This is a genomic window from Gabonia massiliensis (assembly GCF_001403595.1).
Lineage (GTDB): Bacteria > Bacteroidota > Bacteroidia > Bacteroidales > Coprobacteraceae > Coprobacter > Coprobacter secundus.
Genome location: NZ_LN877939.1, coordinates 723,701 through 830,661, shown reverse-complemented (window position 1 = coordinate 830,661; position 106,961 = coordinate 723,701). Strand labels below are relative to the sequence as shown.

Genomic DNA, 106,961 nt, shown 5'->3' with positions numbered 1-106,961 from the left:
CGAGCCGAAGCCGAAAGGGTCACGATAGAGGACTTTGTACACATGCCGTTGAAAGACCTGGTACGAGGTACCGACCTCACCGGCAGTCGTATGACATCCGAAGAGAGTCGCATCGTAGAACGAGCCAAAGCCGACGGTATATTCATGAATACCGGAGAATATTCACCGGCTGATAACGATATCCGTTTCCATATTGATACAACCATACAAGCAGACGAACAAATGGAGAGAAGCCATGATGCGGACCGGCAAGCCATATCCTCCATGCAGTCTCCTGTAGGAGTAGATACTCAAGGTTTATCTGCATCCGAAGCTTCACAAGCTGTTGCCGGGCAGAAACTCATCAACCGGAAACTGGACAAGGATATCAGCCGCAACATCGCCTTCAGTTCTGTCAACCGGCTTGCCGTGCAGTCTGTTTACAATAAAATGTGGGAGCCCTTCTGGCTTAGAGGCCTTAAGAAAATCCCTGGTCTTCAGAAAATCCTTCCCGAGAAGCTCAACACGAGAAAAGCCTACGAAGCACTTTTCGATTCCATGACCACCCTGCACGACCTCATAGACGACATAGAGCAGAAGTACGGGAAACTACCCGAAGAATTGAACTTCTATTGGGCCGAAAACGCATCGATGAGCATCGTACAAGACGCCACAGACAAGTTCAACGAACAATACCTGCAACCATTACTGGATACCTTAGCCAAGGTGAGAAAAGCCTTTGAGAACAAAGACTACATGCTCAAGTACTACCCCTTGGCAAAATCGGGAATAGAACGACAACTCGTCCAAAAAGAACGTAGGATAGCCGAAGCAAAAGCCGACCCTCAGTATGACGGCAAACCCGAAAAATTACAAGCCGCCATCGATGAAATAAACAGCCGTGACTTTGCCGGGCTGACAGGCACCTTCCAGTTCATGCTGCGGGAAGAATACCCACAAATGCAATTCCCTGAAAACTTCGACAAATTCGAGTACGAAGACTTGGAACAATACGCAGCAGAAAACCACCTGATGAACCTGTTCGATTTTGTCAAAAAATCAGAAGATACATTAGGCCGTCAGCTTACAAATGAATTATGGCAGAGAGTCAGGGATATATCAGCATATCAATTAGAAAGAAAACTGCAAAAGGGATTGATTAGCAAAGACACATACGAGCTGCTCACCTACGGCACACCCATGTCCGAGATACTCAAGAAAAACAAAAACGAAGAAATAACAAAAGTAAATCAAACCCTGACAAATAAAGACGAAATCGACAAAGCCATTGACGGCATAGAAAAGAAATACGGCATATACATAGAAGGATACTTCACACACAGCCAGCTGTTAAAAAAAGGACTTATTACACAAGAGCAATTCGACTCTTTGCATCGCCTTTACGATTTCTATGTTCCCATGAAAGGGCAGACCGATGTCTCTGCAGAAGACATTAACGAATACGAGCGAAGAGAACGAAAAAACCTGTCCGATCTTAAGAAGATAAAAGGACACGAAAACATGGTACGTGACCCCTTCACCCAATTAATCCAGGATACCTATGGTACCATCATCAACGGAGAACAAAATGCCTGGAAACAACGCCTGTTGGAGACCTGCAGGCGTTATTCCATGCCGGTATACCACCTCTCCGAAACCTGGCTGAAGAAAGAAAAAATAAACGGGAAAGAAGTATTCACCCCCTACCTGCGCAAAGAAGAAGGCATCACATACCTTACCCCCACACAGCAAGAAATAGATAATGGCACAGCCGTAAAACATCGCAGAGGACTCGATTTGGACATTCCCATCGTCAAAGCCCACGAGCACGAACATGCCGTTACCGTATTCGAGAATGGCCGACCCATTACGATATGGTTCACCGACCCTGCCATATCCCGTGCAGTGAACAAGCTCAACATATCCGCACCCATCGACAACAAGTTTACCCGTGTGGTGCAGGCAGCACAACGTCTGCTGGCTGCCACAATGACCACGCTCAATATCTCATTTACCGTCCCGAACGTCTTGAAAGACTATCAGGAAGCAAACGCAAACCTCCTTATCAAAGAAGGCCGGAAATACCAAGCCCGGTTCAACAAGAACTATTTCGACAAAAAACTGCAAGGAGCCGTACGTCGAAGACTCGCCGGCAAGCCCCGCGACACGGAGTACGACAAGCTGGTAGACGAATACTTCCGCAACGGAGGCCCCGTAGCCTACAACATGCTGGCCGACTATCAGAAGCAACTTGAAAGCCTGAGAAAAGACATCAAGAAGACACAAAGGAACAAGAAGCTCAATCTCCCCAAAAATGCAAAAGAACGTGCCGGAGACTTAGCGTTGAAGACCTTAAACAAGTCTTCTGATTTCATCGGGAAATCCATCGAGAACCTGAACAAGTCCGCCGAACTCGCAGCCCGCATAGCCACATACGCCACATCCCGTCAGATGGGACGCTCTGTCACACGTTCGATATGGGACTCCAAAGAAGTCACCGTAAACTTCGACAAGAAAGGGACTATGTCGCGGACTCTCGGATATTGGCAATTATTCTGGAATGCCGGACGGCAAAGCAACCGCAACCAGCTGCAAATGATAAAAGATCACCCTTGGAGATGGCTGGCCGTAAAGTCATTGACAACGTCGATCGGAGCTTCCGAGCAAGCCCTGACCATCCTTGCCGCATTCCTACTTGGAGGAGATGACGACGACGCAGAAAAAGCACTCGACAAGTACTATTCCCTCACACCCTACATAAGGTACAGCAATTTCTGCGTAGTAGCAGGAGACCAGGTAATAACCATACCATTGCCACCGGCTTTTCTCCCCTCACATACCTTGGGAGTATGCATAGGCGAGTTCATCACACGCAGCAACAAGCCAGGATACAGCACTACCAACGCCCTTATCGACGTAGCCTCCGCCGCCGGCAAAGAGTGGCTTCCCGAATGCATTGCCGCCACGGCAATCGCCCGCCTGGAAGGGAAAGACTTCAAACTCTCCCGGATGATAACACAGCCACTGGCGAAGCCATTTCTTGAGGCGTATGACAACATCAATTTTATGGACCGTCCCATCTATAAAGACAAAGCCAACAAGAATCTCCCCGAATATCAGAGAATATACAAAGGAGTGCCAAAAGGATACATCCAAATCTCAAAAGGAATCAACGATATTACAGGAGGCAACGAAATCGAACGCGGATGGATAAGCCCCAATCCAGCAGCCATCGAACACGTTGTCAACGGGTACGTCAACGGACTGGGGAAAATCATCGAACAATTAGCCAACCTCTATTCCGACCCGGCACCGCAGCACATCCCCGTTCTTTCCCGATTTTGGAGAGGAGACGTAGAACTATATCTCGACCGGGACGACAAGAACTCATATTACCGCCTTCTCGAAGAAGCCAAAGAATTTCGCCGCCTCCGCAATGAATACGGCAAAGACCCCGCAAAATACAGTAAGGAATTGCAGAGAATCAACCATAAAGAAGCCCTGTATGATTATGTATTGGACGCAAAAAAAGAACTCGACCAGCTCAATGAAGCAAAAGAAACAGCGAACGAAAAAGAACTCGAAGAAATAGAATCACTAATAAAAGAAACATATAAAAGCATATTTGAAGTAGAACTCGAATTACACAAAAAACAACAATGAAACAGCTCATACCCAAATCACAGATTTATTCCGGGAGCGATACCACTCGGAACCATTACATAAACTCAGTGCGCAATACCGATACGGCAAACATCATACTCGAAGCATCCAGAGCGTGGGACGGGCTGGATAAGTTCCGCAAAAATGCACGCCGCTGCCGGGACTATACCTACGGCAAGCAATGGAACGACCGTATCAAAGACCCCGCCACCGGAAAATGGATAACCGAAGAGACCTATATCAAGGCACAAGGCAAAATACCCTTGAAAAACAATATGATACGGCAACTCGTAAAATCGGTGCTCGGGCAGTTCGCTTCCAACCAGACCGAACCCGTATGCGTAGCCAGCGACCGGGACGAGCAGAAACTCGGGGAGATGATGTCCATCATCATGAAATACGCCTACACCCTCAACAAGATGTGGGACATCGACCGCCGTACCCTCGAACAATACCTCATATCGGCACTCTGTTGTCACAAGATACAATACGGCTGGAATGCCGCACTCAACAAAGAAGACGCCTTCGTTACCGTAGTCAACGAAAACCGCCTCTTTTTTGACAACCGCATGGCCGACTACCGCTATTGGGACTGCAACCTCATCGGGGAGATACACGACCTCTCCATATCCGACCTTATCGCCACCTTCGCCGGGAATGATAGGAACAAAGCCCTGGAACTGAAGCAGATTTACGCCACGGCCACAGAAGACTGCCTGCGCTCGAACTATGAAAATCTGACATCAGACCATCTGGACAATCTCACCTTCCTCGTTCCGGAAGACTATAACATGTGCCGGGTCATAGAAATATGGCGCAGAGAATCCAAAGAACGCATCAAATGCCATGATGTACTTGAAGCGCAATACTATAAAATCGAAATAGAAGATTACCCCAAAATCCAAGCCATCAACGAAGCCCGTATCCGGCAAGGCGCGGCACAAGGGCTCGCCCCCGACGAAATACCCCTTATCGAGACCGAATGGTTTATCGACCGCTATTGGTATGCCCGTTGGCTCACCCCCTTCGGAGACGTGCTGCGCGAGATGGAGACACCCTACTGGCACAAGTCCCACCCCTATGTGCTCAGCCTCTATCCCTTTGTCGACGGCGAAGTACACTCTTTCGTCGAAGACATTATCGACCAGCAGCGATACATCAACCGCCTTATTACGATGGTCGATTTCATCATGGGAGCCAGCGCCAAAGGAGTACTCCTTTTCCCCGAAGACCAGATACCCGACGGCATGACCATCGAAGACATCGCCGACGAATGGACCCGCTATAACGGAGTCATCCTGTTCCGCCCGAAACCCGGAGGAGCCATGCCCCAGCAAATCAGCACCAATGCCACCAATGTCGGAGCCTACGAGATGCTCAACCTCCAGATGAAATTATTACAAGAAATTTCTGGGGTACATGGTGCTTTGCAGGGAAAACAAGCAAATTCCGGCACTGCTGCAAGTTTATACGCACAAGAAGCGCAAAATTCAGCATTAAATTTAGTAGATCTGCTCTCTGCCTTCAATACCTTCCGCGAAGACCGCGACACCAAGCTCATGCAGACAATACAGCAATATTATCGAGAGAAGAGATATATTAATATCTCAGGTAATGATTATTCCGAGGAGGCAAAATGGTTCGACCCCGAGCGCGTCAAGAACGTACATTTCGACCTGACCATCACCGAGAGCACCTCTACACCAGCCTACCGGCAACAGATGAATGACTTCCTCATGCAACTGTTCGCTTCCGGGCAAATCATGATAGAAGACCTTCTCGAAAACGGGGCGTTTCCCTTTGCCGACCGTCTGTTGCAATCCATACAAAAACGGAAAGAAGAGATGATACAGGCGCAGGGAAGTATACAGCAATCACCACAGGACCCCAATTCTGCACAAATACCTCCAGAAATACAGCAGCAAATAGACAAGAACACTGCCCCATTGATGTTACAAGCCTTACAGCAATGACAAAGAAAATAGACATATCAGGTTCTCCGCGCAGAAATCATACACGCAGTGAAATATTACAAGCACAAATGATGTATGCAGACGGAGAATCTATTGCAACAATTGCAGCAATGTTTCATGTAAACAGGTCAACAATAAACAGATGGGTAAAATCAGATCAAAGGCTTTTAGTTGCAACAAGAAAGGTAGAAGAAGCACATTTGAAAAAGATAGCAGAAACAAATGCAAAAATAAAATTCAATAAGATCGAAGAGTTAGAAAAATTACAAGAAAAAGCGATAAAAAGAGCATTAGACTTAATAGATGAAGAAGACGATATAGATAAAATTACAAGATTATTAAAAATGTTACATGATATAAAAGAAGAAAATAGCAACAATCAGAGTACTACATCTTTAGTATCTAAATTAATGTCTATATCAAAAATTCAAAAAGAAAAATATCAAGATGCTCAAATAGTAGAAGAAATAGAATAATCAAACATATTATTAAGTTTTAGAGTTGTTCTTTTTCTTTCTTTTCTCTTACACAATCATTAATGAATCTATTTCTATTTTCTTGTGAATTTAGATATTCAATTAAGTCTATATCAAATTTAACGAGTATTGCTTTTTGATTAATACCCGATGGGCGACCCGCACCACTGCGTTTTCCTCCTGACTTTCCTTTAAGACCTACCATGTATTTTTTTATTATAGAACAAAGTTAAAGTTTTATTTTAAGTATATACTAATATCAAATGTTAAATCTTTGTTAAACTAATAAAAGTATATACTTAATTCAAATAAACTATTTATATTTGCATCATCAGAAACGAAGAAATAACAATTAAAAGATATACAATTATGGCAACATCAGTAATTAAACAGAGAACAATAGAAAAGTTCATCATGTCAGAGTTTGCACAAGGTAATCTGAATACACAAGAACAAGTAGCTTGTATGCTTATCCTGGTTCAGAAGAAGTTGAATATGTCAGTAGAGCAGGCTGGTAACTTTCTGAGAAACGCAATAGGTATTAACGCTTAAACACCATACGATTATGAATACAAATGAAGTAGTATTAGGTCTGAGATACAGGGTATCGGGTGATTTATCTAATGGTTGTCATGCAGATGGTACGCCACGTATATCGCATGATGATGTAGTAAGAGTGATAAGAAGAATTACAGATACCCACGTGAACACTCATATTCTTTGACTTATGCCAAAAAAGCTGTTAATGAGGCTCAAAAGAACTATGATTTAGCAAAAAAACTTTGGTTGTAATCAGGTAGCCTTCGGGCTACCATAATACATAATAATTATGAAAATTTTATTTTTTTCAGAAGATAGGATAAGTGTTATTGATGCATTAAAAGATTATTTTTCTAATATTGATTTCAAAAAATTAAATGAGATAGAAGAAAATAGTGATTCTTTTAATATTGTTGTTGTTTTAGATGATGATAGAAATGTTATAGATTATCGAGTATTTGATCCATTCAGTATTGTTTTCGATGGTTATATAACTCCGTCAGGTTGGAGTAATTGGGGGATGGAGCATATATTTGATATTGATTCTTTGGTAGAAGATTTTAATCTTTCAGAAGAGGAAAAAGAAATAATAGAAGATATAAATAATTATTAATTTTTAGATGCATGTCTAAACATTTGAATTACATAAGTAGTATTTTGTTCCCACAAAAAGGTATTGGATTAAATATTTATATAGAAAAATTGATTGATGAAAAAATATATAGTAAAGATTATTCTTCAAGTTTAAAACTGCTAATAAAAAGGATAGACGAATTTTCAAAAATCTATAATGTAAGTATTAGAACGGATACTTTGAGTAAATCGTTATTGAATAAGTTTATAAATTTTATGCGTTCTGATACATATCAGCTCCAACACAATACAATATGTACTTATTTTTCGCGCTTAAAGACTGTATTATCAAGAGCACAAGCAGATGGATATTTAGTAAATATCTCATACAAGGATATAATCCTTAAGCCGGAGCAAAATAGTTTAATATATTTGTCTGAAGATGAATTGTTGAAAATATACAATTGTCCACAATTATCAGATGAAGCAAATCGGGTTAGAGATGCTTTTTTGATACAATCTTATACCGGTTTGCGTATTTCTGATTTTTCTAATCTGTTGTGTGAAAATATTAATATAGAGAAAAACATTATATACAAAAAAGCAAAAAAGAACCGGAAGATTGTAAAAATTCCAATTCATTGGATTGTTCGAGAAATACTCGAAAAATATGATTATAAACTTCCTAAATTGCCTTCGATACAAGCATATAATTATACGATAAAACGTATTTGCAAGAAAGCTGGTATTACAGATAAGATTGTTTGTGAATATGAAAAAGGGATGGAATATAAACAGGTAATAAAAGAAAAATATGAACTTGTTTCTTCTCATACAGCGCGTAGATCTTTTGCAACTAATCTTTTTATAGCTGGACTTCCTTTGCCTATTATCATGCTATTTACGGGGCATAAAACAGTTAATTCTTTGCTTATGTATATTAATATTACCAATGAAGATATTTTTCAGTATGCAAAAACAAATACATTCTTTTATAAATGAATATATTTTATACTATATTTGCTATACTGAATTAAGTAAAACTAAAGTACGAGAATTAAAAAAGAATTTAATCGTACCAGTTTGTAGTTTAGCTATTAAGTACAAATGTCCTGAAAAACAGATTACTGCCTCACAAAATTATAATTGGTCATGAAATAAATCCTTAATATGATGAGAACTTATAAATTAATATATTTAGACAGAGACGGAAACGAATTAGATTCAAAAGAGATAACAGCTCTAAATATCCAAGAAGCTCGCAAATACCGTGATAGATTATTTGCAGAGTGCATGATGAATGATTGTATAAAAATAACTGTAAAACGTATTTATCTATGAATAACGACAGGTTTATTCTTCAGAAATCACAGAACAAGGCTGGATATTGGGTTTGCTCTGATACTATTAATAATATAGTGTGTATTTTTAAAGAAAAGGAGTTTAATGAAACCCAAGAATTTACACTTTTAGATGATATACCTGCAAATCCCCAAAAATTGGCTGAATTAGTAAACGATATGGGTAAATGGCTTAGAGATAATCATTATAAAATAATTCTTCCATGATAAAAAGAGATGTTACGACCACATAGAATAGGGAGATGTTTACTAACTCTCCCTATTCTATCAGAATTATAATATTTATTTTACATTATCTAAAATCTTTCTGATTGTTTCATCTGCAATTCTACGCATAATTCGTATATAATTAAAAATCGGTCTATTTTTTTTCATGCTTTGCCCTATGCAATACTCTAAGACTTCAAGAGGTATTCCTAATTCAAAACCATGCTGTACAAAAGATTTGCGAGCAGAATAGTAAACGACACGTTTGTTTAATTCCAATTTATCTGCCATTTTTTGAATTTTTTTTGTTATATAATTTCTGAAATTTGGATATGAGAATTTATATCCAAAATTCAATTTTCCATTTTTATCTATATATTTATTTATTATTTCCCAAGCTTCAGGTTGTACTGTCATGGATATTTTTTTCTCTCCAATTTTTGTTCTTTTAGATTTTTCTCGTATATATTCGATGCTATCATTATTTTTTTTGAAGTTTATCGACATTAAATCAATGAGATTAATTCCCGCCATATAATAAGACAAACAAAATATATCTCGAGCTAAACAAAGTGATTTTTCTGTAAAGTCACTGTCTCGTATTTTTTTGAATTCGTCAATAGAGATATCGAGAACTCTTTCTTTAGTATATCCTTTTACATAAGCTATGAATGGATCATCTTCATATTTTACAATTTTTTTTTCTTTTGCAATATTGATTAATGCTTTTAGATGAGACATATGTATTCCTATGCTAGTATCATTAAGTCCTTTTTTTTGTAAATATTTTTGGAATTTTCGAATAGTGTCTGGTGTTATACCCTGAAATGATATGTCGCCATTGGTTGACTCTAAAAAATATTTTATAGATCTGTCATACATATTTGCATAACTATCTTGTCCATTTTCTCTGAAATCTGATATGGTCTTTTTTCGTAATATATCTACAGTAGTATCTTTGCCGGGTTTAGAAATCAAGTATTCTCTTAGTTGGGCTGGAGAATAATATTCAGGGTCTATTTTATCTAATAATTCCTGATAATGATTTAGAAGATTTCTTAGTTTAACATTTGCTTGAGGATTCCCGGATATTTGTCCTTTTTTTAAATCGGAAATATTTTTAACGGAAATAGAAGTGACAATATATCTGGTTTCTTGTTTATGACCAACGGCTATTCTTATTTTATGAGAACCGTCTTTTAATATTTTTGCTGGAACTATAGTCGGATATAGAGTTGCCATAATCGTTGAAATTAAAAAGATTCGTTTTAGATTCGTTTTTTTGTCCAAAAGTGGACAAAAAACTCTTTTTTTTAATATTCAACAAGGCTTCAAAGAATATCGATAATTTGATTTAAATACCTAAATTACTGATATATAGATTTATTTTATCTTGAGCCGCAAGCCGGAATCGAACCGGCGACCTTTTCATTACGAGTGAAACGCTCTACCGACTGAGCTATTGCGGCGAAAACGGTGCAAATGTAGTACTTTTTTCGAAAAATACCACTTTTTGGTACACCTATTTTTTCTTTTTGTTGATTTATATCAATATTTTTTGATACTGTATATAAGCTTTATTTTTATATTTTCTGTATCTAATTCAACCTGAGATGGTTTGGCGATGTATGGGGTCATAGCAGTGATTGTTTCAGCACTGCTACTTGATGATGATTCTGTTGTTATATCAACAGGAACTAATATCATATCTTCATTTGCATCAGGATTATCAGTATTAGGATTTTTTTCCATAATGCTAGTAATAAAACCTCGGATATTCCCGAAATTGTACACATGATTAGTTGCATCATATGTTGCGTAGAAATAATTTTTACTATCAGGTAATAATTTATCGCTGAAGAAAATATTTTTACTGGTTTCTACTAACACATTATCACTATTATATACTTTTCCCCCTTTACGCATAAATAGTAAGTAAGGCGGAGGGACAACTCCATGTTCGTTTGTTCCTGGATCGACAACTGGTATAGAGAGTGTCACAGCATTTAGCAAACATACGATATCTTCTTTATCTTTTTTGGCATTTTCATATGCTTCAATAATTTTACGAGTTGGAAATTTGATTTCTGCATCATAACCTATCGGGCCTTGTATATATACCTTCCCTTGAGCTATAGCCTTTTCTATATTGGATGCAACGTTCGCTTGTATTAAGTTGATGGATGGTACAGCATTGGTAAATACATATCCGGCAGTCGATGTTGAAATAACGGAATCTCTTAGAATATTTCCTTCATCATCTTTTATTGTTATGAAATTTCCTTCTGAATCACGCACTTTCTTTTTGTAACACCATCCCATGATGGTTTCACTGATGTTGGATATGGAACCTGTACCATAAGTGTTACGTGCATATAATCCTGGAAATATTTCTTTAAAATAGTCAATATCCATCATTTGATCAGGATTTGCTTTATAAGCATTATATAGACGGTCTTTTAATTCGTCAGATAATCTTACTTCTATAGTCTTGTATCCTGCATAGTAAAGAGAATCAGGTATGTTTAAATTAGACGCGGAATAGCTGCATTGGCCTATAACTTTGGATAAGTCGACATATCCTTCTGCTTCAGGGTCTATATTGCTATATAAGCGCGTTGGTAATTCTTTATCGAGTTCGTATACACTTACCTGCATAGGAGCTAAAGAGTCACCTATAAATGCATCACTTTTATAAGTAAATGTAACAATAAGTGAATCTATTTTATCTTGATATATTGCATCTAGGTCTAATTCATTATAGGGAATTAATTGTGTCATGAATCCAGAACGCAAGGAGCCATACTCGGGAATATTCATTGCCCCTAACATTTGTGTTAAGGTCCTGTTGGGTATTGCTTCGTTTGGAATAGATTTTATGGAAAGATTTTCACTAAAAGTGGAGTCTTCTATTATGGATATAACAGTATCGTCAATTGAAGAGCCTATTTGATTAAGATCATCATTACATGAAGCAACCATTGCCGTTATCAATGCAAGGGGAAGTATCCATTTAAGTTTCATATTTTCCTGTAATTTTTATTTATTGGCATTTTCCCATACCACATCGTAGAAATCATTATATGCATCGATGTATGTTTCTGAATTTTGATAAGGGAGGAATGGAATTCCTGCCGATTGAGCATAAGTTTGTATATCAGGATTTATAGTTTGACTGGCTTGTATTATTCCGTCAGAATAATCGATTGCCAGTTTTGTAAGAGTCGTACAATCGACCGAATCTTCAGGCTTGAATTTTAAATCTGATAATTTTATTTCATCCTGTATCAATTTATTGGCAAATCCTGCTTTAAAAGGGATTTTAAAGTCGTTGTCATAAACAGAATATACGATTTTTGAGTTTCTGAAAGAAGGGTCTTCTGCATATACCCGTTTAATATATAAAGGAGCTAATGCTGTTATCCATCCGTGACAATGGATAATATCTGGGACCCAACGTAGTTTTTTTACTGTTTCCATAACACCACGGACATAGAATATACTACGTTCATCGTTATCTTCGAATTCGACGCCATTTTCATCTTCTATTGTAAATTTTCTCTGGAAATAGTCATCATTATCGATAAAATATACTTGCATACGGGCTGCTTGGATAGAGGCAACCTTAATTATAAGCGGATGGTCGGTATCATCTATAATTAGGTTCATACCTGACAGGCGGATAACTTCGTGTAGTTGATTTCTGCGTTCGTTAATGTTGCCATACTTGGGCATGAAAGTGCGTATTTCTCGTCCTCTTTCCTGGATTCCTTGTGGTAGATTCCGGCAGATGGTGGCGATTTCTGATTCCGGTAAATACGGAGTAATTTCTTGTGTAATAAATAATACCTTATTGGCTTTCATCTGTCTAAGTCCTCTTATCTCTATAATTATTTTGCAAAGATAATAAAAAAATTATCGTAAATCTCCAAATATTAGAAGTATTAACATGCAAGAAAGTAATAAAGCCCATTTTTTATGATTGTGTGATAAATTGTGATTAAGTATTTAAATATATGATTAAAATAAGGATTGTAAAAAGATGATGTTTTTTATAACAAGAATTTTTTGAGATTTTTACTAAAGAAGATTTTGAAGTTGTTTTTCTTTTTGGAACACCTTATTTGCCAAAATAGTAAATAGAAAATTGTATTTTGTATAATATTTTTTAGTAGAATACTTCGTCATTTGGGTTTTATTTGCTTCTTTTGCATCCGATTTTAAAAAAAGCAAGATGGAAATAATTACTAAAATAGCTGATTTGCAGCGAAAAATAGTTGCAGTTAAGGCTAATGGAGGTAAAGTAGGTCTAGTCCCTACTATGGGAGCACTGCATAATGGACATTTACAGTTAGTGAGACGTTGTGTCGTTGAAAATGATTGTTGTGTAGTAAGTATTTTTGTAAATCCTACACAGTTTAATGATAAAAATGATTTATTACATTACCCTCGAACGTTGGAGGCTGACTGTGAATTGTTACGCTCGGTAGGTTGTACTATTGCTTTTGTTCCATCTGTAGAGGAAATGTATCCGGAAGAAGATACCCGGGTGTTTGAGCTTGGCCCTGTAGCGGAAGTGATGGAAGGGAAATATCGTCCAGGTCATTTTAATGGAGTGGCTCAGATTGTAAGTAAATTATTTTATGCAGTCACCCCTGACCGGGCTTATTTTGGAGAAAAAGATTTTCAACAGATTGCAGTTATTCGTTCGATGGTGAAATTGATAAATTCTCCGGTAGAAATTGTTGACTGTCCGATTGTTAGAGAAGAAGATGGTTTGGCTCTTAGTAGCCGCAACCGTAGATTGACTCCGGAACAAAGAAAAAATGCATTAAATATTTCTGCTACATTGTTTAAAAGTCGTACCTTTGCTCAAAATCATACTGTTGCAGAGACACTTGCTTTTGTAGTAGATACGATAAATGCTGTTGACGGATTGGAGGTCGAATATTATGAAATAGTTGATGGGCGTACTCTGCTACCGGTAGAAAGTTGGGACCAAACAGATTATGTTGTTGGATGCGTCACAGTGTATTGTGGAGAGGTACGTTTGATAGATAATGTTATTTACCATCGTTGATAGATGGCATGGAAATTATTGAAATAGAATTATGTTGGTAGAAGTTGTAAAATCTAAAATACATCGGGTTACAGTTACACAGGCTGATCTGAATTATATAGGTAGTATTACGATTGACGAAGATCTTATGGATGCTGCCAATATTATAGCTAATGAAAAAGTATATATTGTAAATAATAATAACGGAGAACGTTTTTCTACGTATGTCATTAAGGGGGAGCGGGGATCTGGCATGGTTTGTTTGAACGGAGCTGCTGCCCGTAAGGTTCAGCCAGGAGATATTGTTATTATTATGTCGTATGCTATGATGGATTTTGAAGAAGCTAAGACATTTACGCCTACAGTTATATTTCCAGATACTACAACAAATAAATTAATCTGAATAATTTTTTTCTATTATAGAAGAAAAGATTGTTGAGAGAGCATGGATATATTAGAAGCCCACTTGTATAGGTGGGTTTTGTTTTCTGTTTTCATATAATAAAAGTAGAAATATTTATATCTGGGAAAGATAATTAGAATATAATGTTTATTATAGAATGATTTAATTGTTGGACTTATTTTGTATAATGAGGTTTAATCATTTCTATCTAATTTTTTAACTAAATAAGATTGTGTTTACTAAAAAAGAAATATGGCGAGTAGCTTATCCTATCCTTATTAGTTTGGTAGTACAAAACCTTATAAATATTACTGATACAGCTTTTTTAGGGCGGGTAGGAGAAATAGAGTTAGGAGCTTCAGCTTTAGCAGGAGTATATTATATGTCTGTGTATATGATTGGTTTTGGGTTTAGTACTGGAGCACAGATACTGATGGCACGACGTAATGGTGAGGGCCGATATTCTGCTATTGGAAGTATAATGTTACAGAGCACATTTTTTATGATTTTATTAGCAGCATTATTGTTTGGGATAAATGATATTTGTGCTCCTTGGTTTTTGCATTGGATGATTAGTTCTGAAGCTATTTATAGCGCAACAATAGAATTTCTTGACTATCGAATTTTTGGTTTATTTTTTTCTTTTGTTGCTGCCATGTTTCGAGCATTTTATGTGGGTATTACTCAGACTCGAATTCTTACAGTCAATGCTGTTATAATGGCTTTGGCAAATATTGCTCTTAATTATATGCTTGTGTTTGGGAAATTCGGTTGCCCGGAGATGGGAATTGCTGGAGCGGCCTTGGGGTCAGTTTTATCAGAATTTATTTCGGTTATATTTTTTATGTTATATACCGGTATGAAGGTAGATGGGGAAAAGTATGCTTTTTTTAATATTTCGGGTTTTGACCCTAAAGTTATTGTGCGGGTATTAAGTGTTTCTATATGGACTATGATACAATTTTTTTTGCCGATAATTACATGGTTTATATTTTTTGTAGCTATTGAGCATTTGGGTGAACGATCTTTGGCTATTGCAAATATTGTGCGTAGTGTTTCTACTATATTTTTTATGCCGGTAAATGCTTTTGCTGCGACGTCTTGTACTTTGGTTAGTAATGCAATGGGTGCTGGACGTCCTCAAGAAGTGATGCCCATAGCAAGGCGTATTATACGAATATGTTATATGATTATTATACCCTTAATGTTTTTTGTGTTTGTGCAGCCAACTCTTTTATTACACATTTATACAGATAATGAAGCATTGATAAAGGAAAGTATTCCGTCTTTGTTTACCATGGTACTGTATTACCTTATTACAGTACCGGGAAGTATATTTTTTAATACTGTTGCGGGAACAGGTAATACTAAGTCGACCTTTTTAATAGAAATGATTACAGCGGGGGTATATCTTTTGGCTATTTATTTTATTATTTTTTGGTGGAGGCCATCCGTTCAATATTGTTGGTTTGTTGAATATATTTATTGGATAGTGACATTATCCATTTCGTTTTTTTATTTGAAAAAAGCAAATTGGAAAAATAAGAAAATCTGATAAAATAAGGTATCCATAGAAGAAAATAATTGGCTTAAAAAATGGGATATTTGGACTTCTGCTAACTCTTTCATATTTTTGTATTGTGATGGAAGATGTCTATAAAACAATAGCGTGTTTGTCTGAGGGTCTTTATAAAGAGAAGATGAGTAAGTTTATCTCTTTTGCTATTCCGGTATCTACAGTTGAAGAAGTCAAAGAATATATTGGGCTTTATCAGAAAAAATATTATGATGCACGGCATGTATGTTGGGCTTATATGTTGGGATATGAACGTAAAGATTTCAGGTCGAATGATAATGGGGAACCTTCTGGTACAGCAGGGAAGCCAATATTAGGACAAATAAATTCTTTTGGTTTGACCAATATATTAATTATCGTAATTCGTTATTTTGGAGGGATAAAGTTAGGAACGAGTGGACTTATTGTTGCATATCGTGAAGCTGCAGCCGAAGCTATTCGTGCAAATGAAATCATAGAATGTTTAGTTGAAGATGATATACGCATTTGTTTTGAATATCCTTTCTTAAATGATGTTATGCATATAATAAAGGAAAACAATGTAACTATTATATCGCAATATTTTGACATGGATTGTGATGTGACATTACGTATACGTCGTACAGAAATGGCGTATTTACGTAACCGCCTATCAAAAGTTGAATCATTGAGGTTCATTGATGTATAGTTACAGATAATAGAAGAAAGAGGGGGGCGATTGCCGCAGCAAGTTTCGGTTTTATATTGATTCTTGGTGCAATATATCATTTAATACTGAAACAGCGTTTTCTACAGTATTAATATTTGATATTACCATAGATCGTTTCTCCTTTATTTCACGTAATTGACATTGTCGAGGATTTTTTTGCAGGTAACAGATAACTTTACCGAAAGCGGTTGACTGGAAGTAACGGATATGTGAATCAGAAACGAAAAACAGTATCATCTTTCCTTGTTTTAAAACAATTTTTTCCATACCCAGTTGTTTGGCTAATTGTCTTAGACGTACTACTCGAATAAGCTCTTTACCTTCTTCTGGAATACGGCCAAATCGGTCTTCGAGTTTTGATGTGAATTGTTGTATATCACTTTCTTTTTCCATGTTGTCGAGCTCCTGATAGAGGGAAATTCGTTCTGAGACATTAGGGATGTATTCATTGGAAAACAAGAGTTCAAGATCGGACTCGATGATACAGTCTGTGACGAAAATTTCATTCTCATTCGTATGTTTATTATTTTCGTCGTTATACAATTCTGAAAATTCTTCATTTTTCAATTCTTCAACAGCTTCTTTCAGAACTTTTTGGTATGTTTCATATCCTAAATCTGCGATGAATCCACTCTGTTCTGCACCTAATAAATTACCGGCACCTCGAATGTCGAGGTCTTGCATGGCAATATGAACACCACTGCCTAACTCGGAAAAACTTTCGATGGCTTGTAGTCTCCGGCGTGCATCTGTACTGAGCGTATGTAAAGGAGGAGTAAGCAGGTAACAAAAAGCCTTTTTATTACTTCGCCCTACTCGGCCCCGTAATTGATGTAGTTCGCTGAGACCAAAGTTCTGAGCATTGTTGATAATAATTGTGTTTGTATTGGGAATGTCAATACCAGATTCTATAATAGTTGTAGCTATCAATACGTCGTAGTCATAATTAGCAAAATCTATAATGGTTTGTTCCAAACGATCTGGTTCCATTTGCCCGTGTCCGGTACAAATACGAGCATCAGGAACTAATCTATGTACTAGAGTGGCCAGTTCGTCAATTTGTTGTATTCGATTATTGACGATGAATACTTGTCCGTTGCGACTCATTTCAAAATTGATAGCCTCTTTTATTATATCTTCATTAAATCCATGAACTTCGGTTTGTATTGGATAGCGATTAGGGGGAGGTGTAGTGATTACCGACAGATCTCTGGCTCCCATAAGAGAAAATTGTAAAGTTCTTGGTATTGGAGTTGCAGACATGGTAAGAGTGTCGACATTAACTTTCATTTGTTTTAATTTTTCCTTTACTGCTACGCCAAATTTTTGTTCCTCATCAATGATTAATAAACCTAAGTCTTTAAATTTTACATCTTTTCCAATGATACGGTGTGTGCCGATAAGGATATCTATTTTTCCTTCGGATAGTTCTTGGATAATTTTTCGTATATCTGAGGATTTTCGAGCTCGACTCAAATAATCTATTTTCACAGGGAAGTCTTTTAGTCTGTCAGCGAATGTTTTGTAATGTTGGAAGGCTAATACTGTAGTAGGAACTAGTACTGCAACTTGCTTATTATCGCATGCTGCTTTAAAAGCGGCGCGTATGGCTATTTCAGTTTTTCCAAAACCTACATCGCCACAAATGAGGCGATCCATAGGCTGTTCTTGTTCCATATCCTGTTTTACTTCTGCAGTAGATTTTAATTGGTCAGGAGTATCTTCATATATAAAAGATGCCTCCAATTCTTGTTGTAAAAAGGAGTCTGGGGGATAAGCGTGACCTTTTTCTTCTCGTCGTTTTGCATAGAGCTTTATCAGGTCTCGAGCAATATCTTTCATTTTGCTTTTAGTCTTTTCTTTCATGCGTTCCCAAGCACCGGTTCCCAGTTTGTTGATGCGCGGTGGTTCACCTTCTTTTCCCCGATATTTAGCTAATTTGTGCAATGCATGTATGCTTACAAAGAGAATGTCGTCGTTTTGATAAATTAATTTAATGACTTCTTGCATCTTACCATTGATTTCGGTATGAATCAATCCTCCAAATTTGCCGACTCCATGATCTACATGTACAATATAATCTCCTGTTTCGAATTGATTGAGTTCTTTCAGTGTTAAAGCTAATTTCCCTGAACGAGCTTTTTCACTTTTTAGATTATATTTATGGAATCGGTCAAAAAGCTGATGATCTGTAAAAAAACAAATTTTTTGTTCTTTATCGATGAAACCTTCGTGTAGAGTCTTTAATATAGGGGTGAACTTTATATTATCCTTACGATCTTTAAAAATATTTTGTAAACGTTCTATTTGTTTTTCGCTATCGCTGAGAATATATAAAGAGTAACCTTCTGCAATGAGGTTTTTGAACGAATCACTTACCAAATTGAAGTTTTTATGATATATCGGTTGTGGTTGACATTCAATATGTAAGATGGCTGAATATGTAGTTTGTGTTCGAGAACCAAATTCGATACGTTTAAACTCAAGTATTTTTTTTTTAAATTTTACAGGATTTATGATTTTTTTTATGGCATTTATATCCCCTTCTTCGGCTATCAATAATTGAGGAGAAATAGCTCCATTTGTGATAGCTTCTATTTTATTGACAGAAAATGTAAAATCATGAAATGCCCATATAACACTTTCATCAATGAATTCTGGCAAAGATTCTCCAAATATGCCATTTTCAGACATGTTAGGAATAATACTAATATTGTCAAGTTGTTCGTTTGATAATTGAGTTTCAATGTCAAATGTGCGGATACTTTCTATTTCGTCCCCAAAAAAATCTATTCGATATGGTAATTCGTTTGAGAATGAATACACATCCAAGATACTGCCTCGTACAGCGTATTGTCCAGGTTCATATACATAGTCGACCCGTTCGAAACCATATTCAAAAAGAGTATCTGCAACGACAGTAGATTCTATATATTCATTTTTTTTTAGTCGTAGTGTTTTTTGGTTTAATAAATCCGCTTTTACGACTTTTTCAGCTAGTGCTTCGGGATATGTAACTATAATAAGTGCTTTGTTTTTTTCTTGCAATCTGTTGAGAGCTTCGGTTCTTAATATTTCATTAGCCGAGTCAGATTGTCCGTATTTGATTGCCCGTTTGTATCCGGATGGGAAAAATAATATCGATGTTTCTCCTTTGATTTGTACCAAATCATGGTATAAATATCCGGCTTCCTCCAAGTCGTTAGCCACTAATATAAAATGTCGATTAGATGACAATAAAGAGGAAAAAAGTAATGCTGCGGCAGAGCCTTGTAAGCCGTTAATATGCAAAGTCCCTTTTTTTTTATCGCTAATAAAATGTTGTAAAGCCTTTATTCGGGCCGGAGTATTGAAAAGTGTATATAGTTGTTCTGTATCCATAGTGTAAATTTAGAACAAAAATGACTCTTTTCTGAATGTATGGAAAAGAGAATTTTTTATTGATTTACAAAAGTAATGAATGATTGATGATGGACAATGAACGAGGGGCTTGATTTTCTGTTAAAAATTAGTTCTTGTTTATCGTGGATTTTTAATGGAAATTCTAAGAAAATTTAATTTATTGATTTGCTAATTTTATTGCTTTCTTATAACTGTTGCTTTTTTTGAAAATGTAGTATATTTGTCTTGTTTATATAATTGTTGTAACTGATAGGCTTAAAGGAGATTGATCAAAAAAGAAATGAATGAAGTATGAAACAGGTAGATACAGTTATAGGATGTGATGGAGTGGTAATAATACCTACATATAATGAAAGAGAGAATGTAGAAAATATTATTCGGGCTGTATTTGCTTTGGAAAAAATTTTTCATATTCTGATTATTGATGATGGTTCTCCGGATGGGACAGCTGAAATCGTAAAACGTCTGAAAGATGAATTTCCAGAACGTTTACATCTGCTGGAGCGTAAAGGTAAACAAGGTTTGGGAACGGCTTATATTACGGGTTTTAAATGGGCGGTCTTGAGAGGATATGATTATATATTTGAAATGGACGCTGACTTTTCCCATAATCCGAATGATTTATTAAAATTGTGGTCAGCTTGTGCTGTAAAAGGAGCAGATATGGCTATTGGATCTCGGTATATAACGGGAGTAAATGTTGTAAATTGGCCAATGGGGAGAGTGATTATGTCATATTATGCGTCTAAGTATGTGCGCTTGATTACTGGAATGAAAATTGCTGATACGACAGCCGGTTTTGTTTGTTATCGGCGGGAAGTATTGGACACGATAAATTTGGATACTATCAGATTCAAAGGGTATGCTTTTCAGATAGAGATGAAATTTACAGCGTATAAATGTGGGTTTAAGTTAGTCGAGGTTCCTATTATATTTATAAATCGAGTATTAGGGGTCAGTAAAATGAATTCGAGTATTTTCGGTGAGGCAGTTTTAGGAGTGATACAATTGAAAATAGGAAGTTGGTTTAAAAAATATCCCAGCAAAAAGATACAATGAAGAGAATTTGGATTAAAGACGCAGTGATTATTAATGAGAATCGAGAATTTAGAGGTTCTGTTCTCATACAGGGCGATAAAATAGAGCAGATATATGAAGGGGATTTGTATGACAGAATGATTAATATCTCTGATGAAATTATAGATGCTTCTGGAAAGTGGTTAATTCCTGGGGTTATTGATGACCAAGTACATTTTAGAGAACCTGGGCTTACATATAAGGCTGATATCCATAGTGAATCAATGGCTGCTGCAGCTGGAGGTATTACTTCTTATATGGAAATGCCTAATACAGTTCCACAGACAACGACAATAGATGCATTGGAATGGAAATTTGAGCGAGCAGCACGGACTTCGGTGGTCAATTATTCTTTCTATATAGGAGCGAATAATGATAATCTTGCCGAATTAAAGAAAATAAATCCCAAACGAATATGCGGAGTGAAAGTTTTTATGGGGTCTTCTACGGGTAATATGTTAGTAAATAATACTCGGACGTTAGAAAATATATTTAGGGAGATTTCTTCGGTTATTGCTGTACATTGTGAAAAGGAGGAGATTATAAAAGCTAATCGGGAGATGTACGTATCTCGTTTTGGGGAAGATTTGCCAGTTATGTTTCATCCTCTTATTCGTAGTGCTGAAGCTTGTTATGCATCATCAGCTCAGGCTGTGGAGCTGGCATCAAAATATAATACACGTTTACATATATTACACCTTTCAACGGCTAAAGAATTATCTTTATTAGAGGACAAACCGTTGTCAGAAAAGCGTATTACTGGAGAGGTGTGTGTGCATCATCTGTTTTTTGATGATAATGATTATGCCCAATGTGGAAATTTGATAAAATGGAATCCGGCAATAAAAACTATGGCAGATAGATTGGCGTTGATGAAAGCCGTGAATGGAAATCGGATAGATGTTATTGCTACTGATCATGCGCCTCATTTATGGTCGGAAAAACAAGGGTCATGTCTAAAAGCAGCTTCAGGTGGACCGTTGATACAACATTCTCTATTGACAATGGTTGATAAGTTTTACAGAGGGGAGATTTCTATGACGAAGGTGGTCGAAAAGATGTGTCATGCTCCAGCTGAATTATTTAGAGTACAGAAAAGAGGTTATATACGAGAGGGGTATTATGCCGATTTAGTATTGGTAGATCCACAAAAGAAGTATACTGTAACTCGAGAAAATATTTTGTCTAAGTGTGGATGGTCGCCTTTTTATGGATATACATTTCCTGCTACGATTGAGACTACTTTTGTCAATGGAGTAAAAGTCTATGATAAAGGAATAGTAAACGAGGAAAATTGTGGTTGTGAATTAAGGTTTGAGGCATGAGGACAATTTTACTGGTGGGATTAGGTGGTTTTATTGGGAGTATTTTTCGGTATATAGTATCTCGCTTTATTGTTGCTCATTCTTCTGGATGTTTTCCGTGGGGGACGTTCATTGTAAATCTTTCAGGATGTTTTCTTATAGGTTTGTTATACGGATTTACGGGGCGTTTCGAATGGTTTTCTACTGAATTACGGATGTTGTTAATTGTTGGACTATGTGGGGGTTTTACTACATTTTCAACCTTTTCCAACGAGTCGTTGATTTTATTGCGCAGTGGAAATTCGATTTTATTTTTATTGTATATTCTAGGAAGTGTAATGATAGGGCTTCTTTGTACATATATAGGACTAGTATTAACTTCTGCGAAGTGAAAGGTGTAGTATGGAAATCATTTATCTTATTATTGGATTATTATCTGGATTATTGGTTGCAGTGGTCGTATTTATTATGCAATATAATTCAGGAAAACAGATACGGCAAGAATTGATTGAAGCGAGAACTGGGCAAAAAAAATCAGAAGAGTTACTGCATGAGGAAAAATTAATTGTATCTCGATTAGAAGCAGATAATCGTATATTGAATGACCGTTTATCAGCTCAAAGAGATGAGGCAGAAACAATGCGAGAACAAATGAATAATGAGTTCCGCCTTATGGCTAATTCAATTCTTGAAGAAAAGTCAAGACGTTTTACTGAGATAAATCAAGAAAATATAGGTCGCATATTGACTCCGTTGCAAGAGAAGTTAGTAGAGTTTAAGCAAAAAGTAGAAGATACATATGATAAGGAGTCAAAGGAGAGATTTAGTCTGGATACTCGAATACGAGAGTTGGTAGAGTTGAACAGACAAATTAGTCAAGAAGCAAATAATTTAACAAAAGCTCTTAAGGGAGATAATAAAGTTCAAGGTGATTGGGGGGAGATGATTTTAGAGAGCATTCTTGAGAAGTCTGGACTGGTGAAAGGTAGAGAATATTTTACTCAAGAGACCTTGGCTGATGAAGTTGGGAAAGCTCAGATAAATGAAGATGGACGGAAAATGCGTCCAGATATTATTGTGATTTATCCGGATAAAAGAAGAGTGATTATAGATTCGAAAGTTTCTCTGACAGCGTATTCTCGTTATGTCGATGCCGAATCTCCAGAAGATGCGACAAAAGCTTTGCAAGAACATATTCGTTCTCTCAAAAATCATGTTCTTGAATTGGCCGCCAAACGATATCAGGATTATGTAGAATCTCTTGATTTTGTTATGATGTTTGTGCCCAACGAACCGGCATATTTAGTTGCTATGCAACAAGAGCCTACTTTATGGCAATTTGCTTATGATCACCNCCTACTAATCTGATTGCTGCATTAAAGTTGATCGTAGATTTGTGGAATCGAGATAAGCAAAGTCGCCATGCAATAGAAATTGCAAATCAGGGTGCATCATTATATGATAAATTTGTAGGTTTCGTAAATTCGATGACTGAGATAGGTACCAATATAGATAAAGCTGCTCGAAGCTATCAGCAAGCATTTAGCCAGTTGAAAGAAGGTAAGGGTAATTTAATAAGTAAAGCAGAAAAATTGAGGACTTTGGGAATTAAAGCCAAAAAAGAGCTTCCTTCAGGTTTACAATCTTACTCAGAAGAGGATACTGAAAATGAACTGGAAAATTAGAAAATGTGATGAAACTTTCATATAAACCGTATACATTAGAGCTACGTCATGTTTTTACTTTGGCTACTTCGTCTCGCAATGTGACTCCTGTAGTATTAGTTTCAGTCGAGAGCGATGGATATATTGGATATGGGGAGGCGTCGTTACCTCCTTATTTGAAAGAAAATCAAGAGTCGGTGATCCGCTTTTTATCTCAACTGAGATTAGGTCCGTTTTCTTTAGCCCAGTCTTTAGAAGAAATTCTGGTTTATGTGCACTCTGTTGAGGAGGGAAATGCTGCCGCAAAAGCTGCTGTAGATATTGCTATCCACGATTTATATGGAAAAGCGATAAATAAAGCATGGTGGCAGATATGGGGACTTGATAGATTATCAGCTCCTTATACGTCTTTTACGATAGGTATTGACTCGGAAGATCAAATTAAACAAAAAACTAAGGAAGCGAAAGATTTTCGATTATTAAAAGTTAAATTGGGCAGGGATACCGATAAAATGATTATATCGGCGATACGTTCTGTGACGAATTGTCCTATTTGTGTAGATGTTAATCAGGGTTGGACCGATAAACATTATGCTTTGGATATGTTGTTTTGGTGTAAAGAGCAAGGAGTTATATTTGCGGAGCAACCTATGCCTAAGGAACAAATTGATGATATGGCTTGGTTGACAGAAAAGAGTCCGATTCCGACGATTGCAGATGAGTCTTTTCAGCGATTAGCTGATTTGGATGTGGTAAAAGATGTATTTTCTGGAGTAAATATTAAATTGATGAAATGTGCAGGAATGGCTGAGGCATATTGCATAGTCGAGAAAGCAAGGTTGGCAGGAATGAAAATTATGCTTGGCTGTATGACTGAGACTTCTTGCGCTATTAGTGCGGCAGCACAACTTTCTCCTTTGGCCGATTGGGCAGACCTTGATGGAAACTTGCTTATTACTAATGATTGCTTTAGAGGTGCCGAGCTAAAGGAGGGAAAAATTATATCGACAGAATTGCCAGGAATAGGGATTATACCGGTATCTTTTGTTTAGTAAAGATACAGTTAAGATCTGTTGCTATTCTCTGTTGCGGGGCGTATAGCAAGAAAAGAGGGGAACTCTGCATATATTCTTGTGTCAGAAGATAGATTTTTACAGGTGTCATAGCTTAAAAATAGAATATCTTTCTGGGTAGAGAAACGGGTGTTTTCAGACATTAAGGGAGCTGTAATGATTTTATTTGGATATTCTTCTTTTACTTTTATGATTTTTTGTTCTAAGAGACTACCTATTGATGGCTTGTCTACTAATAAAAGAGTTATTCTGGATACTCCATTACTGAATATTGTATCGAGATAATCCAATAAAAATTTATCTTTATCTCCATCAAGAATAAATAGGTAGCGGGAGGCTCCTTTAAAGTTTCTATTTTCAAATACAGCGACTGGACAGTTGACCTTAGACATAATAGATTCTATTTTTTCTCGTAATAATATGCCTGGTAAATGCAGGGGAGATTCTTTCAGGAAATGTACAAAGTGGGAAATGACGGGGATATTAAAGTGTTCAGATTTGTTTTCCAAATTATAGCTTTCTGACATGAAGCGGGGACCTGCTCCTAAGAGTAAAAGGTCTGTATGTTCTTCGTTTCCTAATTGGATGATTTCTTGATTCAGCTTATCGGTAACTTTATATCTTTTATCTATTTTTAGATGTAGTTTTGATGCCTCTCGCATAATAGGAGCAAAGCTTTCTTTAGCATATTGTAGAGCCTTTACTGGTGCCAAGTCAGTACCTAATGTATAGTGACTTGCTATAATTTTCATTTGTTTTAGTTGTTTCCCGAATAAAATACGAGCTATAAATAGGAGCAACTTTCCACTTTCTGGTCGCCCGAAAGAGAGCACAATTCGTTGGTATTGGCTTAAGTTTATTTTTTTATGGTATAATTTTTCAACACCGATAAGCATTGGAGTTGTCATAAAAGAAGTACTTAATGCCATAATAACCAGTATAGCAAAAATTTCAGGGGGTAAAATGCCCATTTCTCTTCCTATATTCAGGGCTACAAGCTCCATTAGCCCCCGAGTATTCATTAAAGTTCCAATAATAAAGCTGTTTTTCCAATTTTCTCCGACAGAACGTGCTGCTAATGCACAACCTCCTAGCTTTCCGGTTATTGATACTAATATAAACATAATGCAAATTCCCCAGAGGGTGGGAGAGTTTATAAGTCCAATTTGAGTATTGAGGCCGGTATATGCGAAAAAGAGAGGGAGAAATAATACAGTTGCTATATCTTCAACTTTTTCCATCATAACTTTACGAAAACCGAAATTGACGGGCATTACAACTCCTGCCATAAATGCTCCGAAGAGAGCATGTATACCGATGATTTCTGTCGTTACCGAGGAAATAATCAAGATTAAAAATATGAAACCGACAAAAGATTTGTTAATAACTTCCTTGTTTGCATATAAAGTCCCAATTTTTTTTAAAAATGGACGTATGACTAAGAACATAAGTAGTATATAAATTAGAGTAAGCCCTATTGTATATAGTGCACTTACAAATGTTCCAGCTTTGGCAATAGCTATAACTACAGCCAACAGGCACCAGGCTGTGACATCATCATTTGCTGCAGATGCTAATGATAAGATGCCTACAGGTGTGTGTGTCATATTTCGTTCTTGTACAATACGGGCAAGAACTGGGAATGCTGTGATGCTCATTGATATTCCTAAAAATAGAGCAAAAGGGAGAAAGTCAGTTTGTGCAGCTGCATATTCTTCATATACCCAAAAGGATGATACTATACCTAAGAAGAAGGGAATTACGATACCTGCGTGACTGATAACTAATGTCTCATTTATTTTATTTTTCAAAATTCCGAAATCGAGTTCCATGCCAATGACGAACATAAAAAGCACTAGTCCTATTTGGCTGATAAGTTCGAGGTTATGTAACGAATTGAGGGGGAATAAAGTTTCTGAAAATTCAGGAAAGAAATAGCCTAAAAGGGAAGGGCCGAGTACTATTCCTGCAACAATTTCTCCGATGACTCCGGGTTGCCCGATATATTTGAAGATTTGAGAAAAGATACGAACTGTGAATAATATCACGATTATTTGGCATAAGAGTATAGTGAGAGGATGGCTTAAATTTTCGACAATAATGTTGAGAAACATGGTAAATGGAGATATATCAGTATTTGAACGTACTGATTGTAAATGACTGAACCGTTCCCCATTAGAGATAGCCAAATAAATCAGACTGCAAAAGACAGCCATCATAATTATATATATAGCATAATTCCGTTTATTTTTTTGCATATTTTGATTATGTTTTTCGTATCAAATTTATGTATTATTTTAGGGAATATAAATACAAAACACATAAAGATTTTATAAAAATTTGAAGAAGTGAGGTGAAAAATGTATATTCTAATATTATGAAATGGCGTGTTACATAAAAATAATCATTGAAAGCAGTTATAAATACATTTATTTTTCACTGCTTTCAATGATTATCTTTTTGTTTTTTTAATTTATTTCGAGAATATACAATGCTCTTGGAGCAAATGTCATTTCAGAAGAAAGCGTTACTATTTCTCCGGATATAATATCAGGAGCGGATTTTATCCCTTTTAGTATTTCAGCATAACGAGTCATAGATATGGTTTTCGTAGTATCGTTTCCGTTCATGATGATAATGACCTTCTTATCATTATATTCTCTTTGATATACATATAATCCGTTCGTTGGCATATAATGTATCATTTTCCCTTTTGATATGACTTCTTTTCCTTTTCTCCATTGTAATATTTTTTTGATGAAATCAAAAGCTTCATTTTGCATTGGAGTACGATTGGAAGATAAAAAATCGTTTACTCTATCGTCTGGAAATCCTCCGGGAAAATCAAGCCGTATCAGGCCGTCGCTTTTTTGTTTAGTTCCATGCATTAGAATCTCTGTACCATAATAAATTTGAGGGATGCCTCGGGTTGTTAGTAGGAAAGCAATTGCTTGTTTGAAAAATCCTAAATTCTTTGGTTCATTGAGAAGAAAACGGTCGGTATCGTGATTGTCTAAGAAAATGAGAACAGACATTGGGTCTGAGTACATGAAATCCATTGCTATTCTATCGTATATTTTGTTTAATCCATTCCAACTATCGGTTTGTTGCATAAAGGCGTCACGTACGAGACCTTGCAGAGGAAAATCCATTACACTTTTCAGATTTGAGTTTCTGGATGGATCAAGTATGCTATTTTTTTGCCAGTAAGCTGAGCCAGCTTCAGTATTGTACCAACATTCGCCTACAATATTGAAATTAGGATATTCTTTCATTATATCAGCACACCATTGAGACATGGAATCAAAGAATACATAAGGATGTGTATCCATACGTATCCCGTCGATGTTGGCATATTCTATCCACCAGATGCTGTTTTGTGTTAGGTATTTCATCAAATGAGGATTGTGTTGGTTAAGGTCGGGCATACTTTGGACGAACCAACCTTTTTCTGTAATGGCTTTATCATATTGTGATACATAAGGGTCAAAATGAGGAGTTAGTCGATAAGAAGTCTGTACATAACCATCTGGAAAATTAAACCAGTCATGAGAGGGACGATCTATAAACCATATATGTTCACTACCGCAATGGTTAAAAATCATGTCCATTACGACTTTCATGCCTCTTTGGTGGCATTTTTCAATGAGATGTTTGTAGTATTCATTTGTCCCGAAGCGAGGATCTACTTTATAGTAGTCTGTTGTTGCATATCCATGATAGGAACCTCCGGGCATATCATTTTCAAGTACTGGATTGAGCCAGATAGCTGTTACTCCCAAATTTTGTATATAGTCAAGATGTTGCTCGATTCCTTGTAAATCTCCTCCATGCCGGGCATTTGGATCATTTCGGTCGACTGGTGCAGGAAATCGCATTGTCGGTATGACATTTGTTTTGGGATCACCGTCTGCAAATCTATCGGGCATGATAAGATATAATACATCTGAGGCACTGAATCCTTTTCTTGATTCAGGATTTATATTACGGGCTTTTAGTTCGTATCGATATTTAGTTTTTTGTTTTCCTTGACGGAAATATATGTCGAAGTAATCAGGTTTTAGATTATCACTCAAAGTAAGATAAAGAAATAAGTAATTGGGACTTTCTAGCTTTATGCAACGGTCAAGGGTTATACCTGGATATTTTACTGAGACTTCACATTGAGCTATATTCGGTCCGTATACCATAATTTGAAGTTCTTTATTTTGCATGCCAGTCCACCAAAATGCAGGTTCGAGACGATCTATTTTTATCGCTGCGTTTGTAATTAATGATACAATTAAAAAGTAGCTTATTAAAGTTGTTTTTTTCATAATTTATTGTTATTGTTAATCGTTTTTAGGGAAGATGATAGGGGGGAATAGGCGTATCAAAGGCCGTTGGTTTCCTTTTCTAAGCCTGATGAAATCTATTAAAGCCATATTGGTCTCACCATTCATGTTTTCGTCCTGAGGTTTTATATATATTATTGATATTGTATTTTTACCTGCATGTAACACAGACATAACTGGATTTGAATATCCCCAATTTGACCATTCGTCTTTTCCTCTTTGTGGCATGACAATGGGCCCCGTAGGTCTTCCATTAGTGAATAAAGTCCGTATGGCACATTTGTTTTCTGTATTAATAGGGCCGTTTCCATTGGCATATCTGATATCAATATAATAGGTTCCAGATGTAGGAACTTCGACCTCGAAAGTTATATTTGAATTTAAAGATGTAGATGTTTCTATATATCCTTTGCCAGAATAACCATCATGATTATGCTTGGATGGACGTATATGATTTTCGGCTTCTATTATCCATTCTTCGTTTGGAGGGAGGTATATGATAGGTTTTCCTGTAAATCCGGTATATCCTTGGTTATTGGTAGGAACAATAGCAACTTGAGTAAACGTATTTAAAGGATATATTTTAAACATTTCATTATTTATTTTGCCGTGGGAAATCCCGTTGAGGTATAATTCGTATTCATTGGGGTGTGTATAGTTTTCTATTTTTATGGTAGTATCGTTAGGCATGAAACTGAATTCTGTAGTTTCAGGCATATATTCTATATTTTGTACATTAACCTCTTGATAAGGAATTTTATTATTGGCCAAAACAATTTCTATTTTGTGTTTTCCGGTTAAATTTGCTGGGAAAAAGGGTTCAGAAGTCAGTTTCCCATTGATTCGAAATTCCGTAATTTTATTTCCTGTACCACTTAATTTTAAGTATAGTATAGCATCTCGATAGAGAAATTTTTGTATTTGTTTTTCTCCATTAATACTGGAAGGAACAAAAGGTCTGAAGCGTATTCCATCTGGTTCAAAATTCATACCGAAGTAAAGTCGATAAATCATAGCGATATTTCCGGATAAGCTCCATAACATTTTATCAGAATTTACAGCGGAGCCTTTATAATCTCCATCTGATGCAACAAATAATTCTTTATGTGTAGTAAAAAGTGCGGCAGCACGGTAGAGAGACCCTAATCCTTTTACTACGGCTGTTTCGTTTTCTGCTTTGGCTGCAGCTAAATTCCAAAATGCTTGGACAAAAGGCCATATTGCATTATTATGATATGGTTTTATCTTGCTGAGTTGAGGAAATATACTGGTTGTTCCAAACTCAGTTATAGGAATATGGGAAATTATCTGTTTGGCTTGTTGTGGTGATGCGACATTTGAGAGAATACTTAAAGATTCACCTAAGTTGTCAGCTCCAGAAGATAGTATAGGATATATGCTGTTATATAAGTATTCGCCATAATATCCTTTTTCCGGCATCCATAGATGTTGGTTGATCGCCTTTTTCAATAGTGCAGCCTGATGTGTGTAAGGTGAGATGTCTTTTCCTAATAATTGGGCCATTTGTCCCAGTATGGAATACATGGCATAGTGCACTACATTTGTGCCTAAGCAGAGAGATTGATAGATATCTATTGGTTGCATCCAGCGAGGATAAGATTGCTCTCTCCAATCGAGATAAGACTGTTCCCCTCTCATCAAACCAGTTTGAGAATCTTTTATGGTATATTGGTCGTCTTGGGCAGATTTTTGAATGACATCGAATGCATAATTCAGCCAATTGTTATCTCCTGTGATTTTATATAATTCCCATGCAGCTATGCTCCATACAACTCGATCGCTTGATATAGGCCACGCGCCACCGGTTCCTGTATCTTGTACAATTCGTCCATTTTTCACTTTTGCTTTTAGACTCTTTGAAGAAGCCTCAGGATTTATGTATCCTAAAGCTAACCAAATAGAATAACTTATATCTCGAGTCCAGACACCATCCCATGCTGCTCCTGCTCGGAAGGTTCCATCTTGACGAATATTGTCTACCAGTTCATCCAGAGCCATATTGTAAAGTGCGTCGATAAGTAGTTGGTTGGATTGGTAGCGGGGATAATGATTGAGATTATTGTGTCGTTTCCATTCGGAAAATTTATCTGTGGTATTGTCTTGTGTATTGAGCCGTATTGTTGTTTCGTATACACCGTTACCGTCGTTGTCCGTAAGAGTTATTTCTTCTTTGTTATATAAATTTTCAAAATCCCAAGTAAGAGGTTCTCCACTTCCCGCGATATATAGACCTTTGAAATCATTACTGTAAATGATATCGTTTGTAGGGGTCTTGTAGAAGCCTTGTTCTTTGAAAGCTTTTAACATGTGGTTCATGTCGACTCTCACAGTCCAAGCTGTATTGGCAGGAATCGTATTTGGAATATCGTTATTATTAGTTTCTCCTGTGGAATCTTTTTCCCCGAAAGATAAAATGGGAGATATAAATTTACCATTTTGAGGGCGGATAATAATTTTATGATTTTCTCCAATAGGGAGTTCATTATCTCTGCTGTTGATACTGAATTTGAATTCAATGATTGGAGAGTAAGAGAGACTTACTGGGCTTTGGTAGTTCGAGATAATTTCATTTGGAGATGTGGCAATGGCTTTAAATTTCCCTTGTGTGACTCGATTTTCATATACTGTATAACTATTACAGGAATATATAATTTTATCTTTTCTTGCTGGAGAACAAGATATACAAAATAACAGAATGATGAGATATGGTAGTATGGCAGTTTTCATGTTATTATGCAATTAATATTTAGCATTAGAAACAATCGGGCAGAGAGAATGGTTCGATATGTTTAGTTTATCTTTTCACTATACTTGATTGCAGATATGCTGCTAATATAATACATTTGCAGATATGAATCTAAGCTTTAATATATGGTTATGTCCCGGATATTGCTTATAACTCCTCCTTTTACTCAATTGAATACTCCCTATCCGGCTACAGCCTACCTTAAGGGATTTTTAAATACTTTGGATATTGAGTCAAGACAAGCTGATTTAAGTCTTGAAGTGATTCTTCATCTCTTTTCTTCATCAGGGTTATCGGACTTATTCGAAGAAATATCCACTCTTCAGATTTCTTTGGAAGATGAAATGTTGAAACGTATTATATCCCTTAAGGAAGAATATATTGCGACGATAGATTTGGCGATTGCTTTTTTACAGGGACGAGAGCCCTCGTTAGCACATTTGATTTGTAACGGTGATTTTTTGCCGGTAGCTGGTGTTCGTCCGGAAGAAGAGGATCTGGAGTGGGCCTTTGGAACTATGGGGATACAAGATAAAGCTCGTCATATAGTGACTTTATATCTTGAAGATATCTCTCACTTGGTGGCAGCGGTAGATGCACATTTCGGTTTTAGCCGGTATGCGGAGCAGTTAGGCAGGTCGGCTTCATCTTTTGATGATCTATATAATGAGTTGTTAAAACCATATACTTATATAGACCGTATACTTATACAGAGATTAAAATATTGGTTATCTTCATATACTTTTGATTGGGTGGCATTGAGTGTACCTTTTCCAGGGAATTTATATAGTGCATTACGCTGTGGTGAATACATAAAGAAAAATTATCCTCAAATAAAGGTTGAGATAGGAGGTGGTTTTATCACGACAGAATTAAGACAACTGTCTGATGCACGGTTGTTTTTGTATTGTGATTATATTACTCTTGATGATGGAGAATTACCGTTGAAACAATTATTGATTGGCAGAGAATCGGATTATGTAAGAACGTATATTTTAAAAGGGAAAGATGTTGTTTATGTGAATAATAATAGTTTTTCAGACATTCCGATGAGCAAAAGAGGTATCCCGGACTATTCGGGGTTGTTGCTCGATAAATACCTATCGGTTATTGAAATGACCAATCCGATGCACTCTTTATGGAGCAATGGGCGTTGGAATAAATTAACTTTGGCTCATGGCTGTTATTGGGGGAAATGTGCTTTTTGTGACGGTTCTCTTGATTATATAGGACGGTTTGAACCATTGACGGCACAGGAAATAGCAAATCGGATGGAAGCTCTTATTTCTCAAACAGGTGAAAGGGGATTTCATTTTGTTGATGAAGCTGCACCTCCGGCTTTATTAAAAGAATTGGCATTAGAAATCATTCGTCGGAAGTTAGTTGTTGTATGGTGGACAAATATCAGGTTTGAGAAAAGTTATACACTTGATTTATGTCGTTTGCTTAAGCGTTCTGGTTGTATTGCTGTTTCTGGAGGACTGGAGGTTGCATCAGATCGTTTGTTGAAACTTATAAATAAGGGGGTTACTGTTCCTCAAGTAGCCAAAGTAACTGATTACTTTACTCAATCAGGTATTATGGTACATGCCTATTTAATGTATGGATTTCCTTCGGAGACAGCTCAGGAAACTATTGATTCTTTAGAGATTGTGCGTCAATTATTTATGAATGGTTTAGTACAATCGGGATTTTGGCATCGATTTGCTATGACAGCACATAGCCCTGTAGGTTGTCATCCGGAAAAATATGCAGTAAAAATAACAGAAAAGCCTTTTGGTGGATTTGCACGTAATGATATTGATTTTGTAGATACAGCAGGAGCTGACCACGATTTGTTTGGTGAGGGTTTACGTATTTCTTTATATAATTATATGCGAGGGGTTGGTTTTGAGTTACCATTATATAAGTGGTTCGATACTCCTGTTCCTCAAACAACTATTCCTCCTACTTATATTGAGCGGTTATTAGATAAGAGTTTAGATACAATAGCAAAAGATGGGCAACGAAGATTGGTTTGGATATCAAAAACGTTGCCTTGGATGCGTTATTATGAACGTACCAAAAAAGGTAAAAAAGTGATTGTATCTGAATTCATTATTATGACTTCTTCAGAGTCTCAAGTTTTTCGTTTAAAGTCTGAATGGGGACAATGGTTACTTGAACATTTACGTGCTGTTCGTTTCCCTCATGAAGAAAAGCTGACTTTAATCGACTGGGAAAAAGATTTTAGAATACAACATGGTAGAAGTTTCGATGAACTGCTTCGGTCTTCTTTATGGAAATCTCTTCGGGAGAATGGGTTATATTTTCTGTAAAAATTAAGAGTGAATCTCTTTTTTATATAAGACGTTGAGATTCACCCTTATTTGCATACTGTTGTTAGAAAGATGCTTTTTGACTAAAGTATTCCTTGTGCCATCATAGCTTTTGCAACTTTCATAAATCCAGCGATATTTGCACCTTTCATATAATTGACATAACCATCTTCTTCTGTTCCGTATTTTACGCATTGAGTATGAATATCACTCATAATCTGATGCAGACGGTTATCGACTTCTTCAGCACTCCAATTGATGTGCATGGCATTCTGGGTCATTTCGAGTCCTGATGTAGCTACTCCTCCAGCGTTGACAGCTTTACCTGGTCCATACATAATGCGATTTTTGATAAATAAATCGATTGCTTCGGGACGACAACCCATATTAGAAATTTCACCTACGCAAATAACCCCATTACTAATAAGTTGTTGAGCATCGTCCTCATTGAGTTCATTTTGAGTAGCGCAGGGCAGTGCAATATCAACTTTTTGTTCCCATGGGCGTTTCCCTGGGAAAAATTGTACTCCAAATTTTTCAGCATAAGGTTCAACGACATCATTCCCAGATGAGCGAAGGTCTAACATATAATCGATTTTTTCTCCGGAAATGCCATCAGGATCATATATATATCCATCAGGACCAGAAAGTGTAACTACTTTTGCTCCTAATTCGGTAGCTTTTGTTACGGCTCCCCATGCAACATTTCCGAATCCGCTTACGGCAATAATCTTATCCTTTATGTCTATATCTTTTGTTGCAAGCATCTGTTTTACGAAATAAAGCCCTCCGAATCCTGTCGCTTCAGGTCGGATGAGTGAGCCTCCGAATTCTAAACCCTTACCAGTAAATGTCCCGGTATTTTCTTGTTTTAGTTTTTTGTACATACCATACATGTAACCGACTTCTCGTCCTCCAACTCCTATATCCCCAGCTGGAACATCTGTGTCAGGGCCGATATGGCGCCATAATTCTAACATAAAAGCTTGGCAAAATCTCATGATTTCACCATCAGATTTACCACGAGGACTGAAATCGGAACCTCCTTTTGCTCCACCCATGGGAAGAGTTGTCAATGCATTTTTGAATGTTTGTTCAAATCCTAAAAACTTTAGGATAGATAAGTTTACAGAAGCATGAAAACGTATGCCACCTTTATATGGGCCGATAGCATTGTTAAATTGTATACGATAACCAAGATTAATTTGTACATTTCCTTTATCATCTATCCAAGGAACTTTAAATGTGAAAATACGGTCTGGCTCTACCAATCGTTCTATAATTTTAGCTTTTTCGAATTCAGGATGTTGGTTATAAATGTCTTCTATGGAGATAAGAACTTCTTTCACCGCCTGTAAATACTCAGGTTCTCCAGGATGTTTTACCTCTAATGAGGATACAATGTTATCGATATTCATGACATTGTGTTTTTAATGGTTATTTTTTATGTTTGAGTATAGCTGTTATTATTTCAGCAATACCTTTATTGCAAATTTAGTTATTTATGTGGATAAAAAAATTATTTTTACTAAATTTGAACATTAAAGATTATTAATTTATTCTGACAATTTGTAAGAAAAATACCCTTGTATTGATGATGGATACGAAGAATTTTAATCAATTATATCTCAAAGATACCTCTTTTGCTAACTTAATGCAAAAACGCATTTTTAATGTGTTACTTATTGCCAGTCGCTATGATGCATTTATGCTTGAGGAAGATGGACGGGTGGATGAACAGATTTTTTTTGAGTATGTTTCTCTGAATTTAAGCTCTCCTCCTCGTGTAAAGCAGGTAAATAATTTTGATCATGCTTTTTATGAGCTATCAAGCAAGCGTTATGATTTGGTTATAACTATGCCGGGTATAGAGAAAAGTGATACATTTGAGCAATGTAAAAATATAAAGGAGAAATATCCAGATATTCCAATTGTTGTTCTGACTCCTTTTTCAAGAGAGGTGTCGCAGCGTATAGGTAATGAGGATTTAAGTGGAGTTGATTATGTTTTCAGTTGGTTGGGTAATGCTGATTTGTTATTAGCCATTATCAAGCTTATTGAAGATAAAATGAATGCTGAGGAAGATATTAAATCGGTAGGGGTACAAATGATTTTGTTGGTAGAAGATTCTATTCGATTTTATTCATCGATATTGCCTCATTTGTATAAATTTGTGTTGAAACAATCTCAGATATTTTCAACAGAAGCATTAAATGAACATGAACAAATGTTGCGAATGAGGGGACGTCCTAAGATAAAACTGGCCCGTACTTATGAGGAGGCTATTGCGATTTATAATAAATATTCCAATAATGTATTGGGAATTGTATCGGATGTTTCTTTTAAACATAATGGTGTTAAAGATAAAAAAGCTGGGATAGAGTTTTGTTCTTATGTCAGAGAACATGATGAATTTGTTCCTATAATTATAGAATCGTCAGAAATAGAAAACCAAACCATGGCGTTGAATCTTAATGCATGTTTTTTAGATAAAAACTCAAAAAAATTGCCCGTTGATTTGCGTAAAACTATTTTACGTAATTTTGGTTTTGGAGATTTTGAATTTGTGGACCCTGATAGTGGAGAAGTTTTATATACTGTGCGTAATTTAAAAGATTTGCAAAACACTATTATGTCAGTTCCTGATGATTCACTTTATTTTCATGGTTCTCGTAATCATATTTCGCGTTGGTTATATTCTCGAGCGATGTTTCCTATTGCAGAACTACTTAGACGAAAAGCATTTACCGATATTAGTGAATCTCAGGAAGTCCGAGAATTGATTTTTAATGCTATAGTCCAATATCGGAAAATGAAAAATAGGGGGGTTGTGGCTGTATTCAAACGTGATCGTTTTGACAAATATTCAAATTTTGCTCGTATTGGGCAGGGATCTTTGGGGGGTAAAGGAAGAGGATTGGCCTTTATTGATTCTTTGATAAAACGGCATCCGATTCTGGAAGATTATCAAGGTGTGAATGTTACTGTTCCTAAGACAGTTGTATTATGTACAGATATATTTGATGAGTTTATGGAGGCAAATAATCTGTATCAAGTAGCACTATCGGACTTGCCCGACGACCAAATTCTACGTTACTTTTTAAGAGCTAAGTTACCTGATAAGTTAATAGAAGATTTTCTTGCTTTTTTTGATGTCGTGAGACGCCCGATTGCCATACGATCTTCGAGCCTTTTAGAAGATTCTCATTATCAGCCATTTGCTGGTATATATTCGACTTATATGATTCCATACTTGGAAGATAAGTATGAAATGTTAAGGATGTTGAGTGATTCGATTAAAGGAGTATATGCTTCTGTATTTTATGCTGATAGTAAAGCATATATGACAGCAACTTCGAATGTGATAGATCAGGAGAAGATGGCTATTATTTTGCAGGAGGTTGTTGGAACACAATATGATGACCGATATTACCCGTCTTTCTCTGGGGTGGGGCGTTCTTTGAATTACTATCCTATCAATGATGAAAAAGCTGAAGACGGAGTTGTAGATTTGGCGGTAGGTTTGGGCAAGTATATTGTAGATGGAGGACGAAGTCTGCGTTTTTCGCCAAAGCATCCTCGGAACGTGTTACAGACCAGCACTCTTGATTTAGCATTAAGTGATACTCAGACTCGTTTTTATGCTTTGGACTTAAAAAATATGCAAGAATCTTTTTCAGTGGATGATAGTTTTAATTTATTGAAACTCCATATGCGGGAAGCTGAAAAGGATGGTTCTTTACGGTTGATGGTATCAACTTTTGACCCATATGACCAAATAATGCGAGACGGATATTATGACGGGGGCAGAAAAGTCGTTACCTTTGCAAATATATTACAGCATGATGCATTTCCATTAGCTGAACTTTTATCTATGATGCTTGAGTTTGGTTCAAAAGAAATGGGGCGTCATGTGGAAATAGAGTTCGCGGGTACATTACCAAGTGAGGAAAATAAACAAGGAACTTTATATTGGTTACAAATACGTCCTATTGTTGATACGAAAGAAATGCGTGACGATGAAGTCTTCGATTTGCCTGATGAACAGACGATATTGAAAAGCAATTCGGCTCTTGGGCATGGTATCATGAATGATTTGTATCATATTGTGTATGTGAAGACGAAAGATTTTAGTTCGTCGAACAATATGTTGATTGCTCGTGAGATAGAGAAGATAAACCGAAGATTCGTAGAGAAAGGCAAAAACTATATATTGGTTGGTCCTGGACGATGGGGATCGAGTGATACGGCTTTGGGTATTCCGGTGAAATGGCCCCATATATCCAATGCTCGCTTAATTGTGGAGTCGGCGTTGAAAAATTATCGAATAGAACCAAGCCAGGGAACCCATTTTTTTCAGAATCTGACTTCATTTGGAGTAGGATACTTTACTATAAATCCTTTTATGAATGATGGCTTTTTTGATGAGGCGTATCTTGAAGGTTTTGAGGCAGAAGAAGAAACTCGTTTTTTGAGAGTAATTCAATTCGAAAAGCCGGTAGTAGTCAAAATTAATGGAAAGAAGAATATTGGGTTGGTGTTGAAACCCGGAATTGTTGTAGAAAGAACAGAAAATACTAACACTATATAAGACTGAATGATGTCAAAACTATTCAAATCAATGCAGGCGTGGTGGCCAGCGAATGAAGGAGAAAAAGAAACAAGTAAAAGTTTGCAACTTACGGAGACGAAAGTTGAGGATGATACTTACAATCAGGAGTATCTTAAAGCTTTAATGAATGAACAGATACCAGCGTCTTTGCTTGATAAAATGTCGGAATTAATAAATAGTTCTATTCCAGAGATTGTACGTCAAAGTATAGATAAGGAGGCTGAGAAGAGAAATATATATTCTCATTTGTTGGAACCGTTTACTGATTATATAAAATTTATATATAGTAAATTGGAAAAGGATGGAGCTTCGAAGTGGAGAAAAGACGAGGGAAAATTCAAAAGCGAAATATTGTCATTAACGGAGAAAGTAAAAGAGATAAATTTAAAGAAAGAAGAAATACAAAAATCCCAGCTAAGTGCAGAGAGGCAAAAGCGTGCTTTGAATGAAAGAGTACACGAGTTGGAGATGAGAATAACGACACTTGAGGCAGAGAAGGAGCAAGTAGATATTGAAAAAAATGCTTTGCTCAATAAATTGAAGGTGGCGGAAGTGCAAGATAAAGATACTCAAGAAGAATGTGTTCGTTTAAAGGCTGAGCTGTCAGGATTAGAGTCTAAAATAACTGAATTGACAGTGCAAAGAGATGAGATATCGATTACATTAGAACAATACAAACAGAAAATAGATAGTTTACAGAATTTGTCTCAAGAGATTGAAAATGTCGTAGCCTCTAAACAGATTTTGGAAAAAGATTTGCGACAATTAAGTGAAGAAAATGAAAACTTGAAATATCGTCTTGAGGAAAAAGAGCAGATAGAACGAGAGGCCAGAGAGAGAGTTGAGCAGGTGATAGCTTTGCAAGAGAAGTTAAGCGAGACAGAAACGTCTTATCAGGAACAGATAGAAAAGTTGCAGGAGGAAGTTCTGGATATCCGAAATGCAAATGAGCAATTAGGGAAACAATTAGCTGATAAGGAAAAATTGTCTATTATAAATCAGGAACAAGAAGTTCGTTTGCAACAATTACAGCAGACTTTGGATGGTGTAGAAAGCCGTTATCAGGAGCAATTGACTGAATTAAATCATAATATAGAGAAAATATTAAGTGACAGAGATGAACTCGCTCGTCAGATAGTTGAGAAGGATGGATTAATTGCTAAATCTGCAGAAAAAGATTCACTATTAGTAGAATTAAATGATAAATTGGCCGAGACAGAAAGAAGATATAAAAATGAATTAGATACTGTACATGAAGGTTTGTCTAATGTTTTGCATGCAAAAGAGGAATTGACTCGCATGTTGGGAGAAAAGGAAAACCAAGTTATTGAGTTCCGTCGCAAAGAGGAGCAACTATCTGAAAATCTAGGTAATAAAGAGAAGGAGATATCCCAGTATTTTGTACAAGTTGAATCTCTGAATACTGAGTTACAAAAATTATCGATAGAAAAAGAAAATTTGCTTAAAAGAATTGAATGTAACGAACAAACATATAAAAAGCATTTGGATGTCCTAGTTCAAGAATCAACAGAGAAATCAGAAAAAAATGATATACGTATAAATGAACTGAATAAAGAACTTGATGAACTCCAACAAAAGTTAACAGAAGCGTTAGATGTTGCTAAGGAGCAGGAAAGACAAAGATTACTTCTTGAAAAAGAGAAAGAAGAGCACATTTCTGACGATAGAGAAGAACTTGAAGCTTTGAAAGAGAAGGTGAAAACGTTGCAAGATACAGTAGATGAAGCTTGGCAGTATAATGAAAAATTATTAAAGAAAATAGATGAGCTTAAGGATGCTAATTTAAGAGAAAAAGAAGCTGTGGCGCAAATCTCGTCAGGAAAAGAGGAAGAGTTGGTTCAGTTAAAACACGAATTGCGTGTTGCGAACGATATGCTTTCGGCAATGAAGACTCAACGTCAGGATTTGTTGGATAATGTGGAGAAAGAACGGCGAGAGAGAGCTAATTTACAGCAGTATATCTCAGAGTTGGAGAGTACATTGAAAGAATCGGAAAAAAGTCAGAAAGATTATAAGTTAGAAATATCTGCTCTCGAAAAAAAGGTAAAAGAGATGAAGCAACAACTTTCAAATAGGGGAGTTGGAGAAGTAGTTCAAGAACCAGAAGAGGAAAATTGGATGAGACCAACTTTGCCAGATACTCCAGATATGATAGAAAAACGAAAAGCAGAGAAAAAGATGAAGGAAGAATTTGTTGAAGAAAAGACAGAGATAAAGCCTGATCTGTCGCAAATGAGCTTATGGTGATAAGTTAATAAAAAATTATAGCATATAAATATGAATACCCATTTCCATTGATGAACTGGAAATGGGTATTTTTTGTTAATATATTTATAAAGACAGTTATAATTTTTTAGAAATATATTTATTCCAAATTCGATTTTAAAGATGGAAAAGATGTTGATGTGTGAGGAGATTTTTTATTTTCATTTTTATTAGGAGTAAGGGGGGATAACAGTTAGGAAGTTTATTAAAATAGAAAGAGAATGCAAAAGACTGTATATTTATTATTTGTATTGGAATTGTTTATTTTATCTGTTGATGCACGAGTTATTCATTTTCCTCAAATGAAGGCACGTAGTACATCTGTGATATCTATAGATAGTGTAGAATTGAGAAAAGATCTTACTAGGTTTTATTTTAATTTTAAAGGATTACCCAATCAGTGGACGGTAGTTGATAGAAGTTTGACATTGTCAGATCCGTCTTCGGGAAAAGAATGGGAAGCAATAGAAGCTGATGGTATTGATTTAGGTCGGAAATTTCAATTTTCAGAGTTAGGAGTAGCAAAAGTTTCTGTCGATTTTCCAGCTTTACCGGATGATGTAAAAATTGTAGATATATTTGAGAAAATTCAAAAGAAACCGATACGATTAATAGATATACAGCTTGAATCAGGAAATAAAGTTTTGTCTGTTCCCCAATACCCGATTAAAAGAGAGAAAAATCGAGAACAAGATTATCGAAAAATATTGAGAGTAGATACTGCAGTGTTAAGAGGCTATATACGGGGTTATCATCCTAGATTGAAATGGGGAGAAGGAGTAATTGTTTTGGATAATGTAGTAACTACAGAAGTACAAAATATTCCAGTGAAGTTTAATGATGATGGCTCTTTTGAGGTAAAAATGGAGTTATATTATCCTGTGCAGCAAGTATTGTTGTTACCGGATGGTTATATTAATTTTTATCTTGAACCAGGAAAAGAATTAGTGGTGTATGCTGATATGGACGAACTTACTCGTCCGGTGTTGAATTTAGAAGAAATAGAATCTAAAGCGCGATATTTAAACTATTCAGGAGAATTGGGTCAAGAGAATAATGAGTTGAAGTGTTACCGAAATTTTGATTTATTTGATGTACAGCAGTATGCTGAAGATATGCGTTCTTTATCTCCTGATTCATTTGATATGAAGGAAAAGTGGAATTTACAGAAGAAATTACAGAATATAGAGAAATTAGAAAAGGAAAATTTACTATCATGTAAGATATCACATCTTCTTAAAATGAATGTATGGTATGTTTATGGACGACACATGCTTGATTATGAGCAATATTATACAGCAAATAAAGGAAGATGTTTACCTGATTCTTTTTATACCTTTTTAGGTACTTTGCCTCGTCATGATGAGTTGTCTTTGTCTGCAGCAGACTATAAATTGTTTATTCACTATTTGGAACATATTTTGCCTATTAGAGAGAAAATGAGTTGGACAGTCAATGATTTTTTATCAGATTTTTCCCAATATGGAATAGAATTGAATCCTGAAGAGAAGGAATTGGTTTCTTGTGCTTTGCGAATGAAAACTCCGTCAGATACATTATCGATACAGAATTTTTCTTATAAAATGGATAAGTTTAATCGAAAATATAAGGACCTTCAAATATTGATGCGAGAAAACGCAGTGTTGAGGAAACAGAGACAAGTATATATTAACCAGTTTGGATTGACTCCAGACATTCAGACTGATTTATTTATTACTCGTCGATTCATGATGCGGTTACAATCTCTTGGTCGTCCTTTGACTTCACAAGAATTATGTTCGGAGACAGAAAATATAAGTAATGTGTTTCTTAAAGATATAGTTTACCAAAAAAACTTTTCTTTTCAGAAATGAAGTGTTATATTGAACTATGGTGTGGATAAGTGATTTAAGGCTAAGATATATGAGATGTAATTTCTTGTGCGAAATTGTCTTGAATAATCCCTTTCTTGGATAAAAATTAAATCTTATTTTTGTGTTATGAAACGGAAATCAAAATGAGAGTTTGCATTGCAGAAAAACCCAGCGTAGCCAAGGAAATAGCTGATATTGTAGGAGCGAAAACTAAAAAAGATGGATATTACGAAGGGAATGGTTATCGGGTAACCTGGACTTTTGGACATTTATGTACACTGAAAGAACCGCACGAATATACTCCGCAATGGAAATCATGGTCTTTATGGACATTACCGATGATTCCTCCGCGTTTTGGTATAAAACTTATACCAGATAAAGGTATAGAGAAGCAGTTTGCAATTATAGAAAAGCTGATGTCAGAAGCAGAAGCTGTAATCAATTGTGGTGATGCGGGGCAGGAAGGGGAACTTATACAAAGATGGGTGATGCAAAAGGCTGGCTGTAAATGTCCAGTATACCGATTATGGATTTCATCTTTGACTGAAGAATCTATCCGGGAAGGTTTTGCATCTTTGAAACGACAAGAAGAATTCAATACGCTGTATGAAGCAGGGTTGTCACGAGCGATTGGCGATTGGTTATTGGGAATAAATGCTACCCGTTTATATACGATAAAGTATGGACAGAGCCGTCAGGTGCTTTCTATAGGACGAGTACAGACTCCGACATTGGCTTTGATTGTAAATCGCCAATTAGAAATCGATAATTTTGTTTCTCAACCTTATTGGGAATTGAAAACTATATATAGAGATACAGTATTTTCTGTAACGAAAGGTCGGTTTTCTACGGTAGAGGAAGGTGAAGTTTTTTTGCAGCAGGTACAAGGAGTCCCTTTTGAAGTAGTCGATATTGCAAAAAAACAAGGAAAAGAATCACCTCCCCGTTTATTTGACTTGACATCATTGCAGGTAGAGTGTAATAAAAAGTTTGCTTATTCAGCCGAAGATACATTGAAACTTATACAGTCGCTTTATGAGAAGAAAGTAACTACATATCCGCGTGTTGATACGACTTTTTTAAGTGATGATATATATCCGAAAGTTCCCAATATTTTGCAAGCTTTGCAGACATCTCAGGTATATGAACCGTTAATAAATCCTTTATGGAGAAGTAACTTACCAAAATCAAAAAAAGTTTTTGATAATTCCAAAGTGACAGATCATCATGCAATTATACCGACAAATGTGCGCCCGAGTAATCTAACTGACAATGAACGTAAAGTATATGATTTAGTAGTTAGGCGATTTATTGCTGCCTTTTATCCTGATTGCAGAGTTGCAACAACAACTGTTTTGGGTAAGGTTGGAAATATAGAATTTAAAGCGACAGGAAAGCAAATTCTTGAACCTGGATGGAGAACAGTTTTTGAAAAAGAAAAGGATGTAGAAAAAGAGGAAAAGGATGGAGATGAAGAGAGAGTTTTACCTGATTTTGTAAAAGGGGAGAGTGGACCACATGAGCCGGCGTTGAGTGAAAAATGGACTCAACCTCCGAAATATTATACAGAAGCTACATTATTACGAGCTATGGAAACTGCAGGAAGGTTGGTGGAGAATGATGAATTGAGAGATGCGTTGAAAGAGAATGGAATAGGTAGACCTTCAACACGAGCTGCTATTATAGAAACTTTGTTTAAGCGTAATTATATTCGTAAAGAACGGAAAAATTTATTAGCGACACAAACGGGTATTGAACTGATTGCCATTATTCATGAAGAGTTATTAAAATCAGCTGAATTGACAGGTATTTGGGAGAATAAACTTCGCAGGATAGAGCGTAATGAATATCGTGCTAAAGATTTTTTGGAAGAATTGAAGCTTATGGTTGCGGAAATTGTAAACAAAGTAAAATATGACCAAGCAGTACGTTCAATTACGATACAGACTCCTTTAGGAGTGCAGGTGTCTAACACAGAGGAAGAGAAAAATGATACGGTTACTAAGAAAGGGCGGAAGGTTAAAGAAAAAAAGAAAAATGAGCTTTTCTCTTCCATAAAAGAAGATACACAGGGTAAAAGTATTCAGGAAATTCAATCAGAACCTATCTTGTGTCCGGTGTGTGGAAAAGGATATATTATAAAGGGAAAAACTGCGTATGGATGTTCAGATTGGAAAGATGGATGTAATTTTAGGTTGTCTTTTGATGAATATGGTGAAAATTTAGTAGATAGTGATTTAAAAATTATTGTACAGAAATTTAGGGATTCAATGGCAGGAGGCCTATCCTTGTTTCCCGAATAAATTGGATATATATGAGGACAATAGAATATTTTCCGGTGATAGATGAGAATGGAAACACCATTGGGAAAACTACTCGTTATGAGTGTCATAATGGATCGAAGATTTTGCATCCAGTTGTTCATTTACATGTCTTTAATGAGAAAGGAGAGTTGTTTTTGCAAAAAAGGTCAGAACAGAAGGATATACAACCAGGAAAGTGGGATACTGCTGTAGGTGGGCATGTTAATTACGGAGAAAAAATTGAAGACGCACTTTATCGAGAGAGCCGAGAAGAATTAGGAATATTTGGTTTTGAGGCACAATTATGGTTCCGCTATATTTTTGAATCAGATATAGAAAGAGAATTGGTTAATTCTTATCGTACAATATATAATGGAGTTATAATTCCTGATTTGGATGAGGTTACAGAAGGCCGTTTTTGGACTATTTCTGAGATAAAAAACTTTCTCAAACGTGATATTTTTACTCCCAATTTTGAATATGAATTTTCATTGATGAAACTTTGATAGAAAATATAGTGAAGAACTTTCAATTTAGTTAACTTCTGCTTTGTTTTTTTCGTGTTGTTTTTCTTTGGCAACTAATGACAAAATATGTTGAATGAATTGAATGTGCTTTAATGGAAGAGATCTTGCAATATTTTCTATCATGATAGAAATTTCCTCTAATGTAAAGTTTGCGGCTCCCGTTACAGAGTGAGGCCTGTCGCAAATGAACAACCCATAATTTATATGCCTTTCTTCACATTTTTCTTGTAACTCCTTTAAATTGTCTAATAGTGCCTTTTCCATAGTGATGAAATAAGTAGTTGTTTTTTAGCTTACAAATTTGAAAGAGAAAAGCACACATGCTTATATCCTTAAAAATTTGTATATTAGTAAGTACAAAACTAACAATTTAGTTTTGTATTTGTATATAAAATCAGTAGATATTTATTAGTTAAAGATTTTTTAACATGGCGAAAATAATTCGTACGAGCTATACTGGAGATAATTTTAGAGAATTTCTTCAAAAAAGAGGGATTACATATAAAGCTGCAGCTGCTGATTTAAAGATAGATAAGAATACTATTGGAAAAGCAGTTAGAGGCGGGAACTTGAATATTGGTGTTTTATTGAAAATCTGTAATCGGTATGGCTTGTCGATTGAAGATTTTTTTGAGAAAAAGGTTGTGTTAACGGATGAAAATAGGAACCAAGAAAATAGTTCAGGTGATTATCTGGAGCGTGAGGAACTTGTTTCCCAAACTTTTACAGAACCTTCAGAAGAATATAAAACTTGTGAAAATATGCAGTTAATATTTAAAGAGTTTTTAGCGCTATTAGATGGAGATTTGGAATCTTTAAAGAATAAGATTAGTGTTTTTATAAGTAAATTGGAAGAGCTAAAAGAATCCGATAAATAAAGATTATCTTCATAGTCGGTAAAAATTGTAGAGAGTATTTAGGGGTATATTTTATTAAATTGAATAGAAAGATTTGGAATTCCGTTTTGTGATACCTTCTAACGTCTTAAAAAATTATTTGCTGTCTCGTTAATGTATTACTTTTTGATATAGATATTTATTATTGTTCTTTTCTAAACTTTTCCCTGTTGTTACAGACTATTTGGGTTTGTGATGGTTCCAGAAAGATGTTTTATTTTGTTTGTATTTCCTTTTTTTGAAAAGGATTAACATTAAAATATAAGTGTAAAGGTGAGTAGATATAAAATATTTATCTATAAATTTTAGATTCTTAAAGATAAGGGGGTAAAATAGTTTGAATTATTTTGCAATTAGTTTATGACAAATGTAAGACCGTTGAAATTTGTTTGTATGAAAGAGAGCAATAGAAAGGTGAAGTAACATACTTTAGGATATGATTCATTTCCACCCAATTTGCATATTGGAAAAATTTAAAAGATAGTTTATTTGAGACGGATGTATTTGTAGAGATAATGGCTGCTTATAAAAATGGTATTAATGCTTCTTTGGTATATGACTAGATAAATATTATTAATTTATAGTTTTAAATATCGATTATTAAGTATAAGATGCTCTTAATAAAAAAGAACTCAGAGATATCCCTTCTCTGAGTTCTTTTTTATTGAGAGCAGATATTTTTAGAGCACACCTTGTGCCATCATTGCTTTAGCTACTTTCATAAATCCTGCAATATTAGCTCCTTTCACGTAATTTACATATCCATCGCTTTCTTTTCCGTAACGGCAGCATTGGGAGTGGATATCAAACATGATTTGTTTTAGTCGAGCGTCAACTTCTTCTTTGGTCCAACTTAGCTTAATTGCATTTTGGGTCATTTCGAGACCGCTGACTGAGACTCCACCTGCATTAGCAGCTTTACCCGGAGCATATAAAATTTTTGCTTTCAAGAATTCATCAATTGCTTCAGGAGTCGACGGCATATTAGCTCCTTCTGATACAGCTATACAGCCGTTTGCTAATAAAGCGCGTGCGTCATCTCCATCTAATTCATTTTGGGTAGCACTCGGCATGGCAATATCACATTTTTCATTCCATGGACGTCCACCCTCGACATATTTGCAGCCAAATTCTTCTGCATATTCTTTAATACGTCCACGATAAAGGTTTTTAAGCTCAAATATGTATTTGAGTTTCTTTTCATCAATACCATCTGGATCGTAAATGTATCCGTTACTGTCGGACATTGTAACGACTTTAGCCCCTAAGCTAATCAATTTTTCTACTGTATACTGAGCAACATTCCCCGAGCCTGAAACTGTAACAACTTTATCCTTAATGTCGATGTTACGAGTTTTCAACATTTCGAGAAGAAAATATACGTTACCGTATCCTGTAGCCTCTGGACGGATTAAAGAGCCTCCAAATTCAAGGCCTTTGCCTGTGAATGTCCCTGTGTTTTCGCGGGCAAGTTTTTTATACATACCATACATATAGCTTACTTCACGTCCTCCTACACCTATATCTCCCGCAGGAACGTCGGTTTCTGGACCTATGTGACGCCATAATTCGGTAACGAAAGCTTGGCAAAAACGCATAATTTCTGTGTCAGATTTCCCTTTTGGATTGAAGTCTGAACCTCCTTTTCCTCCACCCATCGGAAGTGTTGTCAAAGCATTTTTGAATGTTTGTTCAAATGCAAGAAATTTTAAAATCGACAAGTTTACAGAAGAGTGAAAACGAATTCCTCCCTTATATGGACCAATAGCGTTATTGTGTTGTATCCGGTATCCCATGTTGGTATGAACTTTTCCTTTGTCATCCATCCAAGTTACGCGGAATGAAAAAATACGGTCAGGTATACAAAGTCTTTCAATTAGATTGAAACGGTCAAATTCAGGATGTTCATTATAAGCATCTTCAATAGTTGATAACACTTCTTCTACAGCCTGATGATATTCAGGTTCATTCGGAAAGCGTCTTTTCAGCTCGCTTAATACATTTTGTACATTCATTGTATTATTCTTTTTATATAGTTATAAGTTCTAATTGGATTATCATCTTTGATTCGGTTTTATATCAAAATGATATGTTTCTTTCATTTCGATGCAAATGTACAATAAATAATTTGATATTTGCAAGTATTTTTGTGATAAAAATAACAAATAAATAGTTTTTATTTGATTTTATATCAAAATGCGCATTTTTATGCATTTATTTCTTCCTTTTGTTAAATGCAGAAAATAGGTAATGTTGTATAGTGTAATAAATAAAAATGGAGTATCTCTGTCAGAAATACTCCATTTTATTTATTGTATCAAGATTCTAATTAGTCCTGATCTATTCCCCATTGTTGTTTTGCTAAACGTTTGTAGTTATTATAACGCCATTTTGCATTTTCTTTGGCTGCTTGGAAGAGTTCTTCTGCTTCTTGAGGATATTGCTTCATTACTGATGCATAACGTACCTCGCCTTTAAGGAAGTCTTCAAATTTATCCCATTGAGGTTCTTTGCTGTCCAGTGTGAATGGATTTTTGCCTTCGGCTTCCAACATTGGGTTATAGCGCCATAAATGCCAATATCCGCATTCAACAGCTGCAGCTTCTTCAGCTTGTGCCTTACCCATACCTTTTTTCAAGCCATGATTGATACATGGAGCATAGGCAATAATGATAGACGGACCGTTGTAAGCTTCTGCTTCACGGATAGCCTTTAAAGTTTGAGCTTGATCTGCACCCATTGCGATTTGTGCGCAATACACATATCCATAGGTTGATGCTATAAGACCTAAATCTTTTTTACGTACACGTTTACCTGCTGCAGCAAATTTGGCAATTGCTCCTACAGGGGTAGCTTTAGATGCTTGCCCACCTGTGTTAGAGTAAACTTCAGTATCTAATACTAGGATATTTACATTTTTACCGGATGCTAATACATGGTCGAGTCCTCCAAATCCGATATCATAAGAAGCACCGTCACCACCAATAATCCATTGAGATTTTTTGATTAAGAATTTAGACAAAGACGCTATTTCTTTACAAATATCACATTTATCAGCATTAGCTGTTACGATAGGAGTAATTTTGGCTTCAAGCTCAATGGAACGTTCTGTATTATCTTTATCTGCGATCCATTCTTTAAAAAGCTCTTTGGTTTCAGAGGGACAATTATCGCTTTCTATGGCTTGATTCATTAGTTTAACAATACGTTCACGCATTTTTTCAACAGCGAGACTCATACCCATGCCAAATTCAGCGAAGTCCTCAAATAATGAGTTTGCCCATGCAACCCCGTGGCCTTTTTCATTTGTAGTATAAGGTGTTGAGGGTATGGATCCAGAATATATAGAAGAGCATCCTGTTGCATTTGCAACCATTTCACGATCTCCAAATAATTGAGAAATTAATTTTACGTATGGAGTTTCACCACAACCAGAACAAGCACCAGAGAATTCAAATAGTGGAGTGGCAAATTGTGAATTTTTTACATTAGCTTTGATATCTACTAAATGTTGTTTGCTCTTTACATTATCAATACAGTATGTCCAGTTGTTAGCTTCAGGCAGTTGAGATTCAAGAGTTTTCATTGCCAAAGCTTTGCCATTCTTGTTACCGGGGCATACGTCGACACAATTACCACAACCTAAACAGTCTAAGACGTCTACTTGCATGCGGAATGTCATACCGTCAAATGCTTTACCTACGGCCTTTATAGATGGGAAATTTGCTCCAGATTGCTCTGTTGCATCAAGTACAAATGGGCGGATTGAAGCATGAGGACAAACATAAGCACATTTGTTACATTGGATACAATTTTCTGGTGTCCATTCTGGAACAAATGCTGCTACACCACGTTTTTCGTATTTAGCAGTACCTTGTGGCCAAGTTCCATCTTCGATTCCTTTAAATGCAGAAACAGGAAGAAGGTCCCCATCTTGAGCATTGATTGGACGCACTACTTCATTGATGAATGCTGGATCATTATTTGCAATGATTTCATCATCAAGTAGATTGGCCCAACTTGGGTCTACAGTCAGTTGTTTATATTCACCACCACGGTCAACTGCAGCATAATTTTTGTTTACAATATCCTCTCCTTTTTTTCCGTAAGATTTTACGATGAACTTTTTCATTTGTTCGATAGCTAAATCAACAGGAATTACTCCTGTAATGCGGAAAAATGCCGATTGTAATATGGTATTGGTACGATTACCTAATCCTATTTCTTGGGCAATTTGAGTTGCATTGATATAGTAAACTGAGATATTTTTTTGAGCAAAATAGCGTTTTACTTTATTAGGTAGATGCTTTGCTAATTCTTCTTCACTCCAGATTGTATTCAGTAAGAATGTTCCATTTTCCCGTAATCCGCGTGTTACATCGTACATGCGAAGGTATGCTTGTACATGGCAAGCTACGAAATTAGGAGTATTTACTAAATAAGTGGAACGTATAGGGCTATCGCCAAAGCGTAAATGAGAACAAGTGAAACCTCCAGATTTTTTTGAGTCATAAGAGAAGTAAGCCTGACAGTGTTTGTCTGTATTATCTCCAATGATTTTTACAGAGTTTTTATTTGCCCCTACAGTGCCATCTGCACCCAATCCGTAGAATTTAGCTTCAAACATGCCTTCTCCTCCAAGAGCAATTTCTTCTTTTTGAGGTAAAGATGTGAAAGTTACATCGTCAACGATACCGATAGTAAAGTTATTTTTAGGCATCGGTAATGCTAAATTCTCAAATACAGAAAGAATTTGGGCAGGAGTAGTATCCTTAGAGCCTAATCCATAACGTCCACCTACAATCTCTGGAGCGTTTTCTTGTCCATAGAATACATCTTTGACATCAAGATATAATGGCTCACCAGTTGCACCTGGTTCTTTGGTTCTGTCGAGGACTGCAATTTTCTTGGCTGTTTTGGGGACTGCAGCTAAGAAATGTTTTGCAGAGAATGGACGATATAGATGTACTGACACTAATCCGACTTTTTCACCTTTAGACATCAGATAGTCTATGGCTTCACGAGCTGCTTCTGTAACTGAGCCCATGGCAATGATTACGCGGTCAGCATCTTCTGCTCCATAATAGTTGAATAATCCGTATTTGCGGCCGGTAATTTTGGATATTTCGTTCATGTATTCTTCAACGATAGCAGGAACAGCTTCGTAGTAACTGTTACATGATTCTCTGTGTTGGAAGAATGTATCTGGATTTTCAGCCATACCGCGTGCCACTGGCTTTTCTGGATTTAATGCGCGGTCACGGAATTCTTGTAGAGCTTTTTGATCTATAAGCGGAGCTAAATCTTCGTTTTCAAGCATTTCGATTTTCTGTATTTCATGAGAAGTACGGAAACCGTCAAAGAAATTAACGAAAGGAACTCTTGCTTTGATCGTAGATAAGTGTGCTACCCCTGCCAAATCCATAACTTCCTGAACCGAACCTTCGGCTAACATAGCAAAGCCTGTTTGGCGTGTAGACATTACATCTTGATGGTCACCAAAAATACAAAGAGCGTGAGATGCTAATGTACGAGCCGAAACATGAAATACACACGGAAGAAATTCACCGGCAATTTTGTACATGTTCGGGATCATTAGCAGTAATCCTTGAGAGGCCGTGTAGGTGGTTGTTAATGCACCGGCTTGCAATGAACCGTGAACGGCTCCTGCAGCTCCTGCTTCTGATTGCATTTCCTGTACTAATACAGTTTCGCCGAAGATGTTTTTGCGTCCTGCGGCAGCCCACTCGTCTACATATTCTGCCATAGTAGAGGAGGGTGTGATGGGGTAAATAGCAGCTACTTCGCTGAACATATACGAGATATGAGCTGCTGCCTGATTACCGTCACAGGTTAACATTTTTTTTTGTTTGGTCATATTCTAAATTATATTTGAAAATTTGAGAATCTCGTTACTTAAATCAATATAAAAAGCCGAAGAGCCAGAGTGGAATTTTATTTTCGTATCCAGTCTCTATCATATCCACGGCATAATATAAGTCTGGGTTAACCCTTCTTCGGATATTTTCCCCTTCAATTCTGAAATTATATCTTTGATTCACCAAAAATTGAGCATTTCGTTCTCCTTTGTTCAACCGGTTGTCCTTATGCAGGATGTTGTAGAAAAATGTTTCTCTTACCGCTTGTTCTCCTACTTGAGAAGGACGCATCGGATACATGAGATTTGTATTATGCATATATACCATTGCCGGTTTTTTCGGAAATTCTTCATTAATTGGATAAAGCATATTGATAAGCCGTGCATCTTTTAAATATTTTATATAATTTACTACTGTGGCTCTTGATGTTTGTATTTCTTTACTCAATTGACTTACATTTGGAGCACAAGGAGCATTTATCGATAGTAAGTAAAGTAATTTTCGTACTTTAGGTAAATATGTAAGTTCTATTTGTTTTAAGAATAATATATCTACCTCCATCATCATATTTATGGTTTTTATCAAGTTTTCAGAAAAATTTCGTTTTTCTAAAAAAAATGGATAAAATCCATGATGCAAATAATCTTGGAAATATGCTAAGGGTTTTACCTTGCTGCATATGTCTTCGGCTATCTTTGTATGATTATCTAATAGTTCTTCTAATTTAAATGAGGGGAAATCTGTTCCGGCCATTAAATTTAAATATTCTCGAAATGAGAAACCTCTTAAATTGTATGAGTCTACTAATCCTGAAAGTACCGGGTTTTCCTCTTTTAGTCGCATGACAGACGAACCGGTAAACACAATTTTTAATTCAGGAAAATTATCATAGCAATATTTAAGTTCATTAGACCAATTGGGATATTTAAAAACTTGATCAATAAGTAGAGTCTTACCTCCTTTTACTCGAAATTCATCTGCAAAATCAGCTAAGGTTCGTTCTGTAAAATATAAATGGTTTAAATTTATGTATAGACAAGATCTGTCAGTACCGAAATTTTCTTTTGCATATTGAAGGAGGAATGTAGTTTTACCTACTCCCCGGCTTCCTTTTATTCCTATAAGCCGGTTATCCCAGTTAATTTCTTGCATCAATTCTCTTTTAACCGGAGAACTGGTGTGCTCAACCAGATATTTGTGTGTCCTAAAAAATGCTTCCACTTCACAATATTATAATGCGGCACAAATGTATATAAAAAATACAATTTTGCAAAGTAGAGATTACAATTTATACTCTTTTTACTAATTATTTTTTATGTGAAAGGGCTCCATTTTGTAAAAATGTATTTTTTCGCTGTGAAGATACAACTTTTTGTTATTATTTGAAAATAGAAAAAGTTTTGGAGAGGTCGTTTATATGTACATAAAAAACACTTCATATTTTTTGTTCTCAAAGTATGAAGTGTTTCTCAAAAAGACGGTTTTTATTACAATATAAAAACCGTTTTAACATTTTTATATTTTTTAAAAATTGTAAGGGACGAATTCGGCCTGATTCAGATAGTCGAAGCTTTGTCTGACACTTTGCAATACCTCACCGCTGTATCTTTCAATCTCGGCGACTATGTCCTGGGTTCCGGCCTTCTGCACATTTCGGAATATGGCATCGAAACCCACCATTCCGCTCTGTCCGATTTCTCTCTCATCCTTGATGTGAAGGATCTTGAACCGTCCGGGATACTTGTTGAAATAATCCACCGGGCTGTTCTGTCCCCGTACCACCCAGTACACGTCCATCTGGAAGAAGACGTTCTCGGGATCGGTATGGCTGAGCATATAGTCATACATGGTCTCGCCCTCCACTTTCTGGAACTCGTGGGCGTGGTTGTGGTAACCGTACAGGAGCCCGTTTTCCCGGCAGCGTTTCCCGATTTCGTTATAATACCGGCAGTAGGTCTCTAAATCCTTCAGGCTCCCGGGCACGTCCATCCACGGAGTGACGATGTAGCTCATCCCCGCGGCCTTGTGGTCGGCGATACACCGGTCCCACCACTTGAGCGCTTCCTGGAAGTTGCCCGAGGCCAGCTCTTCAGCGCTGAGTCCCCGTCCGGTATGGGAAGAGAGGGCCGTCATTCCGGCCTTCTCCACGGCTTCCTTGAATTCCTCCGGGGTACGGCCGTAGAACTTGCCGTCGTTATAGCCGGCTGCTTCCACTCCGGTATAGCCCATCTCTGCCAGTTGGAAGAGGAGGCTGTCCAGATTACTGAAGTCCGGGAGAATCTTGTCCCTGACCGAGTACAACTGAATGTTGATGTCCTTCTTTGCGGCCGGAGCCTCTCCGGCTTCTGAAACAGGCTTTCCCGTACACCCCACGACCGTCATGGCAGTCATAAATAACAAAGTTTTGAATTTCATGTCGTAGATTTTTTTGAAGAGCCTGTTTACAGGGCAAACAGGCTCCCCGGTTAAAAAAAAAGTCAGTCTTGGAAATATGTTCAATCTAACACCTTCACGCGGATGTTCCGGTACCATACGTCATCCCCATGGTCCTGCAATCCGATGAACCCTTCGTGGTTGTCTCCCCCGCAGTTGTTGAGCAGGCTGAAAGCCAGCGGCCATTTCTCTTCGCTGAATTTGCTCTTCTGGAGCATTTCCGTCCATTGCGGAGTCCACAGGTGATATTCGAGCACGTTCTCCCCGTTTTGCCCGTGTACGACCGTACCCTTATATACCATGATTTTTGCCTTGTTCCATTCGCCGAAAGGCTTGGCATTCTGCGGCACGGCCGGTATCATGTCATACAGCGAAGCCGACTGTCGGTTGTTGTCCTTGCCCAGCTTGGCATCAGGATGGTTGGCATTGTCCAATACCTGGTACTCCGGTGCGGAAATGTAGATAGGCTCCACGATTTCCTTGCCGTCCTTGTCGGTGCTGGTCACCTCCTGGGCCAGGTAAAGAATGCCCGAGTTCCCCCCCTTGGAAATCTTCCATTCAAGTTCCAGCTCGAAATTCTTGAACTTGTGGGCGAAGATAAGGTCGCCGCCGTCGGCATCCTGGGCTTCACCCCCTCCGGTGCCGTTGAACTTGATGCAACCGTCCTCAATGGTCCATTTTCCCGGGACACGGTCCTTGCCGTAACCCCTCCATCCATTAAAAGTCTTCCCGTCGAAAATGGTGATATACCCATCCGCATCCACCGGAAGATTCAACGTGTCGCTTTCGGGGGCTTTCAAGGAAGAGGAATAAGAAACTGCCACTTCATTACCTGCTTGTTCAGCAGTCTGTCCTTCTGCAGCCTTTTTCTGGTTGCCACCGCTGCAGGCGATTAACGTACCGGCCATCATGCTGCCAGCAAAATAAAATACTTTTTTCATACGATTTTCAAGTTATAAATTTCTATTTCTGTTTTTTTTATACTCAATCCCCCGGCTGTTATCTGGGCATGTCGGGCAATTTCCACCCCTGGCGGTAATTGTGCTTGATCAGCTCCTGGGCATAAGCCTGTGCGTTGACCGGGTCAGTCCAGATTTTGTTGAATTTTGGGTCACCGTCCACAATTTTGAAATCGTCCTTGACAAGGTTGCGGATGGTCTCGTTGTCGGCTATATTGGTAAACCTCATGTTCTCCCCGTCCCACTGGAGCTCCTTGTTGAGAGTCTGCAGCCGCACGGCCAGTACCCCCATGACCACCATTTCGTTGAGCGGTCCGGCTTCGGAGAAATCCGATTTGGTCTTTACCCGGCTCGAAGGGCTTTCCTTGCAAGCCCGTATCCAGTCTTGTTCGTGGCCTCCTCCCATGGCGTTGGGCACGCGCCGGCAGACTTTGGGGGCGTTGGGCACCCGGCCCGAAAGCAGGTAAGGCTGCTGCCCGTAACAACCGCAAATAAGGGTATCCTTGGTCCCGTGGAAAATCGTCAATCCCCCTCCAGGTCCCATCAGCTGCTTGTTGTCAGGGAAACCGGCCGGCCGGTCCGGCATCATGCCTCCGTCATACCAGTGCACCTCGACTTCGGGCATGGCCACCTTGGGCATGTTGTCCCGGGCGGGGAAGACCATTTTCACGTGTTGGGCCGTAGGGGCGCAGTCTTGCAGCAGAAGGGTTGACGAGCCTTGTACCTTGGTGGGATACTTCAAGTTCAAGGCCTTGAACGGCTGGTGCAGGATGTGGCAGGCCATGTCCCCCAAAGCTCCGGTCCCGAAACGCCACCAACCCCTCCAGTTCCAAGGATGGTAGATGGAATTGTACGGAATCACCTCCGTAGGGCCACAGAACAGGTCCCAGTCAAGAGTCTTGGGAATGCGGTCTACCTTCTCAGGCGCGTTGAGACCCTGGGGCCAGATGGGCCGGTCCGTAGCGCATTCCACTTTGGTGACCTCTCCGATCTCACCGTTCCATATCCATTCGCACACCAGGTCGGTGCCCTCGTCCGAAGCCCCCTGGTTGCCCATCTGCGTAGCCACGTTGTACTTTTCGGCCAGCTTGGTCAGCAGGCGGGACTCATATACCGAGTGGGTCAAAGGCTTCTGGCAATACACGTGCTTGCCCATGGTCAGCGCTTCGGCCGAGATGATGGCATGGGTGTGGTCGGCCGTAGCCACCAGGACCGCATCGATGCTCTTGCCCATTTCATCATACATCTTGCGGTAATCATAATACCTCTTGGCGTTGGGAAGACGCTCGAAAACAGGCTTGGCATAACGCCAGTCCACGTCGCACAAGGCCACGATATTATCCGTCTTTTCCATGTTTTTCAGATTGGCATTACCCATGCCTCCGATACCTACAGCCGCGATGTTCAGCTTGTCACTGGGAGGGACATGCCCGAAACTCTTGCCCAGAATGCTGCTCGGGGCGATGGTCAGGCCGGCCAGAGCGGCGGCACCCGTCTTGAGAAAATCTCTTCTTGAAATGTCAGACATAATAATTAAATTTTTAGTTAACCATTTATTTTTATATAGTTTGCTTAAAAACGTTTGATCAATCCGTAACCGTTTTTCATGTTCCGGCGCCGCTCCCGGATACGCTCCAGCGTCTGGACTTTGCCGATGGAAGGCAGCTCGTGCTCCTTGGCATCCAGGAAGAATTTCCAGGCATACTCCGAGGCAATGGCCGAATCGCGCAACCGGGGCAGCAGGGGATGGCGCACGCCACTGCGCAGGGATTCCGCGAAGAGACGGCACAGACGGTCTATGTTCTTTCCCCCGAAAGGCTTCTCGATGCGTTGGGTCTGGTTGACCCCGTGGAGGTCCACCACGGCCGTCTTGAAGTCGTGGCTCATGCGGACAATGCCTTTGGTACCGATGATGTCGACATAGGAATTATGAGTCTGGTCTTTGGAAAGCTGCCCGTAAACGAAGCCTTGGGTGATGTCGAAAACCACGCCGTTGTCAAAAGTGCCGTGGCACTGTATCCACCAGGGGTCCTTGTAGTTCCACATGTTGATCCCCTGCGAGTGCCAGCTCTTGTATTCACACCCGGCATACCACCGCGCGATGTCAACGTAGTGCATCCCGCAGTCATGGAAAGCCGGCCCCTCATGTTCGTGCCCCTCGCCCGGCACAAGCCCCGGAGTCATGTGGCAGATGCGGAGGATGGCCAGCTCCCCGATTTCTCCCTGCTCGATGTAGTGCTTCATGCACTGGTGGTACCATGAATTCCGCAAATAGAGATTGACCGTGCTGAGCAGCGGTGACGATTCGCTCAGCCGCACGGCCTCCCATTCCCGCTCGACGGTATCGGCTATGGGCTTTTCCGATATGATATGCTTGCCATAATGTACGGCTTTGCTGATTTGCTCCAGCCTCGAATCGGCCAGTGTGAACAGGCCTACGACCTCTATTTCAGGGTCCTCGAAGATGACCTGCTCGTCTTCGATGATCTTGCTTCCGGGAGACAGCTCCCCGGCCAATGCCCGAATGCCCGGGTTGACATCGCATATGTAGCGTATGTCCCATTCCCCGCTCTTCTGCATCTCTTCCAAATAGAATCTCCCCATCCGGCCTAGGCCTATCAACCCTGTCTTTATTCTGGTACTCATGATAATAGAATCTCACTATAAAATAAGCTTTTCTCTATATGATAGGAGAGAAAAATCTTAATTACCACACTAACATCTTATATTTTAGTCTCAAAAATACAAAATATTTTTATATCCTTGCTGATAAGGGTAGAAAAAAACATAACGTATATGTCAAATATTGTATCGATTTTAAGATTTTGATATAAAAATGTATTATTAAGTATTTGTTTGATGAAATATTGGTTGAAATTCTCGAAAATATTTTTGATATGAAATGTACTTGAAAAAATAAGAAAAATGATTGGTGGATTGGATATCATCGCTATTTTATAGATTGTCAAAAAAAATTTGGAAGGGGCTTTTTCGAATTTTGAATGATATTTTGGTTAAAGTCATTATAAAATGGTGCTTGTTGCAATAATATCGTTAAAGCTTATTAACAAGAAAGATGAAACTTTCTCGGAGTATCATTGTTATAGATTCAAAAGAGTTTTTTAATTATAATCTTTTAAAAACAGAAAGTATATGAAAAGATTTGTTCCTATTCTATTGGTATTGTTCTTATTTGCAGCGTGTGAAAAAGAACCCAATACGGATGATTTGGACGACAACTTCCTCGTCTATACCGATTATGACAAGACTGAAGATTTTGGTTCGTTTACCAAGTTTTACATCCCTGATAGTATTTTGCTGATTACAGATAGTAAAGAAGCCCAATACTGGAAAGATGATAATGCATTGCGTATAATCGAAGCTTGTGTCGACAATATGGAAGAGCGCGGTTATCAGCGAGTTGATAAGAAGGATCAGGCTGATTTAGGTATTCAAATGAGTTATGTTGAAGATACTCATTATTTTACCGGATATAGTGACCCTTATTGGTGGTGGGATTATCCCGGTTATTGGTATCCCGGATATTGGGGTAATTGGGGTGGTTGGTATTATCCATATCGTGTAGTGTATAGTTATAATGTAGGTTCTTTGCTTACTGAACTTATTAGTTTGGAAGTAAATGAGACAACTACTAATACAAAGAAATTGTCTGTTATTTGGGATGCTTACATGACCGGTTTATTGTCATCTTCTCATCGGATAAATACCGAGTTGGCCATAACTGCTGTTAATCAAGCGTTTATACAATCACCTTATCTGAAAAAATAGAATAGATGAAGTGTTGTCTGATTTTTTACTTAAAAAAAGAGGACAGACATGGTAATTTCAAGAGTAATTAATTAAAATAAAATATGCACATATGAAAAGAGTAAAAAATATATGGACTAAAGCAGTTCTTTTTGTGGCGCTTTGTCTGGCTTTTCCTTTTGGTATGAAAGCTCAGGATGTTTCTGATTCGTTCTTTCATATTGATTGGCAATTTAATGTTCCCCTCAATAATAAGTTTGCTGATGTTGCCAGCGGATGGGGTATGAATTTTGAAGGTGGTTATTATTTTACCGACCATTTTGGTGTAGGAGCATTTATCGCTTATCATACAAATAATGAATATATTTCAATGCGAACTATACAGATGACTGACCATTCAGCTGTTACTATGGACCAGCAGCATTCAGTATTTCAATTGCCTTTTGGAGCATCTCTACGTTATCGTTTTATTCCAGGGAATATGTTTGAACCGTATGTTGCCTTGAAATTAGGGGCAGAGTACGCTCGCATGTCATCTTATTATAATGTTTATAAATCAAAGGATGATGATTGGGGATTTACGACTTCGCCTGAAGTAGGTATGACTATTTATCCGACGTCAAATCATAATTTTGGATTTCACGTTGCATTGTATTATAGTTATGCCACTAATAAGTCAAAAGTTTTGACATATAAAGTTGATGGGTTGAATAATTTTGGATTCCGTTTAGGTGTGACATTCTGATGAGCTGACTTATATATACATATTTTCAAAAGCCTTTGTATTTCTTGTAATAAGAAATTTCAGAGGCTTTTTTATTATTATAATTTGAAATAGAAAACGTTTTTGTTATAAAAAGTTTTTTTCGTGTCTGATAGTGGCAAATCTTTGGATTATTATATTTATTTTTGTATTCTAAATGTTAACCGGATAATTTGAGTATGGAACACGCATATAATCTACTTTTGTGGGGAATGATTTTTTTAGCTGTCATAGTTTTTATTGCTTTATATTTTGTTAAAGCCGGATATGGTATTATGAGAAATGGGCATTGGGGACCTCAGATACCCAATAAATGGGGCTGGCTTTTAATGGAAGCTCCAGTTTTTATTGTTATGGGAATATTATGGTGGAAATCTGAACGTCGTTTCGAACCTGTTTGCTTGATATTTTTTTTATTGTTTCAGATACATTATTTGAACCGTTCGTTTATATATCCCTTTTTATTAAAAGGTAAAAGCCCAATGCCTTTGAGTATCATATTGATGGGAGTTGTTTTTAATGTGTTGAATGCTGTGATGCAGGGAGGATGGATTTTCTATTTTTCGCCATCAAATATGTACTCTTTACGATGGCTATATACACCACAGTTTATATTTGGTACATTTATATTTTTTATGGGAATGTATATTAATATGCGTTCTGATTATATTATTCGTCATTTACGTAAACCAGGTGATACAAAACACTATCTTCCTCGGGGTGGAATGTTTCGTTATGTATCTTCTGCCAATTATTTTGGAGAGATTGTGGAATGGATAGGTTTTGCAATTCTTACGTGGTCATTGGCTGGTACAGTTTTTGCCATTTGGACTTTTGCAAATCTTGTTCCACGGGCAAATGCGATTTATCATCGGTATGAAGATATGTTTGGAGAAGAATTTGTTAAAGAAAAACGGAAAAGAGTAATACCTTTTATTTATTGAGATAGTAAGGGATAAGAGGGGATTATACGAATTTTTGTTGTGGAAAATTGGGAAAGATAACCGAGTGATCGAAATTTTTTCTACAAAAGATATAATATTAAAATAGTATGGAAAATTCAGTTTTATTTACACCTGCTAAGATAGGACCATTAACGCTACGTAACCGGACTATTCGTGCTGCAGCTTTTGAAGGGATGTGTGCGGGTAACGGGCCAACTAAACTATTGTATGATTATCATAAAAGTGTAGCAGCGGGAGGTATAGGAATGACGACGTTAGCTTACGCCGCAGTTACTCGTAGTGGACTTTCTTTTCCTCATCAACTATGGTTACGCCGTGAAATAGTACCTGGACTTAAGCATATTACTGATGTGATTCATTCAGAGCAAGCAGCTGCATCGATTCAGATAGGACATTGTGGTAATATGTCTCATAGAAGTACAGCAGGGCAGCTTCCAATATCAGCATCTACGGGTTTTAATCTTTATTCTCCTACGTTTGTCAGAGGGATGCGTAAGTCTGAAATTATAGATATGGCTAAAGAGTTTGGAAAATCTGTTCGTTTGATACGGGAAGCCGGATTTGATGCGGTGGAGGTACACGCTGGACATGGTTATTTGATAAGTCAGTTTTTATCTCCTTATACCAATCATCGTCGAGACGAATATGGGGGTGTATTGGAAAATCGGATGAGGTTTATGCAAATGTGCATAAATGAGGTTCTTGAAGAAGCTAAAGATGATATTGCTGTTATTGTGAAGATGAATATGCGTGATGGCTTTAAGTCGGGAATGGATATTGACGAATGTCTTCAAGTAGGAAAAGAGCTGGAGAAACTGGGGGTACATGCATTGGTGCTTAGTGGAGGATTTGTTAGTAAAGCTCCTATGTATGTTATGAGGGGTGAAATGCCTATTTACACTATGACGTACTATATGAAACAGCTATGGTTGAAATATGGGGTACGTATGTTTGGGCATATGATGATTCCGGATGCACCTTTTAAAGAAGCCTACTTTTATGAAGATGCTTTAAAATTTAGGAAAATGTTAAAATTACCTCTGATTTATGTTGGAGGTCTGGTATCTCGAGAAAAAATAGATATGGTATTAAATTCAGGATTTGAATTTGTGGCTATGGCTCGGGCGTTAATAAATGAACCAGATTTTGTAAATCGGATGAAAAGTGAAGGAGAATTGCGTTGTGGCTGTGACCATGTTAATTATTGTATCGCTCGTATGTATAGTAGAGAAATGGCTTGCCATAAACATCTTAATAATTTGCCTCCTGCTATTATAAAAGAGTTGGAAAAGAATAAGAAAAAAAATGGAGAGTGCTGTTAAGGGAAAAACTGTAGCGTTGGTAACTGGAGCTAGTTCAGGAATTGGTTATGAATATGCTCGACAACTGGCCGAAAGAAGGTATAATTTGCTATTAGTAAGTAATGAAGAGGAACCAATACAAAGAGTAGCAAGAGAATTATCTATACATTATTCCGTTTCTGTTGAGGGATTATATCGAGATTTGTCAAATTTAGATGCGGCTTCGAGTTTGTATTGTTATTGTCGGGAAAATGATATTGTAGTTGAGATTTTAATTAATAATGCCGGTATATTTTTTTTTAATGATGTAATCAACGTAAATACTGGTAAATTGTCAGTAATAGTTAATCTTCATGTTTATACGGTAACGATGCTGTGTCATTTTTTTGGAGAAGATATGGCAAAAAGGGGAAAGGGATACATTCTGAATATGTCTTCTTTAGCCGCAAAGATACCATATCCTGGAATATCAGTATATGCTGCAACGAAATCATATGTACGTACTTTGTCAAAAGCGATGTATAATGAAATGTATGATAAAGGTGTAATAGTGACAGCTGTATGTCCAGGTGGAGTTGCGACTAATTTATATAATTTGAAGCCGGAATTGTTGAGGCTTGGAGTTCGTTTAGGGATTCTTATGCCTACAAAAAAATTAGCGCGTAAGGGTTTGTCTGCTATGTTTGCTGGGAAAAGATGTATTACACCTGGTTGGATAAATTATTTATTTTCTTTTGGAGCTACATGTATTCCATCTATTGTTGTTCGTATGATAAAGCGGAAAGCTAAATTTTATCAGTATGGAAAATAAGGGATATATTATTATTACCGGTGCTAATGGAGGAATGGGAGCATCCCTTACTGAATCATTGATAAGGTCAGGCTATCGGGTATTGATGGCATGTCGCAATATAGAAAAGGGTGAGGAAATAAAAAAAAGACTTGTATCTTTGTATGGGGGAGCGGATATTAAGCTTTATACTTTAGATTTGGCTTCGTTCAATTCTATTAAAAGCTTTACTGAACAATTATATGAGGATAAAATTCGAATTACTGCGTTAATTAATAATGCAGGGATAATGAATCGGGATTTTTTGTTGACGGCTGATGGATTCGAACAAAATTTAGGAGTTAATTATATAGGAACATATTTACTTACTCGGCGTGTGATACCTCTTTTAGAGGAAGGAGGCCATATTATAAATACCGGTTCTCTTACATATCAGATAGGAAAGATCAACAGTAAAATGTTTATTCCAGATAAAGAGCATTATACTCGTTTTGGAACATATGGTATATCAAAACAAGCAGTTATTCTTTTTACATTAGAATTGGCAGAGCGGCTTAAAGGAGAAAAAATTATAGTAAATGCTGTAGACCCCGGAGTCGTGGATACGGGCATTATTACAATGCACCGATGGTTTGACCCAATTGTCGATTGGATTTTCAGGCCGATTATTCGTACCCCTGCTCAAGGAGTAGAACGTACGTTACTGTTAGTAACGGACAAAGTTGATTGCAATCAATCGGGAATATATTGGGGGCGTTATCGTCCTGTGATGATATCACCTAAGGTGCTGAATAATCCATATCGTTGGCGGCTTTGGAATGATACGGAAAAAATTGTTTCAAAATGGTTATAATTCGCCCTTTCGGTAATATAAATAAATTGTTTTTTCATTGTTTGTTTTTGCTATTTGTATTTTTTTTATAAAGTTGCAATTTATTAAAGCAAATTAAAATAGAAAAGAAAAGCTTTTTTTTTGTATACTAAGAATCCATATTTTTCGTTATTTGATAAAAGAATAACAATATTTGTAGCATTTGATTTGGGCCACATTTTTAATGAATGAGATTTATTATAATTTTGTTATTTTTCAAATATGCTCAGGTAAAATAGAATTTATATGAATGATATCCTGATATCTATTATTATTGTAAATTATAATGTAAAATATTTTTTAGAGCAGTGCCTTACTTCTGTTTCCCGTGCTATAGAAGGTATAAATGCAGAAATATATGTTGTAGATAATAACTCTACAGATGGCTCTGTCGAATATTTACGTTCTCGGTTTCCTCAAGTAATATTTATAGAAAATGTCTCGAATCCAGGTTTTTCTAAAGCAAATAATCAGGCGATAGAACTTGCAAAAGGAAAATATATATTATTGCTAAACCCAGATACCGTAGTTGGAGAGGATATATTACATAATTTGTGTACTTTTATGGAGAAGCATTCTGACGCTGGAGGGGTGGGAGTAAAAATGTTGGATGGACGTGGAAATTTTTTACCGGAAAGTAAACGGAGTTTTCCTTCTCCATGGGTTTCTTTTTGTAAAATATTTGGCTTATCAAAATTGTTTCCATATTCTTCTCTTTTTTCCAAATATTCTCTTTTGTATCTTGAAGCAGATAAACAACATTGTGTAGATGTTTTGTCTGGAGCATTTATGTTATTACGCAAAGAGGCATTGAATAAATGTGGGTTGTTGGATACTTCCTTTTTCATGTATGGGGAAGATATAGACCTTTCCTATCGATTAGTGTTAGGTGGATATAAAAATTATTATCTTCCAGAAAAAATTCTTCATTATAAAGGAGAGAGTACCAAGCATAATGATATAAAATATATTCAGGCTTTTTATGGAGCGATGCATATTTTTTATAAAAAGTATTATCCTCATTCAGGATGGTTGACTTCTTCTATGATAAAGATGGCTATATGGTCAAAAGCTTTAGTTGATATAATTTCACGATCATTACGGGTAAAACCTTTGTTGAAAAATGAGCATCAGCGTATGTTAGTGGTTTGTGTGGGGAAACATTATGAAGATATTAAAACTGTTATTTTAAGAAAAATGCCAGAATTGGATAATATATATTTGTGGGATTTAAGAAAGAAATCTTTGCCAAAAGGTGAGGAGTTTGTCGCTGAGTGGAGTCAATATACGGATATTACCTTTTGTTTTCCAGATATATCATTTTCTCAGATATTGCAAAATATAAATGTTTCTTATGTAAGACGGAAAACGTATCATATTTATAATTTGGAGAGCAGACAATTAGTTTCTCCAGGAAATAAATGAAAAAAAAGAAACCTGTAAAGTGTTCCTCTACAATGAAATATTTTTATTTCATTGTAGAGGAACACTTTACAACACAAGCCTATTCTATATTTCATGATCTTTTTTAAATTGGCTCAATCTTTCTTCTAATAGGGAATATTGATGATCTTTAATGAAAGAAGTACAAGCTCTTAGCCCTTCTTGATTACTGCCTGTTGTACTTAATGATATAGCACTTATACCATAAAAAATAAGTTCTTTCATGAGTTCTCCTCCAGTCATGCCGGGATAAGCAATAGTGAAATAAAAACCATCAGCAATAGGAGCGTCTAAATCATGATCATAGACAATGTAAAATCCATTTTTTGTAAATATATCTTTTAATTTTTTTGCCCTGCGGCCATATTCTTTAATATCAGATACAAAGTCGTAGGTACCGTCGACTGCAGCTTTAAACATAGCAGCTAAAGCATATTGTGCAGAGTGACTTGTCCCGGAAGATAGAGCATATAATACTCTATGTATATATACTGTACCAAATGTCCCGTTTCCATATATTTGGGTTAATCCTGGATATGAACGATGGTATAGTTTGTCGGAGATTGCTGTAATACCGATTCGTTGTCCTGCGTAGCTGAATGCTTTAGACCCAGAAATTTGTAAAATATAGTTATCAGTATAATGGGAGACACTTGCTTGATAAGGAGGGGCGTACGGTTTGCCGAGATCTTTACGGAAATCCATTGCAAAGTAAGCGAGATCTTCAATAACGATAGTATCATATTTGTCAGATAATTCTCCGATAATTTGAAGTTCTTCATCTGTTAGACAAAACCATGCAGGATTGTTGGGATTGGAATATATTATTGCGGCAATATTTCCTTTAGAGAGATATTTTTCTAAAATTTCTTTTAATTTGTTTCCTCTGTAATGATAGACGTCGAACGATTCGTATTGATACCCCATGACTGTAATTTGTTGTTTTTGTACAGGGAATCCGGGATCAATGAATAGTATTGTTTTTTTATTAGGAAAGCATTGTCCGCAAGTAAGAAATGATGCGAAGGTTCCCTGCATAGAACCTGTTACCGGTACACAGCACTCAGGACGAATATCCGTATTTATAAAGGCTTTGATAAATCGAGAGGCTTCATTTTTTATTTCAGGTATACCATTTATATTGGGGTAAATGGAAGCTACACCATTTTTTAGTGCATTGATTTCAGCTTTTAGTCCAACTTCTGCAGCTTTTAATCCGGGAACTCCCATTTCCATATGTATAAATTCTGTGTGAGTTTCCTGCTCCAATTGGTTTGATATTGCAACGACTTCTCGAATAGTTGCTTTACCAAAGTCTGTAAGGCCACAGTTTTCTATTAGTTGTTTGGTTATCTGATAGTTTACTGGAGTATTTTTCATGAGTTATTCATTTTATGATAATACAAAAGTAAGAAAATAATCAAATAATGCCAATTTTTTTGCTCAAACTATTGCAGAATAAAAAAAAGTGTCTATCTTTGCAAACGCAAATGAGAACAAGAGTGTTCTAGTAATAAAATGGTGCGGTAGTTCAGCTGGTTAGAATACATGCCTGTCACGCATGGGGTCGCGGGTTCGAGTCCCGTCCGCACCGCTTAAAGCTCTGGAAAATAATATTTTCAGGGCTTTTTTATTGTTAGTATTAGTTTGTTTTGTAAAGCTGTAAACATAGTAGAACGTAAACTTGTTGTAATATCATAACTGTAAATATTTACTATTATGATAAATTATGTTGATAGGATGGCCGATGCTTTGGTTGATGTACTTAAGTATTCCGATTCGGAAGTGGAATGGCCGGAAACGAGAGGTTTGAGACCGAATGATGGAGTACGGCCCGAATGGTTATATCCCGCAATAGAAAGTTCCGATTATTCCGAAATAACTAGTATTTTGCAATATACACAGCAAGAAGCTGTGTTTGATGAGATTGGAGAATTGCTTTTAGGAATAGCATTGGTAGAAATGAAGCATTATGCTGGAGTCCGAGACGCTATCGTTGCTCTTGGAGGGAAATTACCTCAACCCTATAGCAGTAAAAATGTAAAAATTGGAACTTCTCTCGTTGAAGCTTTGACGTTGGCGATAGAATCGGAAATTGCTACTATTGAATTTTATAAATCAATAGAGATTAAATTTTCTCAAGATACTGATTCGGTAATAATAATGAAGCAACTATTAAAGAAGCTGATTGCTGATGAAAGTTTGCATTTGAAATTATTGAATAGGTATTTAAAAGATTCAGTAAATGATGAGCAAAAATATAATTCGATTGTTGGTGAATGGCTGTCTAAAATAAAACTATATATCGAATGATTTATTTGATATATTCTGGGAAATTTAGTAAATGATAGAGTTATTTATAATCAGGATAGGAATATATTATTTTTTTATTTTTCCCTTATTAATTAATTCTGATAGAGCCTTCTAAGGATGGGCAAGTGATTCCTAATTTTTTGGCAACTTCTTGTTGGTTATTATACTGAATTTGCGGAAACTCTACCTAAAGATACGATTATACTTACAGCCCAATGTGCAAAATATCGTTATAATAAGTTATTTTTAGGTGATATCAATGGAATTTCTTGAACATTGGATGTGAGGCTGTGTAATGGCAGTTACTCATTAGTAGTAGTTTTGCTCTTCAATTAAAGGAATTATTGAGCTTTATGTTATAATATTGCTTGATATGAACAAAAGGTTATTATCGTATTATTCGCATTGTATAGTTTGGGTATAAAAGATATTCATACAATGCTGACTTTGCTAGCATTTTTATATCCTGAAGTAGTAGAAGTATTGGTGGAGAGATTTGGTATCAATATTATCTCTATGATAGAAGAAGACATGAAGGTATTATTTGCAGACGGTAAGACAAATTGTTGCCGACTGTTTTTGATATAACCCAGGTATTCTATCAATATGGAATAGATTTTTACTGTTGTGGCGATATACTTTTTACTGAGGCTTGAAAAAATATAAGGTGCACCTCAAAAGTTTTTTGTTTAACTTTTGGGGTGCATTTTTTATGAAATACGCTTTTGAAAAAAGCTCATAATTTTATCGAGCACGATATCCGTAAGAAATGATGGCAATAAAGCATATAAGAGGTAATATAAAAGAAATATTGACAGCAGGGAAGTTTCCAATAATTCCCATATCTATAATTGAAGCTTGTATTGGAGGAAGTACCGAACCTCCAAGTATTGCCATAATCAATCCTGCTGCTCCAAATTTTGCATCGTCTCCCAATCCTTTTAAAGCAATACCATAAATAGTAGGAAACATAAGTGACATACATGCCGATATTCCGACGAGGCAGTACAGACCATATATATTGGTTAAGAGGATTGTTCCGAGTGTAAAACAGGAAGCAGCGAAAGCTAATATCATTAACAGTTTTCCTGGATTGAGATAACGCAGCAGGAAAGTACAAATAAAACGGCTGATACAGAATATCAACATAGCAAAGATATTATATTTCTGAGAAAGAACTTCAGCGGTTTTCTCATCGATACCCTGTTCTGTAAAGATATGTGTTCCATATTGGATAATAAAAGTCCAGCACATTATTTGTGCCCCTACGTAAAAGAATTGTGCAATGACTCCTTCCCGATAGTGGCGTATACTAAAGATTCGTTTTAGAGTAGGGATGAAATCTATTTTGTGTGATTGGTCTCCGTTTTTGGGCATTTTTGTTTTATATATGATAAGTAACATTATCAATACAATAAGCCCTATGTATAAATATGGTGCAATAAGGATTGAAAGGTCTGTATCTCGTACTGCTTCAAATTCTTCATTGCTAAGTAGACTTCGTTCTGCAGTATCTATGGGTAAAAGTCGAGCTTGAATGAAATTCATTGCAACATACATTCCTAGTAAGGACCCCATAGGATTGAATGATTGAGCGAAATTTAAACGGCGGGTTGCTGATTCTTCTGGCCCCATAGACAATATATATGGATTAGCACTAGTTTCTAAAAATGATAATCCACATGTAAGTATAAAATAAGCAATAAGGAATGGATAATATTCTCCTGTTAATTTTGCCGGGAAGAAAAGAAATGCACCTAATGCATATAATCCTAACCCTAATAATATTCCAGCTTTATATGAATATTTTCGGATAAACATAGCTGCAGGGAAAGCCATAGCAAAGTATCCTCCGTAAAAAGCTACTTGGACAAGAGCTCCATCGACTACACTCATACGAAATATTTTGGAGAAGGCTTTCACCATAGGATTTGTTATGTCATTAGCGAATCCCCATAGTGCAAAACAACTGGTAATGAGTATGAATGGAATTGTGTAATTTATCCCATTTTGGGAAAATATTGAATTTTTTGTGCTTTTCATAATTGAAATTTTTATTTTTTATTCGTACAAGTGAAAAATTCGTTCCATCATTTTCCATTTTTCATTTGATGATGCTTGAGAAGCAGTTTGTTGAAATGTAGAGACAAATACTTCCCATTCTTGTTGACGAGGTAAAGTATTTAGGCGTTTCATTGCTGTTTCCCAATCAAAGTCAAATGGTGTTTCTACTATCATGAATAATCTGTTATCGAATAGATATATTTCCATTTCAAGAATTCCTACTTCTCGTATACCAGCGGGTATTTCCGGCCATATTTTCCCTTGGCTATGCATTTTACGGTATTCTGCAATTAACTTAGGTTCATTCTTTAAGTCTAAGGTTTGGCAATATCTTTTTACTGGCTGTTTGTGTTCTTTTATAGGGTATCCTTTCATATACTCATTTTTCATAAATAATTTAGTATTTTATTGTGGCTGATATGTTTTTGTATCGAAACTGCTTCTTACAATTTGAGTTATTTCTTCTTGAGACTTAATATCTCCTTTAGCGTATGCTTGAGTTAAAATATTACCTATTGCTGTAGCCTCTGCAGGACCTGCTATAACAGGAATTCCAGTTACATCTGCAGTCAACTGATTTAATAAACTATTACGAGAACCGCCACCAATAATGTATAGTTGTTTGATAGGTTCCGGTATTAACCGGTTCATTTCAATTATTGCTTCTTTATATTTAGAGGCTAAAGATGCGCATATACATTTTACAAATGCAGCTTTATTTTGTGGAATAGTCAGCTTTCTTTCTTTACAATATTTTTGAATGTTGTTTGTCATGTTTTCCGGATTTTGAAATATAGCAGCATCGACATCAATGAGAACTGTCTCTTTGATTAATTTTGCTTGTTCTATTATGTTGGAATAATCAACTTCTTCACCAGATTGTTTCCATTCTAACATTAGCCTCTGTAATATCCATAATCCGGTGATATTACGCAGAAATGTTATTTTCCCATTTGCTCCACCTTCATTTGTAAATTGAGCTATACGAGCTTCTTCTGTCAGTATAGGGTGGGTCGTCTCTGTGCCTAATAGTGACCATGTTCCGGAACTGAGGAATGCATAATTTTCCCCGCTTGCCGGTATTGCAGCAATTGCGCTTGCTGTATCATGGGAACCTACGGTTATAACGTCGATTTCATCTAATCCGGTTTCCTTGGCTATCTCTTTTTTTAGTTTTCCCAAAATTGTTCCTGGTTGCCTGATTTCACCAAAAAGATGCAGAGGAATCTTTAATTGGGAAAGTAAATCTACATCCCAAGTATGAGTATTGGCGTTTAGAAATTCTGATGTAGAAGATATACTGTATTCATTCGCAGCAACTCCTGTAAGGAAATAATTAAACAAATCGGGCATAAATAATAGTCTATCTGCAATAGTTAGTTGTGGGCAGTCTTCCAGTAACATGCTGTATAATTGAAATAAAGTATTTATAGGCATGACTTGTATACCAGTACGACGATAATGCTCTGATTTAGAGATAATATCAAAAACTTTTTCAGGTATTCCGACAGTTCTTTTATCCCGATATGAGATTGGATTTCCCAATAAATTTCCATTTCGGTCAATAAGACCGAAATCTACACCCCAAGTATCTATTCCTATACCATTGATTTTTAGCCCTTGTTTTGCTGCCAATCGCATGCCCTCTTTCATGTCCTGAAAAAGGCAAGGAAAGTCCCAATATATATGTTTGCCCAATTGTACAAGCCGGTTGGTAAACCTATGTATCTCTTCTATATGAAGTTTGCCCTTGGAGATTGTACCGGCTATGATACGTCCACTACCTCCACCAAAATCAGCAGCCAGATAGGTGTTATTTTTCATTTGCTAATTTTACCTAATACATAAACTTCTAAATCTTCAATTTCGGTAGGAGTAAGTACATCGTACTCCATACGACTATGAATAATAATGCGACAAGCCATTTCAAAAAACATGGCTTTTTCAAAGACTTCATCGAAATCTTTTCCACATACAACTTGTCCATGATTGGTTAATAATACAGAATCGTGCTCTTTCATAGCATCTATGACGCTTTTAGCCAATTCTGGTGATCCAGGGCGGAAATAAGGTATAATGGCTATATCTTTACCTGTATGACAAGGAAGTTCTGCTGTAACATTAAAATTTTTAGGTTTATTTTTCATGCAAGCAACAGTTGTCGCATATTCAGACTGAAAATGTAATACAACATTAACATCAGGACGGGAGCACATGATACCTAAATGAAATGTGCTTTCCATAGATGGTTTAATGCCATTTTCAGGTTTTCCAGAAGCTATATCGCATATAGATACTTTTTCTTTAGAAAGTGTGGGTACCCATGAGCCTGTTCCGGAAATAAGAGCTTTGTCCCCGATTCGCCATGAAAGATTTCCACTACTACAAAGCATTAGTTTGGCATCACCGTAACGATGTGCTTGGTATATAAATGTTTTAATGTGTTCGTCTGTTATCATTTTGTTATAGAATTAGTAGGAAAACAACCGGTAATAAAGATAGTACTATTGTAATGATATTATTACCAGTTGTTTCCTTAAATTGATTAAAAAGCTTTCTTGTATAAATTTAAAATGATTTCTTCTGTTACGTCTCTGGGATTACCTGGTGTACAGACATCTTTAATTGCCGATGCAGCCAGTTTGGGGAGGTCACACTCTTTTATCCCCAGTTCTCTCAATCGTTGAGGAATACCGGTTTTTATAGACAAATCTTTGACGGCTTTTATTGCGGCTTGAGCAGCATCTTCGTCTGTCATGCCAATACTGTATACATTCATTGCTTTGGCTATCTCAACGTATTTTTTGAGGGCTGCTGGGGCATTATATTCCATAATGATAGGTAACAATAAAGCATTAGCGATTCCGTGAGGAATATCAAATATGGCTCCTAGAGGATGAGCCATGCCATGGACAACACCTAACCCTACATTGGAAAAAGCCATTCCTGCAATATATTGGGCCACAGCCATTCCATTGCGAGCTTCAGCATTATTAGGTTCAGATACTGCAGTTTCCAGATAACGGGCTATCATTTCGATAGCTTTTATTTCAAACATATCGCTCATTTCCCATGCACCTTTGGTTATGAGCCCTTCGATAGCATGAGTAAGAGCATCAAGACCCGTGGATGCTGTCAAACTTTTCGGCAAAGTATACATCAATTCTGCATCAACAATAGCAATGGCAGGTATATCGTTAGGATCTACACAAACCATTTTTTTTTCGTTTTCTTCATCGGTGATGACGTAGTTAATGGTTACTTCTGCCGCTGTTCCTGCTGTTGTTGGTAAAGCGATGATAGGTACTGATTTTTTCTTTGTAGGAGCCACTCCTTCCAGAGAAACAACATCTGAAAATTCAGGATTATTTGTAATAATTCCGATAGCTTTTGATGTATCGATAGAAGAACCTCCACCAATAGCGAGAATGAAATCTGCGCCTGATTCAGCAAATGCTTTTACCCCTGCCTTGACATTTGATACTGTAGGATTTGGTTTGATTTCACTGAATACAGTAAAAGGGATGTTGGCTTTTTTAAGTACTTGGAGTACTTTATCAGCAACACCAAATTTAATAAGGTCTTTATCTGTTGTTACAAATGCTTTTTGAAGGCCCAATCTGCTGATTTCCTGAGGTAAAACTTCGCGTGCTCCCGGCCCAAAATAAGAAACTTCGTTCAAAATAAAACGGTTTATCATAATTATAATATTTAAAGGGTTAATAAATCGTGGGAAAAATAAATATTTCCCCACGATAACCGTTTATAAAAATGATTTTATTTATTTGTAAATTGGTCCATATGCAGCGCAAGCTCTATAGTCGGCTCCTTCTTTGTCCATACCGAATGCATTCCATGCTGATGGCCGGAAAATCTTTTCTTCATCAACATTATGCATGCAAACGGGGATACGTAGTATTGAAGCAAGGGTAATTAAATCCTGCCCGATGTGTCCATAACTTATTGCACCGTGGTTTGCTCCCCAGTTGTTCATGACGGAGTAAACATCTTTAAATGGAGCTTTGTTACATAAACGGGGTACAAACCAAGTAGTAGGCCAAGTCCTATCAGTACGCACATCAAGGGCCTTATGTATTTCCGGGTCAAGTTCTACTGTCCAGCCCTCTGCAATTTGAAGTACTGGTCCAAGTCCTTTTACCAAATTTAAGCGACTCATTGTAACAGGCATACCCCCTTTAGATAGGAAATTGGAAGAATAACCTCCTCCTCTGAAATAGTCGCGATTGGCAGGATACCAGGTTGTAGCTTCTAGGCAGTTTTTTACTTCTTCTTCTGTAATATCCCAGTAAGGTTTCATGGTTGGTTGCCCGTTTTCAGTTTGGCACCCTGTTCCGTCGAGGGTAGTAGCCCCAGAGTTGATAAGGTGTATAATGCCATGTTGGGCAAGTCCGGTAAGTTTTTTGCCAGTTACACGTTCTACAGCTTCGGGACTCCAGAATGTACGTACATCTGAAAATATTTGAGCACGGTTAGAAAGAAGATGTCCAAATAACATAGCAACCCCGTTACAAGCGTCGTTTTCTGTTGCAACAACATATGCCTCGCGTATACCGTTCCAGTCAAAAGACGTATTTAATAAAGCCTCAGAAAAGTCTCCGTTGGGCATAAAATCGGTCCATTGGCGCTGTCCTTGGAATCCTGCAGCAATTGCATTGTGCCCGAGGGCTTCTTCTTTGAATCCCATTTCTCGCAATTTAGGATTACCCTGCATCAAATCGCGCATAATGATGGTCATTTTTACCACAAATTCCCAATCTGCATCTTTTTCTTCACGAGTTTTTGTTTTCTCGGGGATATTGAAGTCTGTTCCTTCATTTTTCTTGCACCATTTTTCTGTCCAGGCCATGGCTTTAGCAAATTCATCTTTATCATATATGCCTTCATTTACACGACGGATGATTTCGCTCATGTCTATTGATTCGTTACGCATGCCCAAATATTCTTGGAAAAAGTCTGGATTGACAATAGAACCTGCTATGCCCATCGATACACTACCCATTGAAAGGTATGATTTACCTCTCATTGTTGCGACGGCTTGAGCAGCACGGGCAAAACGTAATAACTTCTCAGCAACATCTTCGGGTATGGTATTGTCATCTAGGTCTTGTACATCTCGTCCATAGATTCCAAATGCTGGGAGTCCTTTTTGCGCGTGAGCAGCTAATACAGCAGCTAAGTAGACAGCCCCGGGGCGTTCAGTTCCGTTAAATCCCCAAACCGCTTTGGGATAATGAGGATTCATATCCATAGTTTCTGCTCCATAACACCAGCAAGAAGTTACTGTAATTGTAGCCCCTACACCTTCTTTTTCAAATTTTTCAGCACACGCAGCAGTCTCAGCTACACGACCGATTGTGCTATCAGCAATGACACATTCGACAGGAGAGCCATCTCCGTTTTTGAGGTTTGATGTAATGAGTTGAGCCACAGCTTTGGCCAAATTCATAGTTTTTTCTTCAAGACTTTCGCGTACACCTTTTTGGCGAGCGTCAATGGTGGGACGAATCCCGATTTTTGGATACTTTTTCATTGTTTCTTATGTTTGTTTAAAATTGCTTTATCTGTGCTGAGCTGTGCTGAATGAAAACTAAAAAAATTTTAAAGAGAACCTCTCAAACGTAATAAAGTTGGTAAGTACTCTTGATATTTTCGATCATTTAGAACAAATTCCGCTATTTTTTCTCCCATTTCTCTCCAATCGATTGTTAAGGCCGTAATGCCATTATCAATGATTTCATAAGATGGAGTATCATTGTATGCTAATATACCGAAATCGTGACCACATTTTAGGTTCAGTTTCCGGCTTTTTTTTATAAATTCGACAATATTTTGTTGTTTGATTATTAAGTATGCTACATTCTGTTGCGGGTTGCATTCTTCTGTTGATTCATATATTTCATAAAAAAATCCATGGTCGATACAAAATTGGATAAAATATTGTTTACTGCTTTGGGGATGTTTTAAATATTTAGGGAATACCATTACTAGTTTTTTGTATTTGCGTAAGGAATCGATAGCTGATAACATCCCGAGGTATAAGCCCCTATCAAAGTCTTGACAGATATAAGAATATGCATCTTTATTGAACTTTCCAAAATCAAGTAATAGTAATTTATTAGGATCTATTTTTCTCAAAATATCTGAAAATTGTTCATTATCAAAATTCATGATGATATATTTGTTATAGTTCCCAATTGATTCTTGCATAAGAGTATTAAAAAGTCGTTGACTATATTGGTGGAATAACAAGTCTACTTTATATCCAGAGGGTAGCCGACGAATAAAACTATTATAAAGTTCTTCTTTGAAGGGAGAATATTCATCGAGTAACAATAAAACATGAGTAAGCTTATCTGTAACGTAATAACCTTTTCCTGGAGTAGAGTCGATAATTCCTCGTTCACGTAAGTCAAGAAATGCTTTAAATACGGTATCGCGTGAAACTTGGTAATGAGCGCTCAATCGGTTGATAGAGGGTAGAAGGTCTCCAATTTTATATTCTCCGAGAGAAATTGCTTGTGCAATTTTATCGGCCAGTTGTTTTACCTTTGATGTTTGTTGTCCAAATGCAAGTTTCATGTTTCTCAGGGTATATTCTGTGCTGAACTGTGCTGACAAAGAAAAAAAATATTTTTTGAAATTGCAAGAATGAATATATGTTTTGTAACAGATTATAAATAAAAATATAAGATACCCCTAAATTGGATGGTTATTTGGGGGCATCTTAAAATAGTAGAAAAATATTTTGTGAAATGGTATTTTTATTATTGTATTACCTTAATACTTTTATGAATGTTTTTGCCATCTATTCGGATGACGTATATACCTTGGGGGGCATTTTTTAAGGATATATTTTCTGATTGTCCGGCTGAGATATTACTGAAAGAAGTATGATATACTTGTTTACCGTTTATATGATAGATACTTAATAAAACTTGTCGGTCATCTTTTCCAAATAATAGATTGTACATACCATTTCCCATAGGATATAAGATGATGTCTGGGGTAGTTGCTGATATTTCTTCTGTATGGGCAGCGAGTTCGATACATTTTTTTATACCGTTCCATGCATCGATCTTCCCGAATCCCCAAATATTATTCCCGTTTTCAGAAATGTCGCCTGTATAATTATCTTTCCGTGCCGTTGTTTTTAAAATGTTTCTTACATTTTCAGGATTTAGCTGTGGATTGGCTTGTAACCATGTTGCCAGCACTCCGGTGATAAATGGTGATGACATGGAAGTTCCTGCCATATAACCATAATAATATTTTTTCCCGTTATAAATTGTTGGATTATTGGTTAGCATATCTCCATAATAACTATCATTAATTACACCGTTGGCACTGGAATAAGAGGAGATGATAAAAGCTCCTGGGGCAGAAATATCGGGCTTGATGCGTCCGTCAGCAGTAGGTCCATGGCTGGAAAAATCAGCTATGGAGCCGATTTGACCATATGCTTGGTTGTTATAAGCTCCGACAGATATAATTCTTTTTCCAGTCCCTCCTATTTCTCCAACTGTACAATTTGTATCACCGGCATACCATTCTGAAATTCCGCGGTCGGAAAATTCTCCGTAATAGTCGTGGGTCCAAGCGTGTACTGTTCCTTCAGTTGCAGATATAATTATTCCAACATAATATCCGCTTAGATTGTCGACACTGACTTCAAGATAAATGTTAGGCTTATTGTTATTGTGGTCGATTCCTGTATAAATATTTGCATACCCGTTTTTTACTCCGGATAAAGCAATTCGTTCGCCAAAACCGTTAGATATATTGGCGTTGAATTTTTTACTTTTATTCATTTGTTTATTAGACTTGTTGTATGTAAAAATTTCAACCTGATAGTTCTTTCCTACTTCTCCCCAAATATCGCAAGGTAATATATAGGATTTCTCTCCGGTTTCAGCAGGATCAGAGAAATAAAAAGCACTTATGATTTGAGAATCGGATGAAGAAAAACTTTTAGATAGATGTAGAGGTCTATCACCTTCATTTCCGGCCGATCCTACCATTAATCGCCCATTTCCTTGCATTCCATCGCAGAACTGGTCGAAAGTGGATGTTCCATCATGGGGACCTATATGAGTTCCTAAGCTCATATTGATAACACATGGTTTATTTACAGATTCGGCATATTCGTAAATGTATTTAATTGCATTTGATAAGTCAACATCTTCATTACCAACACTTACAAGAACAATGTCAGCTTCACCGGCAATACCTTGAAAATTCTGGCTTTTATCAGCCCCTGCGGCAATACCGGTTACATGTGTTCCATGTGTTTCGGTCATATAGTCGTATTGTGCATTAAGTATTTCTTGAGTTGTTGTATATTCTGTGCCATAACTAAAATTTGATGGGGTAGAACCATTAGAAGTATTTTGATTCCATACCCGTTTTACACGAAGCTCTGTTTTATCTGCATTATAGAAGTTGATATGTCCATATTCAAATCCGTTGTCTATAATACCTACAACGACATTTTTACCTAAATAAGGCATATTTAGGTTTGTCCCATTTTGTGTCTGGATTACAAATGTTTCATCTCTGGCAATATCCATACGTTTATATATAGGAGTTCCTATTTGGATATATTTTACAATATCCAATGCTGCAATATCCTCAATTTTGTTGACCGGTATTTGTACTGTAATTAGTGAATCGAGTTGCGAATTTATTTTTACATTGTATTCTTGGAGGGTAGATGGGTCAGTATCTTTCTTTAAGTATATATATGAATTAATATATTCGATTTTTTCAACTTCACGTATCATAAATCGTTTTTGGATAGAAGTAGATTGAGACGTTTGTTTCTTTTGATTTATAAAATGTCGAGTATATGGAGACATTTTTGATTGTTGAGAAAAAGATACGGCAGTTATACATAATAACAAGAAAAGAATAGTAATTTTTTTCATATAGTTGAATTTAGAATTATCGTTTAAAAATAGGTCGGCTGGTTTCGATGGATGTTATTTCCGGATAATTTGCTATAATAACAATTTTATTCAATGGGCAAGAGAAAACGTTTAATGAATCATTGTATGAGGTAATTTGTATACCAGATTTTTCTAAACCGTGCTTATCAAATAGGGGAGTGGTATGTAAATATCCTTTGAAGATATATTCCCCGTTTTGTAATTTTATGTGGTGTTTATTTATAATATCCTTAGACGGGATGTATGAGTCGATATTTTCAAAATGTTTAGTTTCTTTACTTAAATCATTCCATAGCATTTTAAATCTTGCTGAAAAATGTACAGATTCTGGTAAGATAGTTGAGGTGTTCATACATAATTCTGTATTATGACTAATTTCCTTATGTTTTGTTGTATTGCAGGAGATGCAGCAAAGTATTAAATAAATGGTTATGAGAGATATTTTTACCATGAGTATCTTATTTAGAAAGATTAAGAAACTCACAAAGGTATCAATTTGTTTGTAAAAAATTTGAATATTGCTTATTTAAAACATCGATTTGTAGAAAGAGATATACAAAAAATCCTCTTTATATTATCATGCTATTAAATCACAGATGATAATTAAAGAGGATTTAATCTAAAAACACAAAATAAATCTAATTTTTTACTTATGAAAATTAGAACTTTTATAAGCGATTATGTCGTTACTATAGGGAAATAAATTTAGTTTTTAGTCGAAAAAACTTTCCAAACGGAACATTCTTATTTTATTGGCTTGTAAAATAAGTTGTGATCCATCGGTAATATTAATTAGAAAACCAATGGATGTTTGTTGGTCGGTATTTAAGCTAAAAGATGTTGAGACTGTTTTTTAATAGAGGAACGAAACAACGTAAAAGTGATGCTGATTTGATAAAGGTACATCAACAGCAGGAACATTTCTTACAGAAATAATTTTTATAGTATTTGATATCCTTGTACCTTTTGAGGAAAGTGCAAGGATATCAAAACTTAAAGGGTTTATTCATTATTTTTTGTAGGAATATTAACATTTTGGTTTTGTTTTCCGAAATCTTTAGGGAGCACTCCGAATTGTTTCTGGAAACATTTGGCAAAATAAGAAGAGGAGTTGAAGCCGACAATGTAACAAACTTCATTGATACGATATTCGTTGGATAAAATCAATTGTGCAGCTTTTTTTAAACGTTCGAGTTGTATAAATTCGTTTGGTGTCAGCTTTGATATACCTTTTATTTTACGATGTAGACTTGAACGGCTCATGTTCATTTCTTCGGCCAAAGTGTCTATGTTAAAATTTACTTCAGCAATGTTTTTTTGAATGATATCGTTTAGTTTTTCGAGGAAAGTTTCATCTGCTTTGCTTAATGCAATGGTTTTAGATTCTACAAATGGTGACGAAGCAAAAGCTTTCCTGAGTTTTTCTTGATTGTTAAGTAAATTGTGTATACGGACTAATAGATATTCGGTTGAGAATGGTTTTTCTATATAAGCGTCAGCACCTAATTCTATTCCTTCTATCTTTGATTGTAGAGTTGCTTTGGCTGTCAGTAATATTATGGGGATGTGGCTGAAGGTTACATCGGATTTTAATTTCCTGCAAAGTTCGAATCCATCCATTTCTGGCATCATGACATCGCTGATGATTAAATTGACAGCATTGTCTTCCAATATGTTGAGTGCTTCGATTCCATTAGATGCCGTGAGAATCGTATATTGATTTTCCAGTTGTCGGCTGACAAAAGCTTGCATTTCGGGGTCATCTTCCACAACAAGAAGAGTTATTTTAGAATCATTTGATTGATTAAATGATGCAATACGGTGGTTTTCTTGTTCGATATGTGTTTGATTAAGTTGTATTACATTTTCTTGGTGTTTGGGAAGTTCGACACAGAACGTAATGTCTTGTTCTCCATTTTTTAGGTAAAGCTTGCCTTTGTGTAGTTCAGCTAAGGAGCGAGCCAATGGTAATCCGATACCAGTTCCTGCCGCCCTTTGGCCGGTTGCAGTATTTTTTATTTGGACAAAAGGTTTAAATATTTCTTCTTGCATTTCTTTAGGTATATTTATCCCATCGTTGATGACTGTTATTGAAAACATGTCGGATGAGTTTTGGCAAGAAGCCAGTAATATTACTTGTATATGGCTGTTTGCATATTTGACAGCATTGTTAAAAAGATTACTTAGTATTTTAGTTAGAGCTTCTTTATCCACTGGGGCATAAAAATCTTTTTCTGGTAATGATATTTCAAAAGCAAGATTATTTTGTCGTGCTGTTGGTAAAAAACGACTATATGTTTCTCTTATTAGCTCAGATATATTGTTATTGACAAAATTTAGAGCAAATCCTTTAGCTTCTGTTTTCCGGAAGTCCAGTAGTTGATTAGTAAGATTTAGTAGACGTTGTGTATTTTTGTCCATGACATTCAAATCTTCTTTTACATCTTCTCCCACTTTTTCTTTTTTTAAAATATTTTCTAATGGACCTTTTATTAGTGTGAGAGGAGTTCTGATTTCATGGGCTACATTAGTAAAAAATTCGACTTTGGCTCGGTATATTTCTCTCTCTTTTTCTGATTCTAAACGTTCCATTTGTCTTTTTTGTTTATTTAGCATACGAATTTTGAAATATCGTATTGTATATATGACAGAGAGAATAAGTAATACAGAATATATTCCATATGCTAATGGAGAGAGCCAGAATGGGGGATGAATAATTATTTCTATCGTTTTTATGTTTTCATTCCATTCACCTAAGCTGTTTGCTGATTTTACACAAAAAACATATCTGCCGGGTTTTAAGTTGGTATAAGTTGCGATTGGATTGTCGGTGACAGTATACCATTCTTTATCAAATCCTTTGAGTGTGTATGACAAATGATTCATTTTTTGTGCAATATAACTTAATGCAGAAAATCGCAAAGCAAAAGAGTTCTGTTTATGATTCAGTTCAATTTTATCAGAATAGGTTATACTCTTTTCTAACGGTGAATTTTTTTCTCCAACGATAGATTTTTTATTGAACAATAAAAAATCTGTGATAACTACAGGAGGAAAGTTTTCATTTTCAATAAATGTGTCAGGATTGAATGTTATGAACCCATTGATACATCCAAAATATATTTGATTGTTTCGAGTACAAATCCCTGAACTATAATTGAATTGGTTACTTAATAACCCGTTGGCTGTTGTAAATATTTTAAATTGATGATTTTCGGGATTGAAACGGCATAATCCTTCATTGGTCGTCATCCAGAACATACCTTTATGGTCCTCTACGATACGATAGACGACATCATTAGGCAATCCATTAGATGAGTTGTAATTTGTAAATGTTTCATTTTCGGGATTAAACAAAGAAAAACCTCCTCCTTGAGTAGTCACCCATAATCTCTTTTTGCTATCTTCGTATATGCTGATTACTTTATCGTAAGGAAGACTTTTACTATCTTTATTATTTGCACGAAAATTTTTCCATTGCTGATTGCGTGGATTGAATTTGAATAGGCCTTGGGTATAAGATGCAAACCAGAGATTTCCATTATGATCTTCAAGTATATTGTATATAAATACTCCATTAAGTTTTGAAATGCGTATGAAATCATCTGTTTCGCGGTTATATTTATTTAGTCCGGTCATAGTCCCTATGTATATATCTCCTGATGATGTTTTATACATGGAATATATATTATTGTCATTAAGAGTATTTGATGTGTTTCCTTTGACGTAATGTTTCACTATCCGATTATTTTTTAAATCAAGGAGATGTAATCCCCCTGAATAAGTACCTACCCAGAGATAATTTCCGTCAAGACATAAAGCATGTATATTATGATAAAGCTTAGAATCATTGAAGTGTGTAAATTTTCGGGTTACAGGATCGTATTTATTGAGTCCGGCATCTTCAGTTCCTATCCAGATGTATCCTTGGTTATCTTCACAGAACTCTCTTATTGTTTTCCCACTGATACTGTTATATTCAGGTAGTGGATAATATTTTTCAAAGTTTGCGTATTGTGGAGGATAGTAATCTATACCCCCAAAGTAGCTTCCTACCCAAATCCCGTTTTCTTTGTCTTTATAAATCGTATAGATAGCATTATCAGAAAGGGAATAAGGATCGTAACTATTATGTTCGAGGTGTAAATATTTTTGACTTTGGGTATTATATATGAATATACCGCTTTCACTAGCTATCCAAAGTTCATTTTCGGAATATTGCAATATGTTGCGGACAAAAATGTCTTGGGAAATATGGTTTGACGGGAGTAGATTAGTAACAGAGCGTTTGATGATATCTATTTCTTTTAGGCCGCCTTTAGCGGAGCCAACTAATATTCGGTTATGGTCTTCCGGAATGATTTTATAAATGTTATCATCTGAAAAGTGATTTATATTGTCAGCAGATGTAAAAACATTTAGGTTAGAGAAATTATTATTTGTATAATAAAGTCCATTTCCTTGTATACCTATCCATATTGTATTTTCTCTATCTATACAAAAACTATTAATGTTGGTAGGTGAGTCATCTTTATTGACAGATATAGGATGCTGAGTTAATGTCTGATTTTTAAAGTCGAAAAAAAACATCCCTTGAAATTCTACAGCTATCCATAAGTTTCCATTTTTATCAGCTGTTATTTGATTTACGGGTTGGGTTATGTATTCTCCTTTATTACTTTTTATTTTGAGATGGCTGAATGATTCTGTTTCAGGGTGATAAATATAAATTCCAGCATCAGTACCTACCCATATATTCCCAGTATGGTCTTCACACATCGAATTGATGACGTTATTTCCTAAGCCGCAATTTATGTCTTTTGAATTTTTATATTTAAAAGTATGAAAAGAGATACCGTCATATCTATTTAGTCCATCTTTCGTTCCAATCCAAATGAAACCAGTACTGTCTTGTAAAATGCAAAGTACAGAATTTTGGGACAACCCTTGCTCTAACCCGAGATGTTTAAAATAATACTTCCCTAAATGGGCTGCTGGAGTTATTTTATACGTGAATAAAAATAGGAAAAAGATAAGTATGTATTTACGCATAACATGAGTGTTTAAATTCATTTAAAACAAAGTTATCTATTCTGTATTTAATATACAATTCTGTGATAAAATTGTATTGTATTATGACAATATTGTGTTATTTGTATCGTTATATAATCACTTACCTTTGTAGGCGATGATTTTATATGGATGTTGAAATATGTTTGATTAATTAATAATTAAGAAATTTGGTTTTAGAAAAATTATTCTTTTTATCAAAAAACGGATTAGTTATCTGTCTATTGTACTAAAAAGGGAAAAAATATTAAAAAAGAGGAATTTCTATAATGGGAGTTCTTTTTTAAAGCTAGATAGTGAGTTTGACTTATAAATAATGTTTTTATGAAAACACAGATACTTTTAATTTCATTTTTATTATTGTCATCTTTTGTACGAGGAGAGCAGAGAGCCACAATTACNGTCTATTGTACTAAAAAGGTAAAAAATATTAAAAAAGAGGAATTTCTATAATGGGAGTTCTTTTTTAAAGCTAGATAGTGAGTTTGACTTATAAATAATGTTTTTATGAAAACACAGATACTTTTAATTTCATTTTTATTATTGTCATCTTTTGTACGAGGAGAGCAGAGAGCCACAATTACTGTGGATGTTGCACATCCTGGAGCGAAAATTAGTCGACATATCTATGGGCATTTTGCGGAACATTTGGGCCGTTGTATTTATGATGGTTTTTGGATCGATTCGGCTCTTAATGTTGAAAAACATGGTAGGATACGTATGGATATAGTAAAAGCTTTAAAAAAAATAAAAGTGCCTAATCTTCGTTGGCCGGGAGGATGTTATGCTGATGAATATCAGTGGCGTGATGGTATAGGGAATCCTAAAAAACGTCCGGTAACGATAAATAGTAATTGGGGAGGTGTGACAGAAGACAATAGTTTTGGAACACATGAATTTTTGGAATTATGCGAATTGATTGGTTGTGAGCCTTATATTTCAGCAAATATGGGGACTGGTTCTCCTGAAAGTATGAAAGATTGGATAGAATATTTAAATTATGTGGGAAAATCTGCTTTAACTAATGAACGCACGCTTAATGGTCATCCAGAGCCTTATGGTGTGAGTTTTTGGGGAATTGGAAATGAAAGTTGGGGATGTGGAGGAGATATGGTTCCTGAATATTATGTCAATGAATATAGACGCTATCAATGTTATGCCCGTAATTACTCGGGTAATAATTTGAAGAAAATAGCTAGTGGACCGAATATCGATGATTATAAGTGGATGGAAACTTGTATGCAAAAGATTCCTGCGCATATGATGTGGGGTATATCGTTACATTATTATACGATACCTACAGGAGATTGGGGGAAGAAAGGCTCGGCAACGTCTTTTGATGAAAATGAATATTTTGATACTATGAAAAGATGTTTATATATGGAGGAACTGTTAAATAGACATGAAGCTATTATGAATAAATATGATCCGCAAAAGAAGGTTTCTTTAGTTGTAGATGAATGGGGAATCTGGACAGATGTAGAACCCGGAACTAATCCTGGCTTTTTATATCAACAAAATAGTATGAGAGATGCTTTGGTAGCAGGTACGACGTTGAATATTTTTAATAATCATTCAGATAGGGTACGTATGGCCAATCTTGCTCAGGCAATAAATGTGTTGCAATCTTTGGTGCTTACAAATAAAGAGAAAATGCTTTTGACGCCCACTTATTATATATTTGATATGTATAAAGTTCATCAGGATGCTTTGCTATTACCTACAACAATTGATGCCGGTAATTACATAAATGAGAATGAATCTATTCCCTCTTTGAATGTATCGGCGTCGAAAGATGAGAATGGATGTGTGCATGTGTCGATAGTAAATCTGCATTCAACGGAAAAGATACACACGTTGATTGACATGAAAAATGAAAAAAAGAAAGTTGTGTCGGCTAAACTTTTGACATCAAAATTATATAATGATTGTAATACTTTTGAAAATCCTTCAAAAGTGGTTCCTTTATCATATGGAGAGTATAAGGTCACAAAAGAAGGGGTAGAAGTACAATTGCCACCTTTAAGCGTGGTTGTATTGGAGATGAAATAATTTTGTCAAACTTAAAATTGGAAGAATTTTGTTGTTTCTTGGCAAAAAAATACTCTATTCTTTGATGTAAAAGAATTTAATTTGTGACAAGGAAAAACACATGATATAATTAGATACCATGTATATAAATGTATTTAATATATAAATAAAATATCAAAAACAGATTTAATGTAAAAGCTACCTTCATTATTTTATTACTATGAAGCATCTAAAAAAAATAAGTAAACATCTGCTGATTGCCGTATTTTTCTTACAAACAATAAATTTGTTTGCTCAGTCTAAAGTTGTCAGCGGTACAGTGACAGGTCCGGATAGAGAAGCTATTATTGGGGCCTCAGTTATGGTAAAAGGTACGACAGTGGGTACTGTTACCGATATGGACGGTAAATATACTGTTAAGGTGCCGGATGGAAAATCAGTTCTTGTTTTTTCTTACATCGGTCATGAAAAACAAGAGATTAATATTGGTGGAAAATCGATTGTTGACGTTGAATTAAAGTCTGCGTCGCAAGCTCTTGATGAAGTAGTTGTAGTTGGATATGGTACCCAACGGAAAGTTTCGTTAGTCGGATCGGTCGGTTCTGTTAAAAGTGATGATCTTATTCGAACTAAATCATCTACGACAGCTACAGCATTGGTCGGTAAGATCCCTGGTATAACAAATCGTCAGACATCGGGACAACCGGGAGCCAGTACGACATTGCAAATCCGAAATTTAGGAACTCCGTTGTATGTAATTGACGGAGTGATGAAAGATGAGGGGCAATTCAATAATATTGATATTAATGATATAGAGAGTATTTCTATACTAAAAGATGCTTCGGCTGCTATTTATGGTGTGAAGGCAGCGAATGGTGTTGTATTGGTTACTACTAAGCGTGGGAAGTTGAATCAGAAAGTTTCTGTGAATTTGAATGCTTATTATGGCTGGCAGAAATGGACTTACTTTCCTAAAGGTGCGGATGCTTATACTTTGAAACGGGCGAAAGCTGAAGGTGAAATTAATACCACCGGAACAACGTCAATAACTCAAGATGAATTGGATAAATGGAAAGCTGGATATTATAATCCTGCTACAGGGGAAGATTATCGGAGTTTTGATTGGTATGACTATTCTGTACATGCAGCTCCTCAGAGTTATGTAAATGTAAGTTCTTCAGGAGGTAGTGATAAGATTAACTATTATATGTCTTTTAGCAATCTTGATCAAGATGCAGTATTTGAAGATTTTAATTTTAATCGTAAAAATTTTCAATTAAATGCAGATGCCGTTATTAACCGTTCGTTTAAGGTCAGTGCTTCTATGAACGGTCGATTGGAGAAACGAAGTGAACCGGCTACGAATATAAATGATGTGGATAGTAAAATGAACTATCAAACATTGCGATGGGGTTTGTTGATGAATCCTTCGTATGAACGTCCGTACGCTAATGATAATCCTAATTATCCGGCATATAATGAAAATAGTTATTTGTACAATCCGGCTGCTGCAACTAAAGATATTATGGGTGAGCATACCGATATTTGGCGGGTATTTCAAGGCAATTGGGATATTACTTATACGACTCCTGTAAAGGGGCTTTCGGCTAAAGCAACCTATTCTTATTATTATGCAGGACAAACGGGAGAAAAATTTCATAAGGGCTATAATTTATATACTTATGATCGGGAAAACGATGCGTATATCGTAGCTAAAAATACCGATGAAGATAGTTTCTTGACTAAATATTTTAAAGGTGTGCAAGAAAATATGTTTCGGTTTACCATCAATTATGATAATAAGTTTGGAAAACATGCAATTAATGCGGTAGGTGCGGCCGAGGCTACCGAACGGGAAGAAAAGTGGCATTGGACGAGCCTTGCTCCTGTTGATAATAACTATGTTTCTTTATTGAAAGATGTGGGGACTAAAGATGGTACAGGTATAGATGAAACATTCTGGGAAACAGCTACTGTCGGTTTTATTGGTCGTGTCAATTATACTTATGATGACCGTTATATAGTAGAAGCTTCTGGGCGTTACGATGCGTCAAATAAATTCCCTAAAGATAAAAGATGGGGTTTCTTCCCGTCAGTATCGGCAGCATGGCGTATATCAGAAGAGTCGTTCTTCAAGAATTCGAAGATAAGTAATGTCATGTCTAATTTGAAACTGCGTGTTTCTTATGGTGAAATGGGAGATGATGATGGTAATTTACTCGGGATGAATGGTTATGAACAGTATACAGGGCTGACGTATAATTCTAATAATGCGGTGATTACTCCGAATCCCTATAACCCGGACCCGTCATCATCTTATATTAAAGGTACAACATTAAAAAATTTGCCTGTAACCAATATATCATGGATCAATACATCAATTGCCAATATCGGTTTGGATTTGGGATTCTTTAATAATAAACTGTCGGTGGAAGTTGATGCGTTTAAGAGAAGTCGTAACGGATTAGTTGCTCTTCGAGAAGATGTCAGTGCTAAAATGCCTACAGAAATGGGATTGACATTACCATCTGAGAATTTGAATTCCGATATGCATATTGGTATGGATGGTATGGTTAAATGGACAGACCAAGTAGGTGATTTTGCATATTCAGTGGGAGTGAATGCAACATTTGCTCGTCAAAAATATGGTGAAACTTATGGCCAAGCATTTGGTAATTCTTGGGATGAGTATCGGAATAAAACTTATAAACGCTGGTCAGGTATCAACTGGGCTTATGAGGTAGAAGGACGTTTTAAATCACAGGAAGAAATTGATAATTATGATAAAATCATGCAGGTAAGCGGATATGATGGAGTATCTCAATTACAAACGTTATTGCCAGGTGATTTCAAGTATAAGGATTTAAATAATGATGGCGTGATTAATGAATATGATATGCGTCCGATTGGCTATGCTGTAGGTAACAATGGTCAACAACTGTTACCGAATGTTACTTTTGGTGTAAATTTAGCCTGTAGCTGGAGAGGTTTCGACTTAGCTATAGATTTGGCCGGTGGAGGAATGATGTCATATTTTCAGGATTATGAAGTCAAATGGGCTTTCCAAAGCAGTAGCGGGAATGGTAATGTGCCGGCATATTTGATAGATGATTGCTGGCATCGGGTAGATCCGTTTAACCCTAATTCTGAATGGGTAGAAGGTCGTTATCCTGCCGTTCGTACGACGAATCATCATTCCTTAAGTAATGCTTATTGGCAGTCCGATTTTTGGTTGTATAATATGCGCTATATCCGTATAAAAAATTTAGAAATCGGCTATACATTACCAAAAAAATGGTTAGAAAAAGTTTATTTGACAAATTGTCGCGTGTATTTCAATGGTACCAATCTGTTGTCTCTTGATAATCTACATCATTTGGGACTTGACCCAGAAATGGATGAACGGAATGGTATGGGATATCCACCACACAAGGCTTTTACTCTTGGTATCAATGTCAGCTTCTAAAAAATTAATGACTTATGAAAAAAGTAACATTATATATATTTAGTTTGATTCTTTTGTTGGGGGTTACCTCTTGTAATGATTGGTTGACTCGTGAACCAAAAGATACAATGAATGACGAGCAAGTATTCTCGTCAGAGACGACGATAAACAGTTATCTTGCTGGGTTATACCAGCGGTTACCTGATGCAGGGTGTTTTGCTACAGATTTTCAGACATCTTTTGATGAAGGTATGTGGGGTGGCAATGCCATGGGAACAAATACCTTGGTGATGAGCTTCAGTTTTATGCACTATTATGATTATAATTTGATTCGTGATATTAATTATTTTATCGAAACTTTACCTAAAGAAGTTAGTAGCACGGTAGACCAGTCTCATGTAGATTATTATTTGGCAGAAGCACGTTTCATTCGGGCATATGTTTATTTTGAAATGGTCAAACGTATGGGGGGTGTTCCTTTAATCGAGAAGTTGTATACTTATGATAGTAGTATGACTGTAGACGATTTGGTAAATTTCTGTGAACCTCGAACCAGTGAAGCTGCTATGTATGATTATATAGCCAAAGAGATGGATGCTGTTATGAATGTTTTTGACTTAGGTAATGCTAAAGTCTCTACAACTCGCGCTACAAAAGGAGCTTGTTTAGCAATAAAAGCCCGTGCAATGTTGTATGCGGGTTCATTGGCAAAATATAATTCTTCGAGCGATACACCTGTAACTTTGGCAAGTGGTGCAGTTGGTATTCCTGCTTCAAGGGCAAATGAATATTATCAGAAATGTTTGGATGCTTGTGAGGATTTAATGGAGTTGAAGGTAAATGGAGCTCCTATATATGGGTTATATCAGAAAAGTTCAGATTTGACTCAAAATTTTGTTGATTTATTTCTGAAAAAGGATGATAACCCTGAAATTATTTTTGCAAGGGATTATAGTTCTGAAGGAAATACTCATACTTGGACATCCGCTAATATCCCTTATTCTCAGCGTTCTATTGCGACAGGTGGAGCTGAAGTAAATCCGGGGTTGAATCTGGTAGAAGCTTTCGAATTTATTGATAATCGGGATGGTAAATTGAAAACTCGTGTAAATGAGGATGATGCTAATTCTGACTATATTTATTATGATAATATTGGTGATATTTTTAATAATAAAGACCCTCGGATGGCCGCCACTATAATGGTGCCTGGCTCAACTTTTAATAGTAAACAATTAGACATACAAGCTGGATTGGCTATTTGGAATGAAAGTACAGGAAAATATACTTTGAGAGTTGGGGATATTACTGCCAGTGATGCATCGAAAAATTTATATGAAGGTATACAAATCACAGGAAGTGACGGCCCATCGTCGAAAGATTATTATATTACTCATACAGGTTTTTATGTTCGTAAGTTTATGGAAGAGTCTACCGCTGCTGTTGGTGGTTCGTCTACCGCATCTTGGCCCCGTTATCGTTATGCTGAAGTTTTACTTAATGCAGCGGAAGCAGCTTATGAATTGGGACTAACTGATAAAGTATATGACTACTTTAATCAGGTAAGGACTCGTGCAGGACTTAATAAAATAGAAGCTCCAACAATGGAGGATATTCGTCATGAACGTCAGGTAGAGTTCGCTTTTGAATCGCTTCGATATTTTGATGTAAAACGTTGGCGTATAGCGGATAAATTGTATGACGGATTAGCCACGACTGAAACGGCTACTATCAGTTCTTTATTTCCATACAAAGTATATCGTCCGGGCTCTGAGTATCACAATAAATACATATTTGTGAAGTCGTCGAAAGCCCCATTGTTTAATGCTCCTCGCAAATTCTCTGTAGGTAATTATTATTCGGCGTTTACAAATGATGAATTAACTAAAAATCCGAAGTTGGAGAAAAATCCATATCAGAATTAAAATCGGGGTTTAGTATTTACAAAAACAATTTTGAATTATGAAAGTACAATCGATTATAGGTTTAGGAACAATTGCTATTAGCTTATTCTTTTTTAGTGCATGCAGTACCGATAATTACGATGGGCCTGAGACTATGTTTACGGGGCGTTTGTTAGTGGGGAATGAACCGTTGCATATATATGAAAATCCAACTCAGGAAGAGTCTATGTTCCAGCTGTATCAGGATGGTTATGATAAGCATACTGCTATCTATGTACATGTAAATCAGAATGGTGAGTTTAGTGCTCGTTTGTTTAATGGAGAATATAAAATGATACCGGTTAGCCAGAAATATCTTTGGGAATGGACAGGTTGGGAAAATAAAAAAGAGGATGGAAGTCCCGATACTATTCGTTTTACTTTGAAAGGGAATAAGCAAATGGATATACAGGTAACTCCATTTTTTAAATTCAAGAATGTTAGTGCACGTATCGATGGTGAAAATGTGACTGCAGATTTTCAGGTAGAGCAGTTAAACTCTGATTATGAGGTTTCTACTGTATATTTAATGGCAAATGTAAATCGTTATTTTGGAAAATTGTCGGATTTAAGAAAGTCGACGACTAAAGTCAGTTTAGATGAAACAATGAACTTGAGCATCCCTTTGTCGTCTTATTATAGTGATTCTTATTTTAAGAATAATTATCGTAAATACATTTTTGTTCGGTTAGCTATGTTATTGAAAAAGCAATCGGGATATTATCTCTATTCCGATGTCTATCGTGTTGATATACCGGATGAAGTATACCAAAAATTTCGTCCGGGAGAATAATTGATCTATTTATAAATTATAAAATTAAATTATCATGAAAAAAGTAATTTTACCTATTTTAACTGGTGCTTTACTTTCAGTAAATGCTATGGCTCAGCAGACGGCTCCGGAAGTCGCAGATCTGAGTGGTGTTTTAACAGACAACAGTTTTAGCTGGGATTTGACATTTCCTGGTGAACCTGGAGTTAAAGGATGTGTTGGTGATTTTAATGAAGATGGTATAGATGACTTTATTTTGACTGGTCTATATTCTGAAGGGGAAACTACAAAAAGTTTTTTAAGAGTATATTTATGTCAGTCTGCAGGAGATCCTGTTTTAGCTTATAGTAATTTGGAATTTACTAAAGGCGGGAATGGTGCAATCGACTGCTACAAAAAAGCTGACGGTTCATGGATAGTTGCTATTCAGGGAGGAAATTCAGGTAACTGGACTAACCCGTTTACAGCTGCTACCTATAAATTGACAGTTGAGGGGACAACTGCAAATATGGAATTGGTAAATGACCTTGATTTTGGAGCAGGTCGGGGAGCTATTTTACTGTTCGATGCTGACGGTGATGGTAATCCTGATATTTTTCAAAATGGTTGGGTCGGCAATCAAGATTGGACAGATCAGGCCAATTTATATCTGAATGATGGGGACGACTGGTTTATGTTACAGGATGAAAGCGGTATTGTAAAGGCTTCTAATCTCTTTACTACAAAAGCCGATATTAATGGTGATGGTAAGATGGACTTAGCTTTTGCTACTCAAGGAACAGATGGAGTTGCTTACGTATATCTGAATAATGGAGACGGGACTTTCCGTGAAATACAAGTAGCCAAATATGATCAGGATGCTGTGGGTGGAACTATTCACTCTGAGGATGATAATCATCAGTTGTTATTAATTGATTTTAATAATGATGGTAAGTTAGATATTGTACTTAATCATGTGTTGGAAACAGAACCTTGGTCATATATGATGCGTCTTTTCCAGAATAATGGAGATGATACATTTACCGAAATTCAGAATACGAATGGAAAGGGAGAGACTGTTTCATTTGTAGGTGGACAACGTCCTGATTATGCTGTGGGAGATTTCAATGGAGATGGCAATATGGACTTTATTATGGGTGCAGAAAATAATGTTAGTTCTGGGTCTACTTGGGGTTGTTATACATATATTTTCTATGGTAACGGAAAAGGAGGTTTTGACCAAAAAGATATTACTGCTACAGGATTGAATGCGATGTGCAGACGTGGAAACTTTGGACGTTATTTGACAGGAGATTTTAATGGGGATGGTAAAACTGATGTTATCACTGCCGGTACAAATTATTATGCTAAAAATCCAGGTGTACAGTTATTCTTAAATGTATCTGAAGGTACAGGTACAGGAGTAGAGAATACATTAGCAAATGATAAAGTATCTGTGTGTGTGGCTGGAAATCAAATAACAGTAATAGGTGCAGCTAATGGCTCTTGTGCTGTGTATAGCATTGGTGGGCAGAAAATTGCAGAGAATATGCTTGTTTCAAATATGGAGAATTTCTCTATAGATGCTCAAGGTATTTATATTTTGAAAGTAACTACTGCAGACGGTGTTAAGACACAGAAAGTGATAATTAAATAAGCACATTATTACATTTATTCTCCAAATTAGATAAGAGGGGGAGGGGATGCTGTCCCTTTTCCCCTTTATTCATTTGAGATAATCATCTTATATACCATAGTTTATTCCCATTTTCATCTAATATACGTGTAAGGTAATTAATTATTTAATAAAATGATATTTATGAAAACACGAATTATAATTATTTTCCTATTGACATATTGTAGTGTATTTGTCAGTGCACAAACCCTTCGGAAAAATGGTTTTCTTTTTCCAGATTTTCGTAAAGGAGAAATTTTGTTTAAAAATGGAGGAATGAATCAAGCTTTACTGAATTATAATACAATAGATCAACAAATGTTTTTTGTACAAGATGGGAAAGCATTGATTATAGGCCAACCGGATATGATTCGTTCTATAATGATTGATAGTTTGAAGTTTGTTCCGATTAAAGGAGATATGTTTTATCAGGTTATTATGACCGAATCTTCACCTATTTATGTATGTAGACGATCAACATTGGTTTCCCAGGGGAAAAATACGGCATATGGAGGTAAATCGGGAACAACAGCAATTACTAATGTTTCGGGAATTTATACTTCGGGGATGTCAACCGATTTATCGGTTGGGAATGAGATGGATGCGAAGGCCGATGATCAATATTTTATTTGGCGTAACGATGAGTATATAAATGTATCTACCCGAAAACAAATAGAAAGAGCTTTTCGTAAATATAAATCTGATATAGAAGCCTATATACAGGAACATAATCCTGACTTGGAACGGGATAGAGATATAGTAGATTTGCTTAAATTTTGTATTAATAAAGCCGAATTGGTGAAATAATAAGAAATCGGATGAAAAAAAATATAATAGTAATTTTGATAGCAGGAGGAGTAGGTTTTTCTCTGTCGGCGCAGCGGATATGTGATCCATTGTTCACTGAATATCCTAATTCTGGTATTAATATGGAGGCTTTGCAAGCAAATCCTGTGAATGGTGCTGCTTATGTAGGGGATTTTAATGAAGACGGTTTATCTGACATATTAATAATGGGGCCGAATTATGAAGAAGATTCTCGCAATTATATTACATTATTGGCAAATAATGAAGGAAAGTCTTTTACCCGAAATGTATTATCTATGAGTGGAGTATCTTCGGGATTGGCGAATGGAAGTATTACTGCAACTCGTGTGGATTCGAAGAAATATTTAGTTGCATTGCAAGGTGGAACGACTTCTCCGGCAACAGCATCTAATTCAAAAGCAATGGTTGGATTGCTGCAATATGTAACTTCTTCTCGAGTGAAATTTACTAAATTGCAGGAGCTTGATTATGGTCTATATAAAGGGGATATTCTATTTATTGATTTAAATAAAGATGGAGCTCCGGATATTGTTCAGTTTGGTGGGGGTAAAAAGGTTTATGCCTATTTGAATGATGGAAATAATACTTTTACTTTGTCTACGGAAGTTGCAGGATTGAAAGGAACGGTAGATGGCAAAGCCGTGGTATGTGATGTGAATAACGATGGTATAGATGATATTTTGTCTGTCGATCAACAGAATGGTTTGATGGTATATCTCAATAGTGGTAATAATAGCTTTACGGCCACGAAGGTTTCTTCTCGATATTCATTTAAGCGTTCCCCCAGAATAGCAACAGGTGATTTTGATAAAGATGGCAATGTGGATATTGTTGCTTTCGATACGGATGGTATGACAGGAAAGAATTCTGTTGCATTTTTTTATGGAAAGGGTGATGGTGAGTTTGAAGAAACCTCTGAAAATAAATTTGAAGGAGTTGATGCCGCAGCTGTTGCTGTAGCGGATTTTAATAATGATGGGAATTTGGATGTATTGTATTCCGGTTGTAATTATAAAGTAAATAGTGAAGATGAGAAAGGAGATTATACAGCAAAGGCTTATATTTTGCTGGGAGATGGAAATCGTAATTTTGCATCTCAAGTAAAATCTACCCCTAAAGGCTATAATCCTGATATATTTACACTATCACCTATTTTGAAAGGATGTTATTTGACTGGGAATTTTGATGGTGATGGAAAACCTGATATTTTAGCTCTTGGTACTTTAGGAAATACTATTGCGGGGAAGACGACTCGACAAGCTGATCTTTTCTATTCATCTGCTTCTGCTGATTTTGGTACGCCAATAGAAGATGTGATACCTAATAAATGGACCTCGTTTCCTTATTCTCAAGTACGATTGACAGATAGCCGGGTAAAACAAGCTATGGATAAAGAGATGGCCTACCTTAGATCTTTGGAGGTAAATCGTCTTTTTGCTAATACATTAAAATACAATAAGGGAGATAATTCATATCAATGTTATGGCGGCTGGGAAGAGGGTGGTTATGGGAATTCATTCGCTCATTACCTTTCGGCTGTTTCTATGGCTTATGCAGCTACTGGTGATACAGAGATGTTGGAACGGGCTAATCAATGTGTAGATATTATGGCTGATTGTCAGGATGTAATGGGAGATGGTTTGTTTTCGTTTGCAGATGGTACCACCTGGAGTTTTGATAAAGTAGCGAAAGCTAAAAATGTAGAGCTTGGAAAGTGGGATGAGAATGGTCATCCGTGGGATATGAATGGTCAAGGTATTTTTCTTTATGGACATCATAAAGTATTTGCTTGCTTAAGAGATGCTTATATATATACAGGAAATGAAAAAGCGAGAATTTCTTTTCTGAAATTATGTGATTGGGTATTAGGTTGGATTCAAAATTTTGATGAAACCAATATGCAAAAGATATTGGAAACAGAACACGGAGGTATGGTTGAGGTTTTGACCGATGCATACACTTTAAGTGGAAAGCAAAAATATTTAGATGGAGCTACTCGTTTTCTGAGAAAAAATTTTCTTGATGCTATGAGTAATAATCGAGATGATTTATCGGGTCGTCATTCTAATTTCCATATACCGATGGCTTTAGGATCAGCAGTGTATTATCGTATGACAGGAAATGAGACTAACCGACTGACTGCTCATAATTTTTTCCATATTGTACATGATCACCATACCCTTTGTAATGGAGGTAATGGTAATAATGAAAGGTTTGGTACCCCTAACCTGTTGTCTTATCGTTTGGGAATGCGGGGACCAGAAACCTGCAGCAGTTACAATATGTTGAAATTGGCCAAAGAATTATTTTGTCAAGAGGGGAGTGCAGACTATATGGATTATTATGAAAGAACCTTATATAATCATATTTTGGCAACTTTATCGACACACAGTGATGCAGGAGTCTGTTATTATACCAGTTTGAAAGCTGGAACATTCCGTATGTATGATAATCTTTATAATAGTTTTTGGTGTTGTGTTGGTACAGGAATGGAAAGCCATGTAAAGTATGTAGATGCGATTTATTTTCATAAAGATGATGAGCTGATGGTAAATCTATACATTCCATCTACTCTTTCTTGGAAAGAAAAAGGCTTGAAATTATCGATGGAGACCACATTTCCTGAATCAGATATAATAAAATTGAAAGTAACAGAAAACGAATCTTTTAATGGAAAGTTGTCTTTCCGTTATCCGTCGTGGGCTGAAGAAGGGAGTTTACAGATAAAAGTAAATGGTTCGCAGCAGAAAGTTTTAGCAAAGCCTGGACAATTAGCATCTATCGATGGCAGTTGGAGTGCTGGTACAGAAATAGAAATAACTTTACCTTGTCGTCTTCGTTTAGAAGATATTCCTGATGATGTAAATGTTTCTGCATTGTTTTATGGACCTGTACTATTGGCCGGAGATATGGGAGAAGTGGGGCAATTGGATGTTGGAGGATCTGTTCCCTCTGAAACGATTGCTAATCCTGCACCGGAGGCCTATTTTTTAGATTTAAAAGCATCTCGTTCTCAGTTGGATAAATGGATTGAACGGGGAGAAGGATTGACTTTTACAACAAAAGGTTTAGCTCATAATTATACTTTGCAACCTTTTTATGATATTCATCATCGACGCTATTCGGTATATTGGAAAGTAGGAGATGATGTAGATATAGAAAAAAGTAGAGAATTGGTTCCTGACTATGTACTGACTGGAGTTACAGAGAGTGAAATGGAACATAATGTGACTTCGTCGGGTTCGAATACGGGTACTGCTGATTTTTCTTTTTGGGGACCGACCTATAATCGCTTTCGGGATGCTTCAGCTGCTGGTTTTATTTCCTATACATTGAACTTGTTGCCCGAAGAATTACCTCAAGACAAACAATATTATTTGCAATTGACTTATTTTGGAGATGAGCCTGATGGTTATGGCAATTTTAAAATCTATGTAGATGGGACAGAGATAGCTTCTGTTGGCAGCATTACTCGCTTAGCACGACTTGACTTTGCACAGCGATATTATCCGATACCTCGTAATTGTACAGATGGAAAACAAAAGATAACGGTGAAATTTAGTGATGGAAGATTGTCATTGTATGGTGTAAAATTAACAACGACAGATAATTTAGTGGAAGCAAAAAAGGATGGAGAAAATACTCCATCTGCGATATTTTCAGAAAAAATAGCTGATTCAAAATCTATTTGGTATAATAATGGGACATTACATATAGTTGCAGATTCTGATTCTACAGTTCGATTGTTTAATTCCCATGGTCAGATTATTTGGATGAATAATAACCAGAAAGGTCATACTGCTCATTCGCTGGATTTACCGAAGGGAACATATGTCGTTCAGTGTAATTTATCTAAAGAAATAATTCGAAAGAAGATTATTATTTAGGAATATAAGGAAAAATGTAAGAAAGGTGAGTATTGAAAGTATTCACCTTTTTTATTTAATAGCTGAGTCTTTATCAATTTTTGATGTGCTTTTGAGCCATCCGAGAACGATAATTGTTCCTAAAAGAAGATACATATAATAAGTGATAATACGCCAGATAAAAGCAACAACAAGCGCCATGCCTGTTACTGTAAAGAAGTCAGAGTAGTATTCTTTAAACATGAATTCGCTTAGTCCGCTACCTCCAGGAGTAGGGCTGATGCCCATGAGTATCCATAAAACAAATTGCCGAGCAAAAGCTAAAAAGTAATTGCCGGAAGAGTTAAATGCCAATAATAGTGCAACTACTACCAAGTATCTGGATACCCATGAAAATATGGTCAGAATAAATGCTTTATTCCAAAAAGAGATGGGGCGTTTACTGATTTCATGAGAACTGTTTTCTAAATTATCGGCCAAATTGTATATAGGGATACACCATTTTTTTAGGAATCTTAGAGAGAATAATTTTCGAAGAAGATTGCCTATCCAGTGGGGTTTATGAAAAAGAGCTATATATAACATTAAGGTCCATAAGGCGATGGCTGAGTAGATAATGAAAAATAGAATTTTAGCACTTGAAGTAATAATAGTGGTATTACTGAAAAGAATATTGAAGGGGAATAAAAGCAATATTAATAAAGTAGCAATAACTAAGAATAATTCATCAAGAAAGAGGCAAGTTATCATAAGGGCTGTACTCCTTCCTGCTTCGATCCCTTCTCGGTTCAGAAACCATACAATTAAGCTGCTGCCCCCGACGGAAGATGGAGTAACAGCTGACGTAAACTCACATAATACATTTACATTAAATGCTTGTTTCCAACTAAGTTGTTTATCTGTAATATATCTATATCTCCATATTAATCCTACGTCACGGCTAAACATGAAAAATATTGCCAGAAGGATATAAAATGCAGTTTGCCATGTAAATTTAATGTCTTTTAATAAAGCTGGATTAAATTCACGATAAAACATTATAGTGATGACTGATAATCCGATAATGACAGGTAAAAGGATATATCCAGTGTTATATTTTTTTATTTTGTTTGACACTATTTGGGTTATTTATGCTCTGTTCAAATCGAAAGTTGATAACGTCGTTTTAGTATAGTATCTATGTATTATATTTTGATATCGATCGGCTACTTCTTCTACAACATCTTCCCATGATCGGGCAATGGTGTGTGATGCCTGTTGTCCTACTTGATACATAATTGGGGGCTTTTGTATAATATCTATTATTTTATATGCAAATTCTTTTGGACTGTTTTTCGCAAGGAATCCATTTATAGAATCGTTTATAATTTCAGCAGATGTTGCATCCTGTATCAATAAAGAAGGTGTGTGAAGAGCAGCTGCTTCTCGAACTACGAGAGGAGCGTTGTCATATAATGATGGAAAGAGGAAAAGGTCGGCTGCTGCGTAATAATGACTCAATTGCTCTCTGTCAGTAATTGTTCCTAAGAATGTTATTTTGTGAGACAACCCTAAATCCACAACTTTCGATTGTATTTCTTTCTGAGCATACCCCGAACCGATGAAAAACATTCGGAATGGATATTCTCTGATTAGATTGAGAGATTGAATCAAAAAAATCAGATTTTTTTCTAAGATATGCTGGCCAACAAAGAGAAACATAAATTCGTTTTCTTTTATTCCCAATGAATGTCTCATGGTTAGTCTCTTTTTATTTATATCTTGTATATCAGAGAAATCGTTACCATTGTCGACAATTTCTACTTTTCCTTTGTATCCGTATTCGCGTAGAGTTTCTTCTACAGCAGCTTGGGGTATCCACACTTCATCAGCTGATTCATAAAAGTCAATAACATTTTTAAGTAGCCAATTAACTAAAGATTTATTTTTGATGACTCTTTCAAAGTCGGCTTTATATTTGGAGTGAAAAGTTGCAACTATAGGTATTTTCTTATTTTTAGCTATCCGCATGGCTAAGTTCCCTGAAGAAAAAGGACAATGGGCATGGACTAATGAGAATGAAAGCCGATGTATACGATTATGGAAAGGAAAGTCAATTCGGGGAAATCCTAATCTATAAGGCTTTCTCATGGGGATAGGAATAGAAGAGTATCTGAATATAGGATAACTTTCTCTGTTGGTTATTCCTGGAGATTTTGGGGTTACAACGCAAACGCTTCCTGTTTTCTTTTGTAACCAGTACGCATAGTTTTGTACGGTCAGAGAAACTCCATCCATGATAGGAGGAAAACAATCATTGAATAGTCCGATCATTTGTTTATATATAAATAATGTTGTATTGAATAAACAGTTGGGTATTACAATTGTTTAACATGTATGGGACAATTTTGAGAATGTACTAAAAAAAGTAATAGTAAAAACTTTATTAATTAATGAGATGTTTAATAAATATATAAAAATATGCAATATGAGAAAGTTTTTAGGATTTTGGTTATTGACGATAATATTTGTATCTTGTATCGATGATGAACATTACTCTCCTGCTGCTTCTGAAGAGAAAGATTTAGTAACACCGGAGTTAAGTGCCAGAATGGCTTCAAGTAGTATAGCTTTTACAGGGCTTTTAGAAGTATATCCTTGTTTACAGAATACATCTACGTATTATGGAAATTATAGGAGCGGACGGCAAGTAGTTATTAATGGAACATATATTATTTCTGATGGAGAGGTAAAACCAGAGATGGGGTTGCCTGTTATTTTACCTATTGGAACTTATAATATATTATATTGGGGAAAAGTCCAGTCTTCTGAACCGACGTATAATAATGTAGCAGCTTCAGATGCGCCGCTTTCTATAGGGAGTAATTTATCGCAACAATATATAGGTTTGTGGAAGCCCTCTCTTGATACCTTGTATTATCCGATTTATGATTATGTATATGCTGTAAATCCGGTGGAGATAGGAAATGAGCGTTTATCCGCTTCATTACAAAGAAAGGTCGCTGGAGTAAAGATTATTTTGACAAATAAAGATGGGAAACCTTTTGATGATGATATAATAAAGGATGTGACAGTTCACGTTGGAGGAATTTCAGAGAAAATGAATTTTTATACTGCAGAGCCGGTAAATCCGACAAAAACAGTGGGTATAAATCTTTCTTTGTCATCGGACAAAATGCAATACAGTAATGCTACGGCAATGTTGTTGCCATCTTCTGACTCTCCATTATTGCAGATATTTATTACTTTAAAAAATGGGGCAGTAAAGATATTTAAGCAAAATTTGTCGAAAGCATTTATTGCTAATGAAAAATTGACCTTAAGTCTGTCTTTGAATGAGATTTTTTCAGAAGAAAGTTCTTCTGGAGGATTCGACGTAGATCAATGGGATGAAAATCATGAGACAATAGATTTACCTCCAATTAATTAAAACAAATATGGCGAATAAAATTTTATTCGCCATATTTGTTTTGTAAAGGTTGATTTGATGATTATATAGCTTTATCTAAAGCTTGTTTTATGTCGGCAATAATATCATCAGCATTCTCGATACCTACAGAAAAGCGAATTAAATCTGGTGCTACTCCAGCTTCGATTAATTGTTTATCAGAGAGTTGCCGGTGAGTATGGCTGGCTGGATGTAGAACTGATGTACGGGCATCAGCGACATGAGTTACGATAGATGCTAATTTTAAGTTATCCATAAAACGGATTGCAATGTCTCGTCCTCCTTTTAATCCAAATGATATGACTCCACATGAACCGTTAGGCATATATTTTTTTGCAAGGGTATAATATTTATTATTTTCTAATCCACAGTAGTTTACCCAGGCTACTTTAGGATTCGATTGTAAATATTCTGCTACTTTTTGAGCATTTTCGCAATGACGTGGCATTCTGAGATGAAGAGTCTCAAGTCCTAAATTTAAGAGAAATGCGTTTTGTGGAGATTGAGAAGAGCCAAGATCTCGCATGACTTGAGCTGTTGCTTTGGTAATAAAGGCTAATTTCCCAAATTTTTTTGTATATGTAAGGCCATGGTAAGAATCGTCAGGTTCTGTAAGACCAGGAAATTTGCTGGCATGGGCATTCCAGTCAAAGTTGCCGCTGTCTACTATGGCACCTCCTACAGATGTGGCATGGCCATCCATATATTTAGTTGTCGAGTGAGTGACAATATCTGCCCCCCATTCAAATGGGCGACAATTAATAGGGGTTGCAAATGTATTGTCTACGATAAGGGGAACTCCATGATTATGAGCTATACGGGCAAATTTTTCGATATCAAGGACAGTAAGACCGGGATTGGAAATTGTCTCTCCGAATAATACTTTTGTGTTGGGTTTGAAAGCGGCAGATATTTCTTCTTCAGAAGCATCTGGATCAATAAAGGTGACCTCAATACCGAGCTTTTTCATTGTTACGCCAAATAAATTGAAAGTACCGCCATAAATGGTAGAAGAACTTATAAAGTGGTCACCAGCCGAACATATATTGAAAATAGCATAAAAATTAGCAGCCTGTCCCGAAGAAGTGAGCATCCCGGCAACCCCACCTTCAAGTGCTGCTATTTTAGCTGCAACAGCATCGCATGTAGGATTTTGGAGGCGAGTGTAAAAATAACCGTTATCCTCTAAATCAAATAAGCGGGCCATTTGTTCGCTTGTTTCGTATTTGAACGTTGTACTTTGATAGATAGGTAAAACACGAGGCTCTCCTTTTTGTGGATTCCAACCTCCTTGAATACAGATGGTTTCAGGATGAAATTTATTTTCCATATTTTATTTAATGTTTATTATGTCGTTTTTTCTGAAAATATTGATTTGAAAATACAAATGTAGTGAAATTTAAGGTAAAAGATAGTTTTTATGTTTTTGTAAATTGGAAAATAGGGATAGTACATTAAATGAAAGGGCAATAAGATTTGGTTGAAAGGCTATTGGGGTTATTGAATAATTTACTTGCAGCAATATTTCTGTAAAATTTAAACGACTTCTTATTGCAGAAAAAATTTTTATAATTATCTTTGTCCTATCATTTGGTAATGTTCTACCATTAGATGGTATCATGCGGTAGTAGCTCAGTTGGTAGAGCATCAGCTTCCCAAGCTGAGGGTCACGAGTTCGAGTCTCGCTTACCGCTCCTGAAAATCAGTTATTTACAAATTGCGTAAATAACTGATTTTTTGTTTTTATGGAGTATTGGGGACATTTGTTTAAATCTGAAAACTCGTCTTTCTCGTTTCTCCTACTATTTTATATTTATAGATGACTATTCTAAATAGAAACTTTATACCCAAGATATTTGATATTCAGGATATATTTGATATTTGTTAAGAAAGTTTTGCTTAGATGAAAATAGTATAAATAACGATAATCTTCTTGGGGATAGAAAGTTTATAAAAATAAATATACCACAGACTTATAAATCTGTAGTATATCTATAGTTAATTTCAATAATCATATTCCAGTTCGAAATTATCAAGTAAAAGTGTTGCTCCATCAGCCCCAGTAAAGTAGTCCCCATATTTACTGGCAGAACAAACAATAACGAGATACTTAGGCTTTCTGTTTCTATTGTTGTTCCCATTAGTACAATTCCAAGAGTAATCCAGTTCTAATTCAAATGGTTGATAGCCATTTGTATTACTGCCTTGGCTTAATTCTGCATAGGCAATAATATGAGGATCTTTTTTGTTGAAAAGTTTACGTTTAGTTTTGTCTGTGCTGGTCTGGATGGTAACGGGTTCGTCCCAGTCTCCTAAAGCTATATATATAAAGCACGTATCCGGTTTCCCTAACAAATAGGAAAATTCTTCATATCCATTGCTATTATTATCTATAGCTGCTGTTGTATAGCTATAATATCCTTTAAGTTTAGTAGGATATGAAGAGAAAGGACGACCAAAAGACAGTATGCCGTCAAGTCCTACAGTTTCCATATATTCTCCTGCAAATAGATTTCCTGCAGCAAATTTACCTAAGCCAAATAATCCTACAAATTGAGATTTTAGTTGTGCTGCTTTTCCTGTACCATTATATGTTTCTTCTGTCGGTTCAGTCACATTTTTATTTAATGTTGATGAGCCGTGATTCCCACTATCCCAATACATTTCCTGTCCTTTTCCATAGACCAACCATATCTTTTTAGGTTTCTGCCAGTATTCGAATGAGCCATTTTCAAGAGGGATAGCTTTACCTGTAGTAAACATGATTTCTTCCCCATACTCTTCTCCTGAATAAGCTCGGTATATATAAGCTGTTTCAGCTTTTAATCCTGACAATCTTGCCGATAAAGTGCTGCTTGTAGTCTCTGACGGTATTGAACCTTGCCAGTCAGTTGCAGAAGCTTCTCGCCATTGGAATCCATTTTCTTGACCTTCTATTCCTTCTCCGGATAACCAGGCAACATTCACCCATGCAATCGCTTCATTTGTGGTAACATTGCTTTCTCTTTGAAATACAAAAAGTTTCCATTCTAAAGTTTGGTTATGGTAAGTTACATTGACACTTATGGAACCGGTAGAAAAATCGCAATATTGGTCTTTTAAATTGGGTGTCATATTAGTGATGTCAATGGGACCTAATTTTAAGTCTATAATTTTTACTTTTGTCAAATCCCCAGTGGTACCAATATAAGCTACGGCTTTTTGGTTTATTGGATCTATATATGCATTACCAATTTGACCTTCTACAGTAAATATATATTCTATATTTTGTTTTCCGATGATTGTCCATTCGTAATCTTGATATAGCGATATAACAACATCCAAAGGTTTGCTTAAATCAATTTCTCCTTTTAAAGGGGTTGAAGCTTGTGCATTGTCAGGAGTAAGTGTCACTTGTTTTATAGCAACTTTGTTAATATCAGTTTTTTCGTTAAGTTCGACGGTTACGGTACGTTTATCGTTGTCTATAATTGACTCTCCAATCTGGCCGTCAACAGTGAATGTTGCAAATCCGGCTTGGATGCGGGGATAGGGAATGTCGTTATTAAGGCATGAGCTCAACCCTATGAAAATGAGTAGTAATGAGCCTAATGCGACAAAATGGAGCGATATATGAAAAGTTAAGAATCGATTCATAACTGTATTATATATGTATAGTTATTCCAATATTGATATTGAATAGATTAATCTTGAAATTGGCTCCGCTGGATGTATGGGAACCTGTTTCTTCTTGGTTTGTTTTCTGTTTCTCATTGCGATATTTGAGCCCGAGCACTCCAAATGACACTTCTGTACTGACATTGTTCATGATAAATACAGATAATCCGGGGTTTAGACCCAATTGTACTTCGGTAATTGTTGTACGGGTATCTTTTCGACTTTCTTCGCCATCTTTTCCTCGGGTGAAACGAGTGCTGCCGTGTCCGACCGACAGGGATGTTTCGTTGAATACTGCAAAACGCATGTGTGTGTCGAGCCCGACATAAGAACGATGAAATATAGTACCGCTGAAAGTATCTTCCATTAGATACATATCTTTCATTGACAAGTCCAGGTCTTCAATATTAAGATTGAGATTGCCTAATCGTCCCATTGTTCGGGTATAGCCTAATTTAGCACCGACACATTGATTGTCTTTGAAAAAATATCCTATAAAAGGGTTGATTTTTACAGTGTATCCATAGAAATCAAAATCTTTTAATAAGGAAAGCAACATCCGGCTGTCTTTACTGTCAAAATTAGCATATGAAGCAGACATACCTCCCATCCATTGCTTTTTAGGGATAAATAAATAATTGGTGATTCCTCGGTTAAAACGCCCTACTGCTCGGCTGGTAAAGAATGTTTTACGGCCGAGAGGCAATGTTTTTATATTGTTGTAGGTTGTATCGTCTGTTATGGTATGGTTGGTAAAAATTGTATTGTTTTTTATCTCTTCCGATTGGGCAAGGAGGGATATCGGGGCATAACAGAGGAAC

Annotated in this window: 72 protein-coding genes, 3 tRNA genes and 2 pseudogenes (1 of these 77 cut by a window edge); 43 read left to right on the top strand and 34 right to left on the bottom strand. The window is 36.4% G+C overall.

Annotated elements, in window-relative coordinates:
• Positions 1-144 precede the first annotated feature (144 nt).
• The 3 genes from BN2628_RS17570 to BN2628_RS08090 are packed head-to-tail and all read left to right on the top strand — an operon-like array spanning position 145 to position 6,091.
• Positions 145-3,642 carry an LPD38 domain-containing protein gene (locus tag BN2628_RS17570; RefSeq protein ID WP_257606429.1) on the top strand — a complete coding sequence of 1,166 codons (3,498 nt, stop codon included), beginning with the start codon at positions 145-147 and terminating at the stop codon, positions 3,640-3,642.
• Complete coding sequence (locus BN2628_RS08095) at positions 3,639-5,615, top strand: portal protein (protein ID WP_055096739.1); 1,977 nt, start codon at positions 3,639-3,641, stop codon at positions 5,613-5,615. Before BN2628_RS17570 ends, BN2628_RS08095 begins: the two co-directional genes overlap by 4 nt.
• Positions 5,612-6,091, top strand: coding sequence for a helix-turn-helix domain-containing protein (locus BN2628_RS08090; RefSeq protein ID WP_055096738.1), 480 nt, complete (start codon positions 5,612-5,614; stop codon positions 6,089-6,091). Before BN2628_RS08095 ends, BN2628_RS08090 begins: the two co-directional genes overlap by 4 nt.
• Before the next feature lie 19 nt (positions 6,092-6,110).
• Here the strand turns inward: BN2628_RS08090 and BN2628_RS08085 are convergent, their stop codons facing one another.
• Positions 6,111-6,296 carry a hypothetical protein gene (locus BN2628_RS08085; RefSeq protein WP_055096737.1) on the bottom strand — a complete coding sequence of 62 codons (186 nt, stop codon included), beginning with the start codon at positions 6,294-6,296 and terminating at the stop codon, positions 6,111-6,113.
• 164 nt (positions 6,297-6,460) lie between these two features.
• Between BN2628_RS08085 and BN2628_RS08080 the strand changes: the two genes are divergently transcribed.
• The 5 genes from BN2628_RS08080 (at position 6,461) to BN2628_RS08065 (ending at position 8,772) form a co-directional block, all read left to right on the top strand.
• Positions 6,461-6,643 (top strand): hypothetical protein, encoded by a 183-nt coding sequence (locus tag BN2628_RS08080; protein ID WP_055096736.1) that lies wholly within the window; start codon positions 6,461-6,463, stop codon positions 6,641-6,643.
• Positions 6,644-6,656: 13 nt separating this feature from the next.
• Positions 6,657-6,815: a hypothetical protein gene (locus tag BN2628_RS17565; RefSeq protein ID WP_257606428.1), complete on the top strand. Its 159-nt coding sequence runs from the start codon at positions 6,657-6,659 to the stop codon at positions 6,813-6,815.
• Positions 6,816-6,920: 105 nt separating this feature from the next.
• On the top strand, positions 6,921-7,244 hold the full coding sequence (locus BN2628_RS08075) for a hypothetical protein (protein WP_055096735.1): 324 nt from the start codon (positions 6,921-6,923) through the stop codon (positions 7,242-7,244).
• 11 nt (positions 7,245-7,255) lie between these two features.
• Entirely contained in the window at positions 7,256-8,206 is a 951-nt protein-coding gene (locus BN2628_RS08070) for a tyrosine-type recombinase/integrase (RefSeq protein WP_055096734.1), read from the top strand.
• 335 nt (positions 8,207-8,541) lie between these two features.
• Positions 8,542-8,772: a hypothetical protein gene (locus tag BN2628_RS08065; protein ID WP_055096732.1), complete on the top strand. Its 231-nt coding sequence runs from the start codon at positions 8,542-8,544 to the stop codon at positions 8,770-8,772.
• A gap of 75 nt (positions 8,773-8,847) precedes the next feature.
• On the opposite strand, the gene BN2628_RS08060 is transcribed toward BN2628_RS08065, so the two are convergent.
• From BN2628_RS08060 to BN2628_RS08045, 4 genes are all read right to left on the bottom strand, one after another.
• Positions 8,848-10,014: a tyrosine-type recombinase/integrase gene (locus tag BN2628_RS08060; RefSeq protein ID WP_055096729.1), complete on the bottom strand. Its 1,167-nt coding sequence runs from the start codon at positions 10,012-10,014 to the stop codon at positions 8,848-8,850.
• A gap of 154 nt (positions 10,015-10,168) precedes the next feature.
• A tRNA-Thr gene (locus BN2628_RS08055) sits at positions 10,169-10,241 on the bottom strand.
• Positions 10,242-10,320: 79 nt separating this feature from the next.
• Entirely contained in the window at positions 10,321-11,796 is a 1,476-nt protein-coding gene (locus BN2628_RS08050; RefSeq protein WP_044225416.1) for a DUF4270 family protein, read from the bottom strand.
• 15 nt (positions 11,797-11,811) lie between these two features.
• On the bottom strand, positions 11,812-12,636 hold the full coding sequence (locus tag BN2628_RS08045) for a glycogen/starch synthase (RefSeq protein ID WP_044225413.1): 825 nt from the start codon (positions 12,634-12,636) through the stop codon (positions 11,812-11,814).
• 370 nt (positions 12,637-13,006) lie between these two features.
• Here BN2628_RS08045 and panC point away from each other — a divergent pair, with 370 nt between their 5' ends.
• From panC to BN2628_RS08025, 4 genes are all read left to right on the top strand, one after another.
• On the top strand, positions 13,007-13,852 hold the full coding sequence (gene panC, locus BN2628_RS08040) for a pantoate--beta-alanine ligase (RefSeq protein ID WP_044225410.1): 846 nt from the start codon (positions 13,007-13,009) through the stop codon (positions 13,850-13,852).
• Positions 13,853-13,883: 31 nt separating this feature from the next.
• Positions 13,884-14,234 (top strand): aspartate 1-decarboxylase, encoded by a 351-nt coding sequence (gene panD, locus BN2628_RS08035; RefSeq protein WP_021932076.1) that lies wholly within the window; start codon positions 13,884-13,886, stop codon positions 14,232-14,234.
• Positions 14,235-14,466: 232 nt separating this feature from the next.
• A complete protein-coding gene (locus tag BN2628_RS08030) occupies positions 14,467-15,789 on the top strand; it encodes an MATE family efflux transporter (protein ID WP_055096727.1) in 1,323 nt (440 codons plus the stop codon).
• 88 nt (positions 15,790-15,877) lie between these two features.
• Positions 15,878-16,477, top strand: coding sequence for an IMPACT family protein (locus BN2628_RS08025; protein WP_044225407.1), 600 nt, complete (start codon positions 15,878-15,880; stop codon positions 16,475-16,477).
• Positions 16,478-16,528: 51 nt separating this feature from the next.
• Here the strand turns inward: BN2628_RS08025 and mfd are convergent, their stop codons facing one another.
• Positions 16,529-19,879: a transcription-repair coupling factor gene (mfd, locus tag BN2628_RS08020; RefSeq protein WP_044225404.1), complete on the bottom strand. Its 3,351-nt coding sequence runs from the start codon at positions 19,877-19,879 to the stop codon at positions 16,529-16,531.
• Between the two features lie 312 nt (positions 19,880-20,191).
• Between mfd and BN2628_RS08015 the strand changes: the two genes are divergently transcribed.
• From BN2628_RS08015 to BN2628_RS07995, 5 genes and pseudogenes are all read left to right on the top strand, one after another.
• Positions 20,192-20,959 carry a polyprenol monophosphomannose synthase gene (locus BN2628_RS08015; protein ID WP_044225401.1) on the top strand — a complete coding sequence of 256 codons (768 nt, stop codon included), beginning with the start codon at positions 20,192-20,194 and terminating at the stop codon, positions 20,957-20,959.
• Complete coding sequence (locus BN2628_RS08010) at positions 20,956-22,302, top strand: dihydroorotase (protein ID WP_044225398.1); 1,347 nt, start codon at positions 20,956-20,958, stop codon at positions 22,300-22,302. Before BN2628_RS08015 ends, BN2628_RS08010 begins: the two co-directional genes overlap by 4 nt.
• Positions 22,299-22,673, top strand: coding sequence for a fluoride efflux transporter CrcB (gene crcB, locus BN2628_RS08005; RefSeq protein ID WP_055096725.1), 375 nt, complete (start codon positions 22,299-22,301; stop codon positions 22,671-22,673). Before BN2628_RS08010 ends, crcB begins: the two co-directional genes overlap by 4 nt.
• 10 nt (positions 22,674-22,683) lie before the next feature.
• Positions 22,684-23,966, top strand: a pseudogene (locus BN2628_RS08000) (DNA recombination protein RmuC).
• An 8-nt stretch (positions 23,967-23,974) separates the two neighbouring features.
• Positions 23,975-24,997, top strand: a complete 1,023-nt coding sequence (locus BN2628_RS07995; protein ID WP_021932085.1) for a dipeptide epimerase — start codon at positions 23,975-23,977, stop codon at positions 24,995-24,997.
• An 11-nt stretch (positions 24,998-25,008) separates the two neighbouring features.
• Here BN2628_RS07995 and BN2628_RS07990 read toward each other — a convergent pair whose 3' ends face one another.
• From BN2628_RS07990 to BN2628_RS07980, 3 genes are all read right to left on the bottom strand, one after another.
• Positions 25,009-27,276 carry a cation:proton antiporter gene (locus BN2628_RS07990; protein WP_055096723.1) on the bottom strand — a complete coding sequence of 756 codons (2,268 nt, stop codon included), beginning with the start codon at positions 27,274-27,276 and terminating at the stop codon, positions 25,009-25,011.
• A 210-nt stretch (positions 27,277-27,486) separates the two neighbouring features.
• Complete coding sequence (locus BN2628_RS07985) at positions 27,487-29,334, bottom strand: glycoside hydrolase family 13 protein (RefSeq protein WP_044225383.1); 1,848 nt, start codon at positions 29,332-29,334, stop codon at positions 27,487-27,489.
• Between the two features lie 15 nt (positions 29,335-29,349).
• The gene (locus BN2628_RS07980) at positions 29,350-32,100 is read right to left on the bottom strand and encodes an alpha-L-rhamnosidase-related protein (RefSeq protein ID WP_044225380.1); all 2,751 of its coding nucleotides are present in this window, start codon (positions 32,098-32,100) and stop codon (positions 29,350-29,352) included.
• Positions 32,101-32,250: 150 nt separating this feature from the next.
• Here BN2628_RS07980 and BN2628_RS07975 point away from each other — a divergent pair, with 150 nt between their 5' ends.
• Positions 32,251-34,437, top strand: coding sequence for a B12-binding domain-containing radical SAM protein (locus BN2628_RS07975; protein ID WP_257606427.1), 2,187 nt, complete (start codon positions 32,251-32,253; stop codon positions 34,435-34,437).
• A gap of 83 nt (positions 34,438-34,520) precedes the next feature.
• Here the strand turns inward: BN2628_RS07975 and gdhA are convergent, their stop codons facing one another.
• Positions 34,521-35,855: an NADP-specific glutamate dehydrogenase gene (gene gdhA / locus BN2628_RS07970; protein WP_055096721.1), complete on the bottom strand. Its 1,335-nt coding sequence runs from the start codon at positions 35,853-35,855 to the stop codon at positions 34,521-34,523.
• Between the two features lie 176 nt (positions 35,856-36,031).
• Here gdhA and BN2628_RS07965 point away from each other — a divergent pair, with 176 nt between their 5' ends.
• The 5 genes from BN2628_RS07965 (at position 36,032) to BN2628_RS07945 (ending at position 45,997) form a co-directional block, all read left to right on the top strand.
• On the top strand, positions 36,032-39,028 hold the full coding sequence (locus BN2628_RS07965) for a PEP/pyruvate-binding domain-containing protein (protein ID WP_021932091.1): 2,997 nt from the start codon (positions 36,032-36,034) through the stop codon (positions 39,026-39,028).
• Between the two features lie 6 nt (positions 39,029-39,034).
• Positions 39,035-41,317 (top strand): coiled-coil domain-containing protein, encoded by a 2,283-nt coding sequence (locus BN2628_RS07960; RefSeq protein WP_154668425.1) that lies wholly within the window; start codon positions 39,035-39,037, stop codon positions 41,315-41,317.
• Between the two features lie 239 nt (positions 41,318-41,556).
• Entirely contained in the window at positions 41,557-43,188 is a 1,632-nt protein-coding gene (locus tag BN2628_RS07955; protein WP_055096716.1) for a hypothetical protein, read from the top strand.
• A 143-nt stretch (positions 43,189-43,331) separates the two neighbouring features.
• Positions 43,332-45,491 (top strand): DNA topoisomerase 3, encoded by a 2,160-nt coding sequence (locus tag BN2628_RS07950; RefSeq protein ID WP_055096714.1) that lies wholly within the window; start codon positions 43,332-43,334, stop codon positions 45,489-45,491.
• An 11-nt stretch (positions 45,492-45,502) separates the two neighbouring features.
• On the top strand, positions 45,503-45,997 hold the full coding sequence (locus BN2628_RS07945; RefSeq protein ID WP_021932095.1) for an NUDIX hydrolase: 495 nt from the start codon (positions 45,503-45,505) through the stop codon (positions 45,995-45,997).
• Between the two features lie 27 nt (positions 45,998-46,024).
• On the opposite strand, the gene BN2628_RS07940 is transcribed toward BN2628_RS07945, so the two are convergent.
• Positions 46,025-46,282, bottom strand: coding sequence for a hypothetical protein (locus BN2628_RS07940; protein ID WP_055096712.1), 258 nt, complete (start codon positions 46,280-46,282; stop codon positions 46,025-46,027).
• Between the two features lie 164 nt (positions 46,283-46,446).
• On the opposite strand from BN2628_RS07940, the gene BN2628_RS07935 reads away from it, so the two are divergent.
• A complete protein-coding gene (locus BN2628_RS07935) occupies positions 46,447-46,896 on the top strand; it encodes a helix-turn-helix domain-containing protein (RefSeq protein WP_021932097.1) in 450 nt (149 codons plus the stop codon).
• Positions 46,897-47,594: 698 nt separating this feature from the next.
• On the opposite strand, the gene BN2628_RS07930 is transcribed toward BN2628_RS07935, so the two are convergent.
• From BN2628_RS07930 to BN2628_RS07900, 7 genes are all read right to left on the bottom strand, one after another.
• The gene (locus BN2628_RS07930) at positions 47,595-48,929 is read right to left on the bottom strand and encodes an NADP-specific glutamate dehydrogenase (protein ID WP_021932098.1); all 1,335 of its coding nucleotides are present in this window, start codon (positions 48,927-48,929) and stop codon (positions 47,595-47,597) included.
• A gap of 314 nt (positions 48,930-49,243) precedes the next feature.
• Positions 49,244-52,792 carry a pyruvate:ferredoxin (flavodoxin) oxidoreductase gene (gene nifJ / locus BN2628_RS07925; protein WP_055096711.1) on the bottom strand — a complete coding sequence of 1,183 codons (3,549 nt, stop codon included), beginning with the start codon at positions 52,790-52,792 and terminating at the stop codon, positions 49,244-49,246.
• Positions 52,793-52,835: 43 nt separating this feature from the next.
• Positions 52,836-54,014, bottom strand: a complete 1,179-nt coding sequence (locus BN2628_RS07920) for an ATP-binding protein (RefSeq protein WP_055096709.1) — start codon at positions 54,012-54,014, stop codon at positions 52,836-52,838.
• A 303-nt stretch (positions 54,015-54,317) separates the two neighbouring features.
• Positions 54,318-55,175: a sugar phosphate isomerase/epimerase family protein gene (locus BN2628_RS07915; RefSeq protein WP_246469212.1), complete on the bottom strand. Its 858-nt coding sequence runs from the start codon at positions 55,173-55,175 to the stop codon at positions 54,318-54,320.
• 113 nt (positions 55,176-55,288) lie between these two features.
• The gene (locus BN2628_RS07910) at positions 55,289-56,167 is read right to left on the bottom strand and encodes a 3-keto-disaccharide hydrolase (protein ID WP_055095510.1); all 879 of its coding nucleotides are present in this window, start codon (positions 56,165-56,167) and stop codon (positions 55,289-55,291) included.
• 58 nt (positions 56,168-56,225) lie between these two features.
• On the bottom strand, positions 56,226-57,713 hold the full coding sequence (locus tag BN2628_RS07905) for a Gfo/Idh/MocA family oxidoreductase (RefSeq protein ID WP_021931084.1): 1,488 nt from the start codon (positions 57,711-57,713) through the stop codon (positions 56,226-56,228).
• Between the two features lie 44 nt (positions 57,714-57,757).
• The gene (locus BN2628_RS07900) at positions 57,758-58,831 is read right to left on the bottom strand and encodes a Gfo/Idh/MocA family protein (RefSeq protein WP_021931083.1); all 1,074 of its coding nucleotides are present in this window, start codon (positions 58,829-58,831) and stop codon (positions 57,758-57,760) included.
• Between the two features lie 507 nt (positions 58,832-59,338).
• On the opposite strand from BN2628_RS07900, the gene BN2628_RS07890 reads away from it, so the two are divergent.
• The 7 genes from BN2628_RS07890 (at position 59,339) to BN2628_RS07860 (ending at position 66,068) form a co-directional block, all read left to right on the top strand.
• On the top strand, positions 59,339-59,974 hold the full coding sequence (locus BN2628_RS07890; protein WP_021931081.1) for a DUF4136 domain-containing protein: 636 nt from the start codon (positions 59,339-59,341) through the stop codon (positions 59,972-59,974).
• Between the two features lie 91 nt (positions 59,975-60,065).
• The gene (locus tag BN2628_RS07885) at positions 60,066-60,698 is read left to right on the top strand and encodes an outer membrane beta-barrel protein (RefSeq protein WP_055096705.1); all 633 of its coding nucleotides are present in this window, start codon (positions 60,066-60,068) and stop codon (positions 60,696-60,698) included.
• 230 nt (positions 60,699-60,928) lie between these two features.
• A complete protein-coding gene (locus tag BN2628_RS07880; RefSeq protein ID WP_055097150.1) occupies positions 60,929-61,660 on the top strand; it encodes a DUF1295 domain-containing protein in 732 nt (243 codons plus the stop codon).
• Between the two features lie 107 nt (positions 61,661-61,767).
• Positions 61,768-63,003, top strand: coding sequence for an NADH:flavin oxidoreductase (locus tag BN2628_RS07875; RefSeq protein ID WP_021931078.1), 1,236 nt, complete (start codon positions 61,768-61,770; stop codon positions 63,001-63,003).
• A complete protein-coding gene (locus tag BN2628_RS07870) occupies positions 62,987-63,793 on the top strand; it encodes an SDR family NAD(P)-dependent oxidoreductase (RefSeq protein ID WP_021931077.1) in 807 nt (268 codons plus the stop codon). The genes BN2628_RS07875 and BN2628_RS07870 overlap by 17 nt, the downstream gene beginning before the upstream one ends.
• A complete protein-coding gene (locus tag BN2628_RS07865) occupies positions 63,783-64,625 on the top strand; it encodes an SDR family NAD(P)-dependent oxidoreductase (RefSeq protein ID WP_055096704.1) in 843 nt (280 codons plus the stop codon). The genes BN2628_RS07870 and BN2628_RS07865 overlap by 11 nt, the downstream gene beginning before the upstream one ends.
• Positions 64,626-64,889: 264 nt before the next feature.
• Positions 64,890-66,068, top strand: coding sequence for a glycosyltransferase family 2 protein (locus tag BN2628_RS07860; RefSeq protein ID WP_021931074.1), 1,179 nt, complete (start codon positions 64,890-64,892; stop codon positions 66,066-66,068).
• A gap of 84 nt (positions 66,069-66,152) precedes the next feature.
• On the opposite strand, the gene BN2628_RS07855 is transcribed toward BN2628_RS07860, so the two are convergent.
• Positions 66,153-67,466, bottom strand: coding sequence for an aminotransferase class I/II-fold pyridoxal phosphate-dependent enzyme (locus tag BN2628_RS07855; RefSeq protein ID WP_055096702.1), 1,314 nt, complete (start codon positions 67,464-67,466; stop codon positions 66,153-66,155).
• Between the two features lie 140 nt (positions 67,467-67,606).
• Between BN2628_RS07855 and BN2628_RS07850 the strand changes: the two genes are divergently transcribed.
• From BN2628_RS07850 to BN2628_RS17230, 3 genes and pseudogenes are all read left to right on the top strand, one after another.
• Positions 67,607-67,680 (top strand) — tRNA-Asp (locus tag BN2628_RS07850).
• Between the two features lie 125 nt (positions 67,681-67,805).
• Positions 67,806-68,399, top strand: a complete 594-nt coding sequence (locus BN2628_RS07845) for a ferritin family protein (RefSeq protein WP_021931072.1) — start codon at positions 67,806-67,808, stop codon at positions 68,397-68,399.
• A 159-nt stretch (positions 68,400-68,558) separates the two neighbouring features.
• A pseudogene (locus BN2628_RS17230) lies at positions 68,559-68,987 on the top strand (hydroxylamine reductase); the annotation flags it as partial.
• A gap of 156 nt (positions 68,988-69,143) precedes the next feature.
• On the opposite strand, the gene fucP reads toward BN2628_RS17230, so the two are convergent.
• The 10 genes from fucP to BN2628_RS07795 form a co-directional block, all read right to left on the bottom strand.
• Positions 69,144-70,442 (bottom strand): L-fucose:H+ symporter permease, encoded by a 1,299-nt coding sequence (gene fucP, locus BN2628_RS07840; RefSeq protein WP_055096700.1) that lies wholly within the window; start codon positions 70,440-70,442, stop codon positions 69,144-69,146.
• An 18-nt stretch (positions 70,443-70,460) separates the two neighbouring features.
• Complete coding sequence (locus tag BN2628_RS07835; protein ID WP_021931069.1) at positions 70,461-70,838, bottom strand: L-rhamnose mutarotase; 378 nt, start codon at positions 70,836-70,838, stop codon at positions 70,461-70,463.
• 30 nt (positions 70,839-70,868) lie between these two features.
• The gene (locus tag BN2628_RS07830; RefSeq protein WP_055096699.1) at positions 70,869-72,287 is read right to left on the bottom strand and encodes a rhamnulokinase; all 1,419 of its coding nucleotides are present in this window, start codon (positions 72,285-72,287) and stop codon (positions 70,869-70,871) included.
• Positions 72,284-72,922, bottom strand: a complete 639-nt coding sequence (locus BN2628_RS07825) for a class II aldolase/adducin family protein (protein ID WP_055096697.1) — start codon at positions 72,920-72,922, stop codon at positions 72,284-72,286. The genes BN2628_RS07830 and BN2628_RS07825 overlap by 4 nt, the downstream gene beginning before the upstream one ends.
• Before the next feature lie 86 nt (positions 72,923-73,008).
• Positions 73,009-74,163: a lactaldehyde reductase gene (gene fucO / locus BN2628_RS07820; RefSeq protein ID WP_055096695.1), complete on the bottom strand. Its 1,155-nt coding sequence runs from the start codon at positions 74,161-74,163 to the stop codon at positions 73,009-73,011.
• Between the two features lie 81 nt (positions 74,164-74,244).
• The gene (gene fucI, locus BN2628_RS07815; protein ID WP_021931065.1) at positions 74,245-76,014 is read right to left on the bottom strand and encodes an L-fucose isomerase; all 1,770 of its coding nucleotides are present in this window, start codon (positions 76,012-76,014) and stop codon (positions 74,245-74,247) included.
• Positions 76,015-76,082: 68 nt separating this feature from the next.
• Positions 76,083-77,063, bottom strand: a complete 981-nt coding sequence (locus BN2628_RS07810) for a winged helix-turn-helix domain-containing protein (RefSeq protein WP_055097149.1) — start codon at positions 77,061-77,063, stop codon at positions 76,083-76,085.
• 185 nt (positions 77,064-77,248) lie between these two features.
• Positions 77,249-79,408 carry a S8 family serine peptidase gene (locus tag BN2628_RS07805; protein ID WP_055096694.1) on the bottom strand — a complete coding sequence of 720 codons (2,160 nt, stop codon included), beginning with the start codon at positions 79,406-79,408 and terminating at the stop codon, positions 77,249-77,251.
• Between the two features lie 16 nt (positions 79,409-79,424).
• Positions 79,425-79,781, bottom strand: coding sequence for a hypothetical protein (locus tag BN2628_RS07800; protein ID WP_154668424.1), 357 nt, complete (start codon positions 79,779-79,781; stop codon positions 79,425-79,427).
• Positions 79,782-80,431: 650 nt separating this feature from the next.
• Entirely contained in the window at positions 80,432-84,481 is a 4,050-nt protein-coding gene (locus BN2628_RS07795; RefSeq protein WP_055096690.1) for a two-component regulator propeller domain-containing protein, read from the bottom strand.
• A 525-nt stretch (positions 84,482-85,006) separates the two neighbouring features.
• Between BN2628_RS07795 and BN2628_RS07790 the strand changes: the two genes are divergently transcribed.
• The 7 genes from BN2628_RS07790 to BN2628_RS07760 all read left to right on the top strand — a co-directional run bounded on the left by BN2628_RS07790 (position 85,007) and on the right by BN2628_RS07760 (position 99,056).
• A complete protein-coding gene (locus BN2628_RS07790) occupies positions 85,007-86,551 on the top strand; it encodes an alpha-N-arabinofuranosidase (RefSeq protein WP_055096688.1) in 1,545 nt (514 codons plus the stop codon).
• Between the two features lie 199 nt (positions 86,552-86,750).
• Positions 86,751-89,996: a SusC/RagA family TonB-linked outer membrane protein gene (locus BN2628_RS07785; protein WP_044227782.1), complete on the top strand. Its 3,246-nt coding sequence runs from the start codon at positions 86,751-86,753 to the stop codon at positions 89,994-89,996.
• A gap of 14 nt (positions 89,997-90,010) precedes the next feature.
• Positions 90,011-91,897: a RagB/SusD family nutrient uptake outer membrane protein gene (locus BN2628_RS07780; protein WP_044227785.1), complete on the top strand. Its 1,887-nt coding sequence runs from the start codon at positions 90,011-90,013 to the stop codon at positions 91,895-91,897.
• 37 nt (positions 91,898-91,934) lie between these two features.
• Positions 91,935-92,708 carry a DUF3823 domain-containing protein gene (locus BN2628_RS07775; RefSeq protein ID WP_052431484.1) on the top strand — a complete coding sequence of 258 codons (774 nt, stop codon included), beginning with the start codon at positions 91,935-91,937 and terminating at the stop codon, positions 92,706-92,708.
• Between the two features lie 34 nt (positions 92,709-92,742).
• Positions 92,743-94,323 (top strand): T9SS type A sorting domain-containing protein, encoded by a 1,581-nt coding sequence (locus tag BN2628_RS07770; RefSeq protein WP_044227789.1) that lies wholly within the window; start codon positions 92,743-92,745, stop codon positions 94,321-94,323.
• 162 nt (positions 94,324-94,485) lie between these two features.
• Positions 94,486-95,148 carry a hypothetical protein gene (locus BN2628_RS07765; protein ID WP_154668423.1) on the top strand — a complete coding sequence of 221 codons (663 nt, stop codon included), beginning with the start codon at positions 94,486-94,488 and terminating at the stop codon, positions 95,146-95,148.
• Positions 95,149-95,159: 11 nt separating this feature from the next.
• On the top strand, positions 95,160-99,056 hold the full coding sequence (locus BN2628_RS07760; protein ID WP_055096686.1) for a beta-L-arabinofuranosidase domain-containing protein: 3,897 nt from the start codon (positions 95,160-95,162) through the stop codon (positions 99,054-99,056).
• Between the two features lie 51 nt (positions 99,057-99,107).
• Here BN2628_RS07760 and BN2628_RS07755 read toward each other — a convergent pair whose 3' ends face one another.
• Positions 99,108-100,151, bottom strand: a complete 1,044-nt coding sequence (locus BN2628_RS07755; RefSeq protein WP_055096684.1) for a lysylphosphatidylglycerol synthase transmembrane domain-containing protein — start codon at positions 100,149-100,151, stop codon at positions 99,108-99,110.
• A gap of 12 nt (positions 100,152-100,163) precedes the next feature.
• Positions 100,164-101,348 carry a glycosyltransferase gene (locus BN2628_RS07750; protein ID WP_044227800.1) on the bottom strand — a complete coding sequence of 395 codons (1,185 nt, stop codon included), beginning with the start codon at positions 101,346-101,348 and terminating at the stop codon, positions 100,164-100,166.
• A gap of 154 nt (positions 101,349-101,502) precedes the next feature.
• Between BN2628_RS07750 and BN2628_RS07745 the strand changes: the two genes are divergently transcribed.
• Positions 101,503-102,465: a FimB/Mfa2 family fimbrial subunit gene (locus tag BN2628_RS07745; RefSeq protein WP_044228080.1), complete on the top strand. Its 963-nt coding sequence runs from the start codon at positions 101,503-101,505 to the stop codon at positions 102,463-102,465.
• Between the two features lie 61 nt (positions 102,466-102,526).
• Here the strand turns inward: BN2628_RS07745 and BN2628_RS07740 are convergent, their stop codons facing one another.
• Positions 102,527-103,813 carry an O-acetylhomoserine aminocarboxypropyltransferase/cysteine synthase family protein gene (locus BN2628_RS07740; protein WP_044227803.1) on the bottom strand — a complete coding sequence of 429 codons (1,287 nt, stop codon included), beginning with the start codon at positions 103,811-103,813 and terminating at the stop codon, positions 102,527-102,529.
• Between the two features lie 291 nt (positions 103,814-104,104).
• On the opposite strand from BN2628_RS07740, the gene BN2628_RS07735 reads away from it, so the two are divergent.
• Positions 104,105-104,177, top strand: a tRNA-Gly gene (locus BN2628_RS07735).
• Positions 104,178-104,487: 310 nt separating this feature from the next.
• Here BN2628_RS07735 and BN2628_RS07730 read toward each other — a convergent pair.
• Together BN2628_RS07730 and BN2628_RS07725 are read right to left on the bottom strand one after the other, a co-directional pair.
• Entirely contained in the window at positions 104,488-106,119 is a 1,632-nt protein-coding gene (locus tag BN2628_RS07730) for a PCMD domain-containing protein (protein ID WP_055096683.1), read from the bottom strand.
• 7 nt (positions 106,120-106,126) lie between these two features.
• On the bottom strand, positions 106,127-106,961 hold the 3' portion of the coding sequence (locus BN2628_RS07725) for a hypothetical protein (RefSeq protein WP_055096682.1). 29 nt of this gene lie beyond the right edge of the window; only the last 835 of its 864 coding nucleotides appear in the window; the start codon falls outside the window, past its right edge — the gene reads right to left on this strand; the stop codon is at positions 106,127-106,129.

Coding starts and splice junctions, on each gene's coding strand:
- BN2628_RS17570 (WP_257606429.1), top strand. CDS start 145: ATGAATACCGGAGAATATTCACCGGCTGATAACGATATCCGTTTCCAT.
- BN2628_RS08095 (WP_055096739.1), top strand. CDS start 3,639: ATGAAACAGCTCATACCCAAATCACAGATTTATTCCGGGAGCGATACC.
- BN2628_RS08090 (WP_055096738.1), top strand. CDS start 5,612: ATGACAAAGAAAATAGACATATCAGGTTCTCCGCGCAGAAATCATACA.
- BN2628_RS08085 (WP_055096737.1), bottom strand. CDS start 6,296: ATGGTAGGTCTTAAAGGAAAGTCAGGAGGAAAACGCAGTGGTGCGGGT.
- BN2628_RS08080 (WP_055096736.1), top strand. CDS start 6,461: ATGGCAACATCAGTAATTAAACAGAGAACAATAGAAAAGTTCATCATG.
- BN2628_RS17565 (WP_257606428.1), top strand. CDS start 6,657: ATGAATACAAATGAAGTAGTATTAGGTCTGAGATACAGGGTATCGGGT.
- BN2628_RS08075 (WP_055096735.1), top strand. CDS start 6,921: ATGAAAATTTTATTTTTTTCAGAAGATAGGATAAGTGTTATTGATGCA.
- BN2628_RS08070 (WP_055096734.1), top strand. CDS start 7,256: ATGTCTAAACATTTGAATTACATAAGTAGTATTTTGTTCCCACAAAAA.
- BN2628_RS08065 (WP_055096732.1), top strand. CDS start 8,542: ATGAATAACGACAGGTTTATTCTTCAGAAATCACAGAACAAGGCTGGA.
- BN2628_RS08060 (WP_055096729.1), bottom strand. CDS start 10,014: ATGGCAACTCTATATCCGACTATAGTTCCAGCAAAAATATTAAAAGAC.
- BN2628_RS08050 (WP_044225416.1), bottom strand. CDS start 11,796: ATGAAACTTAAATGGATACTTCCCCTTGCATTGATAACGGCAATGGTT.
- BN2628_RS08045 (WP_044225413.1), bottom strand. CDS start 12,636: ATGAAAGCCAATAAGGTATTATTTATTACACAAGAAATTACTCCGTAT.
- panC (WP_044225410.1), top strand. CDS start 13,007: ATGGAAATAATTACTAAAATAGCTGATTTGCAGCGAAAAATAGTTGCA.
- panD (WP_021932076.1), top strand. CDS start 13,884: ATGTTGGTAGAAGTTGTAAAATCTAAAATACATCGGGTTACAGTTACA.
- BN2628_RS08025 (WP_044225407.1), top strand. CDS start 15,878: ATGGAAGATGTCTATAAAACAATAGCGTGTTTGTCTGAGGGTCTTTAT.
- mfd (WP_044225404.1), bottom strand. CDS start 19,879: ATGGATACAGAACAACTATATACACTTTTCAATACTCCGGCCCGAATA.
- BN2628_RS08015 (WP_044225401.1), top strand. CDS start 20,192: ATGAAACAGGTAGATACAGTTATAGGATGTGATGGAGTGGTAATAATA.
- BN2628_RS08010 (WP_044225398.1), top strand. CDS start 20,956: ATGAAGAGAATTTGGATTAAAGACGCAGTGATTATTAATGAGAATCGA.
- crcB (WP_055096725.1), top strand. CDS start 22,299: ATGAGGACAATTTTACTGGTGGGATTAGGTGGTTTTATTGGGAGTATT.
- BN2628_RS07995 (WP_021932085.1), top strand. CDS start 23,975: ATGAAACTTTCATATAAACCGTATACATTAGAGCTACGTCATGTTTTT.
- BN2628_RS07990 (WP_055096723.1), bottom strand. CDS start 27,276: ATGCAAAAAAATAAACGGAATTATGCTATATATATAATTATGATGGCT.
- BN2628_RS07985 (WP_044225383.1), bottom strand. CDS start 29,334: ATGAAAAAAACAACTTTAATAAGCTACTTTTTAATTGTATCATTAATT.
- BN2628_RS07980 (WP_044225380.1), bottom strand. CDS start 32,100: ATGAAAACTGCCATACTACCATATCTCATCATTCTGTTATTTTGTATA.
- BN2628_RS07975 (WP_257606427.1), top strand. CDS start 32,251: ATGTCCCGGATATTGCTTATAACTCCTCCTTTTACTCAATTGAATACT.
- gdhA (WP_055096721.1), bottom strand. CDS start 35,855: ATGAATATCGATAACATTGTATCCTCATTAGAGGTAAAACATCCTGGA.
- BN2628_RS07965 (WP_021932091.1), top strand. CDS start 36,032: ATGATGGATACGAAGAATTTTAATCAATTATATCTCAAAGATACCTCT.
- BN2628_RS07960 (WP_154668425.1), top strand. CDS start 39,035: ATGATGTCAAAACTATTCAAATCAATGCAGGCGTGGTGGCCAGCGAAT.
- BN2628_RS07955 (WP_055096716.1), top strand. CDS start 41,557: ATGCAAAAGACTGTATATTTATTATTTGTATTGGAATTGTTTATTTTA.
- BN2628_RS07950 (WP_055096714.1), top strand. CDS start 43,332: ATGAGAGTTTGCATTGCAGAAAAACCCAGCGTAGCCAAGGAAATAGCT.
- BN2628_RS07945 (WP_021932095.1), top strand. CDS start 45,503: ATGAGGACAATAGAATATTTTCCGGTGATAGATGAGAATGGAAACACC.
- BN2628_RS07940 (WP_055096712.1), bottom strand. CDS start 46,282: ATGGAAAAGGCACTATTAGACAATTTAAAGGAGTTACAAGAAAAATGT.
- BN2628_RS07935 (WP_021932097.1), top strand. CDS start 46,447: ATGGCGAAAATAATTCGTACGAGCTATACTGGAGATAATTTTAGAGAA.
- BN2628_RS07930 (WP_021932098.1), bottom strand. CDS start 48,929: ATGAATGTACAAAATGTATTAAGCGAGCTGAAAAGACGCTTTCCGAAT.
- nifJ (WP_055096711.1), bottom strand. CDS start 52,792: ATGACCAAACAAAAAAAAATGTTAACCTGTGACGGTAATCAGGCAGCA.
- BN2628_RS07915 (WP_246469212.1), bottom strand. CDS start 55,175: ATGACGGTCGTGGGGTGTACGGGAAAGCCTGTTTCAGAAGCCGGAGAG.
- BN2628_RS07910 (WP_055095510.1), bottom strand. CDS start 56,167: ATGAAAAAAGTATTTTATTTTGCTGGCAGCATGATGGCCGGTACGTTA.
- BN2628_RS07905 (WP_021931084.1), bottom strand. CDS start 57,713: ATGTCTGACATTTCAAGAAGAGATTTTCTCAAGACGGGTGCCGCCGCT.
- BN2628_RS07900 (WP_021931083.1), bottom strand. CDS start 58,831: ATGAGTACCAGAATAAAGACAGGGTTGATAGGCCTAGGCCGGATGGGG.
- BN2628_RS07890 (WP_021931081.1), top strand. CDS start 59,339: ATGAAAAGATTTGTTCCTATTCTATTGGTATTGTTCTTATTTGCAGCG.
- BN2628_RS07885 (WP_055096705.1), top strand. CDS start 60,066: ATGAAAAGAGTAAAAAATATATGGACTAAAGCAGTTCTTTTTGTGGCG.
- BN2628_RS07880 (WP_055097150.1), top strand. CDS start 60,929: ATGATTTTTTTAGCTGTCATAGTTTTTATTGCTTTATATTTTGTTAAA.
- BN2628_RS07875 (WP_021931078.1), top strand. CDS start 61,768: ATGGAAAATTCAGTTTTATTTACACCTGCTAAGATAGGACCATTAACG.
- BN2628_RS07870 (WP_021931077.1), top strand. CDS start 62,987: ATGGAGAGTGCTGTTAAGGGAAAAACTGTAGCGTTGGTAACTGGAGCT.
- BN2628_RS07865 (WP_055096704.1), top strand. CDS start 63,783: ATGGAAAATAAGGGATATATTATTATTACCGGTGCTAATGGAGGAATG.
- BN2628_RS07860 (WP_021931074.1), top strand. CDS start 64,890: ATGAATGATATCCTGATATCTATTATTATTGTAAATTATAATGTAAAA.
- BN2628_RS07855 (WP_055096702.1), bottom strand. CDS start 67,466: ATGAAAAATACTCCAGTAAACTATCAGATAACCAAACAACTAATAGAA.
- BN2628_RS07845 (WP_021931072.1), top strand. CDS start 67,806: ATGATAAATTATGTTGATAGGATGGCCGATGCTTTGGTTGATGTACTT.
- fucP (WP_055096700.1), bottom strand. CDS start 70,442: ATGAAAAGCACAAAAAATTCAATATTTTCCCAAAATGGGATAAATTAC.
- BN2628_RS07835 (WP_021931069.1), bottom strand. CDS start 70,838: ATGAAAGGATACCCTATAAAAGAACACAAACAGCCAGTAAAAAGATAT.
- BN2628_RS07830 (WP_055096699.1), bottom strand. CDS start 72,287: ATGAAAAATAACACCTATCTGGCTGCTGATTTTGGTGGAGGTAGTGGA.
- BN2628_RS07825 (WP_055096697.1), bottom strand. CDS start 72,922: ATGATAACAGACGAACACATTAAAACATTTATATACCAAGCACATCGT.
- fucO (WP_055096695.1), bottom strand. CDS start 74,163: ATGATAAACCGTTTTATTTTGAACGAAGTTTCTTATTTTGGGCCGGGA.
- fucI (WP_021931065.1), bottom strand. CDS start 76,014: ATGAAAAAGTATCCAAAAATCGGGATTCGTCCCACCATTGACGCTCGC.
- BN2628_RS07810 (WP_055097149.1), bottom strand. CDS start 77,063: ATGAAACTTGCATTTGGACAACAAACATCAAAGGTAAAACAACTGGCC.
- BN2628_RS07805 (WP_055096694.1), bottom strand. CDS start 79,408: ATGAAAAAAATTACTATTCTTTTCTTGTTATTATGTATAACTGCCGTA.
- BN2628_RS07800 (WP_154668424.1), bottom strand. CDS start 79,781: ATGAACACCTCAACTATCTTACCAGAATCTGTACATTTTTCAGCAAGA.
- BN2628_RS07795 (WP_055096690.1), bottom strand. CDS start 84,481: ATGCGTAAATACATACTTATCTTTTTCCTATTTTTATTCACGTATAAA.
- BN2628_RS07790 (WP_055096688.1), top strand. CDS start 85,007: ATGAAAACACAGATACTTTTAATTTCATTTTTATTATTGTCATCTTTT.
- BN2628_RS07785 (WP_044227782.1), top strand. CDS start 86,751: ATGAAGCATCTAAAAAAAATAAGTAAACATCTGCTGATTGCCGTATTT.
- BN2628_RS07780 (WP_044227785.1), top strand. CDS start 90,011: ATGAAAAAAGTAACATTATATATATTTAGTTTGATTCTTTTGTTGGGG.
- BN2628_RS07775 (WP_052431484.1), top strand. CDS start 91,935: ATGAAAGTACAATCGATTATAGGTTTAGGAACAATTGCTATTAGCTTA.
- BN2628_RS07770 (WP_044227789.1), top strand. CDS start 92,743: ATGAAAAAAGTAATTTTACCTATTTTAACTGGTGCTTTACTTTCAGTA.
- BN2628_RS07765 (WP_154668423.1), top strand. CDS start 94,486: ATGAAAACACGAATTATAATTATTTTCCTATTGACATATTGTAGTGTA.
- BN2628_RS07760 (WP_055096686.1), top strand. CDS start 95,160: ATGAAAAAAAATATAATAGTAATTTTGATAGCAGGAGGAGTAGGTTTT.
- BN2628_RS07750 (WP_044227800.1), bottom strand. CDS start 101,348: ATGATCGGACTATTCAATGATTGTTTTCCTCCTATCATGGATGGAGTT.
- BN2628_RS07745 (WP_044228080.1), top strand. CDS start 101,503: ATGAGAAAGTTTTTAGGATTTTGGTTATTGACGATAATATTTGTATCT.
- BN2628_RS07740 (WP_044227803.1), bottom strand. CDS start 103,813: ATGGAAAATAAATTTCATCCTGAAACCATCTGTATTCAAGGAGGTTGG.
- BN2628_RS07730 (WP_055096683.1), bottom strand. CDS start 106,119: ATGAATCGATTCTTAACTTTTCATATATCGCTCCATTTTGTCGCATTA.